The sequence below is a fragment of the Bacillus sp. 3255 genome, from assembly GCF_031456485.1.
Lineage (GTDB): Bacteria > Bacillota > Bacilli > Paenibacillales > NBRC-103111 > Paenibacillus_E.
This window is the reverse complement of record NZ_JAVDUS010000008.1, coordinates 1-115,343: the sequence shown is the minus strand read 5'-3', so window position 1 is coordinate 115,343 and position 115,343 is coordinate 1. Positions and strand designations below refer to the sequence as shown.

93 protein-coding genes and 1 riboswitch (1 of these 94 running past the window's edge) are annotated in these 115,343 nt (G+C 54.6%); of the genes, 80 read left to right on the top strand and 13 right to left on the bottom strand.

Annotated elements, in window-relative coordinates:
* A protein-coding gene (locus J2X61_RS14140; protein ID WP_310188451.1) for a biotin transporter BioY crosses the window boundary here: on the bottom strand, positions 1–433 show its 5' portion. It extends 170 nt beyond the left edge of the window; the window shows 433 of its 603 coding nt (coding positions 1–433); its start codon is at positions 431–433; the stop codon falls past the left edge of the window.
* Between the two features lie 126 nt (positions 434–559).
* Between J2X61_RS14140 and J2X61_RS14135 the strand changes: the two genes are divergently transcribed.
* From J2X61_RS14135 to J2X61_RS14110, 6 genes are all read left to right on the top strand, one after another.
* Positions 560–1,405, top strand: a complete 846-nt coding sequence (locus J2X61_RS14135) for an energy-coupling factor ABC transporter ATP-binding protein (protein WP_310188447.1) — start codon at positions 560–562, stop codon at positions 1,403–1,405.
* Positions 1,396–3,063 (top strand): ATP-binding cassette domain-containing protein, encoded by a 1,668-nt coding sequence (locus tag J2X61_RS14130; protein WP_310188444.1) that lies wholly within the window; start codon positions 1,396–1,398, stop codon positions 3,061–3,063. The genes J2X61_RS14135 and J2X61_RS14130 overlap by 10 nt, the downstream gene beginning before the upstream one ends.
* 183 nt (positions 3,064–3,246) lie before the next feature.
* Entirely contained in the window at positions 3,247–4,026 is a 780-nt protein-coding gene (locus tag J2X61_RS14125; protein ID WP_310188441.1) for an EcsC family protein, read from the top strand.
* Between the two features lie 431 nt (positions 4,027–4,457).
* Positions 4,458–5,690 (top strand): NAD(P)/FAD-dependent oxidoreductase, encoded by a 1,233-nt coding sequence (locus J2X61_RS14120; RefSeq protein ID WP_274467226.1) that lies wholly within the window; start codon positions 4,458–4,460, stop codon positions 5,688–5,690.
* Between the two features lie 187 nt (positions 5,691–5,877).
* A riboswitch (cyclic di-AMP (ydaO/yuaA leader) is annotated at positions 5,878–6,037 on the top strand.
* A gap of 98 nt (positions 6,038–6,135) precedes the next feature.
* Entirely contained in the window at positions 6,136–7,971 is a 1,836-nt protein-coding gene (locus J2X61_RS14115) for an APC family permease (protein ID WP_274467224.1), read from the top strand.
* 56 nt (positions 7,972–8,027) lie between these two features.
* Positions 8,028–8,288 carry a YqkE family protein gene (locus tag J2X61_RS14110; protein ID WP_274467223.1) on the top strand — a complete coding sequence of 87 codons (261 nt, stop codon included), beginning with the start codon at positions 8,028–8,030 and terminating at the stop codon, positions 8,286–8,288.
* A 44-nt stretch (positions 8,289–8,332) separates the two neighbouring features.
* Here the strand turns inward: J2X61_RS14110 and J2X61_RS14105 are convergent, their stop codons facing one another.
* Positions 8,333–8,548, bottom strand: coding sequence for a hypothetical protein (locus J2X61_RS14105; protein ID WP_274467222.1), 216 nt, complete (start codon positions 8,546–8,548; stop codon positions 8,333–8,335).
* A 180-nt stretch (positions 8,549–8,728) separates the two neighbouring features.
* Between J2X61_RS14105 and J2X61_RS14100 the strand changes: the two genes are divergently transcribed.
* From J2X61_RS14100 to J2X61_RS14085, 4 genes are all read left to right on the top strand, one after another.
* Positions 8,729–10,141 carry a hypothetical protein gene (locus J2X61_RS14100; protein ID WP_310188440.1) on the top strand — a complete coding sequence of 471 codons (1,413 nt, stop codon included), beginning with the start codon at positions 8,729–8,731 and terminating at the stop codon, positions 10,139–10,141.
* Positions 10,142–10,335: 194 nt separating this feature from the next.
* Positions 10,336–10,902 carry an NUDIX hydrolase gene (locus J2X61_RS14095; RefSeq protein ID WP_274467220.1) on the top strand — a complete coding sequence of 189 codons (567 nt, stop codon included), beginning with the start codon at positions 10,336–10,338 and terminating at the stop codon, positions 10,900–10,902.
* 38 nt (positions 10,903–10,940) lie between these two features.
* The gene (locus tag J2X61_RS14090) at positions 10,941–11,336 is read left to right on the top strand and encodes a DUF1284 domain-containing protein (protein WP_310188438.1); all 396 of its coding nucleotides are present in this window, start codon (positions 10,941–10,943) and stop codon (positions 11,334–11,336) included.
* A 373-nt stretch (positions 11,337–11,709) separates the two neighbouring features.
* Entirely contained in the window at positions 11,710–12,015 is a 306-nt protein-coding gene (locus J2X61_RS14085; RefSeq protein ID WP_310188434.1) for a hypothetical protein, read from the top strand.
* 499 nt (positions 12,016–12,514) lie between these two features.
* Here the strand turns inward: J2X61_RS14085 and J2X61_RS14080 are convergent, their stop codons facing one another.
* The 3 genes from J2X61_RS14080 to J2X61_RS14070 form a co-directional block, all read right to left on the bottom strand.
* The gene (locus tag J2X61_RS14080; protein ID WP_274467217.1) at positions 12,515–13,162 is read right to left on the bottom strand and encodes an SOS response-associated peptidase; all 648 of its coding nucleotides are present in this window, start codon (positions 13,160–13,162) and stop codon (positions 12,515–12,517) included.
* A gap of 93 nt (positions 13,163–13,255) precedes the next feature.
* Entirely contained in the window at positions 13,256–13,618 is a 363-nt protein-coding gene (locus J2X61_RS14075) for a response regulator (protein ID WP_310188432.1), read from the bottom strand.
* Between the two features lie 148 nt (positions 13,619–13,766).
* A complete protein-coding gene (locus tag J2X61_RS14070) occupies positions 13,767–14,870 on the bottom strand; it encodes a GGDEF domain-containing protein (RefSeq protein ID WP_310188429.1) in 1,104 nt (367 codons plus the stop codon).
* 192 nt (positions 14,871–15,062) lie between these two features.
* Between J2X61_RS14070 and J2X61_RS14065 the strand changes: the two genes are divergently transcribed.
* The 17 genes from J2X61_RS14065 (at position 15,063) to J2X61_RS13985 (ending at position 39,616) form a co-directional block, all read left to right on the top strand.
* On the top strand, positions 15,063–17,258 hold the full coding sequence (locus tag J2X61_RS14065) for an ATP-binding protein (protein WP_310188427.1): 2,196 nt from the start codon (positions 15,063–15,065) through the stop codon (positions 17,256–17,258).
* A gap of 163 nt (positions 17,259–17,421) precedes the next feature.
* Positions 17,422–18,000 carry a Pvc16 family protein gene (locus J2X61_RS14060; RefSeq protein ID WP_274467213.1) on the top strand — a complete coding sequence of 193 codons (579 nt, stop codon included), beginning with the start codon at positions 17,422–17,424 and terminating at the stop codon, positions 17,998–18,000.
* A gap of 12 nt (positions 18,001–18,012) precedes the next feature.
* The gene (locus J2X61_RS14055) at positions 18,013–18,816 is read left to right on the top strand and encodes a peptidase associated/transthyretin-like domain-containing protein (RefSeq protein WP_274467212.1); all 804 of its coding nucleotides are present in this window, start codon (positions 18,013–18,015) and stop codon (positions 18,814–18,816) included.
* 122 nt (positions 18,817–18,938) lie between these two features.
* Positions 18,939–20,672, top strand: coding sequence for a phage tail sheath family protein (locus J2X61_RS14050; RefSeq protein ID WP_310188424.1), 1,734 nt, complete (start codon positions 18,939–18,941; stop codon positions 20,670–20,672).
* 46 nt (positions 20,673–20,718) lie between these two features.
* Positions 20,719–21,153: a phage tail protein gene (locus J2X61_RS14045; protein ID WP_274467210.1), complete on the top strand. Its 435-nt coding sequence runs from the start codon at positions 20,719–20,721 to the stop codon at positions 21,151–21,153.
* 85 nt (positions 21,154–21,238) lie between these two features.
* Positions 21,239–21,616: a phage tail assembly protein gene (locus tag J2X61_RS14040; RefSeq protein ID WP_274467209.1), complete on the top strand. Its 378-nt coding sequence runs from the start codon at positions 21,239–21,241 to the stop codon at positions 21,614–21,616.
* Entirely contained in the window at positions 21,613–21,816 is a 204-nt protein-coding gene (locus J2X61_RS14035) for a DUF6760 family protein (RefSeq protein WP_079410461.1), read from the top strand. Before J2X61_RS14040 ends, J2X61_RS14035 begins: the two co-directional genes overlap by 4 nt.
* A 7-nt stretch (positions 21,817–21,823) precedes the next feature.
* Complete coding sequence (locus J2X61_RS14030) at positions 21,824–22,261, top strand: phage tail protein (RefSeq protein ID WP_274467208.1); 438 nt, start codon at positions 21,824–21,826, stop codon at positions 22,259–22,261.
* Positions 22,262–22,294: 33 nt separating this feature from the next.
* Complete coding sequence (locus tag J2X61_RS14025) at positions 22,295–27,280, top strand: coiled-coil domain-containing protein (RefSeq protein ID WP_310188421.1); 4,986 nt, start codon at positions 22,295–22,297, stop codon at positions 27,278–27,280.
* A gap of 56 nt (positions 27,281–27,336) precedes the next feature.
* A complete protein-coding gene (locus tag J2X61_RS14020; RefSeq protein WP_310188419.1) occupies positions 27,337–27,945 on the top strand; it encodes a CIS tube protein in 609 nt (202 codons plus the stop codon).
* A gap of 3 nt (positions 27,946–27,948) precedes the next feature.
* On the top strand, positions 27,949–29,040 hold the full coding sequence (locus J2X61_RS14015; RefSeq protein ID WP_310188417.1) for a phage late control D family protein: 1,092 nt from the start codon (positions 27,949–27,951) through the stop codon (positions 29,038–29,040).
* Positions 29,040–29,765 carry a phage baseplate assembly protein V gene (locus J2X61_RS14010; protein ID WP_274467204.1) on the top strand — a complete coding sequence of 242 codons (726 nt, stop codon included), beginning with the start codon at positions 29,040–29,042 and terminating at the stop codon, positions 29,763–29,765. Before J2X61_RS14015 ends, J2X61_RS14010 begins: the two co-directional genes overlap by 1 nt.
* Before the next feature lie 18 nt (positions 29,766–29,783).
* On the top strand, positions 29,784–30,185 hold the full coding sequence (locus tag J2X61_RS14005; protein ID WP_127458139.1) for a GPW/gp25 family protein: 402 nt from the start codon (positions 29,784–29,786) through the stop codon (positions 30,183–30,185).
* A gap of 53 nt (positions 30,186–30,238) precedes the next feature.
* Positions 30,239–33,310 carry a baseplate J/gp47 family protein gene (locus J2X61_RS14000; protein ID WP_310188415.1) on the top strand — a complete coding sequence of 1,024 codons (3,072 nt, stop codon included), beginning with the start codon at positions 30,239–30,241 and terminating at the stop codon, positions 33,308–33,310.
* A gap of 80 nt (positions 33,311–33,390) precedes the next feature.
* Positions 33,391–35,640: a putative baseplate assembly protein gene (locus J2X61_RS13995; protein WP_310188413.1), complete on the top strand. Its 2,250-nt coding sequence runs from the start codon at positions 33,391–33,393 to the stop codon at positions 35,638–35,640.
* A 119-nt stretch (positions 35,641–35,759) separates the two neighbouring features.
* Positions 35,760–37,877, top strand: coding sequence for a phage tail protein (locus J2X61_RS13990; RefSeq protein ID WP_274467200.1), 2,118 nt, complete (start codon positions 35,760–35,762; stop codon positions 37,875–37,877).
* Between the two features lie 56 nt (positions 37,878–37,933).
* Positions 37,934–39,616: a hypothetical protein gene (locus J2X61_RS13985; RefSeq protein WP_274467198.1), complete on the top strand. Its 1,683-nt coding sequence runs from the start codon at positions 37,934–37,936 to the stop codon at positions 39,614–39,616.
* Positions 39,617–40,320: 704 nt separating this feature from the next.
* On the opposite strand, the gene J2X61_RS13980 is transcribed toward J2X61_RS13985, so the two are convergent.
* The 4 genes from J2X61_RS13980 to J2X61_RS13965 form a co-directional block, all read right to left on the bottom strand.
* Positions 40,321–41,742 (bottom strand): MFS transporter, encoded by a 1,422-nt coding sequence (locus J2X61_RS13980; RefSeq protein ID WP_396135447.1) that lies wholly within the window; start codon positions 41,740–41,742, stop codon positions 40,321–40,323.
* 53 nt (positions 41,743–41,795) lie between these two features.
* Positions 41,796–42,377 carry a TetR/AcrR family transcriptional regulator gene (locus J2X61_RS13975; RefSeq protein ID WP_310188409.1) on the bottom strand — a complete coding sequence of 194 codons (582 nt, stop codon included), beginning with the start codon at positions 42,375–42,377 and terminating at the stop codon, positions 41,796–41,798.
* A 66-nt stretch (positions 42,378–42,443) separates the two neighbouring features.
* Positions 42,444–43,307, bottom strand: a complete 864-nt coding sequence (locus J2X61_RS13970; protein WP_274467194.1) for an EamA family transporter — start codon at positions 43,305–43,307, stop codon at positions 42,444–42,446.
* Between the two features lie 28 nt (positions 43,308–43,335).
* Positions 43,336–44,268: a metallophosphoesterase family protein gene (locus J2X61_RS13965; protein WP_310188405.1), complete on the bottom strand. Its 933-nt coding sequence runs from the start codon at positions 44,266–44,268 to the stop codon at positions 43,336–43,338.
* A 235-nt stretch (positions 44,269–44,503) separates the two neighbouring features.
* Between J2X61_RS13965 and J2X61_RS13960 the strand changes: the two genes are divergently transcribed.
* The 9 genes from J2X61_RS13960 to J2X61_RS13920 all read left to right on the top strand — a co-directional run bounded on the left by J2X61_RS13960 (position 44,504) and on the right by J2X61_RS13920 (position 56,960).
* Entirely contained in the window at positions 44,504–46,153 is a 1,650-nt protein-coding gene (locus tag J2X61_RS13960; protein WP_310188402.1) for a DUF4091 domain-containing protein, read from the top strand.
* A 96-nt stretch (positions 46,154–46,249) separates the two neighbouring features.
* Positions 46,250–47,020 carry a DeoR/GlpR family DNA-binding transcription regulator gene (locus tag J2X61_RS13955; protein WP_274467191.1) on the top strand — a complete coding sequence of 257 codons (771 nt, stop codon included), beginning with the start codon at positions 46,250–46,252 and terminating at the stop codon, positions 47,018–47,020.
* A gap of 250 nt (positions 47,021–47,270) precedes the next feature.
* Positions 47,271–48,914, top strand: a complete 1,644-nt coding sequence (locus J2X61_RS13950) for a type 2 periplasmic-binding domain-containing protein (RefSeq protein ID WP_274467190.1) — start codon at positions 47,271–47,273, stop codon at positions 48,912–48,914.
* 64 nt (positions 48,915–48,978) lie between these two features.
* Entirely contained in the window at positions 48,979–49,896 is a 918-nt protein-coding gene (locus tag J2X61_RS13945) for an ABC transporter permease (RefSeq protein ID WP_274467189.1), read from the top strand.
* Between the two features lie 19 nt (positions 49,897–49,915).
* Complete coding sequence (locus tag J2X61_RS13940; RefSeq protein WP_274467188.1) at positions 49,916–50,794, top strand: carbohydrate ABC transporter permease; 879 nt, start codon at positions 49,916–49,918, stop codon at positions 50,792–50,794.
* Positions 50,795–50,977: 183 nt separating this feature from the next.
* The gene (locus J2X61_RS13935) at positions 50,978–53,263 is read left to right on the top strand and encodes a helix-turn-helix domain-containing protein (RefSeq protein ID WP_310188395.1); all 2,286 of its coding nucleotides are present in this window, start codon (positions 50,978–50,980) and stop codon (positions 53,261–53,263) included.
* Positions 53,264–53,317: 54 nt separating this feature from the next.
* Positions 53,318–54,757: a spore germination protein gene (locus J2X61_RS13930; protein WP_274467186.1), complete on the top strand. Its 1,440-nt coding sequence runs from the start codon at positions 53,318–53,320 to the stop codon at positions 54,755–54,757.
* On the top strand, positions 54,754–55,824 hold the full coding sequence (locus tag J2X61_RS13925; protein WP_310188392.1) for a GerAB/ArcD/ProY family transporter: 1,071 nt from the start codon (positions 54,754–54,756) through the stop codon (positions 55,822–55,824). The genes J2X61_RS13930 and J2X61_RS13925 overlap by 4 nt, the downstream gene beginning before the upstream one ends.
* A complete protein-coding gene (locus tag J2X61_RS13920; protein WP_310188390.1) occupies positions 55,821–56,960 on the top strand; it encodes a Ger(x)C family spore germination protein in 1,140 nt (379 codons plus the stop codon). Before J2X61_RS13925 ends, J2X61_RS13920 begins: the two co-directional genes overlap by 4 nt.
* A 77-nt stretch (positions 56,961–57,037) precedes the next feature.
* Here J2X61_RS13920 and J2X61_RS13915 read toward each other — a convergent pair whose 3' ends face one another.
* On the bottom strand, positions 57,038–57,940 hold the full coding sequence (locus J2X61_RS13915; protein WP_274467182.1) for an AraC family transcriptional regulator: 903 nt from the start codon (positions 57,938–57,940) through the stop codon (positions 57,038–57,040).
* Positions 57,941–58,102: 162 nt separating this feature from the next.
* Here J2X61_RS13915 and J2X61_RS13910 point away from each other — a divergent pair, with 162 nt between their 5' ends.
* From J2X61_RS13910 to abc-f, 11 genes are all read left to right on the top strand, one after another.
* Positions 58,103–59,866, top strand: a complete 1,764-nt coding sequence (locus tag J2X61_RS13910; RefSeq protein WP_274467181.1) for a glycoside hydrolase family 35 protein — start codon at positions 58,103–58,105, stop codon at positions 59,864–59,866.
* 15 nt (positions 59,867–59,881) lie between these two features.
* Positions 59,882–60,751 carry an alkaline phosphatase family protein gene (locus J2X61_RS13905; protein ID WP_310188389.1) on the top strand — a complete coding sequence of 290 codons (870 nt, stop codon included), beginning with the start codon at positions 59,882–59,884 and terminating at the stop codon, positions 60,749–60,751.
* 332 nt (positions 60,752–61,083) lie between these two features.
* Positions 61,084–61,812: an amino acid ABC transporter ATP-binding protein gene (locus J2X61_RS13900; RefSeq protein ID WP_274467179.1), complete on the top strand. Its 729-nt coding sequence runs from the start codon at positions 61,084–61,086 to the stop codon at positions 61,810–61,812.
* Positions 61,813–61,842: 30 nt separating this feature from the next.
* Positions 61,843–62,715 (top strand): glutamate ABC transporter substrate-binding protein, encoded by an 873-nt coding sequence (locus J2X61_RS13895; protein WP_274467178.1) that lies wholly within the window; start codon positions 61,843–61,845, stop codon positions 62,713–62,715.
* Between the two features lie 63 nt (positions 62,716–62,778).
* Positions 62,779–63,429, top strand: a complete 651-nt coding sequence (locus tag J2X61_RS13890) for an amino acid ABC transporter permease (protein WP_274467177.1) — start codon at positions 62,779–62,781, stop codon at positions 63,427–63,429.
* 10 nt (positions 63,430–63,439) lie between these two features.
* On the top strand, positions 63,440–64,090 hold the full coding sequence (locus J2X61_RS13885) for an amino acid ABC transporter permease (RefSeq protein ID WP_274467176.1): 651 nt from the start codon (positions 63,440–63,442) through the stop codon (positions 64,088–64,090).
* A 35-nt stretch (positions 64,091–64,125) separates the two neighbouring features.
* The gene (locus tag J2X61_RS13880; RefSeq protein ID WP_274467175.1) at positions 64,126–64,887 is read left to right on the top strand and encodes a TSUP family transporter; all 762 of its coding nucleotides are present in this window, start codon (positions 64,126–64,128) and stop codon (positions 64,885–64,887) included.
* A gap of 41 nt (positions 64,888–64,928) precedes the next feature.
* The gene (locus tag J2X61_RS13875; protein ID WP_310188387.1) at positions 64,929–66,182 is read left to right on the top strand and encodes a sensor histidine kinase; all 1,254 of its coding nucleotides are present in this window, start codon (positions 64,929–64,931) and stop codon (positions 66,180–66,182) included.
* Positions 66,183–66,187: 5 nt separating this feature from the next.
* Positions 66,188–67,090 carry a response regulator gene (locus J2X61_RS13870; protein ID WP_274467173.1) on the top strand — a complete coding sequence of 301 codons (903 nt, stop codon included), beginning with the start codon at positions 66,188–66,190 and terminating at the stop codon, positions 67,088–67,090.
* A gap of 466 nt (positions 67,091–67,556) precedes the next feature.
* On the top strand, positions 67,557–67,724 hold the full coding sequence (locus tag J2X61_RS13865) for an RAxF-45 family protein (RefSeq protein ID WP_379239639.1): 168 nt from the start codon (positions 67,557–67,559) through the stop codon (positions 67,722–67,724).
* 98 nt (positions 67,725–67,822) lie between these two features.
* Positions 67,823–69,733, top strand: a complete 1,911-nt coding sequence (gene abc-f, locus J2X61_RS13860) for a ribosomal protection-like ABC-F family protein (RefSeq protein WP_310188385.1) — start codon at positions 67,823–67,825, stop codon at positions 69,731–69,733.
* Positions 69,734–70,050: 317 nt separating this feature from the next.
* Here the strand turns inward: abc-f and J2X61_RS13855 are convergent, their stop codons facing one another.
* Positions 70,051–71,151: a GntR family transcriptional regulator gene (locus J2X61_RS13855; RefSeq protein WP_274467171.1), complete on the bottom strand. Its 1,101-nt coding sequence runs from the start codon at positions 71,149–71,151 to the stop codon at positions 70,051–70,053.
* Positions 71,152–71,484: 333 nt separating this feature from the next.
* On the opposite strand from J2X61_RS13855, the gene J2X61_RS13850 reads away from it, so the two are divergent.
* The 25 genes from J2X61_RS13850 to J2X61_RS13730 all read left to right on the top strand — a co-directional run bounded on the left by J2X61_RS13850 (position 71,485) and on the right by J2X61_RS13730 (position 100,288).
* A complete protein-coding gene (locus J2X61_RS13850) occupies positions 71,485–72,786 on the top strand; it encodes an ABC transporter substrate-binding protein (RefSeq protein ID WP_310188384.1) in 1,302 nt (433 codons plus the stop codon).
* An 84-nt stretch (positions 72,787–72,870) separates the two neighbouring features.
* Entirely contained in the window at positions 72,871–73,755 is an 885-nt protein-coding gene (locus J2X61_RS13845) for a carbohydrate ABC transporter permease (RefSeq protein ID WP_274467168.1), read from the top strand.
* 3 nt (positions 73,756–73,758) lie between these two features.
* Positions 73,759–74,604 carry a carbohydrate ABC transporter permease gene (locus J2X61_RS13840; RefSeq protein WP_274467167.1) on the top strand — a complete coding sequence of 282 codons (846 nt, stop codon included), beginning with the start codon at positions 73,759–73,761 and terminating at the stop codon, positions 74,602–74,604.
* Positions 74,604–76,082 (top strand): arabinan endo-1,5-alpha-L-arabinosidase, encoded by a 1,479-nt coding sequence (locus J2X61_RS13835; RefSeq protein ID WP_310188383.1) that lies wholly within the window; start codon positions 74,604–74,606, stop codon positions 76,080–76,082. Before J2X61_RS13840 ends, J2X61_RS13835 begins: the two co-directional genes overlap by 1 nt.
* Positions 76,083–76,086: 4 nt before the next feature.
* A complete protein-coding gene (locus J2X61_RS13830) occupies positions 76,087–77,049 on the top strand; it encodes a glycoside hydrolase family 43 protein (RefSeq protein WP_310188382.1) in 963 nt (320 codons plus the stop codon).
* Positions 77,050–77,196: 147 nt separating this feature from the next.
* Positions 77,197–77,895, top strand: coding sequence for a pirin family protein (locus tag J2X61_RS13825; protein ID WP_310188381.1), 699 nt, complete (start codon positions 77,197–77,199; stop codon positions 77,893–77,895).
* Positions 77,896–77,908: 13 nt separating this feature from the next.
* Positions 77,909–78,238, top strand: a complete 330-nt coding sequence (locus tag J2X61_RS13820; RefSeq protein ID WP_274467163.1) for a hypothetical protein — start codon at positions 77,909–77,911, stop codon at positions 78,236–78,238.
* 106 nt (positions 78,239–78,344) lie between these two features.
* Positions 78,345–79,427: a nitric oxide synthase oxygenase gene (locus J2X61_RS13815; RefSeq protein ID WP_310188380.1), complete on the top strand. Its 1,083-nt coding sequence runs from the start codon at positions 78,345–78,347 to the stop codon at positions 79,425–79,427.
* A gap of 862 nt (positions 79,428–80,289) precedes the next feature.
* Complete coding sequence (locus J2X61_RS13810; protein WP_310188378.1) at positions 80,290–82,062, top strand: sensor histidine kinase; 1,773 nt, start codon at positions 80,290–80,292, stop codon at positions 82,060–82,062.
* On the top strand, positions 82,046–82,849 hold the full coding sequence (locus tag J2X61_RS13805; protein ID WP_310188377.1) for a response regulator: 804 nt from the start codon (positions 82,046–82,048) through the stop codon (positions 82,847–82,849). Before J2X61_RS13810 ends, J2X61_RS13805 begins: the two co-directional genes overlap by 17 nt.
* Positions 82,850–82,962: 113 nt before the next feature.
* The gene (locus tag J2X61_RS13800) at positions 82,963–84,315 is read left to right on the top strand and encodes an extracellular solute-binding protein (protein WP_274467159.1); all 1,353 of its coding nucleotides are present in this window, start codon (positions 82,963–82,965) and stop codon (positions 84,313–84,315) included.
* A gap of 89 nt (positions 84,316–84,404) precedes the next feature.
* On the top strand, positions 84,405–85,286 hold the full coding sequence (locus J2X61_RS13795) for a carbohydrate ABC transporter permease (RefSeq protein WP_310188374.1): 882 nt from the start codon (positions 84,405–84,407) through the stop codon (positions 85,284–85,286).
* 21 nt (positions 85,287–85,307) lie between these two features.
* Positions 85,308–86,189 (top strand): carbohydrate ABC transporter permease, encoded by an 882-nt coding sequence (locus tag J2X61_RS13790; protein WP_310188372.1) that lies wholly within the window; start codon positions 85,308–85,310, stop codon positions 86,187–86,189.
* A gap of 437 nt (positions 86,190–86,626) precedes the next feature.
* Positions 86,627–87,541: an EamA family transporter RarD gene (gene rarD / locus J2X61_RS13785; protein ID WP_310188370.1), complete on the top strand. Its 915-nt coding sequence runs from the start codon at positions 86,627–86,629 to the stop codon at positions 87,539–87,541.
* Between the two features lie 520 nt (positions 87,542–88,061).
* Complete coding sequence (locus tag J2X61_RS13780) at positions 88,062–88,928, top strand: MurR/RpiR family transcriptional regulator (protein ID WP_274467154.1); 867 nt, start codon at positions 88,062–88,064, stop codon at positions 88,926–88,928.
* 184 nt (positions 88,929–89,112) lie between these two features.
* Positions 89,113–90,027, top strand: a complete 915-nt coding sequence (gene murQ, locus J2X61_RS13775; protein ID WP_274467153.1) for an N-acetylmuramic acid 6-phosphate etherase — start codon at positions 89,113–89,115, stop codon at positions 90,025–90,027.
* Positions 90,028–90,058: 31 nt separating this feature from the next.
* Entirely contained in the window at positions 90,059–91,501 is a 1,443-nt protein-coding gene (locus J2X61_RS13770; protein WP_274467152.1) for an ABC transporter substrate-binding protein, read from the top strand.
* A 106-nt stretch (positions 91,502–91,607) separates the two neighbouring features.
* Complete coding sequence (locus tag J2X61_RS13765; RefSeq protein ID WP_274467151.1) at positions 91,608–92,513, top strand: carbohydrate ABC transporter permease; 906 nt, start codon at positions 91,608–91,610, stop codon at positions 92,511–92,513.
* A gap of 19 nt (positions 92,514–92,532) precedes the next feature.
* Positions 92,533–93,393 carry a carbohydrate ABC transporter permease gene (locus J2X61_RS13760; protein WP_274467150.1) on the top strand — a complete coding sequence of 287 codons (861 nt, stop codon included), beginning with the start codon at positions 92,533–92,535 and terminating at the stop codon, positions 93,391–93,393.
* A 34-nt stretch (positions 93,394–93,427) separates the two neighbouring features.
* Entirely contained in the window at positions 93,428–94,396 is a 969-nt protein-coding gene (locus J2X61_RS13755; RefSeq protein WP_310188368.1) for a GNAT family N-acetyltransferase, read from the top strand.
* Between the two features lie 3 nt (positions 94,397–94,399).
* Positions 94,400–95,107, top strand: coding sequence for a PIG-L deacetylase family protein (locus J2X61_RS13750; protein ID WP_274467148.1), 708 nt, complete (start codon positions 94,400–94,402; stop codon positions 95,105–95,107).
* A gap of 90 nt (positions 95,108–95,197) precedes the next feature.
* Positions 95,198–96,340 (top strand): exo-beta-N-acetylmuramidase NamZ family protein, encoded by a 1,143-nt coding sequence (locus tag J2X61_RS13745; RefSeq protein ID WP_274467147.1) that lies wholly within the window; start codon positions 95,198–95,200, stop codon positions 96,338–96,340.
* Positions 96,341–96,393: 53 nt separating this feature from the next.
* Positions 96,394–97,320: an N-acetylglucosamine kinase gene (locus tag J2X61_RS13740; RefSeq protein ID WP_310188366.1), complete on the top strand. Its 927-nt coding sequence runs from the start codon at positions 96,394–96,396 to the stop codon at positions 97,318–97,320.
* Between the two features lie 62 nt (positions 97,321–97,382).
* Positions 97,383–99,083, top strand: coding sequence for a glycoside hydrolase family 3 protein (locus tag J2X61_RS13735; RefSeq protein WP_310188365.1), 1,701 nt, complete (start codon positions 97,383–97,385; stop codon positions 99,081–99,083).
* Complete coding sequence (locus J2X61_RS13730; protein WP_310188675.1) at positions 99,083–100,288, top strand: anhydro-N-acetylmuramic acid kinase; 1,206 nt, start codon at positions 99,083–99,085, stop codon at positions 100,286–100,288. The genes J2X61_RS13735 and J2X61_RS13730 overlap by 1 nt, the downstream gene beginning before the upstream one ends.
* A 250-nt stretch (positions 100,289–100,538) precedes the next feature.
* Here J2X61_RS13730 and J2X61_RS13725 read toward each other — a convergent pair whose 3' ends face one another.
* Together J2X61_RS13725 and J2X61_RS13720 are read right to left on the bottom strand one after the other, a co-directional pair.
* Entirely contained in the window at positions 100,539–102,221 is a 1,683-nt protein-coding gene (locus J2X61_RS13725; protein ID WP_310188363.1) for an MORN repeat-containing protein, read from the bottom strand.
* 50 nt (positions 102,222–102,271) lie between these two features.
* Entirely contained in the window at positions 102,272–102,658 is a 387-nt protein-coding gene (locus J2X61_RS13720) for a DUF4280 domain-containing protein (RefSeq protein ID WP_274467143.1), read from the bottom strand.
* A 183-nt stretch (positions 102,659–102,841) separates the two neighbouring features.
* On the opposite strand from J2X61_RS13720, the gene J2X61_RS13715 reads away from it, so the two are divergent.
* The 8 genes from J2X61_RS13715 to J2X61_RS13680 all read left to right on the top strand — a co-directional run.
* Complete coding sequence (locus J2X61_RS13715) at positions 102,842–106,171, top strand: stalk domain-containing protein (RefSeq protein WP_310188360.1); 3,330 nt, start codon at positions 102,842–102,844, stop codon at positions 106,169–106,171.
* A gap of 17 nt (positions 106,172–106,188) precedes the next feature.
* Entirely contained in the window at positions 106,189–108,954 is a 2,766-nt protein-coding gene (locus tag J2X61_RS13710) for an adenylate/guanylate cyclase domain-containing protein (protein WP_310188359.1), read from the top strand.
* Positions 108,954–109,469: a GNAT family N-acetyltransferase gene (locus J2X61_RS13705; RefSeq protein ID WP_310188358.1), complete on the top strand. Its 516-nt coding sequence runs from the start codon at positions 108,954–108,956 to the stop codon at positions 109,467–109,469. The genes J2X61_RS13710 and J2X61_RS13705 overlap by 1 nt, the downstream gene beginning before the upstream one ends.
* Positions 109,470–109,490: 21 nt before the next feature.
* Positions 109,491–112,538: a cyclic nucleotide-binding domain-containing protein gene (locus tag J2X61_RS13700; protein ID WP_310188357.1), complete on the top strand. Its 3,048-nt coding sequence runs from the start codon at positions 109,491–109,493 to the stop codon at positions 112,536–112,538.
* 23 nt (positions 112,539–112,561) lie between these two features.
* Positions 112,562–113,008 (top strand): ATP-binding protein, encoded by a 447-nt coding sequence (locus J2X61_RS13695; RefSeq protein WP_310188356.1) that lies wholly within the window; start codon positions 112,562–112,564, stop codon positions 113,006–113,008.
* Complete coding sequence (locus tag J2X61_RS13690; RefSeq protein WP_274467137.1) at positions 113,005–113,340, top strand: STAS domain-containing protein; 336 nt, start codon at positions 113,005–113,007, stop codon at positions 113,338–113,340. Before J2X61_RS13695 ends, J2X61_RS13690 begins: the two co-directional genes overlap by 4 nt.
* A 39-nt stretch (positions 113,341–113,379) precedes the next feature.
* Positions 113,380–114,750 carry a PP2C family protein-serine/threonine phosphatase gene (locus tag J2X61_RS13685; RefSeq protein ID WP_310188355.1) on the top strand — a complete coding sequence of 457 codons (1,371 nt, stop codon included), beginning with the start codon at positions 113,380–113,382 and terminating at the stop codon, positions 114,748–114,750.
* A gap of 129 nt (positions 114,751–114,879) precedes the next feature.
* Positions 114,880–115,343: hypothetical protein (locus J2X61_RS13680; RefSeq protein WP_396135446.1), on the top strand; the 464-nt coding region annotated here is incomplete at its 3' end.

Below are 115,343 nucleotides of genomic sequence, written 5' to 3'. Positions count from 1 at the left end.
TAAAGCTTGGCACTTTGTACATTAACCAAGGCACGCCGGCCAGGTAGAGAACAAGTGATCCGAAAATTTCAAGCACGAGGAACGCAGCTACATAGCCCATGAAGCCCTGTACACGAATACGCGGCAAAATGATCCCGATGAGCATAGCGGATATCGGCCAAATCATAATGAACCCGCCCGTAGGTCCGAGGACGACGCCTAACCCGCCATTCCCATGAAGCATCGGGAAGCCGATAGCGGTCAAGATGACGACAAGGGCCATACTAAGAAAGCCATAGCGGGCTCCCAGCAAGCCTCCTGCGAGCATAACCGCCAGAGTTTGCAGGGTAATGGGCACAGGTGTGAAAGGTAAAGAAATCTGCGCAAAGCTGAATAGAACAAGAATAGCTGCAAATAGGGCACTGAAAACAACGCCGCGCAAGGTGAGTTTCATATTGTTCATCGCTCCTGTTTCTGATATTGTTATTATTGTTAACTAATATACCGGAATATTGGTTGACATATAATTTTATTCAGATCATAGCACAACTTTTTGGAAAGTGGAAGGAACATTTTACATATGGCAATGAAGGAAGAACGTGAAGTCGTGGCTTCGCTGCATCAGGCTGCCGTCGTCTATCGAACGGAATCGGGAGGCGGCAGACGGGTATGGTCGAATGTCGATTTGAATATTTATAAAGGCGAATGGTTGATGGTTATCGGGCCTAACGGCAGCGGCAAAAGCACATTGGCCAGCGTACTGCTGGGCTTGAGTCCGCTCTCAAGCGGAGAGCTGCTGCGTAATGAAGCGAGGCATATCCGAGGCGTACTCCAGCTGCCTGACGCGCAGTTCGTCGGCGATACGATCATGGAGGAGCTGGACTACCTGCCGGCAGCGCAGGAGATGTCCGAGGAGGAGCGCCATGCGTGGTACCGGGAGAGCTTGTCAGCCGTCGGCTTATCGCTTTCGCTTGAGCGACAGCTTGCCACACTGTCGGGCGGACAGAAGCAGCTCGTGAACCTGGCCGCGGCGCTGGCCGTGCAGCCGGAAATTTTGGTACTGGATGAACCGACGGCGATGCTCGACCCGGCCTCAAGGAAAGAAGTGCGCCAAGCTGTTCGCGAGGCGCATAAGCGAGAGACGACGATCGTTTGGATCACGCACCGGCTGGAGGAAGCGGCCGATGCTACGCGCATCGTCGGATTCAGCGACGGGAAGATTACGTTCGACGGGGAGCCGCGGGCGTTCTTTTACGGGGAGAATGCGGGCGATTTGCCGGTTCTAACGCCATGTATGGAAATGGGGTTCGATTCGCCCTATGTCGTCAAGACAGCGATCGGCCTGCTGCAGAAAGGCTGCAGGCTGCGGCGGCTGCCCTTGGGTATGGAAGAACTGGCTGAGGCGGTGATGGACGCATGCCCTTAACCTTACATCATGTTCAGGTTAGTGCGCCCGACAATGCCGATCATCCGCTGTTGAAGGATATCAGCCTGGATCTTCCCGACGGTTCGGTCACCGTTCTGATCGGGCGGACCGGGTCGGGTAAATCCACTTTGCTGCAGATTATGGGAGGCATTCTCGAACCTGCTGCCGGGACCGCCCTGCTGGATGGACAGCCGCTCTGGCACAAGAGGAAGGTTGACCAAGCGCATTTGCTGCGCCTAGGGCTCATTTTCCAATTCCCGGAGCAGCAATTGTTTGCGAGCAGTATCCGTCAGGAGTTTGCCTACTCCTTGCGGCCCTATCGGCTGTCGGCTGCCGAGCGCGAGCGGCGCATGCGATCCGCCAGTGCCGATCTCGATCCCCGCGGCGTCTTCGCCCTAGAGCGGTCGCCCTTCAGCCTGAGCGGCGGCGAGCAGCGCCGGTTGGCACTTGCTACGACCTTCGCCACAGAGCCGGATTGGCTCCTTATGGACGAGCCAACCGCCGGCCTCGAGGCGGCGGCCGTCCGCGAATTGGTGCGCCTGATTCGCGGGAGACCGCGTGGCGGCTTCGTCATCGCCACGCATGATCTGGACACGTTCCTGCCGCTGGCTGACCGTGTCCTTGTCCTGGACCGCGGCGAGCTTGTCTTCGACGGCTCGCCGGAAGCGCTGTGCCGCGTGCCGGAGCTGCTGGCGCGCGCGGGTGTCGGCCTCCCGAGCTGTGTGGAGGCCGCTCAGGCGTTGGCGCGATACGGCATCGCCATCGCGCCGGACTTGCTGGCGCCGGCACAGGCCGTGCCGGCGATTGCGCGTGCGCTGCGCGAACGCGGCAGCGCCATGGCGGCCCCGGCGCCGCAGGCGGCAGCGCCGGAGCGCGCGCCGCGCGAGGAGCCTGCGCCGGCGCAGGCAGCCTGGCTGGCGCGGGATCCCCGCGCCAAGTGGCTGCTCTATCTGCTGCTCGTCATCGGGACGATGCAGCAGACGGGGTGGAGCGGCCTTGGGGCAGCGGGGCTGCTCCTGGGCCTCTCGTTTGCCGGACTGCCGCGCCCCGCGGTCCGCGGCAGCTGGAAGGTGGCCGTGCCGTTCTTGATCTTCATGTTCATTTCGATCGTGCTCGCCGGCCTGGAGTGGAGAGCCGCGTCCGGCGGTTATCCGCTGGGCTTCTCGCTTGCGAGCGGCTGGGGCGCGGCGTTCACACTCACCCGGCTGTTCCTTGTCCTAATGGCCGGCTATTGGTTGGCCGTGTCCACCCCGTATGGACAGCTCGTACAGGGGCTGAACTGGGCCTTGGCTTTTCTCCGCAGGCTGAAGCTGCCTGTGGAGTCGTTCGCCTTGGCTGTCTCGCTCATATTCCGCTTCATTCCGCTGATTATGCGGGAATGGCAGCGCTTCTCGGCGGTCGTCCGGGCCAGGGGCAAGGCAGCGATCCGCCCGGGAACCGTACGGATGCGGGATGTTCCTGCCTTGGTCGTTCCGCTGCTGCTGGCCATGTTCCACAAAGCGGAGCAGATGACCGTAGCGATGGAAATGAAACGAATCGACGGCAAGCGGCAGCTGCAGCGAAAAAGCACCCTGCGCTGGCAAAACAGGGATACGCTGCTGGTCGCGGCGAGCGCTTTGGGGTTTGCGCTGCTGCAGATGACGCGGTCATGGCTATGAGGAGCGGCTCACGGAGTGGGCTGCTTTTTTCTCGGTCTGGCGTGGCGGCGGACTGGCTGTTCGCTGCTCACACTGCACTTACACTTACTTAGCAAAAGTGCAGGACGCCTGTCATCTTGAGGCCGACCGTTCGCGTATACTATACTTTGACTAAGACATATCGACGATCGGCGGTGAGTAGGGATGGATACGGCTTACACCATCTATGAGCAGCAAATGCTGCGGCAAGTGAAGCGCTGGGAAATGAGGCAGCAGAAAGCGCCCAATTTGCTCGAAAAAGCATCCAAATCCGTTTCGACGAATATTAACAAGCTGATTCCCGAGAAAGTGCACAAAACAATAACTGCAACGGTCAAAGGCATGTTCCAGACGACCTTGTTCGGCATGAATTATATCCCTCAGAATGATCCGCTAACGGGAGCAACCTTGGCCGAGTGCGATGCCCGGGCAGAGGAGCTGCTGTCGCTGTACAAAAAAATCGCCGCCGCGGAGGGGGCGGGAACGGGGGCTGGAGGTATTTTGCTGGGCTTGGCCGATTTCCCGATTCTGATAGGCATTAAGCTCAAATTTTTGTTTGAGCTGGCGCATGCTTATGGCTATTCAACCAAGGACTACAGAGAGCGGTTGTTTATTCTGTATGTGTTTCAGCTAGCCTTCTCCAGTCCGCCGAAGAAGCCCGATCTGCTGGAGACGATCCGGAACTGGCATACGGTTGCCGGCTCTTTGCCCCCTGCTGAAGATTATACGAATCAAGTGGATTGGCTGCAGCTCCAGCAAGAGTACCGCGATACGATCGATTTCCGCAAAATGCTTCAGCTTGTCCCCGGCATAGGCGCCGTCGTAGGAGCTTGGGCGAATTTCGGCCTGCTGGAGGAGCTGGGCGTGGCGGGCATGAACAGCTATCGCCTGCGCCGGCTGCAGGATAAAGCAAGAGCCGGCGGGGGACCCGAGCCCAGCCGTTGATTGCCTGTCCAACAGCCGCCATTCTCGCCAAATCTAACGGACTACAGAGCTCTTGGTCTCCATTTGCCAGCTAGCAGCTGCTCTGTCCGTTAGCCGGCTAAGGTTGAAGAGAGCTGCCGCACATGTCCGTTTCTCCGCGGATGTTTCTTTTTATGCTGCTGGGTAAAGTTATGGTGATTTTTCGTACGCAAAGCCATATACTTTAAGTAGAGCCAAACCAGCCGCGTAACACGAACATGAATGTGATTTTTTTCACAAATAACTTGCCGCACTCACCCTAACTCGTCCCATACCATCCAATTCAATTTTCTCCAATGAACGAGAATTCCTAACCCAACGCGCATCCAACACAGGTCGGCAGGTTTGGTCCATCGTTTCATCAGCCTATCTATTCATAGAGCAAAGAAGAGTTAATCGGAGGAGTGAATGGTATGAACAAGAAACCGAAGGTCGTGATCCTGGGGGCAGGCTACGGCGGACTAGTGACGGCGATCCGACTGCAGAAGCAGATCAAGGCGGACGAAGCTGACGTTACCCTGGTGAACAAGCACGATTATCATTACATGACGACCCATCTGCATATGCCGGCTGCCGGGACCGATCATCACGAGAATGCGCGTGTGGCGATCAAGGATTTGATCGATGAACGGAAAATTCAGTTCGTGAAAGGGACGGTTCAAGAGATTAAGCTGGAGGAGAAGGAAATTGTTCTCCCCGACCATGTCCTGTCTTACGACTATCTGGTGATAGGTTTGGGAAGTGAGACGGAAACCTTCGGGATTCCGGGGCTGCGCGAGCACGCCATGTCGATTAACAGCATTAACAGCGTGCGATTCATTCGCCAGCATATTCAATACATGTTTGCGAAGTACAAACTGGACTCCAAGCATAAGGAATATTTGACCTTCGTTGTGGGGGGGGCCGGTTTCACGGGGACGGAATTCGTCGGAGAGTTGGCCGACCGCATTCCCGTGCTTTGCCAGACGTTCGATGTCGATCCTTCGCTTGTGAGAATCATGAATGTGGAAGCTTCGCCTACCGCGCTGCCGCCGGGACTTCCGAACGATCTGGTGGAATACGGCATGGAAGTCATGCGGCGCAAAGGGGTTCAGTATAGATTGTCAACGGCGATCAAAGCATGCGAACCGGACGGCGTCCTGCTCGGAGACGGCGAATTCATCCGTGCCGGAACAGTAATCTGGTCGGGTGGGGTCCGTGGAAACTCCTTGCTCCAGGCGGCTGGTTTTCACGTGCAGCGCGGCCGGGTGAAGGTAGACGACTATTTGCGCTCCATTCAGTATCCGGAGGTGTTCATTACGGGAGACTGCTCGATTGTGATGAGTCCGGAAGGGACGCCCTACCCGGCGAACGCCCAAATCGCGGTCCAACAAGGCTGCAACACGGCCAAAAATATAATCAACAGCTTGCGTGGAAAGCCCTTGCGTCATTTTGCTTATGATTACAAAGGAACTGTCGCTTCATTGGGCCGCGGCGATGCGGTCGGGATTCTGAAGGTGAAGAAAGTGAAGGGCAAATTCGCCGCGTTCCTCAAAAAGTTGATCGATGCCCGCTATCTGTTCCTGATTGGCGGACTCCCGCTTGTGTGGAAGAAAATGATATTCAAGCAAAAACAAGCGACGCGTAAGCATCATGTTAGAAATTAATTAGGTCCTTAAACCTAAAAATATACGTACGCCGACGATACGCCTGAAAATCAAAGAAAATGAAAGATAAGATTAATTGTAAGCGAATTATCAAATGAATGAGAGGATGGAGTCGACCTTTTTAGGTTTATTCCATCCTTTACTATGTCTCGATAAGAGAGTAGTATCAACAACGTACAATATACAGTTGAATATTTCGCTTAATTCTCTAACCGGAGAAGCGGGGGAACCACAGGTTTCAACGGGGTGAATAAGGTGCGCGTCATCTGGCATGGCGTAACTTTTAGGGCAGTTTTCTCGCAGCCCGAACCCGGCAGCTAACCTCGTAAGCGATCGTGAGAAAGGAGAACATGTGATCCCAAACACAAGGTCTATCCTTGTGTTTTTTTGCGTCCAAAAACAGACATTGAAGTTGAAATCAGGTTATTTGGGGGAATTTCGCAGCATGACAAGTGATTCATTGAAGAAGATTATGTTCGGTAAACCGCTGAAGTCCGATGAGCTGGAATCCGAAAAAATGCAGGTGTGGAAGGCGCTGCCGATCCTCTCGTCCGATGCCCTGTCGTCCGTGGCCTACGGTACGGAGCAAATTTTGCTCGAGCTGGCGACGGTCGGGGTCGCAGCATTTGCCTTCTCCCTGCCGATCGCGATCTCGATTATCGCCTTAATTATGCTGCTTGTACTCAGCTATCGCCAAGTGATTGAAGCCTACCCGATGGGTGGCGGGGCTTACATGGTGGCGAAGGAGAATCTGGGCATGATGTGGGGCAGGCTCACAGGCGTTTCCTTGCTGATCGATTATACGTTGACGGTTGCCGTTTCGATCTCGGCAGGCGTGCAGGCGATTACGTCGGCCTTTCCGTCTACGGTGCCCTATATCGTCCCGATCGCGCTGGCTCTCGTCTGGCTGATGGTGTGGCTGAACTTGCGCGGGACGTCCGAGTCGGGGACGGTATTCGCGATACCGACGTACTTTTTTATTTTGTGTATTTTGCTGCTTATCGGCAAAGGGATTTTCGATATGATGACGGGTTCGTTGAATACGCATCCGATCCAAATCGTCCCCAGCTCCATGACGAGTTCATTAACGTTGTTCGTTATTCTCAAAGCGTTCTCCTCCGGCTGCTCCGCGGTCACGGGGATTGAGGCGATTTCCGATGCGGTGCCGCATTTCCGGACGCCTTCCGTGAAAAACGCCAAGAAAACGATGGCTTCGCTCGGTACGCTGCTGGCTGTCATATTCGGCGGTGTCACCTTGCTGAGCTTGGGTTATGGGATCGCACCCGACCCGCACGGCCACACATCGGTTTTATCGATGGTGACGGAGCAGGCATTCGGCAGAGGGGCGATGTATTATGCAACGCAGATCGGCACGATGCTGATTCTGGTGCTGGCAGCAAACACGAGCTTCAACGGCTTTCCGATACTGGCGTCCATCATGGCGCAGGACAAAAACTTCCCGCGCATGTTCTCTTACCGGGGAGACCGGCTGTCGTTTCATTATGGGATTGTTACATTAGGCGTTTTGGCAAGCATTTTGCTTATTATATTCAAAGGAAAAACCGATGCACTTATTCCTCTTTATGCGATTGGCGTATTCTTGTCGTTCACGCTGGCCCAGAGCGGTCTGGTCCGCAAATGGTTCAGAGAGCGTCCGGCCGGCTGGCTGGGTAAATTCGCCATCAACGGCTTGGGTGGGCTCGTCTCGTTCGCCGTCTTGATCGTGTTCTGCATAACCAAATTCAGCGAAGGCGCGTGGATTGTCATTCTTGTGACGCCGCTGCTGCTATGGGGCATTACCAAGATCAGCAACCATTACGATGTCGTGGCCAAAGAGCTGCGTATCGACATCACACAGGAGCGCGTATGTACGAAGGAATCATTGATCATCGTGCCTGTCGCGGGCATTCACCGCGTGGTTGCGCAGTCTCTGAATTATGCCAAATCGTTGTCACCGAACGTGATTGCCTTCTACGTGGCGTTCTCGGATGAGGAAGAGGAAGCGATGCAGGAGAAATGGGACAAATGGGACCCCGGCGTCCGGCTCGTTGTGTTCAAGTCGCGCTACCGCACCATTTTGAAGCCGCTGGCTGAGTTCATTGAACGGATTGACACGCACGTATCGGAAAAGCAATCGATCATGGTCATCCTGCCGCAATTCATGCCCAAGAAGTGGTGGCATCGCCTGCTTCACAACCAGTCCGCCGCACGGATCCGCTCCAAGCTGCAAGCTGACAAAGATATCGTCGTCGCGACGGTGCCCTATCATTTGCATGAGTAGAGGTGTACAATAAAAGGGATTGCTGATGCAGAATTAGGAACAGAGGTGAACCTTTTATGGCGAAAAAGAAATGGTCGTCCGGCGCATCCGAGACCGGCGTGCAAGATAAACCAGCGACACTCAAAGATTTGCTGAGCCCTGATGTCGTAGCGGGTCTGAAAGCTCAAGCCGACAAGATGAAAGCGGAGGAGCAGGCGCGCAAAGATGCGGCCAGAGCGGAAGCGGAAGCCGCGCGGAAGGCGGAAGAGAAGCGGTTGGAGAACGACTTCGGCCATTTGCTCGAGAAGAGCAATCTGGATTGGAGAAAGCACAAATGAGGAAGCACGAGATGTGCTTCCTTTTTTGATTGCGCAGGCAAAGGCTACCGTTTCTTCATCTCAAAAAACTCGCATTCATCGCGGTCATAATAGGCCAAATCGGCGACACGAGTCTGCAATACAACGGTCTTATCGCTAAAACGCAGGACGACTGCATTCGAGTCTACGATATGATCGTCTTTGAACACGCGGACGACGGCCCCTCTCTCCACAGCCTCCTGAAAATCGGTATCCGTCACCAAACGTTGATTTCTAGCCATCCTGGCATGCTCCCTCCCTGATTCAATGGATCCTTCCATTGTACCACAAGGTGCATCTAATCTCCGAAATCCACGAACGCCTAGACTCCGCCCGGCATACAATGTAGCACCAAAGAGTCATTCTCAGGAAGCAGGACTGACTCCCAAACGCTGCGTGGGCAGAGAGGATGCGTGATCCCGATGGACATTCAATTATTGCCGATTCATTGGGTGTATTTAGTATTTATTGGTTTTATTCTAACCCTTCTTATCAGGCGCAGAGACACCACGATGATTTGTGTGGTCGGTATTTTTGCGCTCGGTTTGTTGGCGACAGAGACATTAAGCGGTTCGGTTTCAGGGGTGTTCAACAGCTTTATCTATGCCACCAAAGAGTTGATGGGAACAATCATGATTATTTCCATTATCGTGGCGATGAGCCGGGTGCTCATTCGCACAGGCATTAACGAAACGATGGTCGCGCCGTTGACCCGTTTTCTGCGGACGCCGGCACTAGCGTTCTGGGGAATCGGGATCATCATGATGATCACCTCCTGGTTCTTCTGGCCGTCTCCGGGCGTTGCGCTCATCGGTGCGGTGCTGCTGCCTGTTGCGGTGCGCGTCGGATTGCCTGCCCTAGGGGCGGCGATGGCGATGAACTTGTTCGGTCACGGGATTGCCCTTTCCGGCGATTACATTATTCAAGGAGCTCCTAAGCTGACGGCGGATGCGGCGGGGCTGCCGGTAACCTCCGTCATGGAAGCCTCCGTGCCGCTTGTGATCGTCATGGGTCTAGTTACGACCGTAACCGCTTTCTGGATGATGCGCCGGGATATGAGAAACGGCACCTGGCGCGATGGCTTGGTGGCTAGCGGAACAGGAGACGGCGGTTCGCTGCTGTCTTCCGACCAAGATGCCAAAGCCAGTCTGTCGCCGAAATTGCGCCGGATACTCGCGGTCCTCATTCCCGTGCTTTTCGCATTGGACGTCATCGCGATGTTCGTGTTGAATTTGCAAGGGGGAGACGCGACAGCGCTGGTGGGCGGTACCGCCGTGTTCATCCTTATCGGGGTGACACTGCTCGCCCATCGGGGCCATGGGCTGGAGCAAACGACGTCTTACCTCATCGAAGGCTTCGTTTTCGGCTTTAAAGTATTCGGCCCCGTGATCCCGATCGCCGCCTTCTTCTATCTCGGCGACTCCGCGTTCACGGAGCTTTATGGCAAAATCCTGCCGGAAGGCTCGCACGGCATCGTGAACGACCTCGGCGTCGCGCTTGCCGGCGTCGTACCGCTCAACGGCGCGATCGGCGCCGTTACGCTCACCGTCGTCGGCGCGATTACCGGCCTCGACGGCTCCGGCTTCTCCGGCATCTCCCTCGCGGGCTCGATCGCGCAGCTCTTCGCAACGGCGATCGGTTCCGGCGCTGCGGTGCTGACCGCGCTCGGGCAAGTGGCCGCCATCTGGGTCGGCGGCGGCACCTTGATCCCGTGGGCGCTCATTCCGGCAGCGGCGATTTGCGGTGTCAGCCCCTTCGAGCTGGCGAGACGGAATTTGCTGCCCGTGCTCATCGGTCTTGCGGTGACAACGGTTGTGGCGATGTTTTTGGTCTGAATTAGCGCCTCTGGGGGCTTCGCTGCCGAAGCCCTTCAGAGGCTTTTATTCGTGAGAGAATGCAAGACAAGTGCAGGAACCATCGTCTCCAAGCTTCCCCAAGAGCGGAGAACGCACGGGATCGGGCTTGCCTATCGTCCATCAGTAGCAGTAAGCTTGACTTACAATATGCGAAGTTGGGGATGAGACGACGAATGGAAGCTAAGTTTTGTATGAACTGCGGTTCACCGATGGAAGTTCGCGATGTGGATGGTACGATGAGAAGAGCCTGCACGGCTTGCACGTTTGTCCACTGGGGCAACTATAGTATTGGCGTGGGTGCGCTTGTGACCAGGGACGAGAAAATTTTGCTCGTACGCAGAGCGCAAGAGCCGGGTAAAGGCCGGTGGACGAATCCCGGCGGATATATCGAGCAGCATGAGCTGATCCAGGACACCATTGAGCGTGAAGTGCTGGAGGAGAGCGGAGTTACGGCCAAAGTCTCGCGGTTGGTGGCGGTGCGTGATTTGCCTCGAAGCATTCATAATGTATACATCGCATTCGAAATGGATTATGTCGGCGGCGAGCCAGTGCCTGACGGGGTAGAGGTGGATGCGGCCGGCTTCTATAGCTTGAAAGAGATGGAGGAGCTGCCGGTGGCCGATTTTACGAAGTGGCTTATCGATGTGGCGCTGCACGCCAAGTCGACGGGCCTAGTTGAAGATAAGGAGCCCATTGTTTCGATGGACGGTTACGGCTTGTACCGTGTTCCCAAAGTATGAAGCAGCCGATCGGCCTGCGGGGGCATCATTTGCTGTGTTTGTTAGGGTATCGCGGGATGGGATATTCCAAAGAGTTTTGCGAGAATATGACCGGCGTCTACGAGACGCTGCGGGCTCACCCGGAGACAGTCATCCGCGTCGTGCTCGGACCTGACGACCTGTGCGCCGCTTTCCCCGCCGATCAGGTCGCGCATTGCGAGAACAGGACGGTCTATGACCGCGATGCGGAAATCGTTGCCAAGCTTGGCTTGCAGGCTGGCATGGAGCTGAGCTGGTCCGCCGTCTGCGGGAAGGTGGCGGCGCAGGTGACGCCGGGGGATATCGGCCACCTGTGTGCTACATGCCGCTGGGAGCCCTACGGCGTATGCGCCGATGGGGTGCGCATCATCCGGGAGGGCGGCGAGCTGCCGGCTGTGAAGCGGGCTGGGGAGTAGTGCAGCCGGGAGGGGGACCGGCGGGCGGCGCGGGTAGGCGGAGCAGGGCAGGCAACCGGGAGTGGTGCCGGTAAGCTGAGCTGGGCAAGTAACCGGGAGTGGTGCCGGTGGGAGGAGCTGGGCAAGTATCCGGGAACGTAGCCGTGTCCTGCGCCCAGAAGCGGCACTGGCAATCGGCGCTGGGTCACCTCGCGCCAGGCTAACGGACACAGCAGCCGCTATTTGCCGATTTTGGGCGGCAATTGGATTCTAACGGACACCAGCGCGGTTATTTGCCCGTTTGGGGCACGATTTTGCCCCGAAAACGGCAAATAAGGTCTCCAGTGTCCGTTAGAAACGGAACACGGCGCAATCCAGGGCAATAGCGTCCGTGGTGTCCGTTAGATTCGCAGGAGCGCGGCGAAGCGCCACCGCAAGGCCGCTGGTCGAAGAGGACGCGCCCGCGCAGCCCGGGGACTCGGGAACGGAGCTCATGTCCTTGTCCACAACGGCACAGACGGTCAGAGCGCGGTGCCTCACGCCCGGCAGCGGCACTGGCAGCGCCGAGTCTCCCTCGCGTCCAGCTAACGGACACAGCAGCCGCTATTTGCCGGTTTTGGGCGGCAATTGGATCCTAACGGACACCAGCGCGGTTATTTGCCCGTTTGGGGCGCGATTTTGCCCCGAAAACGGCAAATAAGGTCTCACGTGTCCGTTAGAATCGGAGCACGGTGCAATCCAGGGCAATAACGTCCGTGGTGTCCGTTAGATTTGCGGGATCGCGACGAAGCGCCATCGCAAGGCCGCTGGTCGAAGAGGCAGCGCCCGCGCAGCCCGGGGATCCGGGAACGTAGCCGTGTCCTTGTCCGGCAGCGGCACTGGCAATCGGCGCCGAGTCACCTCGCGCCAGGCTAACGGACACAGCAGCCGCTAATTGCCGATTTTGGGCGGCAATTGGATTCTAACGGACACCAGCGCGGTTATTTGCCCTTTTGGGGCACGATTTTGCCCCGAAAATGGCAAATAAGGTCTCCCGTGTCCGTTAGAGTCGGAGCACGGCGCAATCCAGGGCAATAGCGTCCGTGGTGTCCGTTAGATTCGCGGGACCACGGCGAAGCGCCATCGCAAGGCCGCCGGCCGGCCAACACCAACAAAAAGAAGATGTCCCACCCGCTAAGCGGTCGGGACATCTTCTTTTTTTAAGCCAAAGCGTGAACGTCCTTGCCCGCGTCCAGCTTCTCCGCAGGGGAAGCGAGCACATTCGCCACCATCAGCAGTTCGTCCGCAGGACGCAGCAAGGAGCGAAGCAAGCGGCTGTCCTCCACGTCCGACTGCAGCCATTTCTCGGCCTGCTGCTGGTCGAGGATGGCGGGCATTTTGCCAAAATGCGGTGAGACCAAGTCATTGGCTTCCGTCATCAGCATCATGCAGGTACGAAGCTCGTCCTCGCCGTTCGGCGCATGCCAGACATCGTACAAGCCGGCGATCCCGAAAGTGCCGCTGCGCATTTTAAACTTGATCCATTGGGTTTCCTTGCCCTCGGTCACCTTGATATAGAAGCCGCTGCAGGGCAGAATGCACCGCTGCTTCCGAATGATACGCTCGAAGGCTGTGTTGGTGAAGATCGAATCACGCTCGCCGCAGACGGCGTCCTTCGCCCAGAAGGGCATCAAGCCCCAGCGGAATTCGTCAAGGAGACGTTCTCCCTTCTTGTTCATCACAACCGCCGAGACGGATTCCGTCGGTTTGACTTCGTAGCGGTTGGCTGTATAGGACAACAGCCTGTCGACTTGGAACTGGTTCATAATTTCATTGACATCGGCAAGAATGGATATCGAATGGCACATATGGTTTCACCTCATTTGATTTTGACTATTATTTGCCTGTTCCGCCAAAATCATGTATGAGGATTACAATTTTTTCCAGCCGTGCCCGATCAGCTATACGACCAGCAGTTTCATCATCGTTTCCTTCATATTGCGCTCCTGAAAAGGTTTGGAGACGAACTCCTTCGCCCCCGCCTGTATCGCTTCGATAATCAACGACCTTTGCTCGAAAGCCGAGCACATCATGATGTTCGCCGAGGGGTCGAACTCTTTAATCTTACGTATAACATCTATTCCGTTCATGTCCGGCATATTGAGATCCATCGTGGTCAAGATCGGAGAATTCATTTGGTATGAAAGAATCGCTTCGGTTCCGCTGCTTGCTTCAACGACGTCGTAACCCATGGTTTGAACGAGTTGGCATAGAATGCTTCGCAGGCTCTTGACCGGATCTGCGACGAGAATTTTAGGTTTCATGGGGTGTCAGATCCTCCAGTTCCTGCATAGGGTTATGTCTCTATATCGGAGGAATATGCCGGTTTCATGAGAGTCGAATTTCTGGTAATTAATTACACGGCATGCTGTGGTGCGCATAATCAAAAAAACCGAAAGCTCACGCTTCCGGCTACAGCTGGTATTGTTCGGATAAATAGGAATGAATGCAGTTTTTACCGTTTCTTTTGGCGATATATAAGCACTCGTCTACCTGCTGGAACCATGCTTTTTTCATCGTATTGCGGTTGTACGGCGCGAGTCCGATGCTCATTGTAAGAGGCTGCTCCGGCATCTCCGGAATTTGCGTATCACGAACGACTTGCATGAATTTCTCGCAGATCGCCAGCACTTCCTCGTGGGGCTTTCCAACGAACAGCACGGCGAACTCTTCGCCACCATAACGGAACGACATATCGTCCGGGCCCAGCATTTCTTTGAGCAGGCTGCCTATCGTTTTGAGTACGACATCTCCGACCCAATGGCCGTAGGTGTCATTGATTTTTTTGAAATTGTCGATATCCATCAAAGCGAGCTCGAGCGGTGTATCGTAGGGCATATGGGAGATAAGATGGTCCGTATGCTCCTGGAATGAACGATGGTTGAATAAATCGGTCAGCGCGTCCACTTTGGATAGACGGTCGATCATCACATTGCGAATGAGCAAATCCTGCTCGCGCCTGACGGAGTCACTCAGTTGGGAGACCAGGGAGAGACCTTTGCGCATGATGCCGAAGCAGACAAGGGATGTTGCTGTCAGGACCGTGACCGACACGATCACTTCGGATGATGTGATGAGATAGCCTTTGAACAACTGGCTGAGCAGCAGGCTTGTTAAGCTGACAAGTCCCAGACTGTAAGCAAAAATAATATATTTCCGCTGGAAATAAGCAGAAGATAAAATAATCGGAATGCTCAGAAGTTCGAAGGAGCTCGCCAGCTCCGGAATACACATAATATAGATACAAACCATGGTCATGGTCCATAGGATCATGATAAAATCACTGTATCTTGGCAGCAGGTAAAGCGCTGCGTAGCCGGCGCCCATCAGGGCAAGCTGCAAGCAGGTCGGGATAACCTGAAATTGAAGGAAGCCGTCGAACCATTGCGCTGGCTTATGATAGATATCGAAGAGAAAACCAATCATCGCCGCAATTTCGTAGACGAGCAGGATCCACCATAACAGATGGATAAGTTTTCGATTCCATCCATGATCGTTCGCCGGAAGTTGTTCCATCAGAAGGAGGCCACTTTCCTTTCGTGCCAGCTAAAATAGTAAATGTGTTGTGCGCTCGTAAGCATGCATGGACACAAGCGCGCGCCTGAAAGGACAACGAAGCCGTTGATCCTTGCCTGTGAGAACATTGTAAAGAATAACCACCTGTTTAGGCAAGCGGGGAAAATTAAAGATCGCATCACCAGGAGGATTATGGCTGCTCAAAGTTATATACATGCATGGGAGCATTATAAGGACGAGCTCGTCTTGTTGGATAAAAAGCTGGAGCTTCTCTATAGACGCAGGCAGAAGTTTACGCCGGATCCGCAAACGGACTCGTTTCGGGGAATGTTCGTGTCCGAAGACGAGTTTATCCGGCTGATCGGCGACCACGGCGCGGACGAGGAGCTGTTCGGAGAAGAGGCGGATCTCTTGGCGGAGATCGCCAGGCTGGAGCGCTTCATCGGCCTGAGGCTGGAGGAGAGCCGGCATCAAGGCGTATTCCTGCCGCTTCTTTATGTGGCGTCGGTATTCGGCTTGTCCGAGTTCGAGCGGCGAATCGTTATGCTGGGGCTTGCCGTCGAGCTGGATCGCAAATACGAGCGAATCTTCGGCTTTCTGCAGGACGATCTGACCAGCAAAACGCCGAATATCTCGTTAGCGCTGCAAATCGCGTGCAGCAGTCCGGAGGAGATGCGGGCTGCACGAACGACGTTTATTGCGCCGGAGGGACGGCTCGCGCGGTATTTGCTGCAGCGGGAGGAGCGGGACCGAGGATTGTCACTGCTGTCCAGGCCGCTGCTGCTGGATCAACGAATCGCCCTGTTCCTGCTCGATTCGGGAGAGCTCGATCCGAAGCTGAAGCCGGCGGTTGAGATGGCGTATCCGGACGACGAGCTGCCGCCCCTGCTTGTGCAGGCGGATTTCCAGGAGCGGCTGCGGGGCTTCGTCCGCGACTCGCTCGGGGTGCCCGCAGCTGAGCGCCAAAGGCTCGCGTTCCACCTGTGGGGGAACGCGGGCGCAGGCAAGAAGCTGCACGTCAAGCATTTCAGCAGCCACTATAAGAAGCCGCTGCTGCTGGCTAATCTGGCGGAAGTGCTGCTGCACGCCGCCAGCTTCGAGGAGCAGGTGAGCGCCATCGTCCGCGAGGCGATTCTGCACCAGGCGGTGCTGTGTTTCACACGCCTGGAAGCGCTCTACCCCGAGGAGCCGGACCTGGTGGCGCAGCAGCGGCTCGGGAAGTTCCATGAGCTGCTGGACGGCTACGGCGGCATGGTGTTCCTGTTAGCCGGCAAGCATCACCGGCTGAGCTGGAAGCCCAAGGAGCGGCTGCTTCTTGAGCATGAGTTGAAAGTGCCGGACGAAGGCGAGCGTGAGCGCCTATGGACGGCATTCGCGCGCGAGCTGGACGTCAGCGCGGGGGTGAACTTCCGGGTGATGAGCGGGAAGTTCCGCTTCACCCCGGGGCAGATACACCGCGCCCTGACGCTGGCGCGCGGATATTCCGCCTGGCAGGGGGCCGGCGATGCGGCTGCTCAGGCCAGCTTGCGGACCGACGCGCTCTACAGGGCGTGCTACCAGCAGGTGCAGCACAAGCTGGAGCGCAAGGCGACGCGCATTGAGCCCCGCTATCAGTGGGGAGATATCATACTCCCTCCCGAGCAGAAGGATCAGCTCCGCAATGCGTGCAATCAAGTGAAATACCGTGGTGTCGTATATAGTGACTGGGGCTTCGAGAAGAAGCTGGCCTACGGCAAGGGGCTCAGCATGCTGTTCGCCGGTCCGCCGGGCACCGGGAAAACGATGTCGGCGCAGGTGGTGGCCGGCGACCTCCAGCTCGAGCTGTATAAGGTCGATCTCTCGCAGGTCATTTCCAAATATATCGGGGAGACGGAGAAGAACCTGCATGAGATTTTCGAAGAGGCGCAGCTCAGCAACGCCGTGCTGTTCTTCGACGAGACGGACGCGCTCTTCGGCAAGCGTTCGGAAGTGAAGGATTCGCATGATAAATATGCGAACATCGAGACGGCCTACCTGCTGCAGAAGATGGAGGAGTATCAAGGCATCACCGTGCTGGCTACGAATCTGTTGAACAATATTGACGAAGCCTTCCTGAGAAGGATCAATTATGTCATTAAATTTCCGTTTCCGGACAGCGAGTACCGGGAGAAGATTTGGCAGTCGATGTTCCCTCCTTCCGCTCCGCTCAGCGATGACGTCGACTTCAAATATTTGGCGCAGCGCTACGAGATTGCCGGAGGTAATATCAAAAACGTCGTGCTGTCCTCAGCGTTCCTGGCTGCGGAAGCGAACGAGCCGATCCGAATGAATCATATCATCAAGTCGATCCGCCATGAGCTGCAGAAGTCCGGCAAAATTCTCGCCCGGCAGGAGTGGGAAGATTACTAGATTAACTAGATTACTAGACTGCTAGATTGAAAGTTAAAATTTGCATTAAATAAATGAAATCCTATAGTCACCGTTGCGTTTTGCAATTATAATAGAAAAAGGTACACAATGTGACATATTATCTACCGTTTCTACACATTACATAGGTATTTTGAGGCAGGAAGTGATTCCTATTGGCGATTATTCCGTAATTGCTGATGTAAGCGCATCTTTATTGAAGCTGCTTAGAGAAAATATGACACCGGATCCCATTCCCCAACCGGAGATGATCGGGCTCGCTTCGCCTGTCGATAAAGGGGATTTCTACTTATCTCTCTATTTATACAACATTCGCGAGAGCGGTAATAACCGCCAAACCCACATGATTGCCCGAGGGACCAATGCGATTCAATTTCCGCCGATGGTGGTGGACCTGAGCTATTTGTTGACCGTACAATCCCCCGCCGAGCTTCAATCCAGAGCGCTGGACGAGCACCGGATTCTGGGGCGGGCCATGCAGGTGCTTTACGATCATTCGATCCTTCGGGGCTCTATGACCGTAGGAACGCTTGCGGAGAACGACGAAGAGGTCCGCATCGTGATGGAGCCGATGAATGGCGATAGCATTCTGAATATGTGGAATTTCGCGGATACCCCGTACAGACTCTCTGTCAGCTATACCGTAGGGCCAGTCAATATCGATTCAACGCGCATCAAGACAACCAAAAGAGTTTCGGAAACCGATTTTCGTATACAGGGTTAGGGGGCTTAAGTTGTGGATCCTATTCGAATATCACAATTGAGAACCCGTGTATCCTTGGTTGTGTGCGTAGTTGACGCCATTACCTCTAGAGCTCCTCTCGGCAATACGACCACCGTTTACTTGGAAGGCACCCGTTCGAAAGCCATTAATAAATCGAATGGTTCCTATATATTTAATGATTTACCGCCCGGTGAATACCGTCTCAAGGTGAGCAACGAGCACTATTTTGAAGAACAAACTCTCATCGCTGTAGGAACCGACAATTTCATAGTGGTTGTTCAATTAAAACCGCTTCCATCCTACCCGTTTTCCTCCGGCACAGGACTTATTCGATTCATGCTGCAGGATGCGGCCGGAGCTCCGGTACGCCACGCCGGTTTGCAGGCTACGGTTGTCTCGGAGGAATGTGCCTGCGCTCGCGTCATGGCGGAGCAGCTGGATAAGGGAGCGGAGGTTATAACGCTGGGTTCGTTTACTGGCGTTATTGCAGCAGGCGATACATATTTACTTCGGGGACGAAGCGTCCAAGCCACGGAGGAGCTCATCCGGATTGCGGAAGTAATCGAGCATCAGAAGCGGTTTCGTTTAGACCGGAAATTGTCTGCAACGTTTGCGAGAGGCACGCTCTTGCTGCCCGTTCAGGAAACCCGTTCGACCGAACGCGGAGAGGCTGTCATTGCTTTTCGCGGAAACCGGATTGCCGCCTTTCAGTCTGAATTGCTCATTACATATGGCCCTAATGGGAGGCATGTCGTGAAGGACGTTCAGGTAGCTGAAGGAACGACAATGAATCTTGGCATCATCCGTCTGAACTGAACCTAATTAGTAGAATGGACACGTCCATCTTCTATACAAAAATGACAAGCAGAAAGGAGAGAACTGGTTTCAAGTCGATGGACTGGCAAAGTTATAACGCCATCTGACGGAACTGGGGAACAATGGCTGACTATTTATCACCTGGAGTCTATGTGGAAGAGTTTGACAGCGGTGCACAACCGCTTGAAGGTGCAAGCACAAGTACGGCCGGGTTTATAGGGCTTGCGCAAAGAGGGGAAATTGAAGGTGTCCCTCAATTAGTTACCAGCGTAGCTGATTTCCATCGTTTATTCGGCAGCTATTTGTCCGAGAACGAATTCGGCGAGTATCGCTTCCTTTCTTATGCCGTTGAGCATTTCTTCTTAAACGGAGGTGCACGCTGCTACGTCATGCGTGTAGCGCCAACCGATGCCAAAGTGGCGACGAACAAAGCGGAAAGCAACAAAGAATCCGCGATTCTGAGCATTGCCTCCAAAAACCCTGGAACATGGGGCAACCAAGTTCGCATCGTGGTCGTACCTTCCAGCAAAGCCAAAACACAAATCTATGAAGTGCTCAGCGAAACGCAATACCGTGTCAAGAATAACGCTGGTTTCAACGTAGGCGATGTGGTGGCTTTCGAAGCTGCAGGCCAAAAGCAATACAATAAAGTTGTCGCTTCTCAGGATAACATCATCGAGCTTTCTGCGGAATTGGAAGGCGACGTCGTTGACGCAGGCCTGCTCCCATCCAAAGTATTGACGACTTGCGAATTCACACTTCATGTCTTCTATGGCGACGAGGCTGAGACGTACGAGAAAGTTTCCTTGAACATCTCTGCAGCGAACCATGTGGAGAAAATCGTTTCCCGCTCGAACATCATCACGGTGAAGGATTTGACCGAAGGCAAAGATCTCGGCGCTGTAGCTCCTTTCGAGGTGCTTTCCGGCGAGGACGAGTCTGCAGGCAAATTCCAAATCGCTCTGTCCGGCGGAAGCAACGGTTCCATTGCTCAAGTAACGCCTGACATCTTCATGGGTGTGGACCGCGGACCTGGCAAACGTACAGGCATCCAGTCCTTCATCGACAACGACGTTGTCAGCATCATGGCGATCCCTGGTGTGACTGAGCCTACGGTTCAGCTTTCCCTCGTTGCACATTGTGAGAACTTGGGCAGCCGTTTCGCAGTGCTGGACATCCCGCGTGAGAAAACGAAAGTTGCCGATGTTATGACGCACCGCAACATTTTCGACAGCTCCTACGCAGCGATGTACAATCCTTGGCTTCAAGTGTTCGATCCATTAGACAAGAGAAACATTTACATACCGCCATCAGGCTCCGTCATCGGTATTTACTCCCGTTCCGACCAAACGCGCGGCGTTCAGAAAGCGCCTGCGAATGAAGTCGTGCGCGGTGCCGTCGGTCTTGACTGCCAATATAACAAAGGCGAGCAGGATATTTTGAACCCGCAGGGCGTGAACTTGATTCGTGCGTTCGCCGGACAAGGTATCCGCGTTTGGGGCGCACGCACAACGTCCTCCAACGGCTTGTGGAAATATGTGAACGTTAGACGTTTGTTCATCTTTATTGAAGAGTCGATCAAGAACGGTACGAACTGGGTCGTTTTCGAACCGAATGACGAGCAGCTCTGGGCTCGCGTACAGCGTACCATCGATGCGTTCCTGACACGCGTTTGGAGAGACGGAGCCTTGATGGGCGGAAGTCCTTCCGAAGCGTTCTATATTAACATCGGGCGCAGCACGATGACGCAGGACGACATTGATAATGGCCGACTCATCTGTGTGATCGGGGTAGCGCCGGTTAAACCTGCCGAGTTCGTGATCTTCCGCATTACTCAGAAAACAAGAGAAGAATAATTGGTCGAATCGTTAGATATTTCTCAGATTAGGAAAGGGGTATAACATGGCTGGCGAACGTAGGGATCCATACCGCAATTTTCGATTTAGAATTGAAGTAGAAGGTATTCAGCAAGCTGGATTCAGCGAAATCTCCGGATTTGACGCATCTTTGGCGGTAATCGAGTACCGTGAAGGAAATGAAACCATTACTCCCCGGAAGCTTCCGGGACTTGCGAAATACGGTAACATCTCACTGAAGTGGGGTGTAACGGACTCCATGGATATGTACAATTGGATGTCGGAGTCCATCCAAGGGAAGGTTTCCCGCAAAACCGTTACAATTATTGCGATTAATGAAGAAGGCGGCGACGTAGCGACGTGGCAAGTCATTGAAGCATGGCCGACGAAGTATTCGGCGCCAAGCTTCAAAGGAACGGGCAACGAAGTGGCGATCGAAAGCTTGGAGCTCGCCCACGAAGGCATGACTCGCACGAAGTAATGCAATGTTAGAGTAGGCGCCGGAGCCGCAGTCTCCGGCCCCTGGCTCTTCTTTTTTTCAGCTCAACGCTAAGGGGGAAAACATCATGGCTTTCAAAACCGAATATGAATTCGAGCTGCCTAGAGGTTATGTGGATGAGAACGGCAACCTGCACAAAAGAGGGGTTATGCGGTTGGCGACGGCGGCGGATGAAATCTTGCCGATGCGCGATCAGCGCGTTCAACAAAACCCGGGTTACTTAACGATCATCCTGCTAACGCGTGTCATCACGAGCCTCGGCGATTTGCGGGCTATCGACACACGGGTAGTGGAGAAGTTCTTCACGGCCGACCTTGCTTTCCTGCAAAACTTTTATCGCCAAATTAATGAAATGGAAGTGCCGAGAGTGCACACGAGCTGTCCGAAATGTGAGCATGAGTTCGATGTGGATGTGTCTTTTTTGGACGAGATGGCGGGGGCATAACGGGATATCCCATTGACAAGATCTATGAGGAAGCGGGTTTTATCGCTTACTATTTTCATTGGACGCATGATGAAATCATGTCAATGGAGCACCGGGAACGCCGAACGTGGTGTGAGGAAATATCCCGCATCAACCGCAATCTGAACGACGATGGCAAGAAGCAGCCAGACAATCCGTTCGATGTGTTCGGTAAGAGGTGAGTAACAGGTGACCAAATCGCATACGGTAGGCGGCGCTTTCCGGTTCGTCGTCGAGCTTGACGGGCTCATCGTCGGAGGGTTCTCCGAGGTAACCGGTATGAAATCGGAAACGGAAGTTAAGCCGTTATGGGAAGGCGGCGTGAATACGCACCCGCACTATATGATCGAACGTACGAAGTACCCGAATATTGTCCTGAAACGGGGCATCACCACATCCAGCGAGCTGTGGGACTGGTATGACAGCGTTACCCAGGGTACGATCAAACGCAAGAACGGCTCCATCATTCTGCACAATCAGGCGGGAACGGAGATGTGCCGTTGGAATTTCTTCAGTGCTTTTCCGGTCAAATGGAACGGGCCTGATTTGAACGCAACCAGCGGAAATGTGGCCATTGAATCGCTCGAGCTGGTTCATGAAGGCTTGAAGACGATTTTCAAGAAATAGTGTAAGCTTATGGAACTCTAAGGGGGATTGTTTATGAAATCTCGACAATCGCATAATCCCCGGGGGAGACGCAAGAAAGTTAAGAAGGCTGTTTTGCAGACTTCGGTGAAGAACGGCTCCTCGGCAGGTCGCACAGCCAGAGAGTCGAGCCTGTTTGCAGCGGGAATCGCCGGCAAATACGGCTTTGGGCGGAACAATTATTTAGGACTGCTAGCCCTTATATTCAAACAAAACGGTTTGAAAGGTCCTAAACAGTTAGCGGCATTAACGAACGCTAGCGATCAGGCCTGGAACATCCAATTGCAATTGCAGCTGCGCAATTTGCAGCATCCTGAGTCGGCACCGCTGATTACGAAGAAACAAACGATCCATCAGATTCAGCAGCTAATGGTGAATTCCGGATACAACACGACGGAAGCCCGTACCGGAAAAGATACATCCAATCCTTCGCCCTCATCTCCTACACAGGCGCAAGCGCCGGCGGAGAAGCCGAAAAAGAGAGGGCGCAAAAGCAAGAAAGAGCTTCAGCTTGAGACGGAGGTATCCGTCAAGGCGGGCGATCAGCAATCCGAGAAGCCTATCTCGCACAGCGAGCAAAGGACACGACCAGCAGTACTTAACCACGTTAATAAAGGAAGCTTACCGTTAATCAGCCGTTCGATCGGTCATATCGCCGCATCCGCCCGGATGTTAGGGAGCAGTCGGCGAAGTCAAGAAGAGAGAGGGCCGGTAACGGGAAACGGACATCATCATACAAGTCATCATGTGAACATTCATCAACAACATGTTCATTTATTGCATACAAAGTCATCGAAAATTAGTCATACCCAAGTAGCCAATCATGTGGAGGCCATTCATAGAAGCTCACAATGGCTGCAGCACTTCCAGGAGGGGAAACCGGCGTCGGCAAATCTTCCTGGCAACGGCTATACGGTACACGCAGGAACAACAAGTTCAGCGGAACCGACAGTTTTGCAAGCGGCCAAGCAGTATTGGAATGAAACGGTGCAGCCGCCGTTCATAAGTCGGGTTCGGCAGCCGTATGTTTTTGAGGGGCATGATGCAGGGGATGACCAAGCAGCTGCAGCTTCAGCTGCGGCAGTTAGGTCGCTTCGCAAGTTGGGTGAAGGTCCGTTTAGCGCTGAGGCAGCGCCGGCGTCCATTCAGTTTATCCAAAGCCTGCTTGTCAGGAATGCTGGACAGGATGGCTCCGCTATGGAAGTTCCGCAATCGCCTCAAATCGCAAGCGAAGCAGACTTAGAATGGAAGCCGGAGAGATCGGCTGCCAGAGGTTTTCTGACAGGAAACCGGCTCCCGCTCGCCATTAACACGGCCCGCTTGACGTCGAGCTTGCCCTTTGCCATGCATGCACAGGCACAAAGATCTAGCGGCAAGGCAGCAACGGCATGGGAAAGCGCCCCGGGGTCACAGCGCGTGTGGAGGAAGCCGCAGAACGGTCAGAGTACAAGTGCTGCCGACCAAGTACCCGGGCAGAGACAAGAACTGGAGCAGGTGTATGCGCAAGCGCAAGCAAGGATCGAAGAGCTGGCGCTTGAACAAGAGCGTGCTCAAACCCAAACGCTGATACAGGAAAAGGCAGCATCGCAGGCGCAGGATTTGGCCATAGCCCAAGCGGAGGAACTGGCAAGCGTACAAGGGCTTGAATTGGCTAGAGCGCAGGAGCGGGAACTGGCAAGAACGCAGGCAGAGATAAGAACGAAAGAACAGATAATAGCGCAAGAACAGATAAGAACGCATGAACAGATAAGAACCCAAGCAGATGTTAGTATGCAAGAACTGGAGAATGCCAGCGTACAGGAAGAGATGCACGAGCTGAATGTCACGGAGCTTGCACAGCAGATGCAGCAGTTGCAAGAACAGCTGCATGAAGGCGCGGAGAAGGGTGCAGAGAATGGGCCGCAGGCGTTAACTGGGGAGCGAGAGAACCGAAGGGCGCAAGAGCGCCGTATTAGGCAGGAACAGCATACTGCGCATCAACAAGAGGCCGAGAGCAAATCATTGCCTGGAATCGAACAGGCAAGAGCGCAAGAACAGGACAACACACGGGAACAGGATCACGAGCGAGTTCGGCTTCGTACGGAATCAGCGAACCGACTTATGCAGTCAGCCCGTGAAGAAGGGGAAACTGAGGGGCACATTCAACGCCAGCACAGGGTACAGAATGGAGTGCTTGCCGAGGTACACCGGCAGCCGGCGAATCTGACGCATAGAGAATCAAGCGCAGCAGATCAACGGGGAGAACGGCGAACGAATGGGCGAAGTGAAGTCAGTCGGGATGGTAAGGAAGCTTCCGCAAGAACGGTTCGCCCGATTGTGCCTGTAACAGACAGCAGCGGGCAGCGGCCGTTACTCGGAAGCATCGCTCAGCTTGCCGCTGCGCAAGCGGCCGAACAGGGGCTTCCCGCATTCCGGCCTCAAGAGCGTGCCTCTGTGTTTGTCCATAAGAAGCCCGGACTAGCTCGGAGCGCAGCTGAAGCCGCACCCAAAATTCAAAGCAATGAATGGTTGCTAGACCGGCTCGTTCACAAACAAAGACAGCAATCTTCTGATCATTCATCGATTGGAAGTACATATATAAACAAGAACCAAGCACGTATAGTAAGCAGAGGGCAGTCACCGGTTTTGGGAACGGCGATACGGACCAAAGGGACCGGTGTTAACTTGCCGGGCAGTTTACCGGTGAGCTTGCCAAGAAACGTATCGATGGGCTTACCGAAAAGCATAAAGGCAAGTGCACAGTCGGGCTCGCAAACGAGTATGATGGAAAGCTTCGCTGCACCCGGCACCCGGCGCGTTTTCCGCAAGGCTGCCTCAACAGCGGCGCAAGCTGACGACATCCGAGAAATGACGGGGAACAAACCGGCTGGGGCAGGGACTGTGATAAACCCGCAAAGCTTATCTTCTGAGATATCTGCAAAATTATCGAGCAGCAGCTTGAAGGAGCTACCCGGCGCAAATCCACCGGCAAGCGGCTTCCAAAGTGCTGCCAGAGCCGGCGTGCTAATACACGGGACTGAACGGATATTCCATTCGGCCGCAGATAGCAGTCAGGCACACTCCGCTAACGAGCAGGCCGTTGTTCGGCAGGAGGATAAACTAGCCGGCGAAGCACCAAGTAAACAGCCTTCTGCCGATTTAGCTTCTGAGATATCGGCAAGAGTTGTCGGGAACAGTATGACCCAGATCGGTTCGATCCTCTCGGCAGCAAGCAGCAGTAACGAAGAGCCGGTGATGCGTTTAATAACGAACGGAGTTTCAGACGGTGCGGCACAGAGCGGCCGCACGGCAAGCTCGATCAGGAATGTTGCCGGTCAGTCGATGGCTACGGTTTTCCGCAGGAGGATGGTTTCGGAGGCGGAGGGAGAGAATGCCATTCCGGTCCGAAGTAACGGTCAGATTCAGCTTCCTGATGCGAAAGAAGCTGGAACCGGCTCGAACGGCAGTTTGGTTTCCGGGCATCTTGCAGCGGCAATTGCAGCCAAGATAACGGAAAGTTCGTTGAAGAGCATCGGACCGAGCCTTACTCCGGTTGCTGCGAACATCGGCATGCTGGGCAGCCTGCAAGGGGATTCTTCAGCAAGCAAGCCGACAGCAGCTGCGGTTCGGGTCGTTTGGAGAGAAAGGGAGCTTACAGGCTCGCAGGACCAAAGAACGGAGATGGCAGAGGCAGCGGGCTCGGAAGGTACTGCTGACACAACAAGTTCGGCCGAGAGAACCAGTGAGCCGTCACCGGCTTCAGTGACGACCGTTCAAGCTTCTACAGTGCCGGCAGGAACTACAGGAGCCCAAATGACGCCTGTTCCGTTGATTCGGCACAACGCTGATCGTTCGCCGAGCGGGAGTATTCATCCGCAAGTCAGAATGGGCGGATTGAGCCGTACGAATCGTTCTGACAGGGCGAACGGGGCGGGCAGCTCGAACGTGTTGTTTAGACCGAGCGGTCAGAGTGCTGCTAATCAAGCGGCTCTTGTCAATCGAATGGTTGGCAGAAGTCGGCTGGAGGAGACAACCATACGGGCTGAAGCGGAAGCGAAGCTGAAGCTTCAAGGTCGGGCAGGAAGCGGTTTGCCAACGCAGGCGCAGCCTGCCAGGGACGCTTGGCGCGGGGCGCAAGTGGAGCATCATCAGCGGCGGTCCGCCGGCGGCGAGAGCGAACGCGCGCAGCGCGAGGGAATCGGTTCGTGGCATCAAGGGGAGGCCATTGGCATCCCATCCGATGCGGCGGAACGAACCGCGGGGGCGGGCGCGCCGGAGGTAATGCGCGCCGGGGAGCAGCCCGCTGCCGCTTCACAAGCGGCGGCAGGAGCAGACGCGAGCACGACGAGCGCGCGGGCGGCTCGCCAGCCCGTCAGCATGACACCGCGTGTCATGCCGCCGATGCTGGCGAGCTCCGCAGGAGCCCGCACAGCGGCTCCTGCGAGCATGGCTGCGGCTTCGCCCGCCGCAGCGGTACACCTGCTGCCCGCCCGCGGGACGGGCAGCATTACCCAGGCGGCTTCCATCGGCAGAGCCGCCGCTACGGCAGCCGGCGCGCAGCGCAGCGCCGGCATGGTCCACGGCAGCAGCCCGAGTCTGGCTGCTGCAAGTCACACCCCGCTGCCCCAGCAGGTGCAGCGGCTGCTCGCCGCCGGCGCATCCGGCGACGGCATAACACAAGCGGTGCTGCCTCCAATCGGCAGCATCGCCACGCCCGCGAGGCAGGACCACCTGGCCTCGCAGACGGCGCCGATGGAGCACAAGCTGGCTCCATCGGCTCCGGCGAACAGCGCCTTGGCGGAGGCGCCGCTGGAGATGGATTGGCTGCGCGCCAAGATGGCCGCAGACGAAGCGCCGCCGCCGGCGGCCACGGCACCACAGGCGCCTCCGGAGCTGAGCCAAGAACAGCTGCAGGAGCTGGTGAAGCAGATTCCGCAGCTGGACGTCGCCAAGATTGCGGACAAGGTGTTCCGCGAAATCGAGAAAAGAATGAAGTTCGAACGGCAGCGCCGTGGACTATAGCATAACGTGCATATTATGAGAGGAAGGGACTGACACCTGTGGCGCTCAAGAAAGCGATGATCATCGTAGACAAGGGAAACAGCAAAGAGAATGTGCAAGTTCTGTTCAATCCGGGTGAGTATACCCTCGATACGAGCAACAGCTATTCTTGGAACACCGTGCCGGGTCTGTCCATGCCGATCGGTCAGTTCGTCAGTGGCGGAACGACAACGCTGACGATGGATTTATTTTTTGATACTTACGAAAAAGGGACGGACGTCCGTGAGCATACGAAGAAAATATCCGGGCTGCTCGACGTCGAGAAGGAGTTGCATGCGCCGCCGATATGCCGGTTTGTGTGGGGCTCCTTGGACTTTAAGGGCGTTGTGGAGAAGGTTAACCAGCAGTTCACCATGTTTCTGGATACCGGCGTGCCGGTGCGCGCCAAGCTCAAGGTAACCTTCCGCTCCTGGCACAGCAAGAAAGAGCAGCTGCAGACGATTCCCCGCCACTCGGCGGACAGAACGAAGCAGAAGATGCTGAAGCAAGGGGAGCAGCTATGGATGATTGCAGCGCATGAGTATGAGGATCCAAGCCAGTGGCGGGAAATCGCCAAAGCGAACGGGATCGACAATCCGCTCAAGGTCGTAACGGGGCGCCGTATATCCGTCCCTAGATTGGACTAATGTATGCCAAGTTTAAGCCTAGAATCCAGCTCCTCTACTTATGATGATTTGGCCAAAAAATATAAAGAGTTTTTCGCGCCGGGCTATGTGATTACCGTGGACGGAACGAAAATTTCCGACAATATCGCAATCTCGACGCTTCGCGTAGAAACGTCGATCGACGGAACGGCGGATTCCTTCGCATTTCGGGTGTCGAACGCCTATGATGTCACGAAGAACGAGTTCCAGTGGTTGAACGAGTTCACACTCGGCAAACCGATCGATATCAGCCTTGGCTACGTTGACAAGTTTACACCGGTGTTCACAGGCTTCATCACGTCGGTCGTCGTCGATTTCCCCGAGGATGGCGCTCCCGGTATCATTGTGCGAGGGATGGATCTGTCGTTCTTGATGATGAAGGGCACGAAATCCCGTTCGTGGAACCAAAAGAAATATAGCGATATCGTCCAGGAAATTGCCAAAACATACGGCGCGCAAGTGCATGTGGATGCGACGACGACGGTCTACCCGACGATTTCGCAGAGCCAGATTAACGACTATCATTTCATTCAAAATATGGCCAATCTCGTGAATTACGATTTCTTCGTAGTCGGCAAGCATTTGTATTTCCGCAAGCCGCTCACCGAAATGAATCCGGTCATGACGCTCGAGATGGGCAAAACGCTGCGCAGCCTGTCGATCGATATGAATCTGGCTGAACAGATTACCGGTGTCAAGGTACGCGCCTGGGACAATAAGGAACTCAAGGTGATTGAAGGCGAGTCGGCGGCCATTACGAAGCTTGGCGGGAATGCCAAGACCGGGAAAGATATTCTCGCTGCCAAAGGCGATTTCCTGGAACATGTGTACACCAACGTAACTTCCGTAGAAGAAGCCAAAACTTACGCCACGGCGATCCTGGGCAGACATGCCATGAAGCTGGTCAGCGGGACGGGAGAGTGCATCGGCATACCGGAAATACGGGCGGGACGCTACCTGAAGCTGGACGGCATAGGTGAGAAGTTCAATCAGCCTTACTATATTACGGGAGCTACGCATCTGATGGACGACGGCGGCTACACAACGCGCTTTCAGTTAGGAGGGAACGCGGTATAATGTTCAAACTTCCCGATGTTACTCTAGGCGGTGTCACGAATTTTGATTCGCAGAAAATCGGCGGTGTGATGGTCGGCGTGGTCAGCAACAACAACGATCCCGACAAGCTGGGGCGCGTGAAGCTCAAGCTGCCGCTGCAGGAAACCGAGACGGAGACGGATTGGGTTCGCATCGCGACCATGATGGGCGGCAAGGATATGGGCAGCCTGTTCATACCTGAAGTGAACGATGAGGTGTTGGTTGCCTTCCATTTGGGGGAGCTGCGGCAGCCTTTCGTTATCGGCATGCTGTGGAATCCGAAGAATAAGCCGCCGGCTCCGGCCGACAAGAACGATTTGCGGATGATCAAATCACGCTCCGGTCATGAGCTTTCGTTCAATGACAAGAGCGGTGACGAGAGCATTACCATTAAGACCAAGAAGGGCCAAATCATTGAGCTGAAAGATAAAGACGACAGCATCTCGATCGCCGACCAAAGCGGCAACAACAAAATTATGATCAAAGGCGGGTCGGCGAACGAAATCTCGATCGTCAGCCAAACGTCCAAGATCACCCTGAATGCCAAAGGGGACATCGGAATCGAGAGTACGAAAGAGATTAAAATTAAATCGACGATGATTAACATCGAGGCTTCAGCCAACATGGCGCTCAAAGCGGGGGCTATGCTGGATATCAAGTCGGACGGCATGATCAATATCAAAGGCAGCATGGTCAAAATTAATTAACGTTGGGAGCGTGGCAAGGTGTCGGAAGCATTTTTGGGACGAGGCTGGAAATTCCCCATTCAGGTCGATCCTGCGACAGGGCGAATTCGGATGTCCGAGTATGAAGAAGACATCGCCGAAGCGATCCGCGTGATTCTGGGCACGACACAGGGCGAGAGGGTCATGCGTCCGGGCTTCGGCTGCGGCGTGCAGGAATTTATTTTTGGCTTAACGGACGATACGTCCTTGCACCTGCTCGAAAGCAATATCCAAGAAGCGATCCGCAACTGGGAGCCCCGGGTACACGAAGTCGATGTGAAAGCCGTACCGGAAGCGGACGACCCGGGGAAAGTGATGATTCGCATCTCTTATCTCGTGCGGACAACGAACAATTTATTTAATCAGGTATATCCTTTTTATTTATATGAAGGCTCCAAGTAGAAAGGCAGCGGAAACGATGACGATACGTGCAAGAGAGGAGGTGGAATCGAGCGATGCAGCCTCCCAAAATTGATCCGAGAGAAATCCCCGATCTCATAGCGCAAATGAAGGAAATGGCGCCTTATTATACGCCGGAATGGCGGTTTACGCCGGAGAATCCCGATCCGGGATCGGCTTTGTTCCTGATGTTCGCGGATATGTTTCATGACAACATCAAGCGGTTGAACCGGGTGCCGACGAAAAATCTCATTGCGTTCCTCAACATGTTCGACGTCACCCTGCTCCCGGCGCGTCCGGCAACCGGGTACTTGACTTTTGCGCTCAATGAGGGCACGAAGGAATCGGTGTTTATCTCCGCAGGGACACAGGTGGCGGCCTCCAGCGAGGACGGCAATATTTTGTACGAAACGGCGCGCAGCGTATTGCTGACACCTGCTCAACTGACGGATGCGTATGTGACAAGCCGTAAACAGGATAAGATCGTTCGCGTTTCCGAAGATTTCCTGGCGGCGTCCAGACAGGGCTTGGCTTCTCCGACGACGTTATTCCGGTTGCAAGGCGATAATTTGCAGGAGCATGCCCTATTTCTGGAGCACAGCGCTCTCTTCACCTTATTCAGCACCGCGCGTATCGAAATCGAATTCCGCAATTCCAAGAGGCGCTTCGACGAGCTGGCGATGTCCAGCCAATTGGCGGACGGCACGCTGACGGAGTGGTTGTATGCCACGGCAGAAGGATGGGTGCCGTTTGACCGGGTCGAGGCCAAAGGCAACAAAGTGATTTTGTTGAAGTCGCGTGACGGCGAACTTATCGCGAGCGAAGTCAACGGAGTCGAAGGGCACTGGATTCAGTGCCGTCTGAAACCGCTGCTGACCGGCGGGAAGACGCTGGCGGACAGCCGCTTGTCCATGGACCATATTTCGTTCAAAACGGATTATGAAGACGCGCTCGATGCCGGCGGCATTCAACCGGATCTCATGTTCTATAACGACATTGCTGCTGATCCGGGCGGATTTTATCCGTTTGGCGATCAGTTCGCACTGTACGGCTCCTTTTACATCGGAAGCAAGGAAGTATTCACGAAGAGGGACGGCGATATTCAGCTCAGCTTCGGACTTCGGGCGATTGAGAACCGTTTCGGACCGGACCTTACGGAAAATATCGATTGGAAGCTGGTCATGAAGAAGTCCAAGTTCGATAAGCCGCCTGTTGTCCACGTGACCGTTCTGCAAGTTGTCTGGGAATATTGGAACGGAGCGACTTGGGTGCGGCTTGAAGTAGGCAAGGAAGCGGAGAAGTTGTTTTACTACCCGCAGCAGGAGAAGGTGCGCAAGGAGATTCAATTCCGCTGTCCGCAAGATTTGGAGTCCACCTACGTGAACGGTAATGAGAACTTCTGGATACGGGCGCGGGTTCTGCATATTGAGAATGCCTACGTTGCGCAAGCGGTATATTTATCCCCGTGGATGGATGACGTCTCCATGACATACCGGTATGACGACCGGCTGTATCCCGCAGAGCGCTGCTTGGCTCTGAACAACACCGTGTTCGAAGACCGGACGAGACACAGCAGGCAGTTGGATGGCGGGTTCGAGCCGTTCCAACCGCTGGAGGGCAGACATCCTGCTCTGCATCTGTGTTTCAACACGGCTCCTGTGAAAGGACCGATTTCCCTATACGTCTCGGTGAAGCAGCAGCGGTTTGCAGAGCAGGATTTGCCTATGCTGGAATGGGAGTATTTGCGGTCGGGCTTGATGCCTGGACAGCCTTCCGAATGGGTCGCCCTCAAAGTTATCGACGGAACGAACGGGATGACGCAGAGCGGAACGGTGCAGTTCGTAGGACCTTCGGATTTTGCCGGCGAAGCTTTGTTCGGCAGCGACGGATACTGGATTCGCGCCGTGAATCGGGACGATAAATACGATGATAGCGAAGGGCGCATCCTGATTCCGACGGTACGCGGACTCTATATGAACACCGTACAGGTGCTCCAGCAGGAGACGATTACCGGGGAAGTTCCCGAGGCGAAGGGACTGGATGAGACGGAGTACCAGCTCAGCCGCACCGGGATCGTAAGCGAGGAAGTATGGGTGGATGAGACGGAGTTCGTGACGGAAGAGGAAATCGCCGAGTCCGAACGCAGCGGCATGCCGCTTATGGATATATCCCGCGACTCCGAGGGGAATTTGCTGCAGGTCTGGGTGCGCTGGACACCGGTTCGGCAAATGGCGGATTCCGGCAGCCGGGACCGGCATTATAGGATTGACCGGACCTTCGGCCGCATTCGCGTGGGTGACGGGGTGCATGGCATGCATCCGCCCAAGGGCGGCTTGGAGCAGCTGAAGGTCACCTATCAGGTCACATCGGGCCAAGTCGGCAATGTCGGCGCCCGGGAGATTAACCAGATGCAGGATTCCATCGCTTTCGTCGGCGAGGTCTACAATCCGGAGCCGGCTTCAGGCGGCTGTGCGGCTGAGAAGCTGGAGTCAGCCTTGCAGCGCGGGCCGGAGATGCTGAAACACCGCGACCGTGCGGTCTCGGCCAAAGATTACGAATGGCTGGCGCGCGAAGCGTACCCGAACATTGCCAAAGTGAGTTGTATCGCGAACCGGAACGCCTATATGCAGAAGGAAATCGGCGCCATGACGCTCGTCGTGCTGCCGAAGGAAGGCCAGCAGGGAAGCTCTGCCTTCCCGGAGCTGAAGAAGCAAGTCGAAAGGTATATCATTGAGCGGGCTTCGAGTCTCGTGGCTTTCCCCGAACGGCTTCAAGTGATCGAGCCGGTTTATATGGAGATTTCCGTATCGGCCATCGTGGCCGTTGAAGGGATGGACGCCGTCGTCGCGACGGAAATTCAGGCGATGGAGAAGCTGACGCGCTTCCTCGATCCGCTTACCGGCAATTTCGACGGGAAGGGCTGGGCGATCGGCCAGCAGATTCATCCGTCCGTCTTCTATGCACTGCTGAAGACGATTCGAGCGATCAGTCATGTCGAGAAGCTGTACATGACCGTTTATAAGCTGGAGGACGGAGAGCGTACCGAGCTGGATGTGAACCGCCTTCCGGCGCTCCCGCACGGCATTATCGTCAGCGGTAAGCACAAAGTGGTTGTGAATGCTTTGTAGTGTTGGCGTGGGCGTTGGCGGTGTTGGTGGCGGAACGCATGGAGACGAAGAGACTAAGTAATCAGGGGAGGTGAGCACAAGTGCTGCCAATTCCAAATTTGGATGACCGGATGTTTGAGCAGATGGTGATGGAGGCGCGGAAGTCGATTTCGAAGTTATATCCGGAATGGACCGATGAGAACGAGCATGACCCGGGCATTACGCTGCTGGAGTTGATGTCATGGATGACCGAGATGCAGCAGTATTACTTGAACCGGATTACGGAGCGCAACGAGCGGAAGTTCCTGAAGCTGCTCGGCATTCGTCCGCGAGAGGCGGTATCGGCCGTTTGCGACGTAGCTTTCGCCGGGGGGGAGCAGCTTCTTGTGCTCCCTAAGGGCACGCCGCTGCAAGCGATGGATCAGCGCTTCGAGACGCTGCGCACGGTGCAGCTTGTGCCCGCTGCGCTGGAGAAGGTGCTGGTGCGCACGGAGACCGCTGCCGCCGATTATTCCTCGAATAACCATGCGAGAATCGCTTATTATGCTTTCGGGCCCGAAGCGGGCAAAGGGGCGCATCTGTATTTGGGCTTCGACCGGCCGCTGCCGGCAGAGACGGAAATTTCTCTGTCGTTCAAGCTGTATGACCGCTATCCGGTCAGCTTGACTCATGGGATGAACCAGGCGGCGCCGATCATTTCGTCCGCCAAAGTGGCCTGGTCGTTCGCGGGGGCGGGACAAGTCGCCGAGGGGCGGCATGGGCAGAGCGAGAGCTGGCTGCCCGTCGAGCTGATCAGCGATACCACGGTCCATCTGTCGCAGAGCGGCGAAGTGCGTTTCCGCGTCGCTTCCGAGATGAAGCCGATGGCTCTATATCCGGCGGATGACCGCAGCCGGTACTGGGTGTGCTGCACGCTAGAGGAAGAAGGCTATGAGCTGTCGCCGAAGATCGAGCGGGTAAGCCTGAACGCCGTGCAGGCGGCGCAGCAGGAGACGCTCAGCGAGGTGACGGCGTTCAACTCTTCCGGCGAGCCGGATCAGAGCTTCGAGGTCAGCACGCACCTTGCTTATAACGGCCTGCACACCGTGCAGGTGCAGGATGAGCAAGGGCGCTGGCGCGATTGGCATATCGTCGCCGAGCTGGAGGATTACGGACCGGACGATCTCGTCTGCCTGCTGCTGCAGGATTCGGTCCGGCGCACGACCCGTCTGCGGTTCGGCGACGGGGTGAACGGCAGTATCCCGCCGCAAGGCGCGCAGCGGGTGCGGCTCATCGCCTACACGGCCGAGTTCGATTACGCCCGTTACGTCGGGGGCAGCAAAGGTCTGCCTGCGCAGACCTTCGAGATCATGCGCGGCCGCACGTTCAAGCCCAGCAGCATGCTGCTGCAGGTCGGCTACCGGCCGCGCGGAGAACACAGCGTCGTCTGGGACGACTGGCAGTCCGTGGATGACTTCGACAATTCGAAGTCCACGGACCGCCATTACGTCTACGACGCCGCCGCAGGTACGATCCGCTTCGGCAATAACGAAGCGGGGCTTACCCCGCCCAAGTCCGTGGAACCGAACATTCGGTTCATTGCGCTGCAAGCGGGCGGGGGCGAGCGGGGCAACGTGAAGGACGGACTCGTGACCGGCTTCACGGAGGAGCCCGGCGTGAGCGTGACGAATCCGTTTCCGGCGCGGGGCGGCCTGGAAGCGGAGACGCTCACGCAGGCGAAGCTGCGCGTCCGGCGCGAGCTGGACACGCCGACCCGGGCCGTGACCGGCGTGGATTATGAGCGGATCGCTTCGGCGACGCCGGGGCTGCGCGTGGCGCGGGTGAAGGCGATTCCACTGTATAAGCCCGGCATGCGGGATTACCCGAAGGTCAAGGCTCCTGCGCAGATGACCGTTGTGGTCGTGCCTTATAGCGAGAGCGATAAGCCGAAGGCGAGCCAAGGCTTCCTGCAGACGATCAAAGGCCACTTGGACAGGCATCGGCTCTTGACAACGGAGCTCCACGTCATTCCGGCGGCATACATCAAAATTACCGTACACGCCGTCGTGGTGATGGAGCCCAAGTACAAAGGCGAACAGCGCCGCATCATCCAAGAGCTGAGGCTGCTGCTTCAGCCGATGGACCATGGCCAAGGCTCCGAAGGGTGGCGTTTTGGCCGAACGGTGTTCAAAGGCGATATTTACGGGGTGATCTCCCGCATCAAAGGCGTAGTCTATGTGCAGGACCTGTGGCTGGACGCCGAAGGGACAGGCTTTCATAAGGACGGCGCCGGCGATATTCATATCCCGCCCTATGCGCTGGTGTACTCCGGCAATCATGAGGTGGAGACGATCAGTCAGGCCGATTTGTAACAAGATCGGCAAACAAACAGATGAGCGGTTCAGTGCCAAGCATGGGGGTGCTGGGGCATATGGGCCGCCATGTCGAACGCGCAAGTATTACATAGAAATCAGAAGCGAGGTGACGAACGATGCAGGATGGGCAAACGTTTTTCTCATTAAATAAACCGCTTGACTGGGAACAGGGCTATGAGGCTAACATTCATATGCAGCCCAATGGCTTTTCGATCCGGCAGACGGAAAAATACAGTATTCATCGCATCGTTCGCACAGACGAGCTCGAAGGCGTTCATCCGGTCTTCGAGATGACGGTCGGAGGCGGCAGGAAGCTGATCATGCTGGACGAGGCTGCGAATGTGTGGGTGTACGATGATCAGAGCCGCCATCTGGAATCGTTGTTCCGTCACGGCCATGGACTGTTCAGCAACAAAGCGAAGCTGGCTTCCATGTCCGATCTTCTCGTGATAGCCGACAGCGACCGGGCATCGGAAAGACGGCTGGCGGTCTACTCTCTCTCCAACGGTCAAACGATGTGGGCGGCGGGGGACTGGCAAGGATTGGAACTGTTACCACTTACGGTGAACGCGAAGCTGGGGTCGAAGATTACGTTCTATGTAACAATTCCTTTGGATATTGAGGTTGGTATGAATGGAAGTCCGGTGATTCCCAAGGGCGGCAGGATCGGCGTCCTGGAATGGAGCTCGGCAGGGGAAGTCATTCGCGTATATGAGCATGACTCGCTCCGAATGGAAGAAGCGGTGGAACCCGCTGCGCTGGAGGGGCGTTATTTTACCGCTGCCGCAGACGGCACACTGGCTCTTCTGGACGCAGAACTCAGAACGGTTACCGTTTTTCATGAGGACGGCCGGGACCCGCTGCACTTTCCGTTGGAGCAGGAAGGGCGTTATGCTGGTATTTCCATTGATACGAATCATAATCTCTATATAGGGGACAGCGGATATGCCCAGCAGGAGGGGGTAACGGAGCGCTTTATTCTCAAATACCGCGGGAATGGCGAGCTCTTCGATAAAGTGACGAATTTCCGGGGACGTACGGATACGCTGATGCATGACAGCCGGAACAGGCTGTATGTGTTTGACCGGATGAGCGGTCAAATCACGCTGCTCGACCTCCGCAGCCGCACGATGCTGCTGGAAGGAACGCAGCTGCCGGAGGCCGTCTATTTCTCTAGCGAGCTGGATACGACCGAAACGGAGACGGAATGGCACAAAATTAGGCTGGAAGCGGACATCCCGGAGGAGACGCAGGTTCGCTTTTCCTATTTTACCTCGGATGATAGCGAAGGGTTGGTTGACGGGGACTACGTAAACTATACAAGCTATTTGACGGATCCGGACATTAGCGTGAGGGAGAAGCTGCGGGCTACGCGCGATCTCTGGTCGGAGCCGATCCTCAATCCGAAGGATGCGCTGCTCATGAACGCCAAGGGACGCTATCTCTGGTTCAAAATGGAACTCATCGGCAGCGAGCAAAAGTCGCCATACATTCGTAAACTGCGGGTCTACTACCCGAGGACATCGCTCATCGCTTATTTGCCGCCGATCTATCAGCAGGATGAGGAGCATAGTCCTTTCTTGGAACGCTTCCTCGCGATGTACAGCACATTCTTCGATGATATGGAAGACCAGATCGACCATATCTCCGCTCGTTTCGATCCGGACGCGGTGTCCGGGACGTACTTGGAGTGGCTCGGCAGATGGCTGGCCATCACCGACCATGAGGCGTGGGGGGAGAAGAAGCTGCGGGAGCTGATTAAGATGGCTCCTGTGCTTTACCAATTGCGCGGCACCCGCGAGGGGCTGATCCAAATGCTGCGGATTTACACAGGTACGGACCCCTTTTTGCTGGAGTATTTTCAGTTCAAACAGATGCAGGAGTCTTCGGAACTGCGGCAGCTTTTTGCCCAGCTGTATGGGGATAATCCCTATTGTTTCTGTGTTATGCTGAAGCCGGAAGTGGTGCGCACCGACGCGCAGCGGCTCACCATCGAGCAGATTATCGAGGACCAGAAGCCGGCCTACACCGAAGGCAAGCTGATCGTTCTGCAGCCGTGGATGTACGCGGATATGCATACGTATCTGGGCATTAATACTTACTTATCTGAGCCGACGTTATTGACGCTCGACCAGCGCTCCTCGATGCCTTACAACACGGTGCTGATCGATGTGGATCGCGATAAACGCATGGATATACATACACGTTTGGAACTGGATTCGGAGATCGAGTAAGCGACATCCACTTTGAATCGAAATCGAAATGAGCCTAGGAAGGTGAGGGGAACCGTATGAAGAAAACACGCTATTACCCGTTTGAACGCAACCGGTATTTTTATGGAAAGCTGCTGACGGTCAGGGATTTTGAGTCGGAGCAAAAGTATTTCAATGACAAGCGCAGAATGATGAACCGTCTCCTGCACGGATCCGGCGTGTTGACCGGACTGCAGGTCGTAGCCGTTGACGAGAAGTCGGTATCCGTCGAAATGGGAGCGGCGATCGATGCGCTTGGCCGGGAAATTGTCGTGCCTTCGCCGATGACCTTGAAGCTCTCGATGATGGATGGATTCAGCAACAACGAGTATGCCAAGAACGTTTATCTCTGTATTGCTTATGACGAGAAAGAAAAAGAACCCGTTCACGCGGTCGCCAACTCCTCCGTCCGTTCGGATGAAATTAACGACTACAATCGCGTGCTCGAGAGCTACCGGCTCTTCATCCGCGAAGATGCGCCGGACCCGGCTCAGCTGCCTCTGGCCAATTTGACGGATCAGACGATTGTGCTGTATCAAGATAAGCATCTGCGGGTGCTCCAAACAACACCGCGTTACGTGAACCCGGGCCAATTGTTTGAGATGAAGCTGCGCTTCGAGAAAACGTTGAAGGCAGGGCGCATCTCATTCCAATATGAACTGGCCGCTAACCGCGTTGAAGCGTTGGAGGGCAATTCGATTCAGTTCGAAGAGCCGCAAGACGCGCAAGAGAGCGAGTACGAAATGAAAGTGCTCCTGCGTGCGGACAGTACGGTCGGCGTGAAGGCTTCGGTTGGCGTGCAAATCGGCACGGCCGCGTTGAAGCTGGACGATAGACAGTTAGAACTGCACGCACAAGCAGCAGGAGAGATTCAGATTATCGGCGAAGCCTTGCGGGAGCGCCTGATGACCGATTTCGTGAAGCAATCGCTGGAGGCTTCCTTGGAAGCGCCGTCGGAGCCGTGCATTTATTTGGCCAAAATTTGCCTCATCCAAGTCGGACCGACGTACGTAATCGAGAGCGTTGAGCAAGTGCCGTTCGGCGAGTACGTATACAACTCATCGGTGATGTACAGATTGGCGCAATCCAATGAGTACCGTGATGAGACGGCCGGCCAGTTCGTGACGAAGTCCAAGGTGAAAACGTTGGCCCCGGGACAGCAGCCGGAGTTTAAAGTGAATTATAATAAAGCGATCAGCGAGCTTTCGTTCGATCTTGGCATTCCGGCAGGCGGTGGAAGCGGTATTGCCGGTATCGTCAGCGGTGTCGTGGACATTCCGGTGGAGCCGTTCACGAAGATTTCGGTATCGCCATTCGGGAAGGCGACGAAGAGCTTCTTCTCCGGCGAAATCGCGCATGGGCTGGGCGAGGGCAATGTGCTCATCATTACGAGCCTGGAGGAGAGCAGCGATGACGCATTCTCTGACATGCTGTCCAGCGGAGCGCGTGTGTATGGCGGGGCTTCGGATGTGTTCAAAGGCACCGAGTTCGAGCCGGATGCGCCGGAAGTGAAGATCGGCACGATCGCTTATCCGCAGAAGGGAACCTTCCGGATCGGTGTGAAGGTGCAGCAGTCGTCCGAGCCTGCGAACGTGCGGGTACGCTGGTGGGCGTACAGCACGGAGATGGCGGGAGCGGCCTCCGCGGGCAGCGGCTCGCTGGACGAAGCGTTGTCTGCGCTGCGTGAAGCGGCTTCGGCTGGGAGCAACGAGGCGGAGTAATTTGAAGGTGTTGCCGGGCTTTGCCGGCTTTTGCGCTAGCAGAGATGGGAATTGGAATGGGGACCTCTAGTTGAGAGGTCCCCTTTTTATTCTGATTTAACAGTGGCTCATATGCAGGCTTGCGGATAATCTGTGCGATATTTCGAATAGAATTGCCGGTTACAGCGGGTTGAGGGCAAATTGTATGCTGTTTTTCATATAGATTTATCGATTTTATCGTTTTAAGGGGAAATCTATGCGATTTTTCATATAGAATCAGGCAGGGGTGTGCGGGAAGCAGTCGTGCATGTAGATACCGCAGAAACTGGCGAGCCCGAAGCAGGCAGCGGTGCATGTAGATAGCGCAGAAACTGGGTGAACTCGCAGCAAGCCACCGCAGAAACCGGGTGAACTCAAAGCAGCCAGTGTGGTGCATGTAGATACCACAGAAACGGGGTAAACTCGAAGCAGCCAGGGGTGCATGTAGATACCACAGAAACCGGGTGAACCCGAAGCAGGCAGCGTGCATGTAGATACCACAGAAACTGGGTGAACTCGTAGCAGCCAGCCTGCATGTAGATACCACAGAAACTGGGCGATCCCGAAGCAGGCAGCGGTGCATGTAGGGATACCACAGAAACCGGGTGGACCCCATGTAGCCAGCGGTGCATGTATGTTACTACAGAAACTGGAGACCCCGGAGCTAGCTGCAACACAATCCAGAATTACATGGAAGCCGATCTAGCAGGGTTCTGGGCTTGAGCGTTCGCGAGATGACCTCTCGTTCCTTCGCGTCTCCCGTCAAATGTGAAATAAAAAACGACGCAAATAATCGCGGCTAGCCCGGCAAGCACAAGGCTGATGTTGCTGAAAACAGAGCCGACCGCATCCCGATATAGCGGATTCCAGCTCGGCATCCCGCCGGCTCCAAGGTCGACGGCTTTGCTGTACAGGCCAATTGCAATGCCCTGTGCGATGAAGTTAACCATGGCGAGCATGCCCATGCCTACTCCGGCTTGTTCGGGCGGCAGTGTTCGGGACACCGAGTTCGACACGGCGATGACCATGAAGGACTGTCCGACGTTACCTAGAATAAGCAGAGCGGCGATCACAAGCGGAGAGCTTCCGGTGAACGTCGAAAGCAGTACAAAGAAGCCGAACAGCAAGCCTGAAGCGGTATAAGCGACAAAACTGTTGCCGCGAATATCCGCAAGCTTGCCGCCTTTGCGTCCGAAAATAGCGGCGGCCGCAGCAGCCGGAACCATGGCGAAGCCGATCCAGATGGAAGGCAGCTGCTGCACATGGGTCAACAGCAGCGGGCTGAGCACATAGAGGGAACAGCAGGTCCCGTTCACGAGGAAGGAGATGCTCAGCCCCAGCGTATATTTGCCGTGCCGGAAAAGCTGCGGCGCAATGAAAGGGTCCTTCGCGCTGCAGACGCGAGCGACGAAAAGGCCCAGGCCCAACGCTCCGCCGAGCAGCAGCCAAGCGCCTTCGCTCACGCTGAGCAGAAGCATGGCGATCGTAATGGCTAGCAAACCGCCGCCGATCCAATCGAAGGTACCGGCGATGACCGGGCGCTGCTCATCTTTCAAATATTTGCGGTATAGCGGGAGCACCGCCATCACGAGCAGCGGCACCGCGAACAGCCAGCGCCAATGGAAGACGCTGACGATGGCCGCTGCGACGACGGGACCGAGCGCGTTGCCGAAGGCCAGCCCGACTGCGGTCAAGCCCAGGGCGGCACCCCGCCGCTCCGGCGCGAAATAGCGCAGTGGGATGATCATCGCAATCGCCGGAATGACCGCGGCTCCCGCAGCTTGCAGGCATCGTCCGGCGAGGGCCATGGCGAATGATTGCGAAGCCAGCCCAAGGAGCGAGCCGGCTCCGAATAAGAGCAGCCCGAAGGTGACGAGGCTTCGCAGCGGATACCGGTCGGCCAGCTTCCCATAGGTGACGGCGCCGACCGCGTAGATGAGAATATAGGCCGAGGAGAGCCAGCTCACCTGAGACAGGCTTAGCGAGAACTGTTCGCTAATCTTGGGCAGAGCGATGTTGAACATGATGCCTGTCATCATGGAAATCGTCAGTGTGAACATCAGAACGCGCATTAATTGCTTACTGTTGTTAGGCACCTGAAACCACATCCTTATCTTCAGTATGACTGTCAGTACTGACTGACAATTTGGTCTTAAAAAAACTAGGGCTTCAAGGCCCTAGCAAAAACTTTGACACTCTCTTCAATGAACGGCTCGAGGCCGATGGTGGAGTAGTTCGTGCGGCTGTCAAGATCGTTCATGAACGCGCCGAACTGCATCATCATGAAGGAGAAGGCGTGCATCTCCGGTTGGTCGGATCGGATGCTGCCTCTTACGGCCATCTCGATGAAGTAGTCCGTCAGGAACTCCAGCAGCTGGCGTGGGTGCCTCTGGGTTCGTTCGCGAAAACCGGGCAGGTCCTCTTTGAGGGAGATTTGGATCATTTTACGGTTGCGGTTCATAATGTCGTGATACGACTTCGTAATAAGCAGCAAATCGTCCTCGAGCTCCCATACCAGCTTCTCCGCGAAAAGTTTTTTCATCTCCTCGGCATAGTGGTACCGATCAAAGGCTGCTTCCAGCAGCTTCTGCTTGCTGCCGAAGTGACGAAACAGCGTCTTCTCGCTCAAACCTGCGGCCGCCGCGATCTCAAGGGTCGTGACGCCGTTATAACCTTTCTCAGCGATTAAATGGATCGCGGCCATTTGAAGCTTATCGCGGCTACCGAGGTTGCTGGCGTCCATGAAATTCCTCTCCCGAATCAATGTCAGTGCTCACTGACATCATCATATGCGTTGCGATCGGCGCTGTCAACCCCAAATTCCGATGAGCAGGATCCCGATTGTAATTAAGATCGAGCAAATAATCCGCAGCCTGCCCTGCTTTTCTTTGAGGATGACAATGCCCAGTATCGTAGCGAATACGGTGCCGATCTCCCGAATCGGTGAGATATGGGCGACCGGCGCATATTTCATAGCGAAGAGAAACAGCAAGTAGGAACCGGGATTCAGAATCGCTCCAATCAAAATAATCCGAAAGTTCAGCTTCCATTCTAGCTTCAACTGCTTCGAGGCGATGACGATGGGGGTCAGCGCTGCGACGAAGCCGATATTCGTAACCTCGAGTAGAGAGATCGCGGAGATATGCTGCAGATTCAGCTTATCGACCAGTACATAGCAGGTCGTGCACAGGCCGACGCAAAGCGCCATGAGGAATGGCTTAACTGTGCCGTATTCTCCAGCTTGGTTTGCATGTCTGCGTGAGAAAATTCCGCTCAGTGATAGAAACCCGGCGATCATGCAGAGGAGCCCAAGCCAACCGAACCACGATAAGGACTCGCGCAAGAATAGTACACCGACAATAGGAATTAATAATGTGCTGGTACCTCGCATAATCGGATAAATTTGTGATAAGTCCCCCATATTGTACGTGCGCGAGAGCAAAAGCGCATAAATGCTTTGTAAAGCCGCCGACAGCAGCAGCAATCCGTAGGAAGGCAGAGATAAGGGATGAAGCCATAGCTCTCTTATCAGATACGGCAGCAAAATAATCGTGGTCACCATGAGGATGGACCACAGGAAGACGCTTTTGTTGCGGCTTCTCTTCGTAAACAAGCTCCAGATGGCATGTGTGAGGCCGGAAGCTATGACAAGCAGTATTGATACGATAACCAAGCCATCATCTCCAAACGAATCAAATCCATCAAGCGCCCGGCTTATGCTCGGGCTGTTCTCTTACGACGGTGCCGTCTTCCAGACGCAGCCATGTTTCGAAAGCGCGCTCGTCCTGCCGAAGCCGGATCATGCGAGCGCCGCGCGGGAAGCCTTCCTGGCCGTATGTATTGTAGCCGGTCGCTCTGCCGTAGCACAGCCGGATGCCGTGCAGCTCGCCCCAGTAGTCGTTGATGTGATCATGCCCGCAGAACGTGCCGATCACATCGCCTCTCTCAGCCATCGCAGCGAACAAGCCCGAGTTAACAGGCGGGCAGCACACATTCTCCAGCTTGTTCCCGTAGCAGGTCGAGGTGTACCATGCTTGCTGATATTCCGGCAGCGGAATATGGAAGAATGCGAGCGCCGGCAAATCTCCGCCGGCATGCGAAGCTTCCTTATACCAGGCGATTTGATCGCTGCGGATCCAATCGTAACCTTTGATATGGGACACTGGGGACATTTCGCCTGAGTCCAAAAAGACCAGCCTGGCGGCGTCCTGCCCATCGGCTCCGCGAATCGTCAGCGTATAGTTCCCTACGCCGTGAACCTCAACCGGACCGCGTTGAGTAACGGTATGCGGCAGCTTCAGCACCGCGTCCATCAGCTCCTCGCGCGTGACGATGGACTCCGTGTCGTGGTTACCGAACACGACGGCCCACGGAATGCCCCGGTCGACCGCAGCCTGGACGGCTTCCCGGAACGCTTGGAGCGGCTGCTTGCAGACGGGCTCGCCGGGTTTAACGTAGCCGGTATATATAACGTCGCCCGTAAAGACGACCAAGTCCGGCCGCTCGCTATCAAGCACATCGTCCATCAATCTGCGCGTCTGCTGATCGAGCGCGCCGCCGTCCTGCCAATGCAAGTCGGTAAATTGTGTAATGGTGAAAGTCCGGTCATCGCGAAAGCTAAGTGAATGCTGCATGGAAATAACCCTCCGTTTGCCTATTTGGCGATTGTTTTCTTGTGGTTTTATATTAATTTGTTGTTGTTTGTTGACAATTGTATATGCGGTTTCCTGTACTGTCAATGAGCAATTTTTGCGCCGTCCTAATCACAAGAATCGTCCATTTCGTCAAAAAAGATCATTTACTATTTGGTCCAAATCCCATACTTTTAAAAAAGGACTAATTCTGCTTTGAAGAGAGGATGAACGCACTGTGTCAGATCTTAAGTATGAATTGCGCTGCCTGAATTCGCTTGCGAAAGTGCTGGCTCACCAAGAGCCCGATTCCCGTTATGAGCTTCAGAAGGCCTCGCTTCTCGGCAATGAAGTATTCTCGTTTCAAGTCGCTTACCGGTCGGAGAAGCTTCTGAAAGGTGTTGTGCTGGCAATTGCAACCCCACTGTCCCCTGCTGTAACGGTCCGTCAAGTCGGACTCGCTCCCAGCGAACTTACCATGTATGGGAATCACGATGGGTATATTCTCAGCGAGCAGCCGGGGCTGTACCCGGACCCGTTGCTGCCCGTCGAGGCGGGCGGGGCTACGGCTCTACCCGGATGCTGGGGCTCCTTCTGGGTGACGATCGACCTTCACGGCCAGTCGCAATCCCCGGGCTTGTATCCCGTGGTTCTCTCGCTATGCGCAGCGTCTGGCATAGAGCTGGGCACAGTCTCTATCGAGCTTGAAGTGTTAAGCGCTTCCTTGCCGGAGCAGAAGCTGATCCGGACAGAATGGTTTCACACAGACTGTTTGGCAAACTATTATCAGGTAGACGTATTCAGCGAAGAGCACTGGAGAAGGATCGAGCAGTATGTGAAGACGGCGGTCAAGCAAGGCGTCAATATGCTGCTGACGCCGCTGTTCACGCCGCCGCTCGATACGGAGGTCGGAGGCGAGCGGACGACCGTGCAGCTGGTCGGAGTGGAGCGGGACGGGCAAGCGTACCGGTTTGATTTCACACTGCTGGACCGATGGATTGCGCTCGGTGATCGCTGCGGGGTGAAATATTACGAGTTCTCGCACCTGTTTACACAATGGGGCGCACAGTTTGCCCCGAAGATTATGGCGACAGAGCAAGGGCAGCAGAAGCGAATTTTCGGCTGGGAGACCGATGCCATGGGAGATGAATACGGCTCCTTCCTCGAAGTCTTCCTGCCGGAGCTGGATCGCTACATCCAGGAGCGGGGGCTTGCAGGTCGGGTATTCTTCCACGTCTCGGATGAGCCGTCGGTGGAGCAATTGGCGTCATACCAGGCAGCCAGCGCCAAACTGAGTCAATTCCTTGGTCACTATCCGACGTTCGATGCGCTCTCGGACTATGAATTTTATGCGCACGGTCTCGTTAACACGCCGGTTGTGGCGAATAATCACATCGACGAATTCATTGCGCAGGGCGTCGACAATTTGTGGACTTACTATTGCTGTGCGCAATTTAAGCGAGTGTCGAACCGCTTCTTTGTTTTTCCATCGGAGAGGAACCGGATAATCGGTTTTCAGCTGTATAAATTTAAGATTAAAGGTTTCCTGCATTGGGGTTATAATTTCTGGTACTCCCAGTACGCCCGCAAGATGGTGAATCCGTTCGTTCAGACCGACGCGGACCGGTCGTTCCCGTCCGGCGATGCCTTCCTGGTGTATCCCGGCGAAGACGGCCCTATTGAATCGATTCGGATGGTCGTCTTCTATGAAGCTTTGCAAGACGTAAGGGCGCTGGAGAAGCTGGAGAGCCTGATCGGCCGCGAAAGCACGGTCAATTTGATCGAAGAAGGTCTTGATCAACCGCTAACCTTCAGTGAATATCCGCATGATCCGCAGTGGCTCATCGGCAAACGTGAGCAGATCAACCAGCTGGTCGCCGCACGTTAACGCGTTGACAGCATAACCTCCTGCTTATACACTAGATGAAAAACAACATGAATCATCACCATGTTGCCATCATCGGTCATAGGCGGGAGGTTATTTATGTCGTTAACATTCGAGGACCGCAGGGTGAAGATCCTGAATCACTTGGAGTTGGAAGGGAAGGTGCAGGTCCTTCATTTGTCGGAGCTGCTTGGCGTTTCGACGGAAACTGTCCGGCGGGACTTGGACCGGCTGGAGAAGGAGGGCAAGCTCCGCAAAGTGTACGGGGGCGCGGTCAAAATGCGCATGGAGCTTGTCGAGCCGCCCTTCGTCAGACGGACGCAGATCATGAAGAAGGAGAAGGCGGCGATCGGCAGGGCAGCGGCTTCGCTCGTGCAGGACGGCGAAACGATTATGCTCGATAACAGCACGACGACGATCGAGATGCTGCCTTATTTGAAGGAGCGCAGCAATGTTACCTTAATTACGCATTCCGTGCCCATTCTGAATATGGCGATGGAGCTGTTCGAAGGCAGAATCATCTTCCTGGGCGGCGAAGTGAATGTGGAGTACAAGGCGGCAACCGGCGCGCTGACCGACCAAATGCTCGATCAATTCAAGGTGAACAAAGCATTCATTTCTGTAGGCGGCATCTCGCTGGCAGACGGCATCACGGACTTCCATCTGGCGGAAGCGGTCATCTCCAGGAAGATGATGCAGCGCTCGGAGGAGGCGATTCTTATGGCCGACCATTCCAAATTCGGCATGTCGACCTTCGCCCGGGTGGCCAAGCTGGACGAAATCTCAATGCTGATCACCGATTCGGGTTGTCCGAAGGAATGGATCGATACGATACAAGGGCTGGGCATTGAAGTGCTGATCGCCGAATAATTCATAGAATCGCTACCGAACCGTGGGCTGAAGCGGCGAAGGAGCGATTTTTTCTTTGTCCGGAAGGGCATTCTCATAAAAAGAAGATGCTGCAAATAGAAGCGATACTCACCATTCCTAAGAAAACAATACGACTCAAAAATAAGCGATATACGGCAGCCGCATGGGCCATGTATGCTTCATTCACAGGGCTAATCCGCAGCGCGGCTTAAGCGCCGGACTATTAACCAACATCAAGGGGAGTGTTTCTATGAGAAGAAATACAGCATGTAAAGTGCTTCCTGTACTTGCCTCCGTGCTCGTACTATCGCTTGTAACCGCTTGTGGCAATTCAGGAGCTAATAAAGAGACGGGCGGGAGCAATGCTCCGGCTGCTACGACGGCTTCCAACAATCCGGTGAAGGTGACCATGTGGACGCCGATGAATCCGAATGCCAAAGCGGTCGTCAAGAGCTTGAACGAGCTTCCGATGGTTCAGGAATGGGCGAAGAAAACGAATGTGACGTTCGAATTCCAGCATTCCTCCGGGAACACGCCGCAAGATGACGTTCAACAATATGGCGTTATGGTCGCTTCCAACAACTTGCCGGACTCCATGCTGTGGAACTGGAACAGCGTGCAGGGCGGTACGGCCAAAATGTTCAAGGACGGCACGATCATTAAGCTCAATGATTTGATTGAGAAAAACGCTCCGAATTTGAAAAAAATTCTCGACGCCAACCCGCAGATCGCCAAACAAATTAAAGCGGACAATGGCGACATCTATGCCCTGCCTCACCTGAAGGTCGGCCAGTACGGTCAGTACAAGACGTTCAGCGGCATGGTGATCCGCCAGGATTGGCTGGAGGAGCTTGGACTTCAAGCGCCGGAAACGATCGATGAGTGGGAAACGGTGCTGCGGGCATTCAAAGAGAAGAAGGGCGTCATTCCTTTCACATTGAATAAAAGCTATCCGCTTTCGTTCGCTGATTTCGCAGGTGCGTACGGCGTCGCGGGGATGTCCACGATTGCCAATGCGAGCTCCTTCTACGTCGATGGCGGCAAAGTGAAGTTCGGCCCTACGCAGCCGGAGTTCAAGCAATATTTGGCGACGATGCAGAAATGGTACAAGGAAGGTCTGATCGATCCGGACTTTGCGTCCAACGATACCAAAACGATGGATGCGAAGATTACTTCCGGCAAAGCGGGAGCGTTCTACGGCTTCATCGGCGGCAGCATCGGCACCTACACGCCGGCGCTGCAGAAGACGGATCCGAAAGCGAAGCTGGCGGCCGTGCAGTATCCGGTCCTTAAGAAAGGCGACGAGCCGAAATTCGTGCAAGCTTCTTGGGAGTATGACAATATCGGCACCGTCATTACGAGTACGAACAAGCATGCGGCGGAGACGGTCAAAGCGATCGACTACCTGTACAGCGATGAAGGTGCGATGCTGAAAAATTTCGGGATCGAAGGCCAAACGTTCACGAAGGTGGACGGCCAGCCGAAATATACCGACCTGATTTTGAAAAATCCGGACAACCTGCCTATCTCTCAAGCGATGGCCAAATATTTCATCGCGAACTATGGCTTCTCCGGTTTGGATGACGACCGCTACAACGACCAGTACTATCAATTGCAAGCTCAGAAGGACGCCGTCAAGCTGTACGCCAAATATGCAAACAACGCCTATAAAGTCATGCTGCCGCCGGTCGTTCTTTCTACGGACGAAGCCAAAGAATCCGCCAAGATCTTGAACGATGTGAGCACGCTGCTGACGGAGCAAATTACGAAAGTCGTGATGGGCGCCGCCAAGCTGGAGGATTACGACAAAACGATCGAGCAAGTGAAGAAGATGAACATCGACCGCGCAGTGGAGATTTACCAAGCAGCGACGGATCGTTATAACAAACGTTAATTGCAGGGCATACGGGGGAGCCGAGTCTCCCCTGTTTCACCACACTCATAAGGGAAGTGAGACCATGGCGAATGCCATTCGGGTTCTACTCGACGACGTCAGAAGAAATCGCGCCATATACCTGATGGTACTGCCGGTTGCGCTGTACTTTTTCATTTTCAAATATTTCCCGATGTACGGCGCTGTGATCGCCTTCAAGGATTTCAGTCCCGCCAAAGGCATTTGGGGCAGCGATTGGGTAGGCTTCGAGCATTTCAAGGATTTCTTTCAAAGCTATTATTTTTTCCGCGTACTGCGCAATACGTTCCTGATCTCTTTCTATAATCTCGTCTTCGGCTTCCCGGCGCCGATCATTCTCGCCATTCTGCTGAATGAAATTCGCCAGAAGCTGTTCAAATCGATCGTTCAGACGATTTCCTACCTGCCCCACTTTATATCCATTGTCGTCATTTCCGGATTGATTATCGATTTTACGAACCGCGGCGGTATTGTGAATTCCTTCATTATGTTTTTCGGCGGGCAGGACTCTGCGCTCATGAACGATGCCGGCAATTTCCGGACCATTTTCGTTTCCACATCGATCTGGCAGGAGCTGGGCTGGTCGTCCATCATTTACTTGGCTGCGCTCAGCGGGATTAACCCGGAGCTGTATGAAGCGGTTCGCGTCGACGGGGCCGGACGTTTCCGCCAAATTTGGAGCGTCACGCTGCCCGGACTGATTCCGACGATCATGATCCTGCTTATTCTGCGGATCGGGGGGCTTATGGAGGTCGGTTTCGAGAAGATCGTCCTGCTCTACAACCCGAATACGTATGAAACGGCGGATGTGATCTCATCCTTCGTCTACCGGGAAGGGCTCGCTCAAGGGAATGATTACAGCTATACGACGGCTGTCGGACTTTTCCAATCCATGATCAACTTTATTCTACTGATTAGCGCTAACAGCATATCCCGCCGATTCTCAGGCAGCCGGTTGTGGTAGCCGACAGGAGGAACTCACAATGAAACTAAGCGCCACGGAGCGTCTATTTGATATCGGTAATGCCATTCTGATGCTTTTGCTTATCGTCTGTACGTTGTACCCGTTCTACTACGTGTTCATGGCGTCGATCAGCGATTCGAATCTGCTTATTCAGCACACGGGACCTTTGCTCGGACCGCTAGGGTTTAACTTGACGGCGTTCGAGAAAGTGATCGCGAATCCGAACATTTTGAGCGGATATGGGAACACCTTGCTGATCCTCATCACGGGTACAGCGGTTAACCTGTTTTTCACGACGCTTGGCGCCTACGCGCTGTCCAGGAAGTTCGTGCTCCGCAAGTTCATTATGATCTCCATCGTCTTTACGATGTACTTCAGCGGCGGCTTGATTCCAACCTACCTGCTCATTAACAATTACCTGCATATGGGCAACAGCTTCCTTGCGCTGATTATCCCTGTCGCGGTTTCGACGTGGAACCTGATCATTATGCGGACTTCGTTCGAAGCGATCCCCGAGGGACTGATGGAATCCGCCAAAATTGACGGCGCGGGCGAATGGCGGATTTTGTTCCAGATCGTAGTGCCCTTATCGATGCCGGTCATTGCCGTGATGGTGCTGTACTACGGTGTAGCCCATTGGAATTCCTGGTTCAACGCGATGCTTTTCCTGCATGACCGGGATAAATTTCCGCTGCAGCTCATCCTGCGGGAAATTCTCGTCCAGAACAGCACGGACTCGATGACGACCGGAACGGGCAATGCCAACGATACGCAAGCGATCGGAGAAAGTATTAAATACGCGACGATCATGGTCGCGACCCTGCCGATCCTAATCGCTTATCCGTTCCTGCAGAAGTATTTCGTGAAGGGCGTAATGGTCGGAGCGATTAAAGAATAGCAGTATGATCCCAGGGCCTGTCTTCTTTTTGGTTATTCCAAAAGAGGGCGGGATATTTGGGTTTGCGGCGTTGGCAGCATGGATATACCTAAAAAAAGACGATCGTGCAAAAATCGTAGATGTACATGCGGGGCTGAAGATGGGATAATTCGCATACAGCATGAGTAAGGGAGGGGCTTCTTCATGAAGCGCAGCGTATTTCTTTTCTGGCTATATTCGAATTTGACCATTCTCTGTATCCCCATCGTGATCACGATGCTGGTGCTCTTTCAATCGCAAAATTTGCTGAGCTCGGAGGTCATCCGGTCCAATAAAGCGCTGCTTAATCAGGTGAAGCAATCCCTGGACAACCAGTTCAAAGATATCAAAAGAATGGGTCTGCAGCTCTCATTGGACCCGAAGGTGATCAAATACGTCAATCAATCGGAATTTACTTCTTCACAAGTGAAAATCGACACGCTCGATCTTATCACGTCGCTGCGATCCTATGCAGCCTCGAACGGGGATATTACGGACCTGTATGTATACCTGAAGAAACAGCATTTCGCCGTAACCACGTCGACAATGAATCAGGATGAGCTGCTGTATCAATTGCTTCACGCCGGCAATCCGGGCCTGACGTTCGACAAATGGCAGCGCAGCGTGGAGAACATTTATTTCGGCAATTTCCTGCAGCTGGCCGAGAACGACTTGGTATATTTGCAGTCGCTGCCGATTCAGAACGCCGACGAGGCGCCGGCGACGCTTGTCGTGATGCTGAATGCGGAACGGCTTAAAGCGGCTATCTCGAACATCCAGCTCGCCCAGGCCGGCACGGTGCTCATTCTGGATTCCAGCAATAAGCCGCTCATGGTCGCGGGCGAATCCCAGCATGTGCCCGATATCGATTATGCCCAAATTGCCGCCTCGGAAGGATCGTTCAGCCAGCGATGGGGCCGGGAAGAGGTGACCGTTTCCTACGTATCCTCGGTGGAGAACGAGTGGAAATATGTGTCTATCGTGCCGACCAAAATTTATTCCGCGAAAGTAGACCAACTGCGCAGCTGGATTTATGCGGGGTTATTCATGTGCATCTTCGTCGGCGGACCGATGTCCGTCTGGCTGACCCGCCGGCATTATATGCCGCTTCGCCGCATGGTGGATATGGTGTCGCCGAAGGTGAAGTCGAACATGCAGGGCATTAAGGACGAGTTCCTGCTCCTGCAGTCCTTCATGTCCGAGAACGCCGCCTTCCAGGACACGGCGAACTCAACGATCCGGAAGCAGCAGAACGTGCTGCGCAGCCACTTCCTGGCGCGTCTGCTAAAGGGGCGTGTAGAGAGCGGGTCGGCGCTATCGCAATCAATCGCTTCTTTCGATCTGCAGTTCGACACGAACCGGTTCGCAGTGCTGCTGTTTCATATCGGCGATTATGAGCAGCTCTTTAACGACAACTCTTTGCGTGATGCCGAATCCAAGCTGCAGTATGTGTACTATATTGTGACGAACATTACCGAGGAATTGATCGGGCGCAAGCACAAGGTGTTCACGACGGAAGTGGACGGCATGGTCGCTTTCCTCGTCAATATCCAGCATGAGGATGAAGCCCAGGCGAAGCAGGATCTGATCGAAGTCGCCCAAGAGGCGCAAGCGATCATTCAAGGGAAGTTCTATATCCAGCTGACGATCGGCATCTCGGATATTCATCCGACGCTGGCCGGCATCCCGCATGGATTCGACGAGGCGCTGGAGGCGCTCGAATATAAATTCGTCATCGGTCCCAGCCAGATCATTCCGTTCGACCGCATCAAGCGTCCGAAGCACGAGCTGTACTATCCGCTCGATATGGAACGCCAGCTCATCAATCATATTCGGACGGGACAATACGAAGAGGCGATGGAGGCGGTCAGTGAGCTGATCGTGACGAACGTCTCGGACGGCACCTTGTCGCTGCAGCTCGGCAAGCTGCTCATGTTCGAGCTGATCGGGACGATTCTTAAGGCGATCGAGCCTCTGGATCAAGGGCCGAACGAGCTGGCCGTGGAGAAGCATGCGCTGATTAAACAGCTGACACAGTGCGAATCGTTCGCGGAAATTGAGGATGAAATCTATAAGTTTCTGAGAACGGTATGCGAATACGTCGATTCCAAAAAGAAAAGCCACAATACGAATCTGAAAGATCACGTATTGCGTTATATCGACGACAATTTAGCGGATATGGATTTGAGCCTGACGTCCTTGTCGCTGAAATTCGAAGTGAATGCCCCGTATTTATCGCGCTTCATCAAAGAGCAGTCCGGGGAAACCTTCATCGACTACGTCAATAAGCAGCGGGTGGAGCTCGCCAAAAGGCTGATGCTCGACACCGATGATACGATTACGGAGATCACGACGAAGGTCGGATTCTCCAACAGCAATACGTTTATACGCGTTTTCAAGCGCTATGAAGGGATAACACCGGGTCAATTCCGCAAAGGCGAGCACGGATAGAAAGAAGATCATGGCAAATACTACCCGTATAGTGACAAGACGGGGGGAAGCGGTATGAATTTGCCTCAGGATTTGCCTCAGGATGGGGCCCGGATCTCGGTAGAGATGAATACGAATAGGCAGAAGCTGTTCGAACGCTTTCATTCCTCCGATGACGTACGCACCCGTGAATTTCGCCTGCATGGCGCACAGGGTGCTATTCTTTATTTGAACGCAGCGGTTGACCGGGCCAAGCTTCAGAACGATGTCTTGAAGCCGCTGCTGCAGTCGACGGAGGGCGAGCTGCAGGATATTCTTCCGATCCTTGATATGGAGACGGCGGCCGATCTGGAAGCGGCAGCCGACGGTATGCTGCAAGGCAAGTGCGCCATTCTGCTGGATGGGAGCGCGGCTATCGTTCTGGCCGATGTGAGCGCGACGATCGAGCGCAGCATCACCGAATCGCAGAATGAGCAAGTGATTCGCGGCTCTCACGAGGGCTTCGTCGACGACGCGGATATGAATATGCAGTTAATTCATAGGCGGCTTAAGAATCCCAATCTCATTGAACGGAACTTTACGCTGGGGGCGAAGAGTCCTGTTGCCGTGAAGCTGCTGTATATGAGCGATATCGCCGAGATGACCATTGTCGATGAGATCATCGCCAAGCTCATGACGAATGAAGCCGTCTTCATCAAATCGCCCGGACAGATTCTGAACCGGATGGAGAACAGCCGCTGGTCGCTGTTTCCGCAAATGCTGTATGTGGAAAGGCCTGACAGCACAGCCGCTCATTTGATGGAGGGCCGGGTCGTCCTGCTCGTGGACGGCAGTTCGTTCGCCGTCATTCTGCCCGTGACGTTCTTCATGTTCTTTCAAGTCGCAGACGATTTCAATGTCCGGTGGTGGAACGGGACTTTTTTTCGTTTCTTGCGGCTTCTGAGCGTTGTCATCGGAATCGGGCTGCCCTCGGTTTATATTGCGATCGTATCCAACCATTTCGAAGTGCTGCCGATCGATCTGCTGTTCTCACTGAAAGCCTCGCTGGAGAATGTCCCTTTCAATCCTCTTATCGAAGCCATGTTCATGATTACCGTGCTGGAGCTGCTGCGGGAAGCGGCGATTCGGCTGCCCAAACCGATTGCGTCGACATTGTCCATTGTCGGAGGTCTCGTGATCGGCAGCGAGGTTGTCAGCGCCGGGTTGGTATCTACGACGATGATCGTCGTCATTTCCTTGACTGCTGTCGCCTCCTTCAGCATACCTTCCCATGAGATGCGCCTGGCGGTTCGGCTGATCTCCTTTCCGCTCATGGTTGCGGCGCTGCTGCTTGGCTTTGCCGGAATCGGGTTCGGCTTTTCACTGCTGTTCATGCATTTGAGCAAGCTTGAAACGTTCGGTGTTCCGTATTTTTATCCGTTTACCCCCTTTGAGCCCCGCCGCATCTTGACTGCGCTCATTCAGTTTCCGAAGCGAATGTTCAGCCGCAGCGCGAAGGATGGGAGAGCGTCATGAGTCGAATGCAGCTATTTGCTTTTATTTTGCAGACACAGGTAGGCATTGGGGTGTTGTCTTTTCCGAACGTGCTGCACGAATCCGCCGGTGTGGACGGATGGATGTCCGTAATCTTGGCGGGAGCGGTCGTCCAGCTCATACTTCTTATCTATATCGCTTTGTGCAAAAGATACCCGGGGTACAATCTCTATACGATGATGCCGGAAATATTCGGCAAGTGGCTCGGGAATGCGGTCAATGCCATCTATCTGATCCATTTCATCTTCATATCGTGTGTGATTTTGCTGCTGGAAATGGTGTTCGTCGAGCTATGGGTGCTGCCTTTCACCGATCCGTGGATGATTCTTACAGCCAATTGTCTGGTGTTCCTCTACTTCGCCGGAGAGAGTCTGCGAATCATTGCCCGCTACCAAGTCATGGTCTCGTTGCTGCTCGTCGTCATGATTGCGCTCCTGCTTACTAGCTTTCAAACGATGGATTACCGCTATATGCTTCCGATCGGACAGCAAGGCTTAATGGCGATTATGGCCGGAGTCAAAAGCTCCATCATTTCCTTCCTCGGCTTCGAGCTGTTCCTGGTCGTCGCCTCCGACGTACAGACGGAAGGGAAGAGCATGATCGCACCCGTTCTATGGGCTAACGGCATGGCTACGGCTTTCTTCCTCGTCGTGGTCGTGCTGATCTTCTTGAACTTCAGTCCGGAATCGCTCAGCTTCATTCCGCAGCCGGTGCCTTATTTCCTGAACGGGATAGCGCTGCCTTTCCTGGAGCGGATGGATTTGATCTTCCTTTCGGTGTGGCTCGTGAAGGTGACGGCTACCTTGATCAGTTACCTGTTCGCGGCAGGGAAAGGGCTGGGCTATTGGTTTCACCGCAATGAGCATAAGCGAAGCATCTACTATCTGGCCCCGGCGATCTGTCTGGCCGGTATGTTATGGCGCTCGGAGGAACGCATCCTGTGGCTTCAGAAAATCGTCGAATACGAAAGTTATGTCGTCATCGGCCTGCCGATGCTTATTTTCCTGTACGTATGGATGAGAAGCAAAAAAGGGAGGCCGGCAGTATGAAAAGACGGGGATTCTTCGGCTTGTTTGCCGTTCTGCTGCTCGCGGGGTGCAATTATCATGCGGATTTGAAAAATTTGCAGCTGATTTACGCAACCTCACTGGATACGAATGAGAACAACGAAATCGTCACGACGGTAACGATTCAATCGCCCGGCGGGGAAGAACGAACCGTACCGATTCACGAAGTGCTCTCCGCTTCCGGTCCGACCATGCAGGACGCGCTGTATAAGAAAATCGGCCTGCAAATCTCAGGCCCTATCGGCACCTCCAAGAATCAAGTGATGCTGATCAGCGACAAGCTGGCCAAAACCGATCTCTTGGGCATCCTTGATTCCACCTTCCGCAGTTCCACCGATCCTATGCTTGCCAAAGTCGCCATTGTTCACGGTACGGCAGCCGATTTGGTCAAACTGGATCGGATCGGTTCCGCTACAGCCGGGGAATATTTGCGCAAAATTCTCAAAAGCGCCCAATATGAGACGATGGTTCCGAAGGTTACCGTGCATTCGATCTATCCGGCTCTTCACGATCAAGGCAAGGATATCGTCATTCCGATTCTCCGCAAGGGCAACAGACTATCGAAGGAGTCGGATAAAGACAAAGCTGTTATTGACGGTTTGGCGCTGATTCATAAGCGCAAGTATTCAGGTTATGCCCTCACCCCGGAGCAGTCGTCCTTGTTTCTGTTGATGAACGGTAGCCTGGGCAAGATTTGTGTGCTTACCCGCCAAATAGAAAAAACCGAGGGAAAGAGCGAACCGACAGACTTCTTGTCGCTGAGTATCGCCAGCTCCAAACGCAGTAAGAAGGTTACGGTTCTGCCTTCCGGGCAAATTCAGGTCAACATGCAGCTGAAGCTGAAAGCGAATGTGATTGAATACGCCAAATTCAAACTTCTGGACAGGCCGACCATCGAGCGGCTGAACGATAAGTTCTCCGAGCTGCTCACACAGGAGTCTCAGGACATCTGCAAGCTGCTGAAGCGGGCCCATTCCGACGCCTTCGGCATCGGGCGGGATCTCATCGCTATGCATCCGCAGGAATGGAAGCGATTGGATTGGGAGACGGCGTACCCGGAGACGGACTTCCAGGTTGCCGTGAAAGTGGAAATCGTAGCGCACGGGATTATTAATTGAAGAGGATGTCCGGCGGACATCCTCTTCAATGCGTTGGCCGGGGGAGACGGCCAGAACAAGCCGGGCGAAGCGCGTAGTTATTGCGTCGTATGGTGGCGCGGCTTGAATTCGCTCGGCGACTGCCCGGTCCAGCGCCGGAACTGCCGGGAGAAGTGGCTGGCCGAGTGGAAGCCGAGTTTCTCCGCGATCTCCGTCATCGGCAGATGCGTCGTGACGAGCAGCTCCTTGGCCAGCTTCAGCTTCTGCTGGCTGACGTATTGGCGGGGGGAGAGGCCGTACACTTTGGCGAACAGCTTGCTGCACCAGCTGCGGCTGAGATTCATCTCCTTCGCAACCCCCGCCACAGTTGCCTCCTCGCATAGGCCGAGCGAGAGCTTCTCTTCGATCATGTGAGCGACATCGGCGGCGAACAGCGAAGGATCTTTATCGGGAGCGGGACGGTTCACGCTCGTTGAGCCGTGCTCCCGCAGCAGGCGGAGTACGTCGTGAATGATGAGCAGCGTGTACGACTGCACCAGCAGCTTGTCCTCGAAGCGCAGCAAGGAGGGCTCCGGCATCGCTTCCTCTCCGAGCTCGCCTCGATTGCGGCGCATGACCGCCTCCAGCTCGTCTACGTAGAAGCGCAGCTTGCTGTGCCCGGCAGCTTCGCTGCGGATAAGCCGGTATGGCGTCGCGGCCAGCAGGCTGCGGATTTCCGGATCGTCGAGATCGAAATGCACGTTGAAGAAGCCGTAGTCCGAAGCCGCAAGATTCGTCGACTGGTGCCTGACGCCGGATTTGATGAGCAGCCAATCGCCTGCCTTCATCGTCACCGCATCGCGGTGCATCTCTTGCACGACCTCCCCTTGGGAGCAGTACACCAGCTCGAACAGATGATGGTGGTGCCGCGGATAGTGCCAGCCCGAAGGCTTCAAACCGAAGTGGCAGCCTATCACTTGCAGGGTGTTGACAATATTGGGGAAACGATATAATTCCTCCACCGGCGGTTCCTCCCGATTCACGTATATTTGTTTCATCATAACACGCAAGAGAACACATTTGGTATAGAAAATGACACATATGGGGATGGAGATCGGAAGGGCTTTCGGCGATGATGAATGTAACGCAAGAACGAACAGCATTCATCGTCCGGAGGGATCATTGTGGCTATTTTACTAGCGAAAGACCGACAGTTTCTATTAGATGGGAAGCCGTTTCAAATATTGTCCGGGGCCATTCACTATTTCCGTGTTGTGCCTGAATATTGGGAAGACCGGCTGCTCAAGCTTCAAGCGTGCGGTTTTAATACCGTCGAGACTTATGTGCCTTGGAACTTGCATGAACCGCAGGAGAACGAATTTAACTTCGCAGGCATCGCCGATCTCGAAAGCTTCGTAACGCTGGCGGGTAAACTCGGGCTGCATGTGATCGTGCGTCCCAGCCCTTACATTTGCGCAGAATGGGAGTTCGGCGGTTTACCCGCTTGGCTGCTGCAATATCCGTATATGAAGCTGCGCTGCATGGATGCCGGCTACCTGCAGAAAGTAGACCGTTACTACGATGAGCTGATCCCTAGGCTGGTGCCGCTGCTTAGCACGAACGGCGGGCCGATCGTGGCGATGCAGATCGAGAATGAATATGGCAGCTATGGGAACGACACCGCTTATTTAACGTACCTGCGCGATGGATTGACGCAGCGCGGGGTCGATGTCCTGCTATTCACCTCCGACGGTCCCGAGGATGGGATGCTGCAGGGCGGGACGGTTCCCGGCACCCTGGCTACCGTCAACTTCGGCTCCAGACCGGAGGAGGCGTTCGAGAAATTCCGCGAATACCGTGCGGACGAACCTCTCATGTGCATGGAGTATTGGAACGGTTGGTTCGACCATTGGCTGAAGCCGCATCATACGCGCGATGCGGGCGATGTGGCGGACGTGTTCGACCGCATGCTGCGCGCAGGCGCCTCCGTGAACTTCTATATGTTCCACGGCGGGACGAACTTTGGCTTCTATAACGGGGCGAACTATGGCGAGAAGTACGAGGCGACGATCACCAGCTATGACTATGACTCGCCGCTATCCGAATGCGGAGATGAAACGGAGAAGTTCAGAGCCGTCCGCAGCGTCATTGCACGATATTTGGGTCAAGATGAAAGTGAGTTCCCGGCGTTCCCGGCACCTCAACCGAAGAAGAACTATGGCGCGGTGCAATTATCGGAGAAAGCCGATCTGCTTGGCAGCCTGGAGCGGCTTGCCAAGCCGGTCCGGCGCACCTCTCCGGAACCGATGGAGATGATAGGTCAGAGCTATGGCTTCATCGTGTATTCGACCCGCGTCTCCGGTCCGCGTACCGGCGAGAAGCTGCACTTGCAGGACGTGCACGACCGCGCGCAAGTTTTCCTGGACGGCGTCTGCCAAGGCACCGTGGAACGCTGGAATCCGCGTCCACTGGAGGTGGACATTCCGGCCCAAGGCGCGCAGCTGGATATCGTCGTCGAGAACATGGGACGCGTGAATTACGGACCGAAGCTGAGGGATTACAAAGGCATAACGGAAGGTGTGCGTCTGAACAACCAATTTCTGTTCGACTGGACGATCTATCCGCTGCCGCTTGATCATACGGACGCCATTCCGTTCACTGGAGATAACCGGGGAGACGAGCAGACTGTGGAGCGTCCCGCGTTCTACCGCGGTTCGTTCACGGTAGAAGAACGGGGAGACACTTTCCTTCGATTGGACGGGTGGACCAAAGGCGTCGTTTGGATCAACGGCTTTAATCTGGGGCGCTATTGGGCGGAAGGCCCGCAGCGCACGCTGTACGTGCCGGCTCCGCTGCTGCGGGACGGAGTTAACGAGATCATCGTTCTGGAGCTGCACGGTACGGAGAAGCCGGTTGTTGAGCTGTCGGATACACCCGATCTGGGATGAGTCGGAGGGATGAACATGACAAACAAGAAGATGAGGCCCGAAGCAGGCGTCCCTAGTCGCTCGGATTCCTCGTATCAATCGATTCAAAGGGTTATTATTCTGGGGATTGATGGGGCAGGGGCGTTCGTCCGGGAAGCGGCGACCCCCATTATCGATGTGCTGCTGGCAGGGGGCGTGCAGACGTATGGAGCGCAGACGGTCTATCCGTCCAACAGCGGAGAGTGTTGGGGGTCGCTGCTGCATGGGGTAACGCCGGAACGGCATCGCTCCCATCTGCATATTCAGCATAATGCCAATTACCCGGCGGGCTCCCCGGTTCCATCTTTGTTTGACATGCTGCGCACGGCGCGGCCCGGCAGCGTCATGGCTTCCTTCGTTTCATGGAAGCCCATTCTCACCGGCATTATCGAGGATGTGCCGGATATCAGCAAATTCAGCGCTCCGGATGAAGAGCTGGTTCCTGCCGTCACGGCATATATCCGGACGAATCCCGGGCTTCAGCTGCTGTTCGTGCAGCTGGACGATGCGGATGCCGCCGGGCACCGGCATGGATACGGCTCGCCGGATCATCTGCAGGCGATCTCCCGGGCGGACCGGCAGATCGGCGACATCAGCCGCGCGCTGTTCGAAGCCGGGATGCTGGAGGACAGCCTGATCATCGTCACGACGGATCACGGCGGCGGCGGCCTGGATCCGTTCGAGCACGGGAGCGACGACCCGCTGGATATGACCATCTTCTGGGGCTGCCGGGGCCCCGGCATTCGTCCGGCCGCGGACTTAACCGGCCTGTCCATTATGGATACGGCGGCTGTCGCCTTGCACGCCTTGGGTCTGCCGATCCCGGGCGATTGGGACGGCAAGCTGCCGGAGGGCCTGCTGGAGTAGGCACGTCCCCCTGCCCGTGAGCGCTCCGATCCGCCGGAGCGAGAGACACCTTTACTTTGCACTTTGTGCATCGTAAAGGTGTCTTTTTTGATGCCGAAGCACGATGTTGCACAGTTCGTCTCAGTGCCGCCAGGGACAATCCTGTTTCACCCCTGCCCAAGGCGGTTAAACACATAGAGAATCGCTTGGTGTCCATACTTTATTTTTTATCTCCATGTCGGATTGTATAAGATTTCATAGTTCGACTATAAGATTTAAACACATCAAGTGTAAGTTAACATGACAAATAGTTTACATTGTTAAGTTCTTTTTAGAGCGAAGGGGGGGTTCCGTTGATCTCATTTCGGCAGGTAGAGAAGCATTACGGAGAATTTCATGTGCTCAAGGGAATTGAATTGGGGATCAAGCAGGGAGAAGTCGTTGTTGTCGTCGGACCGTCGGGTTCGGGCAAAAGCACACTGCTCCGCTGTATCAACCGGCTCGAAACCATCACCAGCGGGGAGCTGGTCGTGAACGAGTTCAAGGTTAGCGACAAGAGGACGGATATCAACAAGCTGCGCAGAGATATCGGCATGGTGTTCCAGCATTTCAATCTGTATCCGCACAAGAAGGTCATCGACAATATTACGCTCGCCCCGATGAAGGTCCTCGGCCTATCGAAGCAAGAAGCGGAAGAGACGGCGATGTATTATCTGCAGAAGGTGGGTATAGGGGATAAAGCTCAGAGCTATCCGTCCCAGCTATCCGGCGGCCAGCAGCAGCGCGTAGCCATTGCCAGAGGTTTGGCGATGAAGCCGAAAATCATGCTGTTCGACGAGCCGACCTCGGCGCTCGATCCCGAGATGGTCGGCGAGGTGCTCGATGTTATGAAAGCGCTAGCGCACGAAGGCATGACGATGGTGGTGGTCACCCACGAGATGGGCTTCGCCCGTGAGGTGGCGGACCGGGTTGTTTTTATGGACAAAGGGCAAATCGTCGAAGAATCTCCGCCGGAGCAGTTTTTCGTGAACCCGCGAGAGGAAAGGGCGAAGCTGTTTCTCAACCGCGTGCTTCGCCATTAGAACTTATAACCAATAGGGAGATGATACCGTATGATCTCAAAAAAATGGAATTTTATCGTCATGTTAACCGCCGTATTCGCACTGGCAGGCTGCGCTTCAACGTCTTCCACGGGCGGGGCGTCCAGCTCGCCGGCCGGTACGGCCGCAGCCAGCACGGCTCCGAGCAGCGCCAAGCCGGCAGGCGGAGCATCCGTTCTGGATGAAATCAAGAGCAGAGGCAAGCTGGTCGTCGGTGTCAAATACGATACGAAGCTGTTCGGACTGAAAAATCCGACCGGCGGCGAAGTCGAAGGCTTCGACGTAGATATCGCCAAAGCGCTGGCCAAAGACTTGCTCGGCGACGAGAAGAAAATCGAGCTGAAAGAAGTGACGTCCAAGACGCGCATTCCGATGCTCGACAACAAAGAAATCGACATGATCGTGGCGACGATGACGATCACGGATGAGCGCAAGAAGCAGGTGGAATTCTCGGATGTGTACTTCAAAGCCGGACAGTCCCTGCTGGTGAAGAAAGGCTCCCCGATCAAGAGTGTGGCGGATGTCAAAAAAGGCACGAAAGTGCTGGCGGTCAAAGGCGCTACATCGGTGGCGAACATCAAGGCCAAATCGCCGGAAGCAACGGTGCTGGAATTCGACAACTACCAGGATGCGTTCAGCGCGCTGAAAGCGGGGCAAGGGGACACCTTGACTACCGATAATGCGATCCTTTACGGCATGATGGCACAGGACCCGAACTTCGTCGTCGTGGGCGAGCCTTTCACGGATGAGCCTTACGGCATTGCGATGAAGAAAGGCGAGACAGCGCTGCAAACAGCGGTCAACGACAGCTTGAAGAAGCTGCAGTCCAGCGGTGAGTACGACAAGATTTATAAGAAATGGATCGGCGAGGCGCCATCCAAATAACAAGAATGAGATGGGTGGCCGCAAGCTGCCCATCTTCTGTCTATGAGGAGGGAACATAAGCCGATGCCCGATATCTCCATTTTCACGGATTACATCGATATTTACATGAAAGGCTTCGTCAATACAATCTGGGCCAGTGTCATCGCCTTGATCGGCAGCTTCGTGCTGGGCACGATCATCGCGATTTGCCGCATCTCCGCCGTGAAGCCCTTGCAGTGGTTCGGGACGGCTTACGTGGAGTTCATTCGGAACATTCCGCTTCTGTTAGTCGTTTTCGTGTTTTTCTACGGCTTGCCGTCCCTGGGCATTACGCTTAGCGGCTTCGTTTGCGGTACTTTAGGACTGACGGTGTATACGGCGTCGTTCATCGCCGAAGCGATTCGCGCCGGCATCATGTCGGTGCCGATCGGCCAAACGGAGGCGGCGAGATCTTCCGGCTTGACCTACGCGCAAACGATGCGCCATGTCGTGCTGCCGCAGGCGATCAAGATCGTCATTCCGCCGCTGAGCAATCAATTTATTAACCTCGTTAAAAATTCGTCGGTGCTGGGTGTCTTCGCCGGCTTCGATCTGATGTACTTCGGCGATCAGGTTGCCAGTGAAACCTATGCGACTTTCGATACGTACATTTTCGTCGCATTGCTGTATTTGATTTTAACGCTGCCGCTAAGTTACGGCGCTCTGCGTCTGGAGCGCAGGCTGGCCAGGGGGTGAACGGGAACGAATGGATATCATACATGCTTTCTCACCGGATAATGTGAGATTTATTCTTGAAGGCTTTTATATGACGCTGAAAGTCGCTCTGATTTCAATCATTCTGAGCTTTATCGTCGGCTGTGTGGTCGGGACGATCCGGTACACGAAGATGCCGGTCATTTCGCCTGTACTGGGCGTAATCGTAGAGCTGATCCGCAACTTGCCTCTGCTGCTCATCATCTTCTTCGCCCGGTTCGCGCTGCCGGACGTCGGCATCAAGCTAGGACCGATGAATGCGACGATCCTCGCGCTGACGCTGTTCGAGGGCGCGATGATCGCGGAGGTCGTGCGAAGCGGGCTTAACTCCATCGACAAAGGGCAGATCGAGGCGGCGCGTTCTTCCGGCCTCAGCTACCTCCAAACGCTGCAGCATATTGTGATGCCGCAGGGACTGCGGCGCATGGTTCCGCCGCTTGTGAGCCAATTCATTTCCCTGCTCAAGGACACATCGCTTGCCATCGTTATTTCCTTGCCTGAACTGATGCATCATGCGAAAATAGTAATTGGACAAAGCTATAGCTATACGCTGCCGATCTTGTTTGCAGTGGCTGTGCTGTATTTTGCAGTTAATTACGCACTTTCGCTCGCAGCGCGCAGGATGGAAGCGAAGATGGTCTAGGCGAATTATGAGCAGGAAGAGGAGTTATTGACATCATGATACACTTAAGTTGGGAAATGCTGCTGTTCGTCATTATGGGCGGATTCCTGGCAGCCTACGTCGATTCGGTCGTAGGGGGAGGCGGGCTGATCGCGCTGCCCGTTCTGCTGGCAACGGGCTTGCCTCCGGCAGTCGCGCTGGGAACGAACAAGCTGGCCGGCACCATGTCGTCGCTGACGAGCACCATTTCCTTCATGCGCTCGGGCCACATCGATATCAAAGCGGTGAAAGGCTTATTTCTTTTATCTTTATTGGGAGCTGTTAGCGGAACGCTGGTGCTGCGGCAAGTTCCTTCGGACTTCTTGAGGCCTTTGGTTGTCGTGATGCTGATCTTGATTACGATCTATACGATTTTCAGGAAGAGCTGGGGCGAGAGCTCCACGTTCCGCAGCTACACGACCAAGACCGCTCTGCTTATGGGGGGCGCAGCCTTCGGTTTAGGCTTTTACGACGGTTTTTTCGGACCGGGTACAGGCTCCTTTCTTATATTTGTATTTCTGATGCTGGGCTTTGACTTCGTGAAAGCGGCCGGCAACGCCAAAGTGTTGAATTTCGGCAGCAACATCGCCAGCCTGGCAACTTTCATGGCCCTCGGTTCGATTCATTACGGAATCGGGATTCCCATGGGCATTGCCATGATCTGCGGCTCCTACCTGGGATCGCGTATGGCGATCCGCAAAGGGACGGCCTATGTTCGGCCGCTATTTTTGACCGTTTGTATACTCCTGATCGGAAAGCAGATATGGGATTTACTGTAGGGGGTGAGCGGCTGAGACGCTTACAGAACGAAGGCTTACAAATGATTCTCATCGCGATCGTGACGGCGATTGCCGGAGAGTTCAAAATCACGCCTTTCAGCGGAGAAGTGTTTCGCATCGGCCTGGGCAGCAGCGCATTCCTTCTATGCCTGCTATTGCTCAAACATTTGCCTTACATGTATACGGGCCTCATCACGGGGGTGACCGTTCTCCTGTTCCGTTCCCTGGAGGACGGCGTTACGATGCACGGAACGGTTTCGCTCGGTTGGTGCATACAGGTTCATCTGCCTGCGATGCTGTATTATATGGCTTTCGCTGCCGGAATGAGCCTGGTGAAACCGAGATTGGGGAAGTCACATCCCCTTGTCCTTGGATTGTTCCTTTCCCTTATTGACCTCATGTCAAATGAGATCGAGCTGCTGGCGCGCAGCTTTATCTTCGATACGCCGTACAAATTTTCGGAGCAGCTGGTCTATATCTCGGTGATCGCGCTCGTTAGAAGCTACTTCGTAGTGGGCATCTACAGCAGTGTGACGATTCATCAGATGCGCGTCCTTCACAACGAGCAGCAGAAGCGTATGGAGCAGATGCTGAATACGAACAGCGGGCTGTACGGCGAAGTCTTTTATCTGCGCAAGTCCATGGAGACGATCGAAGGATTAACGGCCAAGAGCCACAATTTATATGAAAAAGTGAACGGCTCGGGGTTGAAAAGCTACGCGCGTACGATACTGGAGATTACCCAGCAAATTCATGAAGTGAAGAAAGATTCCCAGCGCATCCTTGCCGGCCTGCTCAAGCTGTTCGACCGGGAATTCGCCTCGGACATGAGGCTGGCGGAGATTGTGGATTTCGCAATCAAGTCCAATCTCGGATACAGCAGTATGCTGGGCAAGCACATTCAGTTCACGACCGACTTGCGAACGGATTATGATTCGGATCACTATCTCCCTTTGTTAACGGTGTTAAATAATTTGCTCTCCAACGCTGTGGAAGCGATCGAGGAACATGGGCGGATTCATGTCAGTGTACGCGAGCAAGGGGCCGAAACGATATTGACCGTATCGGATACCGGGATGGGTATTGCGGAGCTGGAGCGGGAGATGATTTTCGCACCGGGCTATACGACCAAGTTTAATCAGGAGGGCTTTGCCGCGACCGGAATCGGGCTGTCCCATGTACGGGATATTGTGCATTCCTTGGGCGGCGACATTCATTTGCGCTCAGACGAGCCGGATGCTCAGACGACATTCGTCATTACCTTATTGACCGATACGTTGAAAAAAGGAGCGTAGAGATCATGCTGTCATTCGGAATTGTAGACGATGATGCGGTAAGCAGGCTGATGCTGCACAAAATTATCGAAAAAGGCGGATTGGGCGAAGTCGTCGGAACGGCGGGGAGCGGGATCGAGGGGGAGCGCGTGCTGCTCGAAACGTCGCCCGATGTCGTCGTCATCGACCTGTTGATGCCGGATCAGGATGGCATTGAAACGATCATCCGGCTCAAGGAGCAGGGGTTTCAAGGGAAATATGTCATGATATCGCAGATAGAAAATAAGGAAATGATCGGCAAAGCTTACCAAGCCGGCGTTGAATATTATATTCAAAAGCCGATCAACAAAATTGAAGTGGAAGCGGTGCTCTCCAAGGTGAACGAGCAGTGGAAAATCAGCCGTTCCCTGCAGGAGATTCAGCAATCGTTAACGAAGCTGAGCCTGCTTGGCGCAGCCCCGGAAGCCGCCCGCAAGAAGCGGAGTGTCCGCGAGATTATGCAGCCGATCCTGATGGATATGGGGATTGTGGGGGAGAGCGGCAGCCGCGACTTGACCGACATCGTCGAGCATCTCGTCCGGCATCACCGGGGCGACAGCCTTCCTCCGCTCAAGGAGCTGTATGAGACGGCGGCCCGCAGCCATAAGCTGAAGGAAGCCGAAGCGGAGAAGGAAGGGAAAGCCGCCGAGCAGCGGATTCGCCGTGCGGTCATGGCGGCGCTGACCCATCTGGCCAGCATCGGGCTCACGGATTACAGCAATCCGAAGTTCGAGCATTATGCGCCGCTGTATTTCGAATTTCAGGAAGTCCGCACGAAGATGAAAGAAATCGATGAGAATTTGAAGACGGAGAAAAGCAAGATCAATATTAAGAAATTTCTCCAGGTTCTGCATTTGGAAGTCATGGACAAAATGCGCAGCGAGCAGTAGCCCGGTTTTTTTGAGATGTAGGGCTGTGGGAGCCGCAGCCGCTGGTTTGCGGCGACCGAAAGGTTACCCATTACTTAAAATAGAATGGGGCGGAAATAGGGTGCGTTATTAAGCCTCCAAACAGTTGTTTGACCGGGGAAGTGGAAATGAGATGCGCTATTGCGCGGTGATGGTCGAAGATGTCAGCTTTCTGGGGCAAATAAGACACTGTATTTCCGCTTAGAGGCTGAAAATCGCTGAGTTGGCCCCAATAAGGGCCTGTATTTCCGTTTCAAATCTCAATAACCCTGCTGGAAGTGTTCTTAGCTATGACTAGAAGAAATTGTCGGTCTTCGTCATACCCTAAAGGACAGGCAGCCGGCAGGAAGCATTTTCTCTAACGTTTTTTCTTACGTATGCCTGAAGAATAACTTGGGTGGTCCTCATCTTGCGAATTAACCAATGGTTATGGTACTATTTACTACATATGACGAAAGGAGGTGAAGGTAGGATGAATCGAGAGTTCGTGAACAACCGTGTGAGCCAGTTACCCATCGCGATGGCTGGCATCGTTCATGCTTTTGCCGTCGACGGGAGAAGTCTGTCCATTTTCACTCATACGGTACCACAACTCACGAGAAGACACCTACCTTAACCTCAGACGGATGAATCCGCGAAGGCCGTAGGCATTTTCCTGCGGCCTTTTTTGCTGCGTTCAGGAGGGTCTCTCACAACTAAGGAGGATCCTTAACGATGTTAATTATAAACGGTCAAAATATGAAGAAATACCATGGCGCCCAACTGGTGCTGGCGGATGTTACTTTCGAAATTCATCAGGGGGAGCGCATCGGGCTGGTCGGGCGCAACGGAAGCGGCAAATCGACGCTGCTGAGGCTCATCGCCAGAATGGAGAAGCCGGACGAAGGGCAGCTGACGGTGCGCAAGGATACGCGGATCGGCTATTTGGCGCAAATACCAGCGGAATGGGAAGGCGGCACCGTGTACGATGTGCTGGCTTCGAGCTTCGCGGAGCTGCTCGCTTGCCGTGCCGCGATGACGGAGCTGGAGCAGCGCATGGCGGATCCCGCAGCCGGCGGGCAGCTGGAGCAGCTGCTGGGGCGGTATGCGCAGCTGCAGGAGCGCTTCGAGCGGGAAGGCGGCTATGAGCTCGATGCGCGGATCGATCAGGTGGCGAACGGGCTCCGGATTGCCCGGGAGACGTACGGGCGGAGCTTCGCTTCGCTGTCGGGCGGCGAGAAGACGAGGATCGCATTGGCCTCCCAGCTGATCGGCAAGCCGGATCTGCTGCTGCTTGACGAGCCGACGAACCATCTCGATCTGGCCGGTGTGGAGTGGCTGGAAGAGTATTTGACTCATTATGACGGCGCCTGCTTCATTGTGTCGCATGACCGCTACTTTTTGGACCGTGTCGTAGAGAAAATCGTGGAGCTGGAAGACGGGGAATCTGCGGTCTACTTGACTTCGTATAGTGGCTATGTGAAGGAGAAGGAGGCGCGGCTGCTGCAGCAATTCGCCGATTATCAGGAGCAGCAGAAAGTGATCCGGAAGATGAAGGAGACGATCAAGCAGCTGATGGAGTGGGGGCGCATCGGCGGCAACGAAAAGTTCTTCCGCCGGGCGGCGTCCATGCAGAAAGCGCTGGACCGGATGGAGAAGCTGAAGCGTCCGGTGCTCGATCCCAAAGCGGCGGAGTTCGCCTTGAAGGTGGATGACCGTTCCGGGAAGCGGGTCATTGCTTTCGAGAACGTGAGCAAGCGCTATGGGAACAAAGTGCTGCTGCAGCAGGCGAGCGGGCTGCTGGAATACGGTGAGAAGGTGATGCTCGTCGGACACAACGGTTCCGGGAAAACGACGCTGCTCCAGATGCTGCTTGGCGAAGTGGGCCCGGATCAGGGCAAGCTGGAGATCGGCGCGCGCGTGGACATCGGATACTTGGCGCAGCAGGAGTATCCGGAGGACGGGAAGATGACGGTTCTGGCATACTTTTGCGAAGAAGCGGCGATGGAGGAAGGGGAAGCGCGGGGCAGGTTAGCTGCGTACTTGTTCTATGGCGCGGACGTGTTCAAGCCGGTCAGCTCGCTCTCCGGCGGGGAATGGACGCGGCTAAGGCTGGCGCTGCTTGTGCTCCGGAAGCCGAACCTGCTCATTCTGGATGAGCCGACGAATCATATGGACATCGCCTCAAGAGAGGCGCTGGAGGAAGCGCTCGAGGAGTTTCCGGGCACGGTGCTGGCGGTCACGCATGACCGGTACTTCATGAACCGGCTGTCCCGGAAAATCTGGGAGCTGGATCAGGGGCGCATCACCGTCTATCTGGGCAGCTTCGACGATTACAAGGCGAAGCGTGCGCAGCTGCGCGAGGCGCGGGAGGCGGCGGCACTGCCGAAGGCCGCCGCCAAGGCGGAGCCGCGTGCGGAAGCGGCCCCGCGCGGGAAGTCGCGCAGCACGGCTGCGTTCGCGCGGGAGAAGCTGGAGCAGGCGATCGCGGAGGCGGAGGCGCGGGTTGGCGAGCTGGACCGCGCGCTGGACGCGCTGGAGATGGAGCAGCCGGATGGCGAGCTGAGCCGGCTGTGGACGGAGCGCGAAGCGGCGCACGCGGGGTTGGAGCAGCTGTATGCGGAGTGGATGCAGCTGGAGGAGTGAGTGAATCGGCGCCACGGGGAAAGAGCCAAATGTGGAAATGTATATGAATTTTGATGCTCTGGTGAAGGAGCGATGCGATCTCCGGGCGCTTTTGTGGAGAATGTATATGATTTTTCATATACAATTCATGGATTTGGCGCTCCGATGGAGATTCTATATGATTTTTCATACAGAATCAGGGGTGAGCTGCTAGGCCCCCGCCTCAACACGAAGAGCCGTGACAAGTCGAATGACCTGCCGCGGCTCTTTGTGTTGAGGCGGGATTCGTTCTTACCAGGCTGCGGTCCCTGGCTGCAGCGGAGAGCAAGCTCTAGAGCTTAAACCTCCACCCACTGCACCGGCACTTCAACGCGCTGCGGCGTGTACTTGCCGTTGCACTGCTCCAGCAGCATGGAAACGGCGGACAGCGCCATCTGCTGCTCATCCTGCAGTACGTGCGAGATGCCCGGAATTTCCGGGTCATCGAAGGAGACCAGCACGGTGTGCGGGTTGAGCTCGTCCTCCACATGCAGCGCATGGTGCGTGATTCTCGCCATCTCGGCGGTCAATGCAAAAACAGCCGTAATGTTCGGATGCTGCTGCAGAAAGCTGACGACATAAGCCGAAGTGTCGCCGGTTCTCAGGATGTCGATCGGGACGTGGCACCATAAGCTTTTATCAATAAGAATGTTGCTGTCGATATAAGCTTTCTCAAAGCCCTGCGTCCGGTCCTCGATGGTCGTATTCGTATTATCCGGCGAGATGAGCGCGATTTGCCGGTGCCCTTGCTGCAGCAGCTTGCTGACGGTCTCATAGGCGCCGCCGCAATTATCGGAGGTAATCCGATAGGTATCGATATTGCGCAGATAACGGTCAATGAACACGAAAGGGTATTTATCCAGGGACAGGCGAAGCAGCGATTCGTTGTAGCTCTCATCTTCCGTAGGGAAAACAATGATGCCCCGGACTCCCTGCGTATTCGTCAATTGTTGGACGGAATGAGATTCCTCCAGCGAAGATTCCCTGGTAATATGCAGGATCAGCTGGTAACCGGCTTCCTTCACATATAATTCGACATAATCCACAAGCCGCTGAATGACTTTTGTTTTCATGGTCGGAATAACCAGCCCGATATAATCGTGCGACGCAGGGGAGTTCCCGTTGGCGACTGGCCCGGCAGCTCCGACATAACGGCTTTTGGCATCCGGTATCTGGGATGTGGGATTGGAAGCTACGAACGTTCCCTTGCCTTGTATGCGTGTAACCAGTCCTTCGTCTACAAGTGCAGCCAAGGCGTTCTTCACGGTAATTTTGCTGACCATGAATTCGTCCATGAATTCCTGTTCGGAAGGAACGCGGTCTTTGGGACGAAGCTCTCCGGTCAAAATTTTATCTTTAATGGATAGATAGATTTGTTTATAGAGCGGAATTTTGTTCATTCGCGCACCACCCGATTTCTCGTTTTATACCCTTATTGTACTCAGTAAATGTCGAATTGGGAATATGTTAAATATAATAAACATAATTTTATACTGAATTGGTTATATGATTATAGGTTTTTATGTACTATAATTCGTTATGTAAAGCGCTTACACGATAATCTAAGGTTCAACCAGCACTGAAACAGCCTCACAGCCTCAAGAAATGTCATCCCATTTGTACCATCAATAACTCCATCATCACATGCGACCTTCGTTCATTTTAAACGGGCGCACTTCAGTCCCATCATCAAACCATCATCAATCCAAATCCAATCAAGGGGGATCCATCGTATGAAAAGAAAGCTGCAAGTTACATCTGCCGCCGTTCTGGCATCCATGCTTTTATTATCCGCTTGCACATCCAGTCCAAGCACCTCGTCCAATGACAGCGCATCCAAATTAGGTGCGGTGAAGCTGAGCTTCTGGACGTTTAACGAGCTGCATCAGAAGTTTTTTGAAAGTATGGCGGAATCATGGAACAAGGCGCATCCGGAGCAGACGATTCAATTGGAAGCAACGACGTTCCCTTATGACGATAACCACAACAAGCTGCTGGTCGCGCTGCAATCCGGAACGGGTGCACCCGATATGGCGGACATCGAAATCAGTAAAATCGGCAATTTCTTAAAAGGCGACGTCCAACTGGTCGAATTGAACGATATCGTCGAGCCGGAGAAAGCCAACCTCGTAATGTCCCGACTCGATAACTATGCCAAAGACGGCAAATATTACGGAATCGATTACCACGTCGGAGCCCAAGTAATTTACTACAACAAGGAAATCCTCGATAAAGCAGGCGTCAATGCGGATAACATCAAAACGTGGGATGATTATGAGAAAGCCGGTAAGCAGGTGCTGGAGAAAACCGGCAAGCCGATGACGACGCTCGAAACGACGGATCAATGGAGCTATTGGCCGCTCGTTGTCCAGCATGGCTCGGACTTCCTGGATAAGAGCGGCAACGTGAAGCTGAACGACCAAGCGAACAACGAAGTGCTGTCTTACATGCAGAAGCTCGTGAAAGAGAAAGTCGCTGTCGTGGCTCCTGGCGGCTTCCACCATGCGGAAGAATACTATGGCTTCATGAATAAAGGCGGCGCTGCTTCCGTTTGGATGCCGATGTGGTATATGGGCCGTTTCACCGACTATATGCCTGACCTCAAAGGCAAGATCATCATTAAACCGATGCCGGTCTTCAAGCAAGGCGAAATGCGCTCCTCCGGTATGGGCGGTACGGGAACGGTGATTACGAAGCAGTCCAAAAATCAAGATGTCGCGAAGAAATTCCTGTCCTACGCCAAATTATCCAAAGAGGGCAACATCCAGATCTGGTCACAGCTCGGCTTCGATCCGATTCGTTCGGACGTTTGGAACGATCCGGCGCTGAAAGCGGACAATAAATTTACGGCTTATTTCGGTAAAAATTTATGGGATGTTCTGATTTCCGTGAAGAGCGAGATTGCGCCTACCAATATTAAAGAGAAAACGCCGGCGGTCTCCGATTACCTCAAGACGAAAGCGATCTTCCAAGCGCTTAATGATTTGAAAGATCCGAAACAAGTGCTCGACGATGCTGTGAAAAATATTAAGTAATCCGAACATCGTTGCCGGCTTTGCCTGGGACCCTTCCTTCGGCAAGGCTGGCAGCGCTTCTAGAGAGGAGTAGCGATAAACGATATGAATAAATTTCTGTATTCCTCCCGTTTAGCTCCATATGTGTTTGTACTGCCATTCGTGCTTTCATTTCTTATCTTTTTTGCCTATCCGGTTATTACGACAATTGTGATGAGCTTTCAAGAGGTGCTCCCGGGCCAAACTCATTTTATCGGATTAAAGAACTACCAAAATTTATGGAGTGAGTCGTTCTTCACTGCGCTATGGAACAGCAGCCGTTATACGTTCTGGACGCTGCTGGTGTTAATCCCGCTGCCGCTTGTGCTGGCTGTATTTCTGAATGCGAAGCTTACCAAGGCGAGCGCGTTTTTCCGTTCCGCTTTGTTCATTCCTTCCCTTACCTCGGTTGTTGTGGCAGGGACTATATTCCGGTTAGTTTTCGGCAGTCTCGATGAATCGGTCATGAACGGGTTCCGCCATTTGCTCGGTTTGCCGAGCATCAATTGGCTGGCCAATTCGGCGACGGGCATGTTCGTGCTGATCGTTCTGGCCACTTGGCGCTTCACCGGCGTTAACATCATCTATTTCCTGTCTGCTCTGCAGAGCATCCCGCATGAATTGTACGAGTCGGCAGAGATCGACGGCGCGAACAAATGGGACCGCTTCTGGCGCATTACGCTGCCCTTATTGAAGCCGGTCGCCATCTATGTCATTACGATTTCCATTTATGGCGGTTATTCCATGTTTACGGAAAGCTTCATTCTATGGAACGGCAACCGGTCGCCGAATGACATCGGCTTGACGATGATTGGTCTGCTTTATCGGGAGGGCATCGAGCGCAACAATCTGGGATTCGGGTCCGCCATCGGGATCACGCTGTTAGGGCTCACCATGGTATTGAATGTGATTCAGCTGAAATTTTTCGGTTTGTTCCGGAAGGAGGACTAGGACATGCAAATCGAGCGACATAAGTTCCTGCAATCCTCTTTGCTGTTCCTGCTGTTCGGGGTGCTGGCCCTGCTGGCGCTGTTTCCCTTTTACAGCCTCACGCTGGCTTCGCTGAAGCCATCCAAGGAGATGCTGCGTTACGGGCTGAATGTGAGGCTGCAGCCGGAGCTGCTGTCTTTCCATAACTATTCGTTCCTGTTCTCCGCTGCGGCGAAGAAGTATCTGATTTGGTATAAAAATAGCGTTCTCATCTCGGTCGTCTATACGGTATGCTGCTTGCTCCTGTCCTCGATGGTGGGCTACGGGCTTGCGATGTACCGGTTTATCGGGAGGAACATCATCTTCCTTCTAGTGCTTCTGGTCATGATGGTTCCGGTGGAAATCATTATGCTGCCCCTGTACAAGCAGATGATCAGCTTTCATCTCATTGATACGTATGGCGGCGTCATCCTGCCTTTCGTCGTGGCGCCGCTGCCGATCTTCTTTTTCCGGCAATATGCGGCCGGTTTACCCAAAGATTTCCTCGATGCAGGGAGGATTGACGGCTGTTCGGAGTATGGCATCTTTTTCAAAATCATGATGCCCTTGATGGCTCCGGCTTTCGGGGCGATGGCGATCCTGCAGGCGCTTGCGAGCTGGAACAGCTTCGTCTGGCCGTTGATCGTACTCAAAACCGGGGAAAAGCTGACGCTGCCGATCGGACTGTCCAGTCTGGTTACGCCTTACGGCAATAACTACGATATTCTTATCGCGGGTTCCGTGCTGGCGATCGTGCCGATTCTAATCGTGTTCATTTTCTTCCAACGGTTCTTCGTATCGGGCCTCACGGTTGGCGGTGTGAAGGGGTAATGGCTTTCTTACGGGGAAGAAGAAAGCTGCTGCTGTGGACGGCGGGCTGCGCGCTCGCCATAACTGCAGCGGCAATAGCGGGGGCTGCTTATTTTAAAAGTACCGCTTCCGCTCTTGTGCAATTTCCGGAAAGACCGATCCAGTATCCGATGTATGATACCGCAAACGTTAATACCGAGTCAGGTTGGCATACGATGAATACGCACGATCCTTCTATTTACAAAGAGGGCGATACGTATTATGTGTTCTCTACAGACTTTAAGGTTGGCGCGAATAAAGATCCGCTAAGGCCGGGCATTATGGTCAGGCGATCCAAAGATCTGATCGCTTGGGACTTCGGAGGCTATGCGCTGGACGGGATTCCGAAGGAAGCCGCAGCGTGGAGCCGGGCAACGAATTTGTGGGCGCCCGATGTGTTTAAGATGGGGAAGACCTACTACTTGTATTATGCGGCTTCAACCTTCGGCAGCAATCAGTCCATGATCGGCCTGGCAACATCCGCTTCGATTACCGGTCCATGGACCGATCAAGGAGCCGTCGTGAAGACGGCCAAAGGGGATGAAGCCAATGCCATCGATCCGAATCCGGTGTTTGACGCAGAAGGCAAGCCTTGGCTTGCGTACGGCTCGTTCTTCGGCGGCCTTTACATCGTCAGGCTCGATGAGCGCACGGGCAAAGTGAAGGAAGGGGAACAGCCCGTCCTGCTTGCCCGCAGAGACAGCGGGACTGTGGCCGGAGCCGTTGAGGCGCCCTATATCATTTATCAGCCGCAGCAGCAGATGTACTACTTGTTCGTTTCCTACGATTCTTTATCCTCGGATTACAGTGTGAGGGTAGGGAGATCTACTTCAATTACGGGCCCTTACATGGATTTCAATGGACATAAGCTGACGGATGCATCGTACCAGCCACAGGCGTTTATCGGCAATAAGCTTATCGGCAGCTACGGATTCAGCGGCAAGGAAGGCTGGATCGCGCCGGGTCATAACTCGGTGCTGAAGGATGGCGACCGGACCTTTCTAGTCCATCATGCCCGTGGCGAGAAAGATAAGAATTGGTCCTATCTCCACATCCGCGAGCTGCTGTGGACGCGCGACGGTTGGCCGGTTGCTTCGCCAGAACGCTACGCGGGAGAGAAGGCTCAGCCTTTGAACGCGAAGATGCTGACAGGGCAGTGGGAAAGATTGCCCATCCCGATGGCGTGGACAGGGACGGAACGCTCTGAGCCGATCCGCCTGCTGCGTGGCGGGAAGCTGGAGTCTGCGCATGGCGCCGGCAAGTGGACGTTCCGGGAGCCGAACGAGCTGACCTTGCAGTGGGAAGCAGGCGTCGGCAAGGAAGGGCCGTCAACCGAACGAGTGTTGGTCACACCAGCGTGGGACTGGGAAAATGATCGGCCTACGCTCGTCTTTACAGGCATGAACGAGAAGGGTATTCATATTTGGGGCAAATACATGGACAGCATTAAAGGAGACTAACGAGATGAGAAACTTGGAAACCAACGCAATCAAACCGCTTCTGGAGCAGCGAGCCGATCCATGGATATATAAGCATACGGACGGCTGCTATTATTTCACTGCATCGGTACCGGAGTACGATCGCATCGAAGTGCGTCGTTCGGCGACGATCGAAGGCTTAAGCGAGGCGCAGCCAGTGGTTGCTTGGCGAAAATATAACGAAGGACCGCTGAGCGCCAATATATGGGCGCCGGAGATCCATTTTGTGGCAGGCAAATGGTATATTTATTTTGCTGCGGCCCGAACGACGGAGACGAATGAGGGGCTTTTCGACCACCGAATGTTCGTTCTGGAGAATGGTTCCGAGAACCCGTTGGAAGGGGAGTGGGTGGAGAAAGGGCAGCTGCGCACGGAGTGGGAAAGCTTCGCACTGGATGCGACCTCCTTCGAGCACCGCGGTATCCGCTACCTGGTCTGGGCCCAGAAGGATCCTGGCATTCCGGGCAATTCGAATCTCTATATTTCCGAAATGAGCAGCCCGTGGACCTTGCAGGGTAAGCAGGTGATGATTACGACGCCGGAATATGATTGGGAAATCATCGGCTTCAAGGTGAATGAAGGCGCGGCGGTGCTGAAACGGAACGGACGCATCTTCATCTCCTTCTCGGCAAGCGCGACAGACTTCAATTACTGTATGGGGCTGTTAACCGCAGATGAGGACGCCGACCTCCTTGACCCTCAATCGTGGTCGAAGACGAGTGAGCCTGTGCTGACGACGGATGAGAGCATCGGGATGTTCGGACCCGGACATAACAGCTTCACGGTATCGGAGGACGGTACGCAAGATATCCTCGTTTTCCATGCGAGAAATTACAAAGACATTGAAGGCGATCCGCTCTATGATCCGAATCGCCATACCTTTGTCCGCGTGCTGAAATGGCACCCGGACGGCACGCCGGATTTCATCGGTTCCGTGCTCGCCGACTAATGCGCCAAGGGCTGTCCCGGAAGGTCAGAGATGACCTGGGGACGGCTCTTGGCTTTTTTCCCCGCAATTAATCCGCCACCGTTCCGCCATGGATGTCTATGATCCGAATATGATAAGCTAAGAGTAGATATGAAGGAGGCGATAGCTGTGATACAAGTATATCCTGCACATACGCGGCATAGCTCGGATTTGGGCTGGCTCAAAGGTTACAAAAGCTTTTCATTCGGTGATTATTTTGATGAGAATAATACGGGCTTCGGCGTGATGCGCGTGTGCAACTATGACGAAATCGCAGCGGGACGCGGCTTTGGGCCTCATCCGCACAGCGATATGGAAATTGTCAGCGTCGTTCTTAGCGGGGCGATTAAACATGAGGACAGCTTAGGGCATGTCGCGGTGACGGCGGCGAACGGCGTTCAGCGCATGTCTGCAGGCAGCGGCGTCATTCACGCCGAGTACAACGCTTCAGAAACGGAGCCGCTGAGCTTGTTTCAGCTCTGGTTTATGCCGGCGAAGCGGGGGACGGAGCCATCTTTTGAGAATGTGACGTATGTGCCCGAAGCGATGCATAACGCGCTGCTGCCGGTCGTTACGCCGGAAGGCGGCGAGCATCAAGCGAAGATTCATCAGGACATGAGCATCTATCTAAGCAAGCTGGAAGCGGGCAAGGAGCTTGTCTTCCGCCAAGGAGAGAACAGACGCATCTTCCTGATGGTGATCAGCGGCAAGCTGGCGGCCAATGAGGCCGAATTGGCGGAGATGGACAGCGCCCGTATGGAGGGCGAGTCCACGGTTGCGCTGCGGGCTGTTGAGGACGCGCATTTCATGTTAATCGATCTGCCATAAGGAGGCTGCGGGGATGAAGGAACAATTTCTGGTGAAACATGCGGTCGGCGGCCGGGCGTTTATCGATACAGCCAAGCAGCCGGTAGATTACACGTGGAAACAGGTGGGGGATCAATGGATTTTCACGGTGAAGGCGGAGAAGGAGCAGGTTGCTGAGCTTCTGAAATGGAAGGATGAGTTGAATGTTTTCATCTTTCAGGCGTTTGAGAACCAGCCTACTCGGAAAGTATGGTTTTATGTCGGCGATGACGCTGTCCGTTATTCCGAGGAACAAGGTGAGCTGACGATTGTTGCGGTCTCTCAGATTGCCTATGTGCCGGAGCAGTTTAGCGCGCAATTGTAAAATAGAGAGGAAGTCCGGCCGCAGATGCTGAGTCAGGATCAGGGGCAGGAACTTCCATCAAACGGGTTTGAGAGATGGAGTTTTTTTGGAGATTGGAGCCGTACCTATGAAAGTTCAGGACCAGCTGTTAGAGAAGGCCGTCCCTTTTATCAGAGAATGCTATAGCGAACTCGGGCTCAGCGAGAATGAGACGGAAGCACGTATCGTCGAAGTGACTCGTTCCATCGTGCATCAGGGGTACTATGAACATACCCGCCAAGAGCTGGAGCACGGGGCCAAAATGGCATGGCGCAACAGCAACCGCTGTATTGGCCGGTTGTTCTGGGAGACGTTGTCGGTTCAGGATGCGCGGCACGTGACAACGGAGGAAGAGATGGCGGAGGCGCTGTTCCGGCATATCGCCATGGCGACGAATGACGGGAAAATTCGCCCGCTCATTACGATTTTCCCGCCCGAGCGCGAACGTGGCGGGGCGCCGCGCATTCACAATGCGCAGCTCATCCGCTATGCGGGATACGAGACGGAGCACGGCATCGTGGGCGACCCGGCGTCCGTGCAGCTGACGGCGCGCTGCCAAGCTCTCGGCTGGCGGGGAGCGGGGACGCCGTTCGACGTGCTGCCGCTGCTGCTGCAGATCGGGGACCGTGCGCCGAAGTGGTTCGACATGCCGAGCGGGCTCGTCATGGAAGTGGACATTACGCATCCCGATATGGCGGGATTCGCGGCATTGGGGCTGAAGTGGTACGCCGTGCCGATCGTCTCGAACATGTACCTGGACATCGGCGGCATCCGGTATACGGCGGCCCCGTTCAACGGCTGGTACATGGGCACGGAGATCGGGGCGCGCAACTTCGCCGACGAGATGCGGTACGACATGCTGCCGCGCGTTGCGGAGGTGATGGGCCTCGACACCCGGCGCGACGCCTCGCTCTGGAAGGACCGGGCGCTGGTCGAGCTGAACGTGGCCGTGCTGCATTCGTATCAGGCGCGGGGCGTGGCCATCGTCGATCATCACACCGCGGCGCGCCAGTTCAAGCGCTTCGAGGACAACGAGGAGAAGGCGGGGCGCGACGTCACGGGCGATTGGACGTGGCTGATCCCGCCGGTTTCTCCGGCGACGACGTCTATTTTTCATCATCATTATAATGATGAGGTGAAGCTCCCGAATTTTTTCTATCGGGAGGAGTAGGCGGCGGGAGCTGGCTGGGCAGGCAGGCGGGCAAGCGGGCAGGCGTGCGAGCGGCAAGCGGGCAGGAGAGCGGGCAAGTGGGCGAGCAGGCAGGCAGGCAGGCGGGCAAGCGGGCAGGAGAGCAAAGCAGGTGGGGCGCTTAGGCGCCCTGCTTTTTTGTTGCGTGGGCGCTGCCTGGCGCATGTGGTGCCGGCGAAAGAAGCGAGCGCTTGGCGAGCTGCCTGCGCCAGAGGCGTCAGCGAGAGCTAGTGCCTCGCTAACGGACTGAGCAGCCCTTATTCGAGGGCAGAGGGCTGCTTGGCAAATGTAACGGACACAGGCGCTGTTATATGCCGATTGTGGGGCAGATTTCGCCCCGAAACCGGCAAATAAGGACTCTGGTGTCCGTTAGCCGCGAAATGCGGCGCTTTTCGCGAGAATAACGGCCGCTGTGTCCGTTAGATCTGTGCAGCGGCCACTGAGCTCCTCGCGCTCACGTCCATTGAAAGAGAGCTGCCGCTAATAGCTGGAAATTCTCCCGTTAAATGAGGCCTGGTAGAAGGTTGAATCACTAATAACAGGAATAACTCCCGTTAATTAGCACGATCCTGCTGCACGCAGGCCGAAAACGGATAAATTAACTGGAGAAATTCCAGCAATTGTTGGTAGAGGGTGCGATTTTACCGAAAATAACGGGAGATTTTCCCGTTATCCCCCGCCCCGCGCCACCTGCGCCCGCGCCCCGCGCCCCGCGCCCGCCTCCCGCGCCTCCCGCGCCTCCCGCGCCCGCGCCAGTCTCTCCCTATATACTTACGCCTCACCTCTGTAGTATGATTTGGCAAGAATCCCTCCACAAACTACGATGCGAAAAGAGGAATCCCCCGTGTGGCAGAAGGTGGCTCAATGGAACACGCTGCGCAATCAGATGCTGGCCGGCTTCGTATCCGTCATGATCATCGTGCTCATATGCGCCGGGATCATTACGTTCAACTCGGTTTCCACCCTCCTGAACACGAAGGCGGAAACACAGATGAAACAGATCGCCTCACAGGCGAACGGCCGGTTGGAAGCGCTTATAACACAAATTGACACGCTGACGCTGCAAGCAGTCAACGATACCTACCTGCAGCAGCTGCTGCTCTCCGGCGTGCTGGGCAACGAAGTGAGCTTCAGCGAGCGCCAAGCCTTATCCAAAATCGCCAACCACATTCAAGCCTACAGCGGCGTCAGCAATGTGGAAGTATATACGACCGACTTCGTGCGGCTGTTTCCGCTCGATGAACAGAGGCTGTCCGACAGGGTGGAGCCCAATTGGATCGAACAGGCCGATAAGGAGAAAGGCAAGCTCATCTGGATCGGGAACGATCCGAAGGAGCCCGGTTCCGTGCTGGCCATTCGCCGGGTCAATTTAATTGACCGTTGGTTTTCGAATGGCGGGTATTTGCTGGTGCGCATTAATGGCAGCTATTTTGATTTCCAGAACCAAATGCAGGACACCGGACAGCGGCAATTGCTGCTGCTGGCCGACTCCGCGGCAAGGCCTATCGTTTCCGACGGAAAGGTTCTTGAGAATATCAGCGAGCTCATGCAGACATCGTCTCAGACCGTGACGATCGGTCAGAAGCGGTACATCTTGGTCAAGCAGCCCTCCGAGCAAACCGGCTGGACGCTCATGATCCTGTATCCGGTCAGCGATATTACCGACGGGATATCCGTGCTGCGCTGGGCGATTATTGTATCCGGGGCGATCGGTTCCGTGCTGTTCATCATCCTGTCATTCCTGCTCTCGATGATGATTACCCGGCCGATTCTCAGACTGATGCGAGCGATGAGGAATACGCGGCAGGGCGTGCTGACGCCCAACCGAACGACGACGTACACAGCCGAACTGAACGATTTGAACACGACGTATAATCAAATGGTGGACCATATCAACGGACTCATCAAGCTCGTGTACGAGAAGGAAGTCATTCAGAGCAGAACGGAGCTGCGGGCGCTTCAGGCGCAGATTGATCCGCATTTTTTGTATAATACGCTGGAAGCGTTGTACTGGTCTTTGCAGGACAAAGACGAAGAAGAGCTGGCTGACCTCGTAGTGGCGATGTCGGATTTGTTCCGCTATGTCATCGACAATCCGAATGCGGACGTCTGGGTGACGATGGGGGAGGAGCTCGAGCACATCAAGCGGTATTTGAGCATTATGAGCTTCAGATTCGGCTCCCGTCTCGTTTGGGAAATGCAGGCCGATGAAGCTTACCATCATGTGCAAATCCCGAAGCTGCTTATTCAACCGCTGGTGGAGAATGCGATCCTGCACGGCTTGGAAGGAAAGACAGACCCGGGTCTCGTCTCCATCCGCGTAGAACCTTCGCCTGTGAATGCGGCGGAGCTGCGTATTACCGTCAGCGATGACGGTCCGGGGATGAGCGCGGCGAAGCTTCAAGCCGTCAAAGGGGCGGTGGAGCGCGGAGACCCGACGTCCGGCAAAGGGAAGGGCGTCGCCATATCCAATGTGCAGCGCCGCATTCAATTATATTACCCGGCCCTCCCCGAGGGCGGCAGAGGCCTTGATATCCATAGCGTGCAGGGGCAGGGGACAAGCGTCTCCTTTGATATTCCGATGCATAAGGAGGAGAACGATGATTCCATCAGGTAAAACGATTTTGATTGTGGACGATGAACCGCTAACCCGCGAAGGCATTCGCAAAACGTTGGAAGCTTGGTCGGTAGGGCGTTATCAGATACTTGTCAGCAGCGGCGGCGCAGAAGCATTGGAGGTGCTGAACAGCCGTCCTGTGCATCTGCTCATCACGGATATTCGCATGCCGGAAGTGACCGGTTTGCAGGTGGTTGAGGGCACGCGCGCTTCAGGTCATAAGCAGCCAGTCGTCATTATTATTTCGGGGCACCCCGATTTCCAATATGCCCAAACGGCGATCCAACTCGGTGTCGTGAACTATTTGCTGAAGCCGATTAAGAAAAGCAAGCTGCTGGAAGCCGTCGAGCAGGCGCTGCAGATTGAGGAAGAGCGCGGGCGTGTACAAACGATGGAGAAAATGGTAGATACGCGGCTTATGCAGGCCAAGAGCGTTTCCCATAACTACAGTCCGCCGGTGCAGCAAGCCGTGCTTTATGTGGAGGAGCATTTGCAGGAGCCTCTGGGGATGAGCGAGGTGGCGGCGCATATTCATTTGAACCCGAGCTATTTCAGTGCGCTTTTCAAGGAACAGACGGGCTTTACTTTTAGCGAATATGTGACGAGAAGCCGTATCCAGAAGGCGAAAGAGCTGCTGCTGCAGACGAGGCTGACGATCGCAGACATATCCGAACGAGTCGGCTACCAGACATCGAAATATTTCATCAAGCTGTTCAAAGATTATGAAGGATTCTCGCCGAATCAATACCGCAAGATGACCGGCGGAACGGAAGAGCAGGTCGATTAGATACCTAAAAATTGTGGTATATTTCCCGATAGCCGTTACTCCCTGCTGTCTCGATGAAAGCGCTACAATAAGACTCGTAGCAAGCAAACATATAGTTTAAGGGGGAACAGCGCATGTCAAGAAAAACGCTTACATGGACGATGACGACGATGCTTAGTCTCGGTTTGGTTTTATCCGGGTGCTCCGCAGCTCCTAAGGAAAACGCCGCACAGCCGGCTCAACCAACGGCGAAGGCAAGCGGAGAGAGCGCACAACCGGCTAAGAAAGTGACGATCAAGATGATGCACCTATGGCCGACTGGAAACTCCGCAACGCAAAACAAAATTGTAAACGATATCATTAAAGAGTATCAAACCGCTAATCCGAATGTCACCATCGAACAAGAAGTGCTCGAGAATGAGCAGTATAAAAATAAAATGAAGGTATTGTCCACTTCCAACGCGCTGCCGGATGTAGGCTTCACTTGGGCGGCAGGGTACATGGACCCTTACGTGAAAGGCGACATGTTCGCACCGCTTGACGATTTGCTGCAGGGCGATCTGAAGGACAAATTCGTGAACGGAACGACGAACGCTTATGCCTTTGGCGGCAAAACCTACGGGCTTCCGGTAGAGCTCAACATCGTGCCGGTGTACTATAACAAAGCGATTTTTGCGAAATATAACCTGCAGGTGCCGAAAACGTATGACGAATTCAAAAATGTCGTCAAAACGCTCAGCTCTAACGGCGTAGCGCCGATCGCGCTCGGCAACAAGGACCGCTGGACCGGCTCTCTATGGTACATGTATTTGGCGGATCGCATCGGCGGACCGGAAACATTGAAGAAAGCGATCGACCGTTCCGGCTCCTTTAACGATCCGGGCCTAGTGCGCGCCGCTTCCGAAGTGGCTCAGCTCGTCGATATGAACGCCTTCAACAAAGGCTTCAACGGCTTGTCCAACGATGAGGGCAAAGCGGAATTCATGAACAGCAAAGCAGCGATGTACATGATGGGCACATGGGAGCTGCCGAACTACACGACGAACAAGGATGTTCCGCAAGCGTTCAAAGATCAAATCGGCTTCTTCAAATTCCCGACGGTCGAAGGCGGCAAAGGGAATCTGGACAGCTGGGTCGGCGGACCGGGCGTAGGCTTGTTCGTAGCGAACAACTCGAAGGTAAAAGAAGAATCCAAGAAATTCGTTTCCTTCTTCGTGCAGAAGTGGGGCGAGCATGCGATTTCCGAAGCGGGCGTTATCCCGGCGACTAAGGTCGATACGTCCAAAGTGAAGCTGCCGCAAATGTATATCGATCTTTTGAATGAACTGAATAAAGCGAGCAATATCACGCTGTTCGCCGACGTCCAAATGAAACCGGCATCCGCCGAGGTTCACTTGAACATGATTCAAGCGCTGTTCGGCAAAGCGGCATCGCCGGAAGAATTCGCGAAGAAGCATGAGGAAGCATTGGCCAAAGAAGGCAAGTAGAACGAGTGGGAAGGACATATCCCGACACGATACGGCGGCGGTATGTCCTTTTTCCTTATCGGTTGCCGGTAAGAAAGGGGAAGTCAGCTATGAATAAAGTCATGTCCAATAAATCCATGATCGCTTTGTACGTCATTCCCTCGCTGCTTCTGGTTGTGGCCCTGATCTACATGCCGATCGTCATGACGGGCTATTACGGATTAATGAAGTGGGACGGCGTGGGCAAAATGAGCTTCATCGGCTTGCAAAATTACATGGAGCTGCTGCGCGACGAATTGTTCTGGAGCAGTGCGAAGCATTCTTTCATGCTAGCGATTTTCTCGGCGCTCAGCCTGCTCGTATACTTGCTGGTGGCCCTGGTGCTGTCGGCGAACCTTCGCGGGGCGAATCTGTTCCGCAAAATCTATCTCATTCCGATGCTGCTATCATCTGTAGCCATCGCCCAATTATGGTTGAAAATTTTCCACCCCACGAACGGGATGCTGAACCATATTTTGACGGCGCTGGGGGTCGAACAAGCTCCCGAATGGCTGTCGAATCCGTCGATCGTCCTGTATGCGATCTTCATACCGATTCTATGGCAGTATGCGGGGTTCTATATTTTAATCTATTATGCAGCCTTAAAAAATGTACCGACCTCGCTGATCGAATCAGCGCGCATCGACGGCGCCTCCCCGTGGCGCATCGCCCTATCGATTCGGGTTCCGCTGATCGCCGAAGTCATGAAAGTAACCGTCGTGCTGGCGGTTGTCGGTTCATTGAAATATTTTGACCTGATCTATGTAATGACAGGCGGCGGACCGAACGGAGCCAGCGAAGTCATGGCCTCGTACATGTACCGCAAAGCGTTCAAAGGCTATGATTTCGGCTATGCCAGCGCTATCGGCTTCTTCCTGCTGATTATCTGTCTCGTCATGACGTGGCTGATCCGCAGAGCGACGGCAACCAAGGACAACATCCAATACTCGTAACGAAAGGAGCTTGATACTCAGATGAAGACACAAGCAATCGAGCGTCAGGCACAGCCTCAGGCCGTGCGCAGCAAGCTTCCGGTACAGATTGGGTATGGCGTGCTGTATGTCGTGTTAGCGGCGGTGGCCGTCATTCAGATTGTTCCGCTGCTGTGGCTGATGCTGTTCTCGCTCAAAAATAACGAAGAAATTTTCAATCTGGCGCCGATGGCTTTCCCGGAACGTTTGCGCTGGGAGAACTATGAGAAAGTGTGGACGCAGGGCCATATCAGCAGCTATTTCTTCAATAGTGTATGGATGACGGTCGTATCCGTCGCAGTCACGGTGCTCCTAGCCAGCCTGGTGACCTTCGCGTTGACACGGATGAAGTGGAAGCTGCAATCCTTCGTACTTGGGCTGTTTATGGTGGGGTTGATGATCCCGGTTCATTCCACGCTCATTCCGTTGTTTAGCTTTTTCACGAAAACGCACCTGACGAACCATCCCTTGTCCATTATCTTATCGTACATCTCGTTCAATCTGCCGATTACGATTATGATTATGCTGGGCTTCTATTACACCCTGCCGCGCGAAGTGGAAGAGGCCGCCGTCATGGACGGCTGTTCGGTGAACCGGATGTTCTTCAGCATTACGCTGCCGATGACCGCTTCGGTACTGTCGACCGCTGTGATCATCAACATGATCTACAATTGGAATGAGTTCATTTTCGTGAACACGTTCATTTCCTCCGAGAAATACAAAACATTGACGGTCGGGGTGCAAAATTTCGTCGGTCAATACACGACGGATTGGGGCGCTATCGGTGCTACGCTTATGATTAGCATTTTGCCGATTTTGGTGGCTTTCATGCTGCTGAGCAACCGCATTGTGGAAGGGATTGCCGCGGGCTCCGTCAAAGGCTAAAATTAAATATCGCTATCGATTTGAACTCTCGTAGATCGGGGGTTTATTTTTTTGAGCGGAAGAATACTGCGATGTGGAATATTATGGTATAGTTTATGTTGCGTTATTCGCCATATTGGGAGGAATTTAATGAGGGTAGAATGGTCTGTATTTATAACAAATTCAATTATTTATCTTTCAATTACACTCCTGATTTTTCTTTTAATTTACAGATTTCTTTCGAAAAAAAAGTGAAATATAAATCATTTGTCACAGTAAACAGAGCTGGCTGACAACGGTCTTCAATCGTTGTCAGCTTTATGATTTGTCATCTATTTTCCTTTTACAAAAGCTTTGTGCTGCATTACAATAGGAAAATGCCTAATTGACCTGCGGACAAAATGATAGAGTTCCTGGCGTCGAGTTGTGCGACTAGATATTGAAAGAAGGATTTTGCTATGAAAAAAGGGCTCTGGTATGCTATTTTGGCGTACACCGCTTGGGGCTTGCTGCCTATTTATTGGAAGTCGTTCGAGACGCTGCTGGCTGGAGAAATTTTGGCGCACCGGGTCACGTGTTCTTTCGTCTTTATGGCGATTCTCATGCTGGTCGGGCGCGGTAAAATGGAGCAGCTTCGCCAGATGTTCACGAACCGTAAGACATTGGCCGTCGTTGCGGCAAGTTCCATCCTGATCTCTTCCAATTGGCTGATCTTCATCTGGGCCGTCAATAACGGCCATGTGATTGAGACGAGCCTGGGGTACTATATTACACCGCTTTTTAACGTGATGCTGGCGGTCCTGTTTCTGCGTGAGAAGCCTAGCGCCGGCCAATGGGTGGCGATTGCATTAGCGGCAGCCGGGGTTCTGGTCGCGACGGTCGACTACGGCCGGTTCCCGTGGGTGTCTCTATCGCTCGCGGCTTCATTCGGGGTATACAGCCTCGTGAAGAAGAAGGTGTCCTACGAAGCGACGATCGGATTGGCCGGGGAAACCGCCGTGGTCTTCCCGATCGCTGTCGGGTATATCATCTATCTGCACCTGACGCACCATGAGGGCGCGTGGTCGCTGCCTCCTGTCCCGTTCGTGCTGCTGTTATTGTCGGGTGCGGCTACTGCGATGCCGCTGCTCTGGTTCGCCAAGGCGGCGGTTCGGCTGCCTCTGTCGATGCTCGGATTCATCCAATACATCGGTCCTTCCATTACGTTGATTTTAAGTATTTTCGTATTTAAAGAGAATTTCACGCCGACCCTGTTCATCTCCTTTACCCTGATCTGGGGGGCGCTGATCGTTTACGCGCTGGCTTCGGTGCGGGTGGCGAGAACGGCATCCGCCGCTGCGGCTGCGTCGACGTCGGCTGTGGAAGCGCGGTAGGCGGTTTGCGAGAGTATAATTGAAAGCATTTGTCCTCGTTTGGACGGTGCTTTCTTTTTTTATGGCTTTTGGCCGAAAGCCATGGCGTTAGAGGCTGAAGGCTCGCCGCCATGATTGAATAACAGGAATTCCTCCTGTTAAATCCCACCATTATGCGCAGTTAGAGCGTCATAACTGGAAATTCTCCCGTTAATTAGCCGTCCCGCGCCGTACAGAGGGAAGTTTCGGCAGAAATAACGGGAAGATTTCCAGTTACCCGCCAGGAAAGCCGCGATTACAAACATATTAACGGGAGATTTTCCGGTTACCGCCAACTGAGAGGTTTAACCTCTTGAGTCGCTGAGGGGCATCCCGATTGGAAATAAATTTCATCCAAATTCATAAATTTTGAAATAAAACTCCTTGAATTGATGATACGAATACGGTAGGATGGAAGAGAATCATCTTGTATTTTCAAATAAATCTTCGTATGATGATAGTAATTTTAGCTGAGAGAATATAGAGCGGGTAGGGAAGAGCGATGTCAATTAACGATAATATTTTGATCAAAATTCGGGATATGAAGGATAGTTTGACACCCGTAGAGAAATTGGTAGCGGAGTATATCTTAGAGAATTTGGAAGAGATCCCTCATTTATCGATTAAGAGTCTTGCTCAATTGACCAAAACAAGTGACGCCTCCGTGCTGCGCTTCTGCAAAACGATGGGCTACAAGGGCTACCGCAACTTCATCGTCAGCATTTCCGCATCAATCGGATCCATGGACGAGGAGCAGAAGGATCAGTATACGGATATTCAACCCGGAGACGATCTGTCGATCATTATCTCCAACATTTCCCGCAATAATAGCAAATCGATTGAAGATACACTCAGTGTGATTGATAAGAATGAAATCGCCCGTGCCGTCAAGGTGCTCCGCGAGAGCAACCGGCTCGTTTTCTTCGGAATCGGCGCCTCCGGATTGGTCGGCATCGATGCGGAGCAGAAGTTTTCGCGGATTAACAAAATGTGCCACACGTACACGGACGGCCACAGCCAGCTCACGGCCGCGACGCTGATGGACAAGTCCGACGTGGCGATCTTTATTTCGAACTCCGGCAACACGATGGAAATTCTGGATGCGCTGGACATCGTGAAGAAGAACGGGGCTTGCGTCATTGCCATTACCAAATATAACAAAAGTGAGCTCGCGGAGAAGGCGGATATCGTCCTTAGCATCTCCACGCCGGAGGTGACCATCCGGAGCGGCGCCATGGGATCGCGCATTGCCATGCTGACGGTCGTGGATATATTATTTGCCGGAGTAGCCAGCGCGGAGTATAAGAAAGTGAAGAAATATTTGACCAAAACGCATGATATAATCGCGAGCAGCAAGCATCGTAAATAATAAAAAAGACAGCGGATATCCTAAGAGAATAACCGTTGTCTTTTTTTGTCGTAATCAGAAATAAAAATTCAAAAGTTTTTTGTAAAATAAAATAAAATTTCAAAAAGTATTGACCACGATGAAATTTTTCGCTAGTATGAATTTAGTAAGCTTAAAGAAACAAACGGGATAGGAGGATGGGACTATGGATGAGTATCTGTCGGGGTTGACTACGGAAGAGATTAATGAGAAAACACAGATGATAGACGAAAGTACAACAGAGCAAATGTTACGTCTGATGAACGAACAGGATGCGACGGTACCTGCTGCCGTAGAGGCGGAAATTCCGCAGATTACGAAAGCGGTTGATATTTTGCATCAAGTGCTGAAAAACGGCGGCAGAATGTTCTACGTAGGGGCCGGATCTTCTGGCAGACTCGGTGTGCTCGACGCTTCTGAATGTCCTCCTACTTTTGGAGTAGATGCCATGCTGGTGCAAGGTCATATAGCCGGTGGCGATGTGGCCCTAAGATTTGCGGTTGAAGGATTTGAGGATAACGCAGAGGAGGGGGTCGCACTCATTGAACGTTGTGGAGTGACGGAGAAGGACGCGGTCGTTGGCATTACCGCCAGCGGAAGCGCGCAATTCGTCATTGCCGCTTTGAGGAGAGCCAAGGAGATCGGTGCTGCGACTATCGGCGTTGTGAATAACAAGGCTTCGAAATTGGCACCTGTCTGTGATGTGTGTATTGCGCCTGTCGTAGGGCCGGAAGTAATTATGGGATCCACCCGATTGAAAGCGGGGACAGCACAGAAGCTGGTTCTTAATATGCTGACGACGTGTACGATGGTGAAACTGGGGAAAACGTATAATAACTTGATGGTGGATATGAAGGCTAGTAACATCAAATTATACGACCGTTCCATCCGAATCATTCGGGCGGCAACGGGCGTGGACGAAGCGACGGCAATTTCCCACTTGGAAGCTGCTTCCATGAACTGTAAACTAGCAATTATGATGATCAAAACAGGCATGAACGCCGAAGCCGCTGAGCAGGCGCTGCAGCAATGCGACGGCAGTTTGAAGAAAGCCATACGTACCTTTGTTCAAGTTGTGTAAATAACTGAAATTATTAGGAGGTCTGTTTTTCATGAAAAGAAAAATGCCCGTATTAGCATCGGTCGTAGCTTTAACAATGGCTCTAACAGCTTGTGGTGGCGGTAACTCCGGCACGAAAGAAACAACTTCGCCAGCAGCTTCCGCTCCGGCGGCAACAGCCGGCGCATCGACAGCGAAAGACACCATTACGGCTTTGCTGCCACCGGTATCTCCGAACTATCAAAAGCAATTCGAGCAAATGTCCAAAGATTTCACTGCGCTGTATCCGAACCTGACGCTGAAGATCGAACCGGCCAGCTGGGAAGATATGAAGCAGAAGCTGGATACGCAAGTGAATGCGGGAAGCCCTCCTGACATCGCTTTCGGCGGCTCGGACGGCATTCCGAAGTACATTCAGCAAGGCTTGCTGATGGACATCTCCGATGTAGCCACACCTGAGATGGTTGGCGACTATGACAAAGCGCCGCTGGATTACATGAAGAACGGCAAAGGCCTCTACGGCTTCCCGGCATACATGGAAGTTCACGCATTGGGCGGGAACAAAGAATACTTGGAGAAAGCCGGCATCGATTGGAAGAAAGTACAAACGAACGGTTGGACCTACGATGAGTTTCGTCAAGCTGTCAAAAAAGGCGTAGTAACGGAAAACGGCAAAACGCGTTATGGCTTCGTATTCGCCGTGAAAGGCGTTGCCGCAGTTGACTACTTGGGTATTATGGCTAAGAATGCCGGTATGCCGCATGCCTTTAATAAAGATTTGAAATATGCGTACACTAGCAAAAACTACCTTGGGCTGCTGAAAGATCTTCGCGCACTGATCGACGACGGTTCCATGCCGAAAGAGCTAAGCTCTGTTGATGCCGGTAAACGTTGGAACATGTTCTTGACCGGCCAAACGATGATCACAGGTAAAGGTCTTGCGGTGTTCGAGAATTCGGCGAAAACGAACAATGCCAAGCTGAAAGCGAACGACGCAAGCGCAGTGAAAGATTCCATCCCGGTTGACTATGTTGTATTGCCTGCTCCAACGTTCCAAGGCGCTAAGCCTTCCTTCGCTACGGTCGTTGACGGTTACATGACGTTCCGCGGTAAGAAAGAGCCTACGGCTGAGCACAAGGCGAACGTTGTGAAAGCGGCATACTTCCTGGCTAGCGGCAAAAATGCAGCAACGACGAACAACGACCTGTTCGCTGCACACATCACGCAAAGCGCGAAAAAAGCGGCTGAGAGCATGAAAATCGAAAGAAGCCCTGAGAACGTAGCGGCTGTTGATTTCATGCTGAAAAATGCAACGCCGGCTCGTTCGGACATCCCGACAGAACTGGGCGCTAAAGCGATTAAATTGGAAACGGAAGTTATCGTACCGAAGTTCCAAGGTCTGATCGCAGGCGAAGTTACGCCTGAACAAATGTATGAAGCTGTGAAAACCGCTGCGATCGCCGCGTTTGGCGCAGACGGCATCGTGAAAGATTAATTTATAAAAAGCTGAAACTTCGGATAGTCGTGAAGGCAAGTTGCGCGGCTATCCGAACTATTTTAAAACCGGTTTTTTTGAAACGGGGTTAGGGGGTTAGACACAAATGGCTACGAATATCGCTAAACCGATGAAGAGAAAAGGCATCAGAGGAGAAGGGTCTTGGGGATATGCGTTCATTGCCGTCGCTTTGGTTGCTTTCGCGATGTTCACCGCGTATCCGGTCGTCAGCGCGTTCATCATCAGTCTCCAGGAATACAAACCTCTTGGTTCCACTTATGTCGGCTTAGACAACTATACCGCTACGATTAAAGACGGTTTGTTCTGGCAGGCTATGCGCAACACGGTCGTCTATACGGTACTGACCGTCCCTGTCAACTTGTTTCTTTCCTTGGTAATCGCCGTCTTGATCCTTCCGCTTAGGAAGAAGACGCAAGGGTTCTTCAAAGGTGTATATTATTTGCCGGTCGTTGCTTCCGGCGTTGCTTTATCCGTCGTCTGGCTCTGGATTTTCGATCCGATGGAAGGCGGAATACTGAACCAACTGATTCATTTCTTCGGCATCAGCAATCAGAACTGGCTGGGCTCGAGTAAAACGGCGATGTTCTCGTTGGTGCTTATGTCATGGCTTTCCTCTCACGGTACGAGCATTATCATCTACTTGGCAGGCTTGCTGGGCATTGACGATACGTACTACGAAGCGGCTGAAATGGACGGGGCGAACTTCTTCCAGAAGCTGTGGCACATCGTTGTTCCGGCGCTGAAACCGGCTACGCTGTTCCTCCTGGTGACAGGCGTTATCGGATCTTTCCAAGTGTTCCAGAATGCGTACCTGATGACGGGCGGCGGACCGAACAATGCCACGACGATGGTCGGTTTGCTCATTTTCAACAATGCGTTCACTTATTTCGAGTTTGGTAAAGCCGCGGCGCAATCGCTGATCCTGGCTGTGATCATCGCTTTGATTTCCGTGATTCAGTTTAAATATGCCGGCAAAGACGTCGAGTATTAAGAGAGGGGGATAACAACCAATGGCTTTGTACAGCAATCATACAGGAAACCCGAAGATTAAAACCATTCGCAACTCCATTATTTTTATCGCCCTTCTACTTTTTGCTCTGGCGACTATTTTTCCGATTTACTTCATGATTATTTCGTCTTTTGCCGATCCGGTTGAGGCTGGAGCCGTCGATTATTCCATCTGGCCGAGCAAGTTCACGTTCGCTTCTTTCAAATACTTCTTCGATTATAGCGAGTATTCGTACCGTTGGATTCTGAACTCGCTCATCGTGGCGACCACCGTCATGGTGTCCAACGTCATTTTCGCCAGTATGGCGGGGTATGCATTTTCTAAGCTTCGTTTCAAAGGCAGAGGCGTGCTGTTCGCTATCTTGCTCGTCTCGATGATGATTCCTTACCAAGTTACGCAAGTTCCTTTGTATATTCTGGTCGTTAACGTGTTCGAATTGCAAAATACGTACAGCGCGTTAATTATGCCGGGTATCGTGACCGTATATAATATTTTCCTGGCCAAACAGTTCATGAGCAGCATCCCGAACGAGATTATGGAGAGCGCCAAAATAGAAGGATGCAGCCAGTTTACGATCTACTGGCGGATTATTCTGCCACTGTCCAAAACCGTGCTTGCCGTTATGGCGATCCTCACGTTCATGGATAGCTGGAATACGTTCTTCTGGCCGCTGCTTGTGACCAATACGATGGATATGCAGACGATTCAGGTGGGACTGAAAAACTTCCGCTTCGCCAATACGACGTTCATCGCACCGATGATGGCGGGAGCAACCATCTCTGCATTGCCGATGTTTATTCTGTTCTTCAGTTTGCAGAAGTACTTCTTGGAAGGCGTTACGGTAGGAGCGGTCAAAGGCTGATCCAAGCCGCTCGCGGGGGAGGTATCGTTACAGGATGATCGTGTCATGGGATGAACAATATGAGCAAGCTGTTATTGATTTATGGAACAAGGAAGCCGTGAAAGAGGGATACAAGGAGCTTACCGCAGCAAGCTTTCGGAGCATCTTCACGGCGAATCCGTACTTTGATCGGCAGAACGCTTTTGTCTTGTTACAACAACATGAGGTCAAAGGCTTTGCCTGCGGCTGCACGGGAGACGATCTGCCGCTCGGTGAAGTGGCGGGGTATATCACCTGCATCGTGCTGGCCGAAGATTGCAAGAACGACGAACATTACCAGGGCATGCTGGACGCTTTGGAGCACCGCTTCCAGCAGCTCGGCAAGAAGCAGGGCGATGTTTTGTTTTTTAATCCGATGTTATTGCCGTGGTATATCCCAGGTACGCCGAAGCATGAGCATAACAATGCGCCGGGCGTGCCGGTCGAAAGCGGGCTGTATGCATTTCTGCTGAAAGCCGGGTATGTGGAACGCGCCAAAGAATGCGCGATGTACTTGAAGCTGGACGGCTTCATCATGCCCGAAGAGAGCAAAGCCAAGGAAGCCAAGGCGCAGGCCGAGGGTTATACCGTGGAGTTGTTCGATTCCGGCAAGCACAGCGGCGTTCACGAGATGCTTCAAGGTTTCAACAATCTTCTGTGGCAAAAGGAAATCGGGCAATGCACGGCAAGCGGTGTGCCAGTCGTCATTGCTGCATATAGAGATCAGGTCATCGGATTTGCCGGACCGGTCATTCGCCAAGATAACGGGCGCGGCTATTTTGCGGGAATCGGCGTGCTTCCCGAGCATGAGGGGCATGGCCTGGGCAGCATCCTGTTCTATAAGCTGTGCGAAGCCTTTCGTTCGATCGGAACCGAATATATGTCGCTCTACACGGGCAGTACGAATCCGGCGATCCGCATCTATGAGAGGGCCGGCTTTAAGACCGTCAAACAATTTTCTGTCATGAGAAGGGAGTTTGTGTAAGGTATGAGCGAGCAAAAGTTAACGATTCTGGCCATTGGCGGCCATGTAGGTGACGCGGAATTAACGGCGGGGGGCGTTCTGGCCAGCCACTTCCTGAAAGGGGACCGTATTGCCACCCTTGCGCTGACAGCAGGCGAACGCGGCGTTCCGGCCGGCCAAGATATGAACGAGTACCGCGAGCAGAAGGTGCGAGAAGCCAAGACGTTCGCTGAGATGCTCGGCGGAGAAGCGTTCGTCTTCGACGATATTCCGGACGGCGAGCTGCCGGATAGCCAGGAGCTGCGCTTCCGTGTATGCGATATCATTCGCCAAGTGCGTCCGAACGTCATTATTACGCATTGGAAGAACAGCATGCATAAGGATCATATGACAACGCACCGCATCGTCAATGATGCGCGTTTTTTCGCCGCCTTGCCGACGTTCGAACGCGAGCTTCCGGCTCACTTCGCACAGCGCCTGTACTATGCCGAGAATTGGGAAGACGCCGTCGACTACCGTCCGTACGTGTATGTCGATTACGATCAGGAAGCCTTCGATCTGTGGGTGAAAGCCGTTTCTACGCACTGGTTCGTAACCGGCAGCAAGTCGTTCAAGTACTTGGATTACTACAAGAGCTTGATGCGGGTTCGCGGCCTTGAAGCCAGAAAAGAATATGCACAAACGTTCATGATTCCAGAAGAAAATATGCGGGTGCTCAAAACTGAATTATAGCAATCATCTGACCTCTACACGCAGCCGCTTACTTGGATAAGGCTTAGGTAGAGGTTTTCTTATCATAAAATAAGGAATGAGGCGAACATTATGGTTCTTAACGGCATTGATCGCATCGGGCAATATGCACATTTATTCCAAGGGAAGCGGCTGGGGCTGATTACGGCGCCTACCGGACTGAATAAGGATTTCGTATCCACGATTCAGATTCTGCATGACAATTTCAATCTGACCGCATTATTTTCCCCGGAGCATGGTGTGCGTGGAGATCTAGCAGCCGGCGCTCTGGTCGATACCTACCTCGATCCCATTACGCAAGTGCCGGTATACAGCTTATACCGCAAAGATTCCAAGCGCCTGACCCCGGAGATGCTGGATGAGGTCGATATGATCGTCTATGATATTCAGGACGTAGGTACACGATATTATACATTTATTTATACCATGCTATACGCCTTGGAAGATTGCGCGAAAGCGGGCAAGTCCTTTGTAGTGCTGGACCGGATCAACCCGCTTGGCGGCGTGAAGGTGGAAGGTAACATATTGAAGCCGGAATACCAATCTTTCGTGGGCAACTATCCGCTCGCCGTACGCTACGGTCTGACGGCCGGCGAGTTGGCGATGATGGCGAACGATCAGATGAACTGGAACTGCGAGCTGCATGTCGTCCCTTGCGAGGGCTGGGAGCGCAGCATGCTGTTCCCGGAGACGGGCAAAGAGTGGATCCTGCCTTCACTGGGACTTCCGAGATTCATCTCGGCATTGTTGTACCCGGGAACGTGCATTTTCGAAGGGACGAACCTGTCGGAAGGCCGCGGGACGACCATCCCTTTCGAAGCGGTCGGCGCTCCGTTCATCGACGGACAGAAGCTGGCGGATGAAATGAACGCCATGAAGCTTCCGGGGGTTGTATTCCGTCCGGTATTTTTCAAGCCAAGTTTCTCCAAGCATCAAGGGGAATCGTGCAGCGGCGTGCAGATTCATGTGCTGGATATGCAAGCGGTACAGCCCCTGGCAACAGGCGTCAAGCTGATGTATACAATCCGGAATAATTATGAAGAGTTCGCGTTCCTGCCGCCATTCCGGGAAGGCTCGAGACCTTTCATGGATCTGCTTTGCGGGGATAACGCATACCGGCAAGAGAACGTAGACGTTGCGGCCTTACTGGAGCAGTTCCGTGAAGAAAGCCGAACGTTCGCGCAAATGAAAGAGCAGTACCATCTGTACAAATAGATCGGACGATATATGAGGAATATTTCTATGCCAAGAAAAGAGATGGGGCACCTATGAAAACATACGTAGCGGGGTTAGATGGCGGCGGAACCAAAACCGCAGTGAGAGTGGCCGACGAATCCGGTGTTGAAGTCCACAGCTTCACGTCCGGCGCCATTAATTATAACGGGCAGGATGCCGACAGCATCCGGCGCAGCTTTCTGGATATTTTCGCGGGGATCGCAGGTGCCTGCGGCGGACTTGAGCACTGCGCACAAATCGTCATCGGCGCGGCTGGCGTCAGCAATCCGGCCGTCTCCGCTCGTTTGGAAGCAAATTGCAGGGAGAGCGGTTATTCCGGGAAGCTGTTCATAACCGGTGACCAGGAGACGGCACTATGCGGGGCGCATGACAGCGAGTACGGTATCATTATGATTGCTGGCACAGGATCGATTTGTTATGGCAAAGGCAAGGACGGACGCATTCACCGCTCCGGCGGTTACGGTCACCTCATCGACGACGAAGGCAGCGGCTACAGTATCGGCCGGGATCTGCTCGCCTCGTTGGTGAAGGCGCATGACGGGAGAATCCCGGAGACTGTGATCTCGGGGATGGTCTATGAGCAGCTGCAGCTGACCACCGTGCAGCAGATCGTCGGCTTCGTATATAGCAAAGAAACGAACAAAAAGGACATAGCCGCCTTGGCGCCGATTCTGTCTCAAGCTTGTGCGCTAGGGGACGAAGCGGCATTCGCGATTGCGGAGAAACAAGCCGCCTCGCTGGTGGAAACTGCCGTTCCCGTGGTGGAGAAGCTGTCGATGCAGCAAGGAGCTCTTGCCATGGCGGGCAGCGTGCTGCTCAACAATGACGAGATCAGGCGTTCGTTCGTGGAGAAGCTGAAGGAGCGTTATCCGCAGCTGACCTGCATGAAGCCCATTAAAGACGCGGCCAGCGGAGCGGTCCTCATGGCATTGAACCGATTGAAGGCGGACCAGGCTTAGATTGGCGGCATCAAGGGATTGAACGGCAGCATTTATGAAGTTCTAGTGAGGGAGAGACATCGATGATGAAAGACATGAAGACGATGACGCTGAGAGAGAAGATCGGGCAGATGCTCCTCTGCGGTTTTGAGGGTACACAGGTCACGGATCAATTAAAAGAGCTTATTGCCGAGCACCATATTGGCGGTGTGATTTATTTCGCCCGGAATGTGATGAATACGGTGCAGGTCGCGGAGCTATCCGCAGAGCTGCAAGCGATCGCCGGACAAGCGGGAGTTGTGCCGTTATGGGTATCGATCGACCAAGAGGGCGGCATGGTCGCGCGGATTACGGAAGGCGTGGCACTTATGCCGGGTCAGATGGCTCTTGCGGCTGGTGCGCTTGGAGCGGCTGAGGGGACAGTAAATACAGAATCCAACGTAAATACAAGTGCAACGGGCTCCAACGAAGGAGCAAATACAAGTGCAAGTGCGGACCCCAACGCGGCCTATGAGGCTGCATTGATTTCGGGGAAAGAGCTTCGTTCGTTAGGCATCAACTTGAACTTCGCACCCGTGCTTGACGTGAACAACAATCCGGATAATCCGGTGATCGGCGTACGGTCCTTCGGCGAGTCGGCAGAGCTGGTCGCGGAGTTCGGGCGCCGCGCGGTGCAGGGCTTCCAGGATGCGAACGTCGTTGCAACGGCCAAACATTTCCCGGGACATGGCGATACGAGCGTGGACTCCCACTTGGATCTGCCGACGATTGTGCATGATCAGGAGCGGATTCGTTCGTTGGAGCTGGTTCCTTTCGTGCGGGCGATCGAGAACGGCGTCGATGCCATTATGTCATCGCATATTTATTTCCCGGCGTTCGAGGCCGAGAAGCTGCCGGCGACACTGTCCAGATCCGTGTTAACCGGACTGCTGCGCGAGGAGCTGGGCTACGAAGGCGTCGTCATGACCGACTGCATGGAGATGAACGCCATCGCCGAGCATTACGGCACGGTCGCCGCCAGCGTCATGGCGATCGAAGCAGGGGCTGATCTCGTGTTGATCAGCCATCGTCTGGACCGCCAGATCGGCGCGATTGCGGCGATCGAGCAGGCTGTGCGCGAGGGGCGCATCAGCGAAGCGCGTATCGACGCTTCGGTCGAGCGATTGCTCGCGCTGAAGGCGCGCCGCGGCTTGCTGGAGCCGCAGGCGGGCGAAGTCGGGACCGCGGACCACTGCGCGGTCGCACAGCGTCTCAGCGAAGCCAGCATTACGCTCGTCAAGGACGAGCGGGGGCTGCTGCCGCTGAAGCGGGTTCGGACGCTGGCGGTCACTGTGGCCGCAGCGGTTTCCTCCGGCGTGGACGAAGCGTACGCCGGACCGGCGAGCCTCGGCGCGGCTTTGGCGGCGCGCGGCCTCGACGTGATCGACCGCGTGCTGCCGCTGGCCGAGGTCGGCGCGAGCCTTGACGCTGTGCTAGCTGCGGCTGAAGGAGTCGAGCAGATCGTTGTCGGGACGTACAACGCCAGGTTCCACGCCGCACAGGTCGAGTTGGTGCGCGCCCTGCAAGCGCTGGGTAAGCCGCTGGTCGTCGTTGGGCTGCGCGTGCCCTATGATTTACTTGAGCTTTCTGAGGTATCTACATTCATTGCGGCGTACGAAAGCCGTCCGCTGGCGCTGCAAAGCACGGCGAAAGGCTTGCTCGGCGAGCTCGAGATGAAGGGACGTCTGCCGGTTAGTTTGGGTTCCGGTTACCCGGCAGGCTGGAGATGGGAGGGCGGACTGTGATGCTCCGTACCCTCCTGAACCGGACCTCGCTCACCGTAGCGGGGCTTATGTCAGGCACTTCCTTGGACGGCATCGACGTTGCGATTGTCCGGATCGACGGCTGCGGGTTCGAGGCACAAGTGAAGCTGCTTCATTTTGAGAGCTTCCCCTTCGATGCGGAATTGCGCGAGAAGCTGAAGCGCCTGTGCTCTGTCGATCACTCCGATGTCGCGCTGCTGTGCGGCATGAACTTCGCCATCGCCGAGCGTTTTGCCGACGCGGTTATGCGCACAGCTGCGGCTGCGGGGATGGCTATGGAGGAGATCGATCTTATCTCCTCCCATGGCCAGACCGTTTGGCACATTCCGGTGGCGGATGAGGCCGACCCGTTCCTGCCGAAGTCGACGCTGCAGATCGGCGATCTGTCCGTTATTGCCAAACGGACCGGCCGCCCGGTCGTCGGCGATTTCCGCACCGCCGATATGGCGGTTGGCGGTCAGGGCGCGCCGCTCGTGCCTTACGGCGACCTCATCCTGTTCAGCGATGCCGTCAAAGGGCGCATCCTGCAGAACATCGGCGGCATCGGCAACTGCACGGCGATTCCTGCCCGGAGATCGGCCGCCGCCAGGGCCGACGGAAGCGATCTTATCGCCTTCGATACGGGGCCGGGCAACATGGTCATGGACCAAGTCGTCTATGAACTGTCGGCTGGCGCGCTGACCTATGATGCAGACGGCGCATGGGCGGCTCGCGGCCAAGTTCATGCCGAGCTGCTGGAGGAGACGCTGGCGCATCCGTATTTCGCGCAGCTTCCTCCGAAGACGACCGGCCGCGAGCTGTTCGGCAAGGCGTACACGGAGGCGTGGCTCGCATCCGCCAAACAGCGAGGGTTGGCCGCTGAAGATATCGTCGCTACCGCGACGGCCTTCACCGCGCATGCCATCGCTCGTGCTTACCGCGACTTCGTCTTCCCGCAGTGTGACATTGCGGAAGTCATCGTCAGCGGCGGCGGCGCGCGCAACCGCACATTGATGAGCATGCTGCAGCAGCTGCTCCCGGACCAGACCGTCCTCACCTCCGATGAGGTCGGCATATCCGGCGACGCCAAGGAAGCCATCCTGTTCGCCCTGTTGGGCAACGACTGGATTCATGGCGTGCCGAACAACCTGCCCTCGGCCACAGGCGCGGAGCGCCCGACGGTGATGGGCAAGCTGGCTTTGCCTTAAAAAGCTCAGTTGAAAAACCTGCATAACCTGCATCAAATTCCACTCTTTATAACCATAATCGGTTATTGTAGAGAATTTGGATGCAGGAGAGGCAGGTTTTTTTCTTTATATGGTTCCTCGTTTGCAGATATCTCAGAAAGATTCCTGAATGGTTTACCCCTAGGGGGAAGAATAAAGGATTTGTCCTTGGTTTAATATTCGTCGCAGAATAAATAAAGAGCTAAGCAATTAGAATTGCTTAGCTCTTTATTTATTTCGTAGAGCTCACCTGCAATAGGTGAGCCTCTTTGGTTTGGTTAAAGTGCGTCAAGGTGAACAAGAAGTCACCTTTGTAGTAGCTGTTTGTGTAGGTGCCGTTACCGGCTCTTACGCCCGTTTCCATCACGGTGTAGCCGGCATCATTGGGCTCGCCGGGCTTGGTGACGGTCTCGATAGCCGGCTGCAGCTGCGCCAAGGGCTTCGAGCCCCAAATGCTGAGGGAGGTGACGACAGCCTCCTTCGGGTTGGTCTTCGACGGTTCGACCAACAGCGAGAGTTGGTAGGCTGGATAGTTCAGCAGCAGCTTCACGCTGGCACTGGCCCCAGCCCCGGCTGCTGCCGCCCCGCCCGAGCCGGCGCCCGCGGCCGGCTCGGGCGGGGCGGCAGCATCGCCGGCAGGGTCAACTGCCGCGGAGGCGTCCACCGCCGCCTCCTGGCCCGCAAGCATGACGCTGTCGTCCAGCAGCGTCACTTCCCCCGGTTTGCCCAGCAAGTCTTCGACTTTTTTGCTGGACAAACCGATGAAGCTCTGCAGGCTGACCTGGCCGCCTGCAAAGAAGCTCCGCAGCAGCGGCGCGCCGTCTGCGTCAAACAGCGTGCCAAGGCCGTCATAGACGCCGACCTTGAAATCCCCTTTGTAGACGAGTTTGCCTAACTCATCATACGCTTCGCCGGCGCCGGTCAAGGCGCCGTTCACGTACGTGCCCTTGAAGCGGGGCACGGCCTTCTCATCAAAGGCGGTGCCTTCCCCGCCGTAGAGGCCCGCAAGGAACTGGCCTTTGTACCTCATAAGGCCGCTAGCGCTAAACTCAGTGCCCTCGCCGGAAAAGCTGCCGCCCAGGAAGCCGCCTTCATACACGAGCTGGCCTTTCGTATCAAAAAGCTTCCCGGCTCCGTTATACTGTCCGGCTGCGAATTCACCCTCGTACTGGGTGATGCCCCCCGAGTAGAACAGTTTGCCCGCACCGTTATACAGACCGCCGCTAAACGCGCCTTCGTAGAGAATTTCGCCGCTCGGGGCGAATAATTTGCCGGCACCGCCATACTTGCCGTTTTGGAACTCGCCGATATACAGCACTTTCTGGTTGGCATCGTATAACGTGCCGGCGCCATTGAAGGCATCTCCGGCAAAAGCCCCTTTATACAGCAGGGAGCCGCGCTCGTCATAGAGTGAGCCCGCGCCGGACTTCTGGCCTTTGTCGAAATCGCCTTCGTAGGCGAGCACGCCGTTATTGTGGTACAGCTTGCCTTTGCCGGCATACAGGCCGTCCGCCAAGCCGCCTTCGTAGCGGGCTGCCTTCTCGGCGCCAACGACTTTGCCGTTTCCGGAGAAAGCGGTCAGCTTCGTCGTGTTTTCCTGCAGCACGGGCACCCGGCCCAGCCATCGGTTCACAATCGCCGGCGGCCGGACGAAGATGAAGAAGAGGACGACAAGGATGAAAAGGACGATGAAAAGCAGCAGCCTCTTGGAGACGTAGTAGGATCCGATCAGAACATAATTTTTTAACGAAGTCTCCCGCGTTTGCAGAAAGACCCGGAGCATTTGTTGGAACTTGATAATGGCCAGCTTCGGCAGCCTTCCAAGGGTTTGGATGGCTTTCATGACATGGCCGATGAACGGTGCTACGACAGGCCTTAGCACTTTCTCAAGGGTTTTGACCGGCTGAATCTCCAAATGATTTCACTCCTAAGAGGGATTGTAGGTACTGAACGCGGCCGAGAAGGTTAAGGCACTTGAATGGTCATTTGACCCGGCTGCTGAATTTGGATGACGCCGCCCCAGTTGCACATACATTTGGAAGTGTTGTTCAGAGCGGGCATGTTGGCGACGAGTACCGTCGGCGAGCCGGGTACCCAAGGGGCTGCCGTTACCGGTATGCAGGGCATGGGGGTGAGTACGCCGAATGCAGCCGCCGTTGCCGCGGCAACCATAGGGTTGGCCATTGAATTGCACATGCCGAACGGCAAAATGTTCACCATCGGCTTATTATCCATAATGTTGGCGATCGGCATGGAGGTCATCACCATATTCGCCGGGAGCACCATCAAGGAGCTGGGGGCTGCGCCGAACGTGCATTGCAGCATCGCACCGCCGCAAACGATGTTTCCCATGGGCAAATCTCCTTCCTAAATACCGGAAAACTCTATTACTTTTATACTACTAGAAAAGAAGTTAACCATCAATCTATTACTTTATTCGATTGTATTCGCTAAGTTTCTCCAAAAGATGGGTGCGAGAGAGTGGGAGATATTGTACTATAAAGAAAGAGAGATTCATGAGCGGAGGGATTCATCATGGCAAGGGGAAATGCGGTGAAGCTGGGCCTTGCGCTGCTGCTGTCGGCGACTCCGGTGCTGGCTGCCGGGCCAAGAGCGGAAGCGGCGTCAGTGAAGGCTTTGACGATGAAAGAAGCGCTGGATCAAGGGTTGAAAGTCAGTTCCGTGCTGCGGGATGCGAAGACGGATATTGCCAAGAAGAAGCTGGAGCTGGAGCAGGCTCAGCATGCCGTGAAGAGCGAGGAAGCGAAGGCTTCCGGGCTGTTTGCCAAGCCGCGTAATTTGAGCCAGGATTTGACGACCCGGATGAAGGTGCCGGAAGCCAGGAAGCAGCTGTATATCGCACAGGAAACGCTGCGCCAGTCCATGAATACGGTTCGTTTCGACGTCATGAAGGCGTATTTGACGGCCTATCAAGATTCGGCGGCGGAAGAAGGTGCCCGCAAGCGCTGGGAGAATGCGAAGTCGGCAGTCGACACGGTCCGTACGAAGCGGAAATACGGGCTGGCGGACAGCGCCGAACAGGAGAAGGCGGATAAAGCGCTCGAGAAGGCCGCATCCGAATATAAGCAAGCACAGCTGACGGCCAAGACGAGCCGGTTGGCGCTAGGCAAGCTGTTGGGCTTAGATATGGAGAACAAGGTCCAATTATCTTTCGAGCCCGATTATGCGAATCTGGATCAGAAGCAGCTGCCGGGCTATATCGCCAGCGCGCTGAAGTCGACGCTTAGTCTGCTGAAGGATACGGAGGACCGGCGGCTGGCGGATCACAAGCTGAGCACGGCCCGCGATCTTTACAGCTCCAAGTTCGGCAGCAGCCGAATGAAGGTCATGGACGGCATCTACAAGTCCAAGGATATCGATATGGAGATGTTGGGCGCCAGCTATGAAGCGACGCTGGCCAGAGTGAAGAAGGATTGGGAAGGGTATTTCCTGCTGCTTGGCTTTATCCCGATCCCCAAATCGCTGCTGCAAGGGGAGTTCGACGGACTGCGCTATTTGGACGATCTGCGGGATGCCCTGCCGATTGCGACGATGGAACAGAATAAGGCGGCCCTGCAGGAGAAAGAAAGCCGGAGCAGCGTCATCGCTGCCGTGCGGGCTTCCTATATGGAAGCCAAAGGGGCGGAGGAGGGCTATGCCCAGGCTTTGCGCGATAAGGAAAGCGCGGTGAGCGCTTTGGATAAAGCGTCCCGGAAGGTGAAGCTCAGCCTCATGAAAGCGGACGAGCTGCTTCCCTATCAGGAAGCGGTTGCGAAGGCTGACGAACTCATTCTATCGGCACAATTAAGCTACAAAACAGCGCTCGGGAAGCTGGACGTCGAGACCGGCGGAGCCGTGGACAAAACGTTGAAAAAGGGGATCCTCCCTTACCGGAATCTGGATGACGGGCTTGCTGCCGTCAAGCCGCAAAATCCGCAGCCTCCTGCAGGCACGTGGAAGCTGAAGTCTGCGGTAGGGCCGCTGCTTAGCGATTTCAGCGTGACGGTGAATCGGAAGCTGGGCGCGACGGAGTATGCCGTGTTCACCAAAGAAGGCCGTCCGGTCGGGAAGAAGACCAAAATCAATAAACCGGTGCGCAATCTAACGCTCAAATTCGGCCAAACCGACAATTTGAAGGTCGTATTGTATGCGAAGGGAACGCCGATCGGCGAACTGCTGCTCGAAGGCAAAGGAAACGCAGGACAGCTGGCGGCACCGGCTGCGGAAGATGCTGCGGCAGGCGGAGGAAGCGAAGGCAGTGCCGGCGGCGTAACGCAAGGTGGCGGGACAGCAGGTTCAAGCGGCGATAGCGGCACATCCGCAGGCAGCGAGGCCAAGGGACTCGGAACCGTCATTATCGGCTCCTACCAAGTGCAGCTGGAGGCGCTGACCCCGGAAGCTTACAATGCGGCGTCGGCTACGATGTCGGCATCGGGGCAAGGGATTTATTATAAGGCGGATGAGCCGGGAGCCGTCTGGTTCGGCCTGGATAATGCCGTGGAAGCCAGCGCGCTGGAGGATCCGGGCAGTGCTTCGGCGCTTTCCAAGGAAGAGGAGGCAGCTTTGAAAGTTACAGTTGAAATAGCCAAACCGGGAGCGATCGCATCTTTGCAGACACCTGCACAATTGCAGCAGCAAATCGATACGCTGAAGAAGGATATTGAGAAGCTGGAGGCTGCCAAGGAAGCGGCCGTAACGGATATGAAGCTGAGCGAGATCGCCGACCTGGCGGTTGAGCTCAAGGATGCGCAGGCGCAGCTCGGCATGCTGGAGGCGCTGCAGAAGGGCGACAGCCAGGCAGCTCTGAAGCAGATGGAGCTGGTGAACAACCCGGACGCGCTGATCGCAGCGCTGGCCGAGGAAGAGCAGGCCCCGCCGGGCGAGCCTGGCGGGGAAGGTGGCGCCGACGGCTCCGCGTCGCCGGGTAAGGATGCAGCCAGCGAGGATGCGCTGGCTGCCCAAGCGGAGCTCCAGCAGGCGAAGCTGGAGCAGGCCCTTGCCGCCGGCGAGCCGGAGGCAGCGGCAGCCCTGCTGCCGCTGCTCCTGGGAACGCAGGCGAAGCTTGCGGATGCGAGGGCAGGCGCATCCGCAGGGCAGGCTTCGCTCGCCGAGGCGAAAGCGAAGCTGGAGGCTGCGCTGAAGCAGGCGCAAGCGCAGGGGGATGCGGAGCGGGCCGAGACGCTGACCCGCTCGCTGGAAGCCGTCGCCGAGGCGCAGCTGACGGCGAAGAAGGATGCGCTGTTCGCGCAGCTGGACGCCGTGGAAGAGCTTGCGGCAGCGCTGCCGCAGGAGGCGGGCGGCGTTCAGGCGCTGCTCGAACAGCAGGTAACGAAGCTGCTGAAGGAGCTGCAGCAGCAGGAGCAGGCCAAATACGCGCCGGAGGAGAAGCAGGCTCTGGCGGAGGTGTCGCAAGCGCTCGCAGGCATCACAGCCATAGACCCGGGCGCGGTTCTTGATGTGGGAACGGCGGGGGCGGACGTCCCATCGGACCCGGTACCGGTGTCCATTCAGCCGGTTCCGGCAGAGAATGTGCTTTCGCCCAATATTTTCATCAAATTCGACGCTCCGCCTGTTATAATAAACGGGCAGGCCTATTTGCCTATAAGATCCGTATCCGAGTCATTCGGTGCGGCCGTGGATTGGGACCAGGATAGTCTCACAGTAACGGTAAGTACAGAGTATACGACAATCACAAGCCGCATCTTTGAAGACCAAGCTTACGTTGACGGCGATCCCATGCAAATCGATGGACCCGCTTATCTGCTGGAAGGCCGGACGTATGTCCCACTTCGATTTATTGCAGAGTTTCTGGGGCTTCAGGTTGATTGGCATGCGCCTACGCAAATCATTCAGATTTCAAATTAAGAGGGGATTAAAGAGCGATGAAGAAATCGATCGCGGCATTGTTGATCGTATTGCTGCTGCTGGGGGCTGCCGGCACTTATTTGGGAATGAACCGGGATAGCTTCTCACTATGGCCTTTCCACAAGAGCATGCCTTTTGACGGCTTATCGAAGGCGGTCTCGGACGGGCACAACAACTTGTTCGTCATCGATAATGCGAAGAAGACGATTCACAAGCTGGACGGCAATGGCGTGCTTCAATACTCCATCACCAGCGAAACCGGCAAGAACGGCGAGGTGTACCGCTTTAACGATATGGCCGTCGACGATCAGGGCTATCTGTACACGATTCGGACCCTGCTCGATCCGTACGGCATTGCCGTGAAATCCGAGCAGATCGTCCGGTATACGCCGGACGGCCTGTTCGACCGCAGCCTCTTCACGAAAGAATACGATTCGCAAACCCAGCGGTACCGGCTGGGCTCCTTGCGGAACGTGCAGGTTCGCGAAGGGAAGGTTTACTTTTTCAATGACGACGTTCAGCAATTGACTCTCTATCAAGCTCCGGCGAATGTGGCCGTGCCGGCGGATCCGCAGTCCGTTCTCACGATTAAACTGCCGCAGAACAAATTCGTGTCCGAAGCGGACGGCTATAAACCGGGGGAAATTTATTATTCTACACGCAGCGGCGAGATTTACCGGGCTTCCGGCGACGGCCGCTCCGAGCTCGTGTATCCGCTGGACGGATTGGATCGCACAAGGCGCAATTTCCCGGAGAGCATGCATTTGGACAACGAGGGACGCCTGATTTTCATCGACTTCAACAATAAGATGATTTCCCGGCTCGATCCAGCCCATCCTTACACAATTGAAGGTCTGGTGACGGAAGAGAAGGTTAAGGCGAGCGGCGTAGAGTTAGCCTTCGATGCGACAACAAGCTCCATCTCACAGGATGGCAGTTTGATTATCGTGGAATCGGCGCAGATCAACCGCCTTCTGCCGGACGGCACGATTACGCCTTCCATGGTGGAAGCGTTGTTCAGCCAATCGGCGAAGACCCGGGCGATTCTTCTCTGGTCAGTCGCCGTAGCCGGCGTTATGCTGGTGCTGTACGCGCTCAAAATCATCTTCTTCAACCTGCTGCAGCGCCGTCTGCCGCTCATGATGAAACAAATTCTCATCCTGGTGCCGGTGATTGCCGTATCTATGATTCTATTGTCTACAGTTATTTACAACAGCTTCTCGAAGAAAATGGAAGAGGAAACGTTCAGCGAGCTGATTCTGCTGGCGAGGAACGGGCAGAACCTCGTGGACGGCGACAAGCTGGAAAGCCTTACGTCGCCATCGGATTATAACGGTGCGATTTATCAATCGTTCCGCAAGAAGATTCAATCCGTCTTCGAGAACAACGCGCAGGACGACAATCAAGGCTTCTACAAAGCCGTTTATAAATACGAGAACGGCGTCATCTACCGTATTATGGAAGATGATGACGGGATGCACATGTTTAATCCGTTCCAGCAGACGCCTGAGAACCAGCAGGTCGTCTTGGAGGGTAAGCCGGCTACGGGACAGTGGCAGGACTTCTCCGGGGAATGGCGCTATGCGATTGCACCGATTTTCAACTCCGCGGGCCGAATCGTCGGCGTGTTCGAAACAAGCAAAAATCTGGACGGCATCCTCAAACACCGCCAAACCGTATTGCAATCGATTATTCGCAATATCGCTCTCATATCGGTCGGCTTGCTGCTTGTGTTGGTGCTGATGACGTACGTGCTGCTTTCCTCCATTCGGAAGCTGCGCAACAGCGTCGGCGAGATCGCCAAGGGCAATTGGGATACGGTCGTTAGGATCAATACGAGGGATGAAGTGTCGGATTTGGGCGACAGCGTCAACACGATGGCGGCGCGCCTCCGGGACTACATCACCAAGGTCGAGAATTTCAGCCAATCTTACTATCGGTTCGTTCCCCAGCAGTTCCTGCGGTTCCTGAACAAGGAAAGCATTCTGGAGGTGGAGCTTGGCGATCAAGTGGAACAAAATATGTCGATTCTAATCTTTAACATCCGTGGCTTCTACCAGATGTCCAAGCGGCTTACGCCGGAAGAGAACTTCAATTTCGTCAATTCGTTCCTCAAAAGGTTCGGTCCCTATGTCCGGAACCATCAGGGGCTTATGAACAAGTACCTGGGCGCAGGTTTCATGGCGTTATTCCCGAACCAGGCGGATGAAGCGCTCATTGCGAGTATCGAGATGCGCAAGGAGCTGGAGCTGTACAATTCGCACCGGGCCAAAGTCGGCTATTCGCCGCTCGATTTCGGCATCGGCCTGCACAAAGGGCCGCTTCGTCTCGGCATTATCGGCGAGGAGCAGCGGCTCGAGGGCAACGTGATCTCCGACGGCGTCAATGTAGCGACAGTGCTGGAGAAAATGACGGAGCCGCTCGGCGCGTCGATCCTGATCACCGATCATGTGGTGCAGTCGCTGCAGCAGCCGGCCGGCTTCCAATTCCGGAGCCTGGGATTGATTCAGGTTGAAGGCGTGAAGGAGCCGCTTCGACTGTTCGATGTGTATCAAGGCGATCCGGACACGATCCGCGTCCTCAAGGAGAAGACCAAGGCGCTGTTCGAGCAGGCGGTCACCTACTATCAGGTAGGCCGTTTCTACGATGCCCGTGAAGCGTTCCTGATGGTCATCAAGCAGAACCGGCAGGATAAGGCGGCGCAGCTGTACTTCTATATTTGCGACGAATATTTCCAGAATGGCACGACGGCGGAATGGAATGGCACACTATCTGTTTCTTGATGAAAGAGGCGAAACCTGACATGCAAGTCCAAGAGCTAACGAATGAGAAAGACGCACTTCGCATTACCGAGTTTTATTTATCCTCGTCATCGTTTGACGACCAGCGGCATACGCCCGGCGAGCTGGATCATTTTCGCAACGCTCCCCTGCAGAGCCTGACACAGCGCAATCACCGGCACTGGTTCATTGAGAACGAGGACGGAGAGATCATCGCCGTTACGAGCTGCAAAGAAAATGAGCATCAATCCGGCGGATTCTTGTGGGATTATTTGGCTGTGCATCGCGAGTACCGCAGGCATGGGTTTGCGAAAATTTTGTTCCAAACGCTGGAGGCGTTCTCCAGAGAAGCGGGCGGGCGCTACATCCTTACTTATACGTGTGACTTGCCGGAATATCAGCCGATTCAGAGAATGTTCCGGGCGAACGGCTTTGAACTCATTGGCACTTATCCGAATTATTACTATGAAGGCGAAGCGAGACTGGCTTTCTACAAGCCGCTTGTGCAACACAAATGAACTTAGATTGGACCTGATGATATGCAAGGAAGCTTAACCAGATGGATGGGACTGCGCACAGAGGATATCCGCAAGCTGTGGATGATGCTGCCGATCTTTTATTTCAGCGGGATCGCGGAATCGTTGAATTATACTGCCTTCATGGCGCTGTTCAATCAAAGATTCGGCGTGCAGTATTTGCCCTATATCTACATTGTGGAAGCAGCGATCATGCCTCTGGAGGGCTGGCTCTTGGCTAAGCTGGCTGAACGGATGCCGAAAGCCCGGATGATGACGACGCTCTACTTGATTATGATGGGGCTGCTGCTTCTGAACGGGGCGGTGCTGCTCGGCTTCAAGGCGGGCGGCATCGATTTCCGCTACTACTATCCGATTCTGTTCCTGTCCTCCAATTTCGTCGTCAGGCAGCTGACGCTTCTTCTCTGGAGTACGGCCTTCGATCTGTGCCCGACCCAGCAGGCCAAACGATTGATGCCCGTGTTCATCGCCTCTACGACGACAGGCGGCATTACGGCCGGGCTCATCGCCCATCAAGTCGGCAAGCTGCTCGGTACCGAAGCGGTCTATGCGCTGGCTCCCGTGCTGATGGTCGGCGGCTTTCTGTTCTTCCGCAAGGCGCTGGCGCGCTACTTGGCGCCATTGACGCTGAAGGAAGATTTGCGGTCCAAACAGGGAACCGGCACGGAAGAGCAGCAGATGCCTGCCGGGTATTATTTCAAAGAGATGCTGCGCAGCCCGTTTCTGCTGTGCGCCGTCGCGTTGATGACGCTCATGCCTGCGGTGTATTTCATGATCGAATATCAGTACTTTACCGCGGCGGAGGCTCATTTCCCGGCAGAGGGCGATTTGACCTCGTTCTACGGTTTAATAACCGCTATCCAGTTTACATTCTGTCTGCTGCTGCAGACGGTGTCGACGCGTTTAATGAATTGGCTGGGTGCCAGCAATATGCTGCTCGCGATTACGATTGTATTCTTCGGCGGCTTTGGCTTGACGGCGCTGTTCATGAATGAATCACTCGGGCTGGCGATGGTGTCGGGTTCCTATGCCGTCTTTTATATTTTGCTGTATTACATTGCAGAGCCTTGTTATCAGCTGTTCTTCAAAATGATGCCCATCGCCAAGCGGGACGGCTATCGTTATTTCGCTCAAGGCGTAGCGGCCTCGGGCGGCATTCTGATCGGTTCGCTCTTGTCGCTGCTGCATGCTTTCGGTCTCATCCGGCTGTCTCCGCTGGCTTGGCTAGGCGTGTGCGTAGCGGCCGTCCTCATCCTGGTGGCCTGGTACGGCCGGCATTTGTACATTCGCGAGCTGGTCAAAAGCGTGCAGTCGCTGCACGCCGATCTGTCGGACATCGCCGAGTCCTTCATCGGGGGGATTCGCAGTTCCAAGGCGCTGTCGGCTATGCTGGGCTATTTGAAGCATCCGAACGATTACGTGCGGGAGCTGGCGCTGGAAGTGATCGGCAAAGCGAAGGATTCCGCGTTCCTCCCGCATTTGATCGGGATGATCGGAGAGGAGAGTTCGCGCATCCGCATTGCTGTGCTGCGGGCGATGAATTTGCAGAGCGCAACGATCCAGGATCTGGTGCAGGTCGCTTCGTTCCTCGAGGATGAAGATCCGGAGGTGCGCGCAGAGTCCGTGAAGCTGATCTCCCGGGCTACGCATTTGCGCAGCCAATCGCATTTCTTCATTCGCGTCAAGCTGCTGGATAGCCATCCGAAGGTGGTTCATGAAGGCGTCAAGGCGCTTTATGCACTCGAAAGCGAAGAGAGCTATCAGGCCTGCGACGAGGCGATCATCAAAATGCTCGATAACGGTGGAGAATGGGCCGTATACGGCTGCCATACGGTAGCGGATCTGAAGCTTGAGACGTACGCAGCTTGGGTGCTGTCGCTGCTAGACGATCATCGCCCGGCGGTCAAGGTCGCAGCTGCGCAATGTCTCGGCAAGCTTCGTCACATCGAAGCGATTCCGCTGCTTCTCGGCATGGTGCCGATGGCGGACCAGGAGCTGCGCAAGGCGATTCTCCAAGCCTTCGTGGATATGGGAGATCGGGCTTTACCGGCGCTGCTGGGCAGCATGGATCATGCCAATCCGTTTATATGGAACGCAGCGGTGACGGCTCTCGCCGAGCTGCTCGACGAGAGCGGTCTGAGGACGCAGCTCGTCGACCGCTCGGTTGCCCGCATGCTGGCTTCCACGCAGGAGCGCGCCCTGCCGGCAGCGCTGCAAGCGCTTGGCATGCAGGGGCTTGCCGAGCTGGCGAACCAGCGCTGCGCAGAGCTGCACAACGCGCTCGTCGGCGGCGCGTGGGCGGTGATGGCGAAGTTCGTCGACGAACGGGTCGTCGCCACGCTGCGCGAGGTGACCCAGGATGAAAGCGAAGAGGTGCGCGATAACGGGCTTGAAGTGCTCGCCGAAGGCATCGGTGACCGCAAGCTGGCGCTGGCTTTGCTGGAGTTGTTGAAGGACGATGCGCCAAGCGGCGAAGCGGAGGCGGCGGAGCCGCTGCTGCTTCTGAAGGAAGCTGCCGCATGGTCGGACAGTTGGTTGAGAGAGATCGCCGTTTATGCATTAAGTGCACGGGAGCGTGATGAGATGAAAGAAGAGCGCAAGTTTCTGACAATGCTCGATAAAGTCATTTTCTTGAAGCAGGTGTCGTTATTTGCCGACCTGTCGGTGGATGAACTGGGCTTGATTGCCGGCATTGCCACCGAGGAGGTCCATGAGGATTTAACCTATCTGCTGCGCCGTGGGCAAAGCAATTCGGCCATGTACTTGATCATCGAGGGCAATGTGGAGCTTAGCAATGAAACCGGCAGCGGCGAAACGGGAACGATCGGCGTGCTTGGACCGAAGCAGGCTTTCGGGGAAACGACGGCGCTCGACGGTTCGCCTTCCTCGATTACGGCGCAAGCGATCTTCGATGAGGTGCGCGTGCTTGCTCTGCAAGGTGAAAGTTTGTCCCGCCTGGTGAGACTTTATCCGGAAATCGGCATCGGGCTGCTTCATGCGTCCAGTGCGCGCGTTCGTTTGCTGGAAAATATGCTTTTGAAAATGGCGTAATAGGAAAAAAGGGGGGAATGGCCGTGGCCGTGTCATCGTCAGAGACGCTTGTCATGCGCAACGATCTGCAGGAGCTGGAGCGGCTCGGGGCCTTCTTACGCGGCTTGGCGCAGAGGATGGAGATCGATGAGCAGACGCTGTTCCAAATCAATTTGGTGTGTGACGAGCTTGTAACGAACATCATTCTGTACGGTCATCCCCCGGAAGAACGCGGCTTACACGCTATTCGGCTGATGATCGGGAGCCATTCGGGCGGATGGGAGCTGTGTTTGTCGGATCACGGCGTCCCTTTCAATCCTTTGCTCCAATCGTCCCCGCGCGTCGATCTGGATATAGAGGAACGAGGCATCGGCGGGCTGGGCATTCATTTCGTCAGACAAGTGATGGACGATATCCGATATGAGCGCGTAAATGAACAAAACGTATTATTAATGACGAAACGCCGTATCCAGGAGGAGGGAATATCATGAACATAACGGAGCAGTTGCAAGGAGAGATCGTGCTGCTGGGCATAAGCGGCAGGCTGGATGCCAACACATCCGGAAGCTTGGAGGCCGCTTTTGCGAAATTGACCCAACAGGGGAACGGGAAGTTTGTTTTCGATCTGCAGGGGCTTGAGTATGTAAGCTCCGCAGGACTGCGAAGCCTGTTATCAGCTGCCAAAATGACCAAAGTCATCGGGGGCAAACTGGCGCTGGCGCGCATGAACGAGCACGTCAAAGAAGTGTTCGATATGTCGGGGTTTAGCTCTATTTTTGCGATCTACGCGACGGAAGCGGATGCGATCGATGCCATTTCCTAGATCCTGTCATACATGCAACGGAAAGAGGAGGCGCGCAGAATGAATGCAACTGTTGGCGTACTTCTTCTGATCTGTTTGGCGGTCGGGACCGTCTGGCAGCTGAGCGAACGCAAGCGCAAAATCGCCGAAGCGGAGCTGCAGCGGACGATGCAGTTGTTCGATGTCAGTCTGGAAGTCAATTCGACGATACAGAAGCAGGATTTGCTGGCCCAAATAATGGAGACTTCGTCCCGCGTCATGAATGCGGAGGCTTCCTCCGTCATCCTGGTTGACGAAGCTAAGGGCGAGCTGTTCTTCGACCTTGCACTCGGCGAGAAGGGCGACGAAGTCCGCGAGATTCGCCTCAGAATCGGCGAAGGCATCGCCGGTTGGGTCGCCCAGACCGGCCAGTCCGTCAAAATCGACGATGCGGCGCAGGACGATCGGTGGTCGTCCAAAGTCGCCAAGCGGGTCGATTACCCGACACGCAACATGCTCTGCGTGCCTCTCGTCAGCAAAGGCAAAATCATCGGCGTCCTGCAAGTGCTGAATAAGCGGGATGATGCGCATTTCACCGATCGCGATTTGCAGCTGTTGGAATCCATCTCGTCTCCAATCGCCGCTTCGTTAGAGAACGCTATGCTCTACGATGCGCTCGAGAAGACGACGAAGGCGAAGGAACGGATGGAGAGCGAGCTGCGCATTGCGACGGATATCCAGATGGGCTTCCTGCCCCGGGAAGGACTGCAGGCCGCGCACGAATCGGCCGCAGCCGAGACACGCGCTTATATTCGGCCGGCCCGGGAGGTCGGCGGGGATTTCTATGATTATTTTCGCATCGGTGAGAATAAGCTGTTCTTCGCTTTGGGCGACGTATCCGATAAAGGGATTCCGGCAGCGCTCTTCATGGCGGTCACCATGACGCTGTTGAAAGGAAAGATGGCTCCGGACATGTCGCCCGGCGAGCTGCTCACGTCCGTCAACCGCGAGCTGTACAAGGATGACTCGACCATGTTTGCTACCATTTTCTGCGGGGTATTGGACGTAAGCACAGGGAGCTTGCACTACAGCGACGGGGGGCATTGCCCGCCGTATCTGGTGCGGGAGAACGGGGACGTCGAGCAGCTCAAAGGAAAGAAGGGGCTGCCGCTTGGCGTCATGGATGACATGATCTATGCGGACAATGAGGCCTTCTTAGGCCTGGGAGACCGTATCGTCTTGTATACGGACGGCATTACGGAAGCGGAGGACCGGAAGCAGGAGCAGTACGGGTATTCGCGTCTGCATGAACGATTGAAGCGGGAGCTTGCAAGCAGTCAAGCCGAGCTGCTCGAGCGTCTGGTGCGGGACGTGGATATGTTCGCAAACGGGGCGGTGCAATCCGATGATATCGCGGTGCTCGTCGTCGATCGGAAGCGATTCAACATGTAACCTCAAACTTACAGCGGTATGATATAGTGGAATTATAGACTTCGTTGCGCTCAGAAACGGATGAGATAGGGGGCGCAAGCCATCCCCGATGGCATTTTTCCCAGCATTATCAAATCTAGGAGGGTTCATATGCCAATGCACCAATCGCGTATTAACAGGCAGCCAGATACTTCCCTACAGCGCCATCCTAACAAGAACAATGCCCAGCCGCAGCCGGCAGGATCGGACCTTATGAATATCCAGCGGACGATCGGCAACAAAGCGGTTGGCAGCATGCTTTCGATTCAGACGAAGATGACGGTCGGACCGGTTGGCGATGCCTATGAGCAGGAAGCGGATCGGGTCGGGAAAGAAGTGGCGGATCATATCGCAGCATCGGAAAGCAGCGGTGCATCGGCTGCCGTGCAGCGCAGCGAAAGCCCAGAAGCGGAAGAGGAAGAGCTGCAGATGAAGCCGTCGTCGGAGACGATCCAGCGGATGGAGGGCGAGGAAGCGGAAGAGGAAGAGCTGCAGATGAAGCCTTCGACGGAGACGATCCAGCGGATGGAAGGCGAGGAAGCGGAGGAGGAAGAGCTGCAGATGAAGCCTTCGAC

Bases quoted from the DNA above. Each gene is read 5' to 3' on its own strand.
- J2X61_RS14135 (WP_310188447.1), top strand. From the start codon at position 560: ATGGCAATGAAGGAAGAACGTGAAGTCGTGGCTTCGCTGCATCAGGCT.
- J2X61_RS14130 (WP_310188444.1), top strand. From the start codon at position 1,396: ATGCCCTTAACCTTACATCATGTTCAGGTTAGTGCGCCCGACAATGCC.
- J2X61_RS14125 (WP_310188441.1), top strand. From the start codon at position 3,247: ATGGATACGGCTTACACCATCTATGAGCAGCAAATGCTGCGGCAAGTG.
- J2X61_RS14120 (WP_274467226.1), top strand. From the start codon at position 4,458: ATGAACAAGAAACCGAAGGTCGTGATCCTGGGGGCAGGCTACGGCGGA.
- J2X61_RS14115 (WP_274467224.1), top strand. From the start codon at position 6,136: ATGACAAGTGATTCATTGAAGAAGATTATGTTCGGTAAACCGCTGAAG.
- J2X61_RS14110 (WP_274467223.1), top strand. From the start codon at position 8,028: ATGGCGAAAAAGAAATGGTCGTCCGGCGCATCCGAGACCGGCGTGCAA.
- J2X61_RS14105 (WP_274467222.1), bottom strand. From the start codon at position 8,548: ATGGCTAGAAATCAACGTTTGGTGACGGATACCGATTTTCAGGAGGCT.
- J2X61_RS14100 (WP_310188440.1), top strand. From the start codon at position 8,729: ATGGACATTCAATTATTGCCGATTCATTGGGTGTATTTAGTATTTATT.
- J2X61_RS14095 (WP_274467220.1), top strand. From the start codon at position 10,336: ATGGAAGCTAAGTTTTGTATGAACTGCGGTTCACCGATGGAAGTTCGC.
- J2X61_RS14080 (WP_274467217.1), bottom strand. From the start codon at position 13,162: ATGTGCCATTCGATATCCATTCTTGCCGATGTCAATGAAATTATGAAC.
- J2X61_RS14075 (WP_310188432.1), bottom strand. From the start codon at position 13,618: ATGAAACCTAAAATTCTCGTCGCAGATCCGGTCAAGAGCCTGCGAAGC.
- J2X61_RS14070 (WP_310188429.1), bottom strand. From the start codon at position 14,870: ATGGAACAACTTCCGGCGAACGATCATGGATGGAATCGAAAACTTATC.
- J2X61_RS14065 (WP_310188427.1), top strand. From the start codon at position 15,063: ATGGCTGCTCAAAGTTATATACATGCATGGGAGCATTATAAGGACGAG.
- J2X61_RS14050 (WP_310188424.1), top strand. From the start codon at position 18,939: ATGGCTGACTATTTATCACCTGGAGTCTATGTGGAAGAGTTTGACAGC.
- J2X61_RS14045 (WP_274467210.1), top strand. From the start codon at position 20,719: ATGGCTGGCGAACGTAGGGATCCATACCGCAATTTTCGATTTAGAATT.
- J2X61_RS14040 (WP_274467209.1), top strand. From the start codon at position 21,239: ATGGCTTTCAAAACCGAATATGAATTCGAGCTGCCTAGAGGTTATGTG.
- J2X61_RS14025 (WP_310188421.1), top strand. From the start codon at position 22,295: ATGAAATCTCGACAATCGCATAATCCCCGGGGGAGACGCAAGAAAGTT.
- J2X61_RS14020 (WP_310188419.1), top strand. From the start codon at position 27,337: ATGATCATCGTAGACAAGGGAAACAGCAAAGAGAATGTGCAAGTTCTG.
- J2X61_RS14015 (WP_310188417.1), top strand. From the start codon at position 27,949: ATGCCAAGTTTAAGCCTAGAATCCAGCTCCTCTACTTATGATGATTTG.
- J2X61_RS14010 (WP_274467204.1), top strand. From the start codon at position 29,040: ATGTTCAAACTTCCCGATGTTACTCTAGGCGGTGTCACGAATTTTGAT.
- J2X61_RS14000 (WP_310188415.1), top strand. From the start codon at position 30,239: ATGCAGCCTCCCAAAATTGATCCGAGAGAAATCCCCGATCTCATAGCG.
- J2X61_RS13990 (WP_274467200.1), top strand. From the start codon at position 35,760: ATGCAGGATGGGCAAACGTTTTTCTCATTAAATAAACCGCTTGACTGG.
- J2X61_RS13985 (WP_274467198.1), top strand. From the start codon at position 37,934: ATGAAGAAAACACGCTATTACCCGTTTGAACGCAACCGGTATTTTTAT.
- J2X61_RS13980 (WP_396135447.1), bottom strand. From the start codon at position 41,742: ATGTGGTTTCAGGTGCCTAACAACAGTAAGCAATTAATGCGCGTTCTG.
- J2X61_RS13975 (WP_310188409.1), bottom strand. From the start codon at position 42,377: ATGGACGCCAGCAACCTCGGTAGCCGCGATAAGCTTCAAATGGCCGCG.
- J2X61_RS13965 (WP_310188405.1), bottom strand. From the start codon at position 44,268: ATGCAGCATTCACTTAGCTTTCGCGATGACCGGACTTTCACCATTACA.
- J2X61_RS13955 (WP_274467191.1), top strand. From the start codon at position 46,250: ATGTCGTTAACATTCGAGGACCGCAGGGTGAAGATCCTGAATCACTTG.
- J2X61_RS13950 (WP_274467190.1), top strand. From the start codon at position 47,271: ATGAGAAGAAATACAGCATGTAAAGTGCTTCCTGTACTTGCCTCCGTG.
- J2X61_RS13945 (WP_274467189.1), top strand. From the start codon at position 48,979: ATGGCGAATGCCATTCGGGTTCTACTCGACGACGTCAGAAGAAATCGC.
- J2X61_RS13940 (WP_274467188.1), top strand. From the start codon at position 49,916: ATGAAACTAAGCGCCACGGAGCGTCTATTTGATATCGGTAATGCCATT.
- J2X61_RS13935 (WP_310188395.1), top strand. From the start codon at position 50,978: ATGAAGCGCAGCGTATTTCTTTTCTGGCTATATTCGAATTTGACCATT.
- J2X61_RS13930 (WP_274467186.1), top strand. From the start codon at position 53,318: ATGAATTTGCCTCAGGATTTGCCTCAGGATGGGGCCCGGATCTCGGTA.
- J2X61_RS13925 (WP_310188392.1), top strand. From the start codon at position 54,754: ATGAGTCGAATGCAGCTATTTGCTTTTATTTTGCAGACACAGGTAGGC.
- J2X61_RS13920 (WP_310188390.1), top strand. From the start codon at position 55,821: ATGAAAAGACGGGGATTCTTCGGCTTGTTTGCCGTTCTGCTGCTCGCG.
- J2X61_RS13905 (WP_310188389.1), top strand. From the start codon at position 59,882: ATGACAAACAAGAAGATGAGGCCCGAAGCAGGCGTCCCTAGTCGCTCG.
- J2X61_RS13895 (WP_274467178.1), top strand. From the start codon at position 61,843: ATGATCTCAAAAAAATGGAATTTTATCGTCATGTTAACCGCCGTATTC.
- J2X61_RS13890 (WP_274467177.1), top strand. From the start codon at position 62,779: ATGCCCGATATCTCCATTTTCACGGATTACATCGATATTTACATGAAA.
- J2X61_RS13885 (WP_274467176.1), top strand. From the start codon at position 63,440: ATGGATATCATACATGCTTTCTCACCGGATAATGTGAGATTTATTCTT.
- J2X61_RS13880 (WP_274467175.1), top strand. From the start codon at position 64,126: ATGATACACTTAAGTTGGGAAATGCTGCTGTTCGTCATTATGGGCGGA.
- J2X61_RS13875 (WP_310188387.1), top strand. From the start codon at position 64,929: ATGATTCTCATCGCGATCGTGACGGCGATTGCCGGAGAGTTCAAAATC.
- J2X61_RS13870 (WP_274467173.1), top strand. From the start codon at position 66,188: ATGCTGTCATTCGGAATTGTAGACGATGATGCGGTAAGCAGGCTGATG.
- J2X61_RS13865 (WP_379239639.1), top strand. From the start codon at position 67,557: ATGACGAAAGGAGGTGAAGGTAGGATGAATCGAGAGTTCGTGAACAAC.
- abc-f (WP_310188385.1), top strand. From the start codon at position 67,823: ATGTTAATTATAAACGGTCAAAATATGAAGAAATACCATGGCGCCCAA.
- J2X61_RS13855 (WP_274467171.1), bottom strand. From the start codon at position 71,151: ATGAACAAAATTCCGCTCTATAAACAAATCTATCTATCCATTAAAGAT.
- J2X61_RS13850 (WP_310188384.1), top strand. From the start codon at position 71,485: ATGAAAAGAAAGCTGCAAGTTACATCTGCCGCCGTTCTGGCATCCATG.
- J2X61_RS13845 (WP_274467168.1), top strand. From the start codon at position 72,871: ATGAATAAATTTCTGTATTCCTCCCGTTTAGCTCCATATGTGTTTGTA.
- J2X61_RS13840 (WP_274467167.1), top strand. From the start codon at position 73,759: ATGCAAATCGAGCGACATAAGTTCCTGCAATCCTCTTTGCTGTTCCTG.
- J2X61_RS13835 (WP_310188383.1), top strand. From the start codon at position 74,604: ATGGCTTTCTTACGGGGAAGAAGAAAGCTGCTGCTGTGGACGGCGGGC.
- J2X61_RS13830 (WP_310188382.1), top strand. From the start codon at position 76,087: ATGAGAAACTTGGAAACCAACGCAATCAAACCGCTTCTGGAGCAGCGA.
- J2X61_RS13820 (WP_274467163.1), top strand. From the start codon at position 77,909: ATGAAGGAACAATTTCTGGTGAAACATGCGGTCGGCGGCCGGGCGTTT.
- J2X61_RS13815 (WP_310188380.1), top strand. From the start codon at position 78,345: ATGAAAGTTCAGGACCAGCTGTTAGAGAAGGCCGTCCCTTTTATCAGA.
- J2X61_RS13805 (WP_310188377.1), top strand. From the start codon at position 82,046: ATGATTCCATCAGGTAAAACGATTTTGATTGTGGACGATGAACCGCTA.
- J2X61_RS13800 (WP_274467159.1), top strand. From the start codon at position 82,963: ATGTCAAGAAAAACGCTTACATGGACGATGACGACGATGCTTAGTCTC.
- J2X61_RS13795 (WP_310188374.1), top strand. From the start codon at position 84,405: ATGAATAAAGTCATGTCCAATAAATCCATGATCGCTTTGTACGTCATT.
- J2X61_RS13790 (WP_310188372.1), top strand. From the start codon at position 85,308: ATGAAGACACAAGCAATCGAGCGTCAGGCACAGCCTCAGGCCGTGCGC.
- rarD (WP_310188370.1), top strand. From the start codon at position 86,627: ATGAAAAAAGGGCTCTGGTATGCTATTTTGGCGTACACCGCTTGGGGC.
- J2X61_RS13780 (WP_274467154.1), top strand. From the start codon at position 88,062: ATGTCAATTAACGATAATATTTTGATCAAAATTCGGGATATGAAGGAT.
- murQ (WP_274467153.1), top strand. From the start codon at position 89,113: ATGGATGAGTATCTGTCGGGGTTGACTACGGAAGAGATTAATGAGAAA.
- J2X61_RS13770 (WP_274467152.1), top strand. From the start codon at position 90,059: ATGAAAAGAAAAATGCCCGTATTAGCATCGGTCGTAGCTTTAACAATG.
- J2X61_RS13765 (WP_274467151.1), top strand. From the start codon at position 91,608: ATGGCTACGAATATCGCTAAACCGATGAAGAGAAAAGGCATCAGAGGA.
- J2X61_RS13760 (WP_274467150.1), top strand. From the start codon at position 92,533: ATGGCTTTGTACAGCAATCATACAGGAAACCCGAAGATTAAAACCATT.
- J2X61_RS13755 (WP_310188368.1), top strand. From the start codon at position 93,428: ATGATCGTGTCATGGGATGAACAATATGAGCAAGCTGTTATTGATTTA.
- J2X61_RS13750 (WP_274467148.1), top strand. From the start codon at position 94,400: ATGAGCGAGCAAAAGTTAACGATTCTGGCCATTGGCGGCCATGTAGGT.
- J2X61_RS13745 (WP_274467147.1), top strand. From the start codon at position 95,198: ATGGTTCTTAACGGCATTGATCGCATCGGGCAATATGCACATTTATTC.
- J2X61_RS13740 (WP_310188366.1), top strand. From the start codon at position 96,394: ATGAAAACATACGTAGCGGGGTTAGATGGCGGCGGAACCAAAACCGCA.
- J2X61_RS13735 (WP_310188365.1), top strand. From the start codon at position 97,383: ATGATGAAAGACATGAAGACGATGACGCTGAGAGAGAAGATCGGGCAG.
- J2X61_RS13730 (WP_310188675.1), top strand. From the start codon at position 99,083: ATGCTCCGTACCCTCCTGAACCGGACCTCGCTCACCGTAGCGGGGCTT.
- J2X61_RS13720 (WP_274467143.1), bottom strand. From the start codon at position 102,658: ATGGGAAACATCGTTTGCGGCGGTGCGATGCTGCAATGCACGTTCGGC.
- J2X61_RS13715 (WP_310188360.1), top strand. From the start codon at position 102,842: ATGGCAAGGGGAAATGCGGTGAAGCTGGGCCTTGCGCTGCTGCTGTCG.
- J2X61_RS13710 (WP_310188359.1), top strand. From the start codon at position 106,189: ATGAAGAAATCGATCGCGGCATTGTTGATCGTATTGCTGCTGCTGGGG.
- J2X61_RS13705 (WP_310188358.1), top strand. From the start codon at position 108,954: ATGAAAGAGGCGAAACCTGACATGCAAGTCCAAGAGCTAACGAATGAG.
- J2X61_RS13700 (WP_310188357.1), top strand. From the start codon at position 109,491: ATGCAAGGAAGCTTAACCAGATGGATGGGACTGCGCACAGAGGATATC.
- J2X61_RS13690 (WP_274467137.1), top strand. From the start codon at position 113,005: ATGAACATAACGGAGCAGTTGCAAGGAGAGATCGTGCTGCTGGGCATA.
- J2X61_RS13685 (WP_310188355.1), top strand. From the start codon at position 113,380: ATGAATGCAACTGTTGGCGTACTTCTTCTGATCTGTTTGGCGGTCGGG.